The 115343-nt window shown below is 36.8% G+C and carries 107 protein-coding genes, 1 other RNA gene and 43 pseudogenes (1 of these 151 running past the window's edge); 65 read left to right on the forward strand and 86 right to left on the reverse strand.

Features of this window, described 5'->3' with window-relative positions; genetic code table 11:
- Positions 1-113: 113 nt before the first annotated feature.
- Positions 114-479 carry an IS630 transposase-related protein gene (locus AYJ55_RS13900; RefSeq protein WP_063653415.1) on the reverse strand — a complete coding sequence of 122 codons (366 nt, stop codon included), beginning with the start codon at positions 477-479 and terminating at the stop codon, positions 114-116.
- 640 nt (positions 480-1119) lie between these two features.
- On the opposite strand from AYJ55_RS13900, the gene AYJ55_RS13910 reads away from it, so the two are divergent.
- From AYJ55_RS13910 to AYJ55_RS13920, 3 genes and pseudogenes are all read left to right on the forward strand, one after another.
- Positions 1120-1287: a hypothetical protein gene (locus AYJ55_RS13910; RefSeq protein ID WP_187153273.1), complete on the forward strand. Its 168-nt coding sequence runs from the start codon at positions 1120-1122 to the stop codon at positions 1285-1287.
- 238 nt (positions 1288-1525) lie between these two features.
- A complete protein-coding gene (locus AYJ55_RS13915; protein WP_063657415.1) occupies positions 1526-1729 on the forward strand; it encodes a DUF4224 domain-containing protein in 204 nt (67 codons plus the stop codon).
- A pseudogene (locus AYJ55_RS13920) lies at positions 1730-2748 on the forward strand (tyrosine-type recombinase/integrase).
- Between the two features lie 285 nt (positions 2749-3033).
- On the opposite strand, the pseudogene AYJ55_RS13930 reads toward AYJ55_RS13920, so the two are convergent.
- From AYJ55_RS13930 to AYJ55_RS13940, 3 genes and pseudogenes are all read right to left on the reverse strand, one after another.
- Positions 3034-3273 (reverse strand): annotated as a pseudogene (locus AYJ55_RS13930) (tyrosine-type recombinase/integrase); the annotation flags it as partial.
- A 123-nt stretch (positions 3274-3396) separates the two neighbouring features.
- Positions 3397-3929: pseudogene (locus tag AYJ55_RS36090) on the reverse strand (IS630 family transposase).
- Complete coding sequence (locus AYJ55_RS13940; RefSeq protein ID WP_063653415.1) at positions 3853-4218, reverse strand: IS630 transposase-related protein; 366 nt, start codon at positions 4216-4218, stop codon at positions 3853-3855. Before AYJ55_RS13940 ends, AYJ55_RS36090 begins: the two are co-directional and overlap by 77 nt.
- 54 nt (positions 4219-4272) lie before the next feature.
- On the opposite strand from AYJ55_RS13940, the pseudogene AYJ55_RS13945 reads away from it, so the two are divergent.
- Positions 4273-5294 (forward strand): annotated as a pseudogene (locus tag AYJ55_RS13945) (IS481 family transposase).
- Positions 5295-5402: 108 nt separating this feature from the next.
- Positions 5403-6002 (forward strand): transposase family protein, encoded by a 600-nt coding sequence (locus tag AYJ55_RS13950; protein ID WP_162505581.1) that lies wholly within the window; start codon positions 5403-5405, stop codon positions 6000-6002.
- Between the two features lie 51 nt (positions 6003-6053).
- Here AYJ55_RS13950 and AYJ55_RS13955 read toward each other — a convergent pair.
- From AYJ55_RS13955 to AYJ55_RS13970, 5 genes and pseudogenes are all read right to left on the reverse strand, one after another.
- Positions 6054-6284 (reverse strand): annotated as a pseudogene (locus AYJ55_RS13955) (site-specific integrase); the annotation flags it as partial.
- Positions 6285-6360: 76 nt separating this feature from the next.
- Positions 6361-6996 (reverse strand): hypothetical protein, encoded by a 636-nt coding sequence (locus AYJ55_RS13960; RefSeq protein WP_162505582.1) that lies wholly within the window; start codon positions 6994-6996, stop codon positions 6361-6363.
- Between the two features lie 34 nt (positions 6997-7030).
- Positions 7031-7300 (reverse strand): XRE family transcriptional regulator, encoded by a 270-nt coding sequence (locus AYJ55_RS13965; RefSeq protein ID WP_162505583.1) that lies wholly within the window; start codon positions 7298-7300, stop codon positions 7031-7033.
- The gene (locus tag AYJ55_RS34670; RefSeq protein ID WP_281181151.1) at positions 7275-7403 is read right to left on the reverse strand and encodes a hypothetical protein; all 129 of its coding nucleotides are present in this window, start codon (positions 7401-7403) and stop codon (positions 7275-7277) included. The genes AYJ55_RS13965 and AYJ55_RS34670 overlap by 26 nt, the downstream gene beginning before the upstream one ends.
- A gap of 138 nt (positions 7404-7541) precedes the next feature.
- On the reverse strand, positions 7542-7928 hold the full coding sequence (locus AYJ55_RS13970; protein ID WP_063656984.1) for a helix-turn-helix domain-containing protein: 387 nt from the start codon (positions 7926-7928) through the stop codon (positions 7542-7544).
- 84 nt (positions 7929-8012) lie between these two features.
- Here AYJ55_RS13970 and AYJ55_RS13975 point away from each other — a divergent pair, with 84 nt between their 5' ends.
- The 8 genes from AYJ55_RS13975 (at position 8013) to AYJ55_RS26260 (ending at position 11701) form a co-directional block, all read left to right on the forward strand.
- The gene (locus AYJ55_RS13975; protein WP_063656985.1) at positions 8013-8210 is read left to right on the forward strand and encodes a hypothetical protein; all 198 of its coding nucleotides are present in this window, start codon (positions 8013-8015) and stop codon (positions 8208-8210) included.
- Positions 8210-8413 (forward strand): hypothetical protein, encoded by a 204-nt coding sequence (locus AYJ55_RS13980; protein ID WP_063656986.1) that lies wholly within the window; start codon positions 8210-8212, stop codon positions 8411-8413. Before AYJ55_RS13975 ends, AYJ55_RS13980 begins: the two co-directional genes overlap by 1 nt.
- An 89-nt stretch (positions 8414-8502) precedes the next feature.
- A complete protein-coding gene (locus AYJ55_RS30855) occupies positions 8503-8679 on the forward strand; it encodes a hypothetical protein (RefSeq protein ID WP_187153274.1) in 177 nt (58 codons plus the stop codon).
- Positions 8680-8821: 142 nt separating this feature from the next.
- The gene (locus AYJ55_RS29140; protein ID WP_162505584.1) at positions 8822-8986 is read left to right on the forward strand and encodes a TetR family transcriptional regulator; all 165 of its coding nucleotides are present in this window, start codon (positions 8822-8824) and stop codon (positions 8984-8986) included.
- Between the two features lie 64 nt (positions 8987-9050).
- The gene (locus AYJ55_RS13985; RefSeq protein WP_063657417.1) at positions 9051-9401 is read left to right on the forward strand and encodes a DUF5347 family protein; all 351 of its coding nucleotides are present in this window, start codon (positions 9051-9053) and stop codon (positions 9399-9401) included.
- Positions 9402-9514: 113 nt separating this feature from the next.
- Positions 9515-10849: a toprim domain-containing protein gene (locus AYJ55_RS13990; RefSeq protein WP_162505585.1), complete on the forward strand. Its 1335-nt coding sequence runs from the start codon at positions 9515-9517 to the stop codon at positions 10847-10849.
- Positions 10850-10878: 29 nt separating this feature from the next.
- Complete coding sequence (locus AYJ55_RS13995) at positions 10879-11244, forward strand: IS630 transposase-related protein (protein ID WP_063653415.1); 366 nt, start codon at positions 10879-10881, stop codon at positions 11242-11244.
- Entirely contained in the window at positions 11213-11701 is a 489-nt protein-coding gene (locus AYJ55_RS26260) for an IS630 family transposase (RefSeq protein WP_063653499.1), read from the forward strand. The genes AYJ55_RS13995 and AYJ55_RS26260 overlap by 32 nt, the downstream gene beginning before the upstream one ends.
- On the opposite strand, the gene AYJ55_RS14000 is transcribed toward AYJ55_RS26260, so the two are convergent.
- Complete coding sequence (locus tag AYJ55_RS14000) at positions 11632-12015, reverse strand: IS630 transposase-related protein (RefSeq protein ID WP_063656987.1); 384 nt, start codon at positions 12013-12015, stop codon at positions 11632-11634. The two genes, AYJ55_RS26260 and AYJ55_RS14000, sit on opposite strands and share 70 nt — an antisense overlap.
- Before the next feature lie 419 nt (positions 12016-12434).
- Here AYJ55_RS14000 and AYJ55_RS14005 point away from each other — a divergent pair, with 419 nt between their 5' ends.
- The 7 genes from AYJ55_RS14005 to AYJ55_RS14035 all read left to right on the forward strand — a co-directional run bounded on the left by AYJ55_RS14005 (position 12435) and on the right by AYJ55_RS14035 (position 17901).
- Positions 12435-12728, forward strand: coding sequence for a hypothetical protein (locus AYJ55_RS14005; RefSeq protein WP_063656988.1), 294 nt, complete (start codon positions 12435-12437; stop codon positions 12726-12728).
- 317 nt (positions 12729-13045) lie between these two features.
- Complete coding sequence (locus AYJ55_RS14010; protein WP_063656989.1) at positions 13046-13960, forward strand: SPFH domain-containing protein; 915 nt, start codon at positions 13046-13048, stop codon at positions 13958-13960.
- Positions 13961-13962: 2 nt separating this feature from the next.
- Entirely contained in the window at positions 13963-14412 is a 450-nt protein-coding gene (locus tag AYJ55_RS14015) for an NfeD family protein (protein ID WP_063656990.1), read from the forward strand.
- A gap of 53 nt (positions 14413-14465) precedes the next feature.
- Positions 14466-14714: a hypothetical protein gene (locus AYJ55_RS14020; RefSeq protein WP_063656991.1), complete on the forward strand. Its 249-nt coding sequence runs from the start codon at positions 14466-14468 to the stop codon at positions 14712-14714.
- A gap of 762 nt (positions 14715-15476) precedes the next feature.
- A complete protein-coding gene (locus tag AYJ55_RS14025; protein ID WP_245677382.1) occupies positions 15477-15788 on the forward strand; it encodes a hypothetical protein in 312 nt (103 codons plus the stop codon).
- Between the two features lie 281 nt (positions 15789-16069).
- A complete protein-coding gene (locus AYJ55_RS14030) occupies positions 16070-17470 on the forward strand; it encodes a DUF6880 family protein (protein ID WP_063656993.1) in 1401 nt (466 codons plus the stop codon).
- Positions 17467-17901 carry a regulatory protein RecX gene (locus tag AYJ55_RS14035; protein WP_063656994.1) on the forward strand — a complete coding sequence of 145 codons (435 nt, stop codon included), beginning with the start codon at positions 17467-17469 and terminating at the stop codon, positions 17899-17901. Before AYJ55_RS14030 ends, AYJ55_RS14035 begins: the two co-directional genes overlap by 4 nt.
- 79 nt (positions 17902-17980) lie before the next feature.
- On the opposite strand, the pseudogene AYJ55_RS14040 reads toward AYJ55_RS14035, so the two are convergent.
- The 4 genes and pseudogenes from AYJ55_RS14040 to AYJ55_RS14055 all read right to left on the reverse strand — a co-directional run bounded on the left by AYJ55_RS14040 (position 17981) and on the right by AYJ55_RS14055 (position 20476).
- Positions 17981-19020: pseudogene (locus AYJ55_RS14040) on the reverse strand (IS481 family transposase).
- A 208-nt stretch (positions 19021-19228) separates the two neighbouring features.
- Positions 19229-19396 carry a hypothetical protein gene (locus AYJ55_RS30860; RefSeq protein ID WP_187153275.1) on the reverse strand — a complete coding sequence of 56 codons (168 nt, stop codon included), beginning with the start codon at positions 19394-19396 and terminating at the stop codon, positions 19229-19231.
- Positions 19397-19653: 257 nt separating this feature from the next.
- Positions 19654-20187: an IS630 family transposase gene (locus AYJ55_RS14050; RefSeq protein WP_162505291.1), complete on the reverse strand. Its 534-nt coding sequence runs from the start codon at positions 20185-20187 to the stop codon at positions 19654-19656.
- Positions 20111-20476 (reverse strand): IS630 transposase-related protein, encoded by a 366-nt coding sequence (locus AYJ55_RS14055; RefSeq protein WP_063655295.1) that lies wholly within the window; start codon positions 20474-20476, stop codon positions 20111-20113. Before AYJ55_RS14055 ends, AYJ55_RS14050 begins: the two co-directional genes overlap by 77 nt.
- Before the next feature lie 117 nt (positions 20477-20593).
- On the opposite strand from AYJ55_RS14055, the pseudogene AYJ55_RS29145 reads away from it, so the two are divergent.
- Positions 20594-21884, forward strand: a pseudogene (locus tag AYJ55_RS29145) (ATP-binding cassette domain-containing protein); the annotation flags it as partial.
- A 315-nt stretch (positions 21885-22199) separates the two neighbouring features.
- Positions 22200-22296: signal recognition particle sRNA small type (gene ffs / locus AYJ55_RS14070), an RNA gene on the forward strand.
- 538 nt (positions 22297-22834) lie between these two features.
- Here ffs and AYJ55_RS14075 read toward each other — a convergent pair.
- The 4 genes from AYJ55_RS14075 to AYJ55_RS14090 form a co-directional block, all read right to left on the reverse strand.
- On the reverse strand, positions 22835-23038 hold the full coding sequence (locus AYJ55_RS14075; protein WP_032115134.1) for an HHA domain-containing protein: 204 nt from the start codon (positions 23036-23038) through the stop codon (positions 22835-22837).
- A gap of 79 nt (positions 23039-23117) precedes the next feature.
- A complete protein-coding gene (gene tomB, locus AYJ55_RS14080; RefSeq protein ID WP_063656998.1) occupies positions 23118-23462 on the reverse strand; it encodes an Hha toxicity modulator TomB in 345 nt (114 codons plus the stop codon).
- Between the two features lie 520 nt (positions 23463-23982).
- Positions 23983-27102, reverse strand: coding sequence for an efflux RND transporter permease subunit (locus AYJ55_RS14085; protein WP_063656999.1), 3120 nt, complete (start codon positions 27100-27102; stop codon positions 23983-23985).
- A 20-nt stretch (positions 27103-27122) separates the two neighbouring features.
- Entirely contained in the window at positions 27123-28307 is a 1185-nt protein-coding gene (locus tag AYJ55_RS14090; protein ID WP_063657000.1) for an efflux RND transporter periplasmic adaptor subunit, read from the reverse strand.
- 136 nt (positions 28308-28443) lie between these two features.
- Between AYJ55_RS14090 and acrR the strand changes: the two genes are divergently transcribed.
- The 3 genes and pseudogenes from acrR (at position 28444) to AYJ55_RS14105 (ending at position 30806) form a co-directional block, all read left to right on the forward strand.
- Positions 28444-29079 (forward strand): multidrug efflux transporter transcriptional repressor AcrR, encoded by a 636-nt coding sequence (acrR, locus tag AYJ55_RS14095; RefSeq protein ID WP_063657001.1) that lies wholly within the window; start codon positions 28444-28446, stop codon positions 29077-29079.
- 53 nt (positions 29080-29132) lie between these two features.
- Entirely contained in the window at positions 29133-29474 is a 342-nt protein-coding gene (locus tag AYJ55_RS14100) for a DsrE/DsrF/TusD sulfur relay family protein (protein ID WP_063657002.1), read from the forward strand.
- Between the two features lie 114 nt (positions 29475-29588).
- A pseudogene (locus AYJ55_RS14105) lies at positions 29589-30806 on the forward strand (IS256 family transposase).
- Positions 30807-30838: 32 nt separating this feature from the next.
- Here AYJ55_RS14105 and AYJ55_RS14110 read toward each other — a convergent pair.
- The 5 genes and pseudogenes from AYJ55_RS14110 to AYJ55_RS14125 form a co-directional block, all read right to left on the reverse strand.
- Positions 30839-31126: pseudogene (locus tag AYJ55_RS14110) on the reverse strand (transposase); the annotation flags it as partial.
- 23 nt (positions 31127-31149) lie between these two features.
- Entirely contained in the window at positions 31150-31683 is a 534-nt protein-coding gene (locus tag AYJ55_RS14115; protein ID WP_162505291.1) for an IS630 family transposase, read from the reverse strand.
- Positions 31607-31972, reverse strand: a complete 366-nt coding sequence (locus tag AYJ55_RS14120) for an IS630 transposase-related protein (protein WP_063653415.1) — start codon at positions 31970-31972, stop codon at positions 31607-31609. Before AYJ55_RS14120 ends, AYJ55_RS14115 begins: the two co-directional genes overlap by 77 nt.
- Positions 31973-31997: 25 nt before the next feature.
- Positions 31998-32467, reverse strand: a pseudogene (locus AYJ55_RS33270) (transposase); the annotation flags it as partial.
- Between the two features lie 291 nt (positions 32468-32758).
- Positions 32759-33967, reverse strand: coding sequence for a serine hydrolase (locus AYJ55_RS14125; RefSeq protein WP_063657004.1), 1209 nt, complete (start codon positions 33965-33967; stop codon positions 32759-32761).
- A gap of 422 nt (positions 33968-34389) precedes the next feature.
- On the opposite strand from AYJ55_RS14125, the gene AYJ55_RS36095 reads away from it, so the two are divergent.
- Genes AYJ55_RS36095 through AYJ55_RS30865 form a run of 4 tightly spaced genes read left to right on the forward strand, consistent with a single transcriptional unit; the run spans position 34390 to position 35463 of the window.
- Positions 34390-34674 carry a transposase zinc-binding domain-containing protein gene (locus AYJ55_RS36095; RefSeq protein WP_425393814.1) on the forward strand — a complete coding sequence of 95 codons (285 nt, stop codon included), beginning with the start codon at positions 34390-34392 and terminating at the stop codon, positions 34672-34674.
- Complete coding sequence (locus AYJ55_RS36100; RefSeq protein ID WP_162505590.1) at positions 34671-34844, forward strand: transposase; 174 nt, start codon at positions 34671-34673, stop codon at positions 34842-34844. Before AYJ55_RS36095 ends, AYJ55_RS36100 begins: the two co-directional genes overlap by 4 nt.
- A gap of 4 nt (positions 34845-34848) precedes the next feature.
- Positions 34849-35289: a transposase gene (locus AYJ55_RS29165; RefSeq protein ID WP_162505591.1), complete on the forward strand. Its 441-nt coding sequence runs from the start codon at positions 34849-34851 to the stop codon at positions 35287-35289.
- 30 nt (positions 35290-35319) lie between these two features.
- Positions 35320-35463 carry a hypothetical protein gene (locus AYJ55_RS30865; protein ID WP_187153276.1) on the forward strand — a complete coding sequence of 48 codons (144 nt, stop codon included), beginning with the start codon at positions 35320-35322 and terminating at the stop codon, positions 35461-35463.
- Positions 35464-35961: 498 nt separating this feature from the next.
- Here the strand turns inward: AYJ55_RS30865 and AYJ55_RS14140 are convergent, their stop codons facing one another.
- Positions 35962-36795 carry an SDR family oxidoreductase gene (locus AYJ55_RS14140; RefSeq protein WP_063657006.1) on the reverse strand — a complete coding sequence of 278 codons (834 nt, stop codon included), beginning with the start codon at positions 36793-36795 and terminating at the stop codon, positions 35962-35964.
- 251 nt (positions 36796-37046) lie between these two features.
- Here AYJ55_RS14140 and AYJ55_RS29170 point away from each other — a divergent pair.
- The 6 genes and pseudogenes from AYJ55_RS29170 to AYJ55_RS14165 form a co-directional block, all read left to right on the forward strand.
- Positions 37047-37302, forward strand: a pseudogene (locus tag AYJ55_RS29170) (IS701 family transposase); the annotation flags it as partial.
- 174 nt (positions 37303-37476) lie between these two features.
- Positions 37477-37769, forward strand: a pseudogene (locus AYJ55_RS29175) (IS701 family transposase); the annotation flags it as partial.
- 4 nt (positions 37770-37773) lie between these two features.
- Positions 37774-38130, forward strand: coding sequence for a dehydroquinate synthase/iron-containing alcohol dehydrogenase family protein (locus AYJ55_RS34675; protein WP_074168070.1), 357 nt, complete (start codon positions 37774-37776; stop codon positions 38128-38130).
- Positions 38127-38339, forward strand: a complete 213-nt coding sequence (locus AYJ55_RS34680) for an iron-containing alcohol dehydrogenase (protein ID WP_063657009.1) — start codon at positions 38127-38129, stop codon at positions 38337-38339. Before AYJ55_RS34675 ends, AYJ55_RS34680 begins: the two co-directional genes overlap by 4 nt.
- 122 nt (positions 38340-38461) lie before the next feature.
- Positions 38462-39191, forward strand: a pseudogene (locus tag AYJ55_RS14160) (transposase); the annotation flags it as partial.
- Positions 39175-39699: pseudogene (locus tag AYJ55_RS14165) on the forward strand (transposase); the annotation flags it as partial. The pseudogenes AYJ55_RS14160 and AYJ55_RS14165, both read left to right, overlap by 17 nt.
- 52 nt (positions 39700-39751) lie before the next feature.
- Here AYJ55_RS14165 and AYJ55_RS14170 read toward each other — a convergent pair.
- Positions 39752-40651, reverse strand: coding sequence for a transposase family protein (locus AYJ55_RS14170; RefSeq protein WP_063657012.1), 900 nt, complete (start codon positions 40649-40651; stop codon positions 39752-39754).
- Between the two features lie 85 nt (positions 40652-40736).
- Between AYJ55_RS14170 and AYJ55_RS29180 the strand changes: the two are divergent.
- The 4 genes and pseudogenes from AYJ55_RS29180 to AYJ55_RS30875 all read left to right on the forward strand — a co-directional run.
- Positions 40737-40966, forward strand: a pseudogene (locus tag AYJ55_RS29180) (transposase); the annotation flags it as partial.
- A gap of 66 nt (positions 40967-41032) precedes the next feature.
- Positions 41033-41215 (forward strand): annotated as a pseudogene (locus AYJ55_RS14175) (transposase); the annotation flags it as partial.
- Positions 41216-41300: 85 nt separating this feature from the next.
- A complete protein-coding gene (locus AYJ55_RS30870) occupies positions 41301-41444 on the forward strand; it encodes a hypothetical protein (RefSeq protein ID WP_187153230.1) in 144 nt (47 codons plus the stop codon).
- An 874-nt stretch (positions 41445-42318) separates the two neighbouring features.
- Positions 42319-42489, forward strand: coding sequence for a hypothetical protein (locus tag AYJ55_RS30875; RefSeq protein WP_187153300.1), 171 nt, complete (start codon positions 42319-42321; stop codon positions 42487-42489).
- Here the strand turns inward: AYJ55_RS30875 and AYJ55_RS26290 are convergent.
- Positions 42440-42586, reverse strand: a complete 147-nt coding sequence (locus AYJ55_RS26290; protein WP_074168071.1) for an AcrZ family multidrug efflux pump-associated protein — start codon at positions 42584-42586, stop codon at positions 42440-42442. The two genes, AYJ55_RS30875 and AYJ55_RS26290, sit on opposite strands and share 50 nt — an antisense overlap.
- A 310-nt stretch (positions 42587-42896) precedes the next feature.
- Here AYJ55_RS26290 and AYJ55_RS14180 point away from each other — a divergent pair.
- Positions 42897-43655 (forward strand): annotated as a pseudogene (locus AYJ55_RS14180) (TOBE domain-containing protein).
- 127 nt (positions 43656-43782) lie between these two features.
- Here AYJ55_RS14180 and AYJ55_RS14185 read toward each other — a convergent pair.
- Positions 43783-44172 (reverse strand): DUF4041 domain-containing protein, encoded by a 390-nt coding sequence (locus AYJ55_RS14185; protein ID WP_187153277.1) that lies wholly within the window; start codon positions 44170-44172, stop codon positions 43783-43785.
- A 334-nt stretch (positions 44173-44506) separates the two neighbouring features.
- Here AYJ55_RS14185 and AYJ55_RS14190 point away from each other — a divergent pair.
- A pseudogene (locus AYJ55_RS14190) lies at positions 44507-44837 on the forward strand (helix-turn-helix domain-containing protein); the annotation flags it as partial.
- Positions 44838-45092: 255 nt separating this feature from the next.
- Here AYJ55_RS14190 and AYJ55_RS36105 read toward each other — a convergent pair.
- The 3 genes and pseudogenes from AYJ55_RS36105 to AYJ55_RS14200 form a co-directional block, all read right to left on the reverse strand.
- A pseudogene (locus AYJ55_RS36105) lies at positions 45093-45302 on the reverse strand (inverse autotransporter beta domain-containing protein); the annotation flags it as partial.
- A 128-nt stretch (positions 45303-45430) separates the two neighbouring features.
- Positions 45431-45673, reverse strand: coding sequence for a hypothetical protein (locus AYJ55_RS14195; protein ID WP_063657015.1), 243 nt, complete (start codon positions 45671-45673; stop codon positions 45431-45433).
- A gap of 227 nt (positions 45674-45900) precedes the next feature.
- Positions 45901-46380 (reverse strand): hypothetical protein, encoded by a 480-nt coding sequence (locus AYJ55_RS14200; RefSeq protein ID WP_063657016.1) that lies wholly within the window; start codon positions 46378-46380, stop codon positions 45901-45903.
- 1611 nt (positions 46381-47991) lie between these two features.
- Here AYJ55_RS14200 and AYJ55_RS14205 point away from each other — a divergent pair.
- Together AYJ55_RS14205 and gpmA are read left to right on the forward strand one after the other, a co-directional pair.
- A pseudogene (locus AYJ55_RS14205) lies at positions 47992-48850 on the forward strand (IS701 family transposase); the annotation flags it as partial.
- Positions 48851-48981: 131 nt separating this feature from the next.
- The gene (gene gpmA / locus AYJ55_RS14210; protein ID WP_063657017.1) at positions 48982-49734 is read left to right on the forward strand and encodes a 2,3-diphosphoglycerate-dependent phosphoglycerate mutase; all 753 of its coding nucleotides are present in this window, start codon (positions 48982-48984) and stop codon (positions 49732-49734) included.
- 56 nt (positions 49735-49790) lie between these two features.
- Here gpmA and AYJ55_RS14215 read toward each other — a convergent pair.
- Both AYJ55_RS14215 and aroG read right to left on the reverse strand, forming a co-directional pair.
- Positions 49791-50275, reverse strand: a pseudogene (locus AYJ55_RS14215) (3-deoxy-7-phosphoheptulonate synthase); the annotation flags it as partial.
- 191 nt (positions 50276-50466) lie between these two features.
- Positions 50467-50730: pseudogene (aroG, locus tag AYJ55_RS14220) on the reverse strand (3-deoxy-7-phosphoheptulonate synthase AroG); the annotation flags it as partial.
- A gap of 116 nt (positions 50731-50846) precedes the next feature.
- On the opposite strand from aroG, the pseudogene AYJ55_RS29185 reads away from it, so the two are divergent.
- Positions 50847-50972 (forward strand): annotated as a pseudogene (locus AYJ55_RS29185) (IS982 family transposase); the annotation flags it as partial.
- On the opposite strand, the gene AYJ55_RS31985 reads toward AYJ55_RS29185, so the two are convergent.
- Together AYJ55_RS31985 and AYJ55_RS31990 are read right to left on the reverse strand one after the other, a co-directional pair.
- Positions 50963-51394: a transposase gene (locus AYJ55_RS31985; RefSeq protein WP_063653789.1), complete on the reverse strand. Its 432-nt coding sequence runs from the start codon at positions 51392-51394 to the stop codon at positions 50963-50965. The pseudogene AYJ55_RS29185 and the gene AYJ55_RS31985 overlap by 10 nt on opposite strands.
- Before the next feature lie 24 nt (positions 51395-51418).
- Positions 51419-51784 carry an IS630 transposase-related protein gene (locus AYJ55_RS31990; protein ID WP_063657020.1) on the reverse strand — a complete coding sequence of 122 codons (366 nt, stop codon included), beginning with the start codon at positions 51782-51784 and terminating at the stop codon, positions 51419-51421.
- A 37-nt stretch (positions 51785-51821) separates the two neighbouring features.
- On the opposite strand from AYJ55_RS31990, the pseudogene AYJ55_RS14235 reads away from it, so the two are divergent.
- A pseudogene (locus tag AYJ55_RS14235) lies at positions 51822-52346 on the forward strand (IS982 family transposase); the annotation flags it as partial.
- Between the two features lie 155 nt (positions 52347-52501).
- Here the strand turns inward: AYJ55_RS14235 and AYJ55_RS14240 are convergent.
- From AYJ55_RS14240 to AYJ55_RS33290, 5 genes and pseudogenes are all read right to left on the reverse strand, one after another.
- Positions 52502-52693 (reverse strand): annotated as a pseudogene (locus AYJ55_RS14240) (3-deoxy-7-phosphoheptulonate synthase); the annotation flags it as partial.
- A gap of 195 nt (positions 52694-52888) precedes the next feature.
- Entirely contained in the window at positions 52889-53608 is a 720-nt protein-coding gene (gene pnuC, locus AYJ55_RS14245; RefSeq protein ID WP_063657023.1) for a nicotinamide riboside transporter PnuC, read from the reverse strand.
- 42 nt (positions 53609-53650) lie between these two features.
- Positions 53651-53818 (reverse strand): annotated as a pseudogene (locus tag AYJ55_RS29195) (IS256 family transposase); the annotation flags it as partial.
- A gap of 138 nt (positions 53819-53956) precedes the next feature.
- Positions 53957-54585: pseudogene (locus AYJ55_RS33280) on the reverse strand (IS256 family transposase).
- The gene (locus tag AYJ55_RS33290; protein WP_281181166.1) at positions 54527-54886 is read right to left on the reverse strand and encodes a transposase; all 360 of its coding nucleotides are present in this window, start codon (positions 54884-54886) and stop codon (positions 54527-54529) included. Before AYJ55_RS33290 ends, AYJ55_RS33280 begins: the two are co-directional and overlap by 59 nt.
- A 54-nt stretch (positions 54887-54940) precedes the next feature.
- On the opposite strand from AYJ55_RS33290, the pseudogene AYJ55_RS33295 reads away from it, so the two are divergent.
- Positions 54941-55306: pseudogene (locus AYJ55_RS33295) on the forward strand (IS630 transposase-related protein).
- A complete protein-coding gene (locus tag AYJ55_RS14260; RefSeq protein ID WP_063653499.1) occupies positions 55275-55763 on the forward strand; it encodes an IS630 family transposase in 489 nt (162 codons plus the stop codon). Before AYJ55_RS33295 ends, AYJ55_RS14260 begins: the two are co-directional and overlap by 32 nt.
- 21 nt (positions 55764-55784) lie before the next feature.
- Here the strand turns inward: AYJ55_RS14260 and AYJ55_RS30880 are convergent.
- The 21 genes and pseudogenes from AYJ55_RS30880 to sdhC all read right to left on the reverse strand — a co-directional run.
- A pseudogene (locus AYJ55_RS30880) lies at positions 55785-55925 on the reverse strand (IS256 family transposase); the annotation flags it as partial.
- Between the two features lie 86 nt (positions 55926-56011).
- Positions 56012-57039 (reverse strand): annotated as a pseudogene (gene nadA, locus AYJ55_RS14270) (quinolinate synthase NadA).
- A gap of 486 nt (positions 57040-57525) precedes the next feature.
- On the reverse strand, positions 57526-58281 hold the full coding sequence (gene ybgF / locus AYJ55_RS14275) for a tol-pal system protein YbgF (RefSeq protein ID WP_063657025.1): 756 nt from the start codon (positions 58279-58281) through the stop codon (positions 57526-57528).
- Between the two features lie 9 nt (positions 58282-58290).
- Entirely contained in the window at positions 58291-58788 is a 498-nt protein-coding gene (gene pal / locus AYJ55_RS14280; RefSeq protein WP_063657418.1) for a peptidoglycan-associated lipoprotein Pal, read from the reverse strand.
- Between the two features lie 45 nt (positions 58789-58833).
- Positions 58834-60126: a Tol-Pal system beta propeller repeat protein TolB gene (gene tolB, locus AYJ55_RS14285; RefSeq protein WP_063657026.1), complete on the reverse strand. Its 1293-nt coding sequence runs from the start codon at positions 60124-60126 to the stop codon at positions 58834-58836.
- Positions 60127-60259: 133 nt separating this feature from the next.
- Positions 60260-61099, reverse strand: coding sequence for a cell envelope integrity protein TolA (tolA, locus tag AYJ55_RS14290; RefSeq protein ID WP_425393807.1), 840 nt, complete (start codon positions 61097-61099; stop codon positions 60260-60262).
- Between the two features lie 76 nt (positions 61100-61175).
- On the reverse strand, positions 61176-61598 hold the full coding sequence (gene tolR, locus AYJ55_RS14295; RefSeq protein ID WP_063657028.1) for a colicin uptake protein TolR: 423 nt from the start codon (positions 61596-61598) through the stop codon (positions 61176-61178).
- 17 nt (positions 61599-61615) lie between these two features.
- Positions 61616-62299 carry a Tol-Pal system protein TolQ gene (tolQ, locus tag AYJ55_RS14300; RefSeq protein WP_063657029.1) on the reverse strand — a complete coding sequence of 228 codons (684 nt, stop codon included), beginning with the start codon at positions 62297-62299 and terminating at the stop codon, positions 61616-61618.
- Positions 62296-62691 (reverse strand): tol-pal system-associated acyl-CoA thioesterase, encoded by a 396-nt coding sequence (gene ybgC / locus AYJ55_RS14305; protein WP_063657030.1) that lies wholly within the window; start codon positions 62689-62691, stop codon positions 62296-62298. The genes tolQ and ybgC overlap by 4 nt, the downstream gene beginning before the upstream one ends.
- Positions 62692-62803: 112 nt before the next feature.
- Positions 62804-63104: pseudogene (gene ybgE, locus AYJ55_RS14310) on the reverse strand (cyd operon protein YbgE).
- A gap of 2 nt (positions 63105-63106) precedes the next feature.
- Complete coding sequence (gene cydX / locus AYJ55_RS14315) at positions 63107-63229, reverse strand: cytochrome bd-I oxidase subunit CydX (protein ID WP_063657031.1); 123 nt, start codon at positions 63227-63229, stop codon at positions 63107-63109.
- Positions 63230-63241: 12 nt separating this feature from the next.
- A complete protein-coding gene (gene cydB, locus AYJ55_RS14320) occupies positions 63242-64381 on the reverse strand; it encodes a cytochrome d ubiquinol oxidase subunit II (RefSeq protein WP_063657032.1) in 1140 nt (379 codons plus the stop codon).
- Positions 64382-64398: 17 nt separating this feature from the next.
- Entirely contained in the window at positions 64399-65964 is a 1566-nt protein-coding gene (gene cydA, locus AYJ55_RS14325; protein ID WP_063657033.1) for a cytochrome ubiquinol oxidase subunit I, read from the reverse strand.
- A 583-nt stretch (positions 65965-66547) separates the two neighbouring features.
- Positions 66548-67423 carry a succinate--CoA ligase subunit alpha gene (gene sucD, locus AYJ55_RS14330; protein WP_063657034.1) on the reverse strand — a complete coding sequence of 292 codons (876 nt, stop codon included), beginning with the start codon at positions 67421-67423 and terminating at the stop codon, positions 66548-66550.
- 3 nt (positions 67424-67426) lie between these two features.
- Positions 67427-68596 carry an ADP-forming succinate--CoA ligase subunit beta gene (sucC, locus tag AYJ55_RS14335; RefSeq protein WP_063657035.1) on the reverse strand — a complete coding sequence of 390 codons (1170 nt, stop codon included), beginning with the start codon at positions 68594-68596 and terminating at the stop codon, positions 67427-67429.
- Between the two features lie 133 nt (positions 68597-68729).
- Positions 68730-69959, reverse strand: coding sequence for a 2-oxoglutarate dehydrogenase complex dihydrolipoyllysine-residue succinyltransferase (gene odhB / locus AYJ55_RS14340; RefSeq protein ID WP_063657036.1), 1230 nt, complete (start codon positions 69957-69959; stop codon positions 68730-68732).
- A complete protein-coding gene (gene sucA / locus AYJ55_RS14345) occupies positions 69956-72784 on the reverse strand; it encodes a 2-oxoglutarate dehydrogenase E1 component (protein WP_063657037.1) in 2829 nt (942 codons plus the stop codon). Before sucA ends, odhB begins: the two co-directional genes overlap by 4 nt.
- Positions 72785-73067: 283 nt before the next feature.
- Positions 73068-73784, reverse strand: coding sequence for a succinate dehydrogenase iron-sulfur subunit (locus tag AYJ55_RS14350; protein WP_063657038.1), 717 nt, complete (start codon positions 73782-73784; stop codon positions 73068-73070).
- Between the two features lie 36 nt (positions 73785-73820).
- The gene (sdhA, locus tag AYJ55_RS14355) at positions 73821-75590 is read right to left on the reverse strand and encodes a succinate dehydrogenase flavoprotein subunit (RefSeq protein WP_063657039.1); all 1770 of its coding nucleotides are present in this window, start codon (positions 75588-75590) and stop codon (positions 73821-73823) included.
- Positions 75591-75935: a succinate dehydrogenase, hydrophobic membrane anchor protein gene (gene sdhD, locus AYJ55_RS14360; protein WP_063657040.1), complete on the reverse strand. Its 345-nt coding sequence runs from the start codon at positions 75933-75935 to the stop codon at positions 75591-75593.
- Positions 75929-76309 carry a succinate dehydrogenase cytochrome b556 subunit gene (gene sdhC, locus AYJ55_RS14365; protein ID WP_162505597.1) on the reverse strand — a complete coding sequence of 127 codons (381 nt, stop codon included), beginning with the start codon at positions 76307-76309 and terminating at the stop codon, positions 75929-75931. Before sdhC ends, sdhD begins: the two co-directional genes overlap by 7 nt.
- A gap of 616 nt (positions 76310-76925) precedes the next feature.
- Here sdhC and AYJ55_RS14370 point away from each other — a divergent pair.
- Positions 76926-78221: a citrate synthase gene (locus tag AYJ55_RS14370; RefSeq protein WP_063657042.1), complete on the forward strand. Its 1296-nt coding sequence runs from the start codon at positions 76926-76928 to the stop codon at positions 78219-78221.
- A gap of 140 nt (positions 78222-78361) precedes the next feature.
- On the opposite strand, the gene AYJ55_RS14375 is transcribed toward AYJ55_RS14370, so the two are convergent.
- From AYJ55_RS14375 to AYJ55_RS33300, 10 genes and pseudogenes are all read right to left on the reverse strand, one after another.
- Positions 78362-79105 (reverse strand): type 2 GTP cyclohydrolase I, encoded by a 744-nt coding sequence (locus tag AYJ55_RS14375; protein ID WP_063657043.1) that lies wholly within the window; start codon positions 79103-79105, stop codon positions 78362-78364.
- Positions 79106-79373: 268 nt separating this feature from the next.
- A complete protein-coding gene (gene fabF, locus AYJ55_RS14380) occupies positions 79374-80639 on the reverse strand; it encodes a beta-ketoacyl-ACP synthase II (RefSeq protein WP_063657044.1) in 1266 nt (421 codons plus the stop codon).
- A 101-nt stretch (positions 80640-80740) separates the two neighbouring features.
- Positions 80741-81007: an acyl carrier protein gene (acpP, locus tag AYJ55_RS14385; RefSeq protein WP_063657045.1), complete on the reverse strand. Its 267-nt coding sequence runs from the start codon at positions 81005-81007 to the stop codon at positions 80741-80743.
- 149 nt (positions 81008-81156) lie between these two features.
- Positions 81157-81891: a 3-oxoacyl-ACP reductase FabG gene (gene fabG, locus AYJ55_RS14390; RefSeq protein ID WP_063657046.1), complete on the reverse strand. Its 735-nt coding sequence runs from the start codon at positions 81889-81891 to the stop codon at positions 81157-81159.
- Positions 81892-81898: 7 nt separating this feature from the next.
- Positions 81899-82831, reverse strand: coding sequence for an ACP S-malonyltransferase (gene fabD, locus AYJ55_RS14395; RefSeq protein ID WP_063657047.1), 933 nt, complete (start codon positions 82829-82831; stop codon positions 81899-81901).
- 19 nt (positions 82832-82850) lie between these two features.
- A complete protein-coding gene (locus AYJ55_RS14400) occupies positions 82851-83804 on the reverse strand; it encodes a beta-ketoacyl-ACP synthase III (RefSeq protein ID WP_063657048.1) in 954 nt (317 codons plus the stop codon).
- A 6-nt stretch (positions 83805-83810) separates the two neighbouring features.
- A complete protein-coding gene (plsX, locus tag AYJ55_RS14405) occupies positions 83811-84848 on the reverse strand; it encodes a phosphate acyltransferase PlsX (protein WP_074168072.1) in 1038 nt (345 codons plus the stop codon).
- A gap of 31 nt (positions 84849-84879) precedes the next feature.
- On the reverse strand, positions 84880-85050 hold the full coding sequence (rpmF, locus tag AYJ55_RS14410) for a 50S ribosomal protein L32 (RefSeq protein ID WP_026822220.1): 171 nt from the start codon (positions 85048-85050) through the stop codon (positions 84880-84882).
- Between the two features lie 22 nt (positions 85051-85072).
- Positions 85073-85412: pseudogene (locus AYJ55_RS29200) on the reverse strand (YceD family protein); the annotation flags it as partial.
- A 123-nt stretch (positions 85413-85535) separates the two neighbouring features.
- Positions 85536-85783 (reverse strand): annotated as a pseudogene (locus tag AYJ55_RS33300) (DUF177 domain-containing protein); the annotation flags it as partial.
- Between the two features lie 142 nt (positions 85784-85925).
- On the opposite strand from AYJ55_RS33300, the gene AYJ55_RS14420 reads away from it, so the two are divergent.
- Entirely contained in the window at positions 85926-86507 is a 582-nt protein-coding gene (locus AYJ55_RS14420) for a Maf family protein (protein WP_063657049.1), read from the forward strand.
- Positions 86508-86577: 70 nt separating this feature from the next.
- On the opposite strand, the gene rluC is transcribed toward AYJ55_RS14420, so the two are convergent.
- The gene (rluC, locus tag AYJ55_RS14425; RefSeq protein WP_063657050.1) at positions 86578-87525 is read right to left on the reverse strand and encodes a 23S rRNA pseudouridine(955/2504/2580) synthase RluC; all 948 of its coding nucleotides are present in this window, start codon (positions 87523-87525) and stop codon (positions 86578-86580) included.
- Positions 87526-88082: 557 nt separating this feature from the next.
- Between rluC and rne the strand changes: the two genes are divergently transcribed.
- Both rne and AYJ55_RS36110 read left to right on the forward strand, forming a co-directional pair.
- Entirely contained in the window at positions 88083-91316 is a 3234-nt protein-coding gene (gene rne / locus AYJ55_RS14430; RefSeq protein WP_063657051.1) for a ribonuclease E, read from the forward strand.
- Positions 91317-91525: 209 nt separating this feature from the next.
- Positions 91526-91783: pseudogene (locus tag AYJ55_RS36110) on the forward strand (NAD(P)H-binding protein); the annotation flags it as partial.
- Positions 91784-91834: 51 nt separating this feature from the next.
- Here AYJ55_RS36110 and AYJ55_RS14435 read toward each other — a convergent pair.
- The 3 genes from AYJ55_RS14435 to tmaR all read right to left on the reverse strand — a co-directional run bounded on the left by AYJ55_RS14435 (position 91835) and on the right by tmaR (position 93347).
- On the reverse strand, positions 91835-92368 hold the full coding sequence (locus tag AYJ55_RS14435) for an IS630 family transposase (RefSeq protein ID WP_162505291.1): 534 nt from the start codon (positions 92366-92368) through the stop codon (positions 91835-91837).
- A complete protein-coding gene (locus AYJ55_RS14440; RefSeq protein ID WP_063653415.1) occupies positions 92292-92657 on the reverse strand; it encodes an IS630 transposase-related protein in 366 nt (121 codons plus the stop codon). The genes AYJ55_RS14435 and AYJ55_RS14440 overlap by 77 nt, the downstream gene beginning before the upstream one ends.
- Before the next feature lie 369 nt (positions 92658-93026).
- Complete coding sequence (gene tmaR / locus AYJ55_RS14450; protein ID WP_063657053.1) at positions 93027-93347, reverse strand: PTS system regulator TmaR; 321 nt, start codon at positions 93345-93347, stop codon at positions 93027-93029.
- 447 nt (positions 93348-93794) lie between these two features.
- Here tmaR and sbcB point away from each other — a divergent pair, with 447 nt between their 5' ends.
- The 7 genes and pseudogenes from sbcB to AYJ55_RS14475 all read left to right on the forward strand — a co-directional run.
- Entirely contained in the window at positions 93795-95222 is a 1428-nt protein-coding gene (gene sbcB, locus AYJ55_RS14455; RefSeq protein ID WP_063657054.1) for an exodeoxyribonuclease I, read from the forward strand.
- Positions 95223-95383: 161 nt separating this feature from the next.
- A pseudogene (locus tag AYJ55_RS33305) lies at positions 95384-95649 on the forward strand (IS982 family transposase); the annotation flags it as partial.
- Positions 95650-95685: 36 nt separating this feature from the next.
- Positions 95686-96051 carry an IS630 transposase-related protein gene (locus AYJ55_RS14460; protein WP_063653415.1) on the forward strand — a complete coding sequence of 122 codons (366 nt, stop codon included), beginning with the start codon at positions 95686-95688 and terminating at the stop codon, positions 96049-96051.
- Positions 96020-96508, forward strand: coding sequence for an IS630 family transposase (locus AYJ55_RS14465; protein WP_063653499.1), 489 nt, complete (start codon positions 96020-96022; stop codon positions 96506-96508). Before AYJ55_RS14460 ends, AYJ55_RS14465 begins: the two co-directional genes overlap by 32 nt.
- Before the next feature lie 66 nt (positions 96509-96574).
- Positions 96575-96866: pseudogene (locus tag AYJ55_RS14470) on the forward strand (transposase); the annotation flags it as partial.
- Positions 96867-97210: 344 nt separating this feature from the next.
- Positions 97211-97539 (forward strand): annotated as a pseudogene (locus tag AYJ55_RS26315) (IS481 family transposase); the annotation flags it as partial.
- Between the two features lie 189 nt (positions 97540-97728).
- A pseudogene (locus AYJ55_RS14475) lies at positions 97729-98007 on the forward strand (integrase core domain-containing protein); the annotation flags it as partial.
- Positions 98008-98235: 228 nt separating this feature from the next.
- On the opposite strand, the pseudogene AYJ55_RS26320 reads toward AYJ55_RS14475, so the two are convergent.
- The 5 genes and pseudogenes from AYJ55_RS26320 to AYJ55_RS14500 form a co-directional block, all read right to left on the reverse strand.
- A pseudogene (locus tag AYJ55_RS26320) lies at positions 98236-98640 on the reverse strand (transposase); the annotation flags it as partial.
- 28 nt (positions 98641-98668) lie between these two features.
- Positions 98669-99430, reverse strand: a pseudogene (locus tag AYJ55_RS14485) (IS982 family transposase); the annotation flags it as partial.
- A 29-nt stretch (positions 99431-99459) separates the two neighbouring features.
- Complete coding sequence (locus AYJ55_RS14490) at positions 99460-100665, reverse strand: IS256 family transposase (RefSeq protein WP_063657058.1); 1206 nt, start codon at positions 100663-100665, stop codon at positions 99460-99462.
- Positions 100666-100749: 84 nt separating this feature from the next.
- Entirely contained in the window at positions 100750-101283 is a 534-nt protein-coding gene (locus tag AYJ55_RS14495; RefSeq protein WP_162505291.1) for an IS630 family transposase, read from the reverse strand.
- Positions 101207-101572 carry an IS630 transposase-related protein gene (locus AYJ55_RS14500; protein WP_063653415.1) on the reverse strand — a complete coding sequence of 122 codons (366 nt, stop codon included), beginning with the start codon at positions 101570-101572 and terminating at the stop codon, positions 101207-101209. Before AYJ55_RS14500 ends, AYJ55_RS14495 begins: the two co-directional genes overlap by 77 nt.
- Before the next feature lie 628 nt (positions 101573-102200).
- On the opposite strand from AYJ55_RS14500, the pseudogene AYJ55_RS29215 reads away from it, so the two are divergent.
- A pseudogene (locus AYJ55_RS29215) lies at positions 102201-102416 on the forward strand (YejG family protein); the annotation flags it as partial.
- A gap of 3 nt (positions 102417-102419) precedes the next feature.
- Here the strand turns inward: AYJ55_RS29215 and mepS are convergent.
- Positions 102420-102965: a bifunctional murein DD-endopeptidase/murein LD-carboxypeptidase gene (gene mepS, locus AYJ55_RS14510; RefSeq protein ID WP_063657059.1), complete on the reverse strand. Its 546-nt coding sequence runs from the start codon at positions 102963-102965 to the stop codon at positions 102420-102422.
- 1087 nt (positions 102966-104052) lie between these two features.
- Between mepS and AYJ55_RS29220 the strand changes: the two genes are divergently transcribed.
- A complete protein-coding gene (locus tag AYJ55_RS29220; RefSeq protein WP_162505602.1) occupies positions 104053-104238 on the forward strand; it encodes a hypothetical protein in 186 nt (61 codons plus the stop codon).
- A gap of 67 nt (positions 104239-104305) precedes the next feature.
- Here the strand turns inward: AYJ55_RS29220 and efpL are convergent.
- The 6 genes and pseudogenes from efpL to AYJ55_RS14545 form a co-directional block, all read right to left on the reverse strand.
- A pseudogene (gene efpL, locus AYJ55_RS14520) lies at positions 104306-104877 on the reverse strand (elongation factor P-like protein EfpL).
- A 126-nt stretch (positions 104878-105003) separates the two neighbouring features.
- Positions 105004-105537: an IS630 family transposase gene (locus AYJ55_RS14525; protein ID WP_162505291.1), complete on the reverse strand. Its 534-nt coding sequence runs from the start codon at positions 105535-105537 to the stop codon at positions 105004-105006.
- On the reverse strand, positions 105461-105826 hold the full coding sequence (locus tag AYJ55_RS14530; protein WP_063653415.1) for an IS630 transposase-related protein: 366 nt from the start codon (positions 105824-105826) through the stop codon (positions 105461-105463). Before AYJ55_RS14530 ends, AYJ55_RS14525 begins: the two co-directional genes overlap by 77 nt.
- A gap of 85 nt (positions 105827-105911) precedes the next feature.
- Positions 105912-107156, reverse strand: coding sequence for a tryptophan permease (gene mtr, locus AYJ55_RS14535; protein WP_063657061.1), 1245 nt, complete (start codon positions 107154-107156; stop codon positions 105912-105914).
- A gap of 391 nt (positions 107157-107547) precedes the next feature.
- Positions 107548-108387 carry a deoxyribonuclease IV gene (gene nfo, locus AYJ55_RS14540; RefSeq protein WP_063657062.1) on the reverse strand — a complete coding sequence of 280 codons (840 nt, stop codon included), beginning with the start codon at positions 108385-108387 and terminating at the stop codon, positions 107548-107550.
- Between the two features lie 136 nt (positions 108388-108523).
- Positions 108524-109594 carry a YeiH family protein gene (locus tag AYJ55_RS14545; RefSeq protein WP_063657421.1) on the reverse strand — a complete coding sequence of 357 codons (1071 nt, stop codon included), beginning with the start codon at positions 109592-109594 and terminating at the stop codon, positions 108524-108526.
- Between the two features lie 394 nt (positions 109595-109988).
- On the opposite strand from AYJ55_RS14545, the pseudogene AYJ55_RS14550 reads away from it, so the two are divergent.
- From AYJ55_RS14550 to AYJ55_RS14570, 5 genes and pseudogenes are all read left to right on the forward strand, one after another.
- Positions 109989-110558, forward strand: a pseudogene (locus tag AYJ55_RS14550) (LysR substrate-binding domain-containing protein).
- Between the two features lie 146 nt (positions 110559-110704).
- On the forward strand, positions 110705-112192 hold the full coding sequence (locus AYJ55_RS14555; RefSeq protein ID WP_063657063.1) for an amino acid permease: 1488 nt from the start codon (positions 110705-110707) through the stop codon (positions 112190-112192).
- Between the two features lie 450 nt (positions 112193-112642).
- Entirely contained in the window at positions 112643-113725 is a 1083-nt protein-coding gene (locus AYJ55_RS14560; RefSeq protein ID WP_187153299.1) for an ABC transporter substrate-binding protein, read from the forward strand.
- 9 nt (positions 113726-113734) lie between these two features.
- Complete coding sequence (locus tag AYJ55_RS14565) at positions 113735-114826, forward strand: FecCD family ABC transporter permease (protein ID WP_063657065.1); 1092 nt, start codon at positions 113735-113737, stop codon at positions 114824-114826.
- Positions 114826-115343, forward strand: the 5' portion of a protein-coding gene (locus AYJ55_RS14570; RefSeq protein ID WP_063657066.1) for an ABC transporter ATP-binding protein. The gene runs 268 nt beyond the window's last position; only the first 518 of its 786 coding nucleotides appear in the window; the start codon lies at positions 114826-114828; the stop codon falls past the right edge of the window. The genes AYJ55_RS14565 and AYJ55_RS14570 overlap by 1 nt, the downstream gene beginning before the upstream one ends.

Raw genomic sequence — 115343 nt, forward strand, 5'->3', positions numbered from 1 at the left:
CCCAGTTTTTCAGGCCAAAACAACGGTGACCTTTTGGGGAATAGCCGTGAGTTCGTGGAGTGTCATGTGAAAAACCACTTTCATCAATAAAAACAACAGATTTATCTTTTTTTTCATACTGTTGTCTTTTTTGCTGATGTGCCAGCCTGTCGCTTTCGTTGGTTTTTGGATGGAATAGAGTTTTTTTTATAGGTTAATCCCAGCTTTTTAAGGGATTGCCAAATAGTCTTTTTACAAACACCGAATCGCTCTGCCCGTTCCTTTTGGTAAGCATCTGGATACTGTTCCACATCTTTTGCTAAAGCATTTTTATCGAGCTTCCTCTTACGTGGCGTTGAATTTTTTGGCTCTGGTCGTTTAAGCCAACGTACTAAAGACGCTTTTCCAATACGGAATTGTTTCGCAGTTTCTCGAATTGTTAAACCTTCGGCTTTCCTTACAGATATTACTTTACGTCGAAAATCAATTGTATAACTCATAACACACCTTGTAATCAAAATTAAGTCGCCTAGCTATAAGACCTCACTGGTATAACGGTGGATTAACGCCAAACGAATCAGAGCGACTGTTCCGTGAACAGTCAGGTAGGGTGGCCAATTTTAGTTGACCACTACAGAACTGACAGAACGATTAGGAGAAAGTGTTAAACATGCCACCATCACAGCAGTAAAGAATGCCACAGGGAAAGAATATAAATTTGCTCCACTTCGTTGATGGTGTCGTGAGAACCAGGTGGAAGCAACCGAAGTACCGGATATTCGTTATGGTCAGGTTAAGTCATGGCCAGCTGAATCATGGCTACAGGTATACGGTATTAATCTGAAATCGTTATTTGCTAATAGCCAAAGTATTCACTAGAAATTGACAGCTATTTGGTATTTCCGCATCACTAAAAAAAAAGACCAGCGCTAGGCTGGCCAACACCAGGGAAAATGTTGCTGTTAATAAACACACAACGTTAACAATACTACCATAAATAACCTTATAAAAATTAATGTTTTGATTAACATTTACATTTATGTAATCAATAACCGGAGTAATCCTATGAATAACATCCATGAATACCGAACAACGTTACATCATGTCAAAGCAGGGATGCAGGTTATTTATCATGGTGAGGTGATGAAAATAATTAGATTGAAGGAAAAAAAATTAACAAACAAAGGATTGATATATCAATTCGATACCGATGGAGAAAGCGGAATATTAACCGGAAATGGCGGTAATAAAATCACTGTCTTAGAAAAAATAGACGACTTACATAAAAGTAAAAGCTGGTATATTTAACAGGAGATGAAGTGAAGTATGACCTGATACTCGCAGACCCACCTTGGCAATACCAAAAAAAGCATCAAACAACGCAGCAAATAAATCCTAATACTCTACCCCGCAAATTATATCCCTAACCTAACAAAGAACGAAGATAACCATTATTCGTGTTTCGTTATTGATTTTTGTGGGGCAATGAAGCGCCTAAAAATAGTGTGAGTTTTTGAATGAGGACATAAACGTGAATAATAATTCTATGTTCATTACAGATGAACAGATGAAAGAACTAACAGGTTACCAAAAACCATCCAAACAATGCAAAGTTTTAGAAGAAGCGGGAATCTTTTTCATTAAGCGGCCTGATGGTCGACCCAAAACGACATGGGAACATTTCAATAAACGACTTTCAAAAGCAACGGGTATTAACTTTGCTGAAAAACCAGATTTCGGAGCAATCTAAATGGCTAGAAAAAGAAAAAATCCGGCTGATAATTGGATGCCTTCAAGAGTGAGAAGAGGAAAATCAGCATTTGAGTTTTTGACTCCAGATGGAAGGACAATTCGATTATGTGATTTTTCTTTTACTCAAGCCGAGGTGTGGGTTGCATACGAAAAATTATTGCTATCATACAAAAATGAAGAAACACTTGCAGCTTTATTTAATGCATTTTTCAATTCCCCTGACTTTCTTAATTTATCAGGTGAAACGCAAAAAGATTATAGGAAATATGCCAATAAGTTAATGCCTGTGTTTGGAAAAATGTTACCTGACAATATAAAGCCAGAACACATTCGTAAGTATATGGACAAAAGAGGTCTAAAGAGTAAAACTCAGGCTAACAGAGAAAAAACAGTATTATCACGTGTTTTTGGGTGGGGTTATGAGCGAGGATTAGTCAAAATAAATCCATGCAAAGGAGTAAGACAATTCAAAGAAAAAGCTAGAGATCGCTATATTAGCGACGAAGAATATAATGCACTTTATTCTATATCACCAATTGTAGTAAAATTGCGATGGAGCTTGCCTATCTTTGCCTTGCCAGGCAAGCAGATATTTTATCTTTAACTTATTCTCAGCTATCTAATGATGGCATATTTATTAAGCAAGGGAAAACAGGGGTTGCACAAATAAAAGCATGGACAGATCGTTTACATGCAGCTATAGAGTTAAGTCATACTTTACCTTTGGATAAGGGAATTAGCAGTATATATGTTCTCCATCAACAAAGTGGATCTGGGTATACTCGCGATGGTTTTAATAGCAGATGGAGGAAAGCAAAAGAAGAAGCCAAAATTAAATTTCCACACTTAAACTTTGATTTTACTTTTCACGATTTAAAAGCAAAAGGTGTCTCAGATCTTGATGGTTCCTTATCTGAAAAACAAACAATATCTGGTCATAAAAACATCGCTCAAACTGCAAGATACGATAGAAAAATTAATATTGTTCCTGTCGTTGGAGGTCAAAAAAAGAAATGATCAAATCAAAAATATAGTGAAATCATGTAGCGAAAATATAGTGAAAGGTGATTTTAGTCACAAAAATTCACTCTTAAGTGGCTAACTTTTTACTGACTAACATATTGATAAACAATGTAAAATTTCATGGTGCCCAGGGCGGGCACTTGAACCCGCACAGCCTTAAGGCCGAGGGATTTTAAATATTTTCCCCAGACTTGAATAATCAACAACTTATTGATAAATAATAATATTTTATTGTTAAATATATGTAAAAATGAATAAATGTGTTTTGTCGCTGCCACTTTATTTATACAAATTATCAAAAGGATTTAGCGTAACAGCGGCATCTAAATGATCTGGCGAAAAATGCGAATATTGCATTGTCATCATAATAGTGCTATGCCCTAAAATTTGTTGTAGAACAAGAATATTTCCACCATTCATCATAAAATGACTAGCAAAAGTATGCCTTAACACATGAGTTCTCTGCCCTTTCGGTAAATCAATATTGGCTTTTTTCAAAGCGCCTTCAAAAGCATCATATGTATTAGTCTTAACTTAATCCGACAATTCTGATTTAAAAAAGAGCGTTACCGGTTTTAATTAACATCATTAGATAATTAAATAAAAGGTAATTCTATGTATAGCTAGGCGACTTAATTTTGATTACAGCATATGTATTAAAAACAGGTCATCGATAGTGCATCCTGTTTCCATCTTTTTACGTTTAGCTTGAGACCATTTATGTTCTATAGGATTTAAATCTGGTGAATACACAGGCAAATATTCTATCTGGTGTCCTGCGTTTATAATTGCCTGTTCAATATTCTTACCTTTGTGAAAGCTAGCGTTGTCCATAAAAATAACAGAATTTTCAGGAAGTTCTGGGAGCAATATTTTTGTGATCCAAACATAAAAACATCACGATTAATATTGCAATCAAATAATCCGATAGCAAAAAGGGTTGTTCCCAATAAAGCGCCAATAACATTTGTTCTTCCCTTAGCACCCCAGTTTTTCAGGCCAAAACAACGGTGACCTTTTGGGGAATAGCCGTGAGTTCGTGGAGTGTCATGTGAAAAACCACTTTCATCAATAAAAACAACAGATTTATCTTTTTTTTCATACTGTTGTCTTTTTTGCTGATGTGCCAGCCTGTCGCTTTCGTTGGTTTTTGGATGGAATAGAGTTTTTTTTATAGGTTAATCCCAGCTTTTTAAGGGATTGCCAAATAGTCTTTTTACAAACACCGAATCGCTCTGCCCGTTCCTTTTGGTAAGCATCTGGATACTGTTCCACATCTTTTGCTAAAGCATTTTTATCGAGCTTCCTCTTACGTGGCGTTGAATTTTTTGGCTCTGGTCGTTTAAGCCAACGTACTAAAGACGCTTTTCCAATACGGAATTGTTTCGCAGTTTCTCGAATTGTTAAACCTTCGGCTTTCCTTACAGATATTACTTTACGTCGAAAATCAATTGTATAACTCATAACACACCTTGTAATCAAAATTAAGTCGCCTAGCTATATCAAACAAATAATCCTATCATCAAACATAAAGTCGGGTTACTTAACCTCGCTGAAGAGCTTAATAACGTCTCAAAAGCCTGTAAGATTATGGGGGTATCCCGAGATACGTTTTATCGCTACCAGGAACTTGTTAACGATGGTGGGATAGACGCTTTAATTAATCAAAATCGACGGGTGCCTAACGTAAAAAATAGAGTAGATGAACAGATTGAAAGCGCTGTAGTCGAGTATGCGATTGAATACCCTGCACACGGTCAACACCGCAGTAGTAATGAACTAAGAAAAAAAGGCATTTTTGTTTCGGGGAGTGGCGTTCGCTCTATTTGGCTGCGCCATAATCTCGAAAATTTTACAAAACGCCTAAAAGCGCTTGAAGATATAAAATCGCAACAGAAGGAATTATCCTGTCAGAATCACAAATCAGTGCTCTAGAAAAGAAAGCGCAAGATGATGAAGCCTGTGGTGAGATTGAAACAGCGCATCCAGGTTATCTGGGTTCACAAGATACTTTTTATGTCGGTCATTTAAAAGGCGTTGGTCGTGTTTATCAACAAACTTACATTGATACTTACAGTAAAGTCGTTCATTGTAAGCTTTACATAACAAAAAGCGCGATAACGGCGGCAGATTTATTAAATGACAAGGTTCTCCCTTTTTATTCCCAGCATGGGTTACCGGTGTTACGTATATTGACGGACAGAGGCAGTGAGTATTGTGGTAAAGTTGAACATCACGATTATCAACTTTATCTCGCTATCAATGATATTGATCATACAAAAACTAAAGCTCGTTCACCTCAAACTAATGGGATTTGTGAACGCTTTCATAAAACTGTATTACAAGAGTTCTATCAGGTGGCTTTTCGTAAGAAAATCTATAGGGCTTTAAATGAATTACAAGCTGATTTAGATAAATGGTTAGCGGAATATAATAACCAACGCACTCATCAAGGAAAAATGTGTTGCGGTCGAACTCCTATGGCAACTTTACACGATGGAAAACAACTTTGGAGAGAGAAAGATTTAAATCAAATTTAACCTGACAGGTACTGTATAAATAACCGGTAACTGTTAGATTAAGTCTGAGCTACTACACTTCTTTTTGGTTTAGATAGAACACGGGTATGTCGCTGGGTAAAAATATTATTGCCGGTTTTAGAGATGACCTTGGGGCGAGAATGTGTTTTGCCCGCTCGTCAAATTCGCTCTGCTGAGGAATTTTTTCGCGCCTTTCCTGGAGTTAAAGACGTCTTTATTGATGGGACAGAGCGACCTGTCCAAAAGCCTAAGAATCTGCGTCGGCGAAAAAAAATGTATTCGGGAAAGAAAAGACAGACCACTCGAAAAGGGCTTATTATGACTGACGAAACGAGGAAAATTGGATTTATCCCCATGATCAAAAATGGGCGCCGTCACGATAAACGCTTACTCGATAAAGTCGATATAATTCGCCATATTCCCCCTGAGGTAACCATCTGGGCCGATACCGGTTTTCAAGGTATAGATAAACAGCATCCTAATACACAAATCCCAAAAAAAGGAACTCGAAAAAGACCTTTATCGCCTGAACAAAAACAAGAAAATAAAATAATCTCGGGCATCCGTATTACGGTTGAACACGCCATCGCGGGTATCAAGCGCCTCGGTTGTATGACCCAAATTTTACGGAATCGTAGACCCTTTATTGATGATACCTTTTTACTCCTTAGTGCCGGTCTTTGGAATTTCCATCTCAGAACAGCCTAAAATTTACTTCCAATCACCGAAAAATACCCTTATTTCACTATTAAGCAACACGCTTAATGTCTTTCCATGCATGTCATACCAACGATTAATCAAATTACTTAACTTAGTAGCATTAGAATCATCAACCCCAAAATCATCATCTTCAGATTTAAACATCTGTTGCCTTTCATAGGCTAATGCTTCACCTTTAGTCGCAAAACGCTTTCTTATACGAACACCATTACGCCCATCAGGAAAACACTGACATAACCATTTACCATTTGGTAGTTTACTGACCGCCACAATTTACAATCCTTAATTATCTTCTCAAACTCAAGTTTGTATTAGCATCGAACTACATCAACCCTTAAAATTTGGATTAATTATCAAAAAACGAATAAATAATCATTCCAATAAAAAAGCCTACTAAAAAAACAACGGCGAATTCTTTTAAATATTTGCCTAATAGGTCAAACAAATTCTTAATATACGATGGGTTTTTCTCTTCATGGATTTTTTCATATAACCACCCAAGAGCTTGCCTAAGTTGCGAGCAATTTAATTCAGAAAATAACGATTTCATGGCAAATTTAAACTGGCAATAAACCATGAGATCGTCTCTTAATTCTTTGTTATCGTCAGTATTTTTTAATAGGAAGTGAATTAATGCTTTCTTGTCTTTTTCTTCCTTGAAGTCATCTAACAAACCTTCAAGATAGTCAATAATCGGATGGTACTGATTAATGGTAATTTCATTGATATTATTGACACCACTTTCAGCATGAACTTTTTGCCATATGATAAATTTTTCTTCCCCACAGTTTTCAGCAACTGCTTTGATTAATTCATTAAGTTTTTTGCGCTGAGCTGAAACTAATAACCTCACATCTTTTTGCTCAATATTCGGTAGAATGTTTACTATTTTGCTCTCTTCATATTGTTCAATATGAATGGTATTCTCTTCAAAATCTCTACCTGCAATTTTGCTATCATGCCCTTTAAAATCGATATTCATCTATAGCCTCACGTTACTTATTCACTGAAAACTATTATTTCCTTTCATTATAATCTCGACCAGCTATACGCTGACCAGAATCAGTAACGCTAATTGACGTGCTCCCCGAAGGGGATATAGTGGATGTTAATGCACCATAAATAGCAGTTTTAACAGAGAGTGGGGCTGAACGATAAAGCCGTATGATTTCAGCTTCATCATTAGTTATACCATTAAGATTAGGTGTTCTTTGACCAGTAATAATATAAAGAACATCAACACCCACAATTGCAGCTTTTTCAAGATATTTTCCCTTTTTCATCATTAATTTGTGTGGCAGCTGTACAGCCTACCACTTTAGCAAATTGAACTTGGGTTAAACCAATGCGGTTCCTTTCCTCTTTTATTTTTTTAGCTAAATTAGTCACTTATTTACACTCTTATTTACGAGATTATAAGGATAGGGATTGTGATAAATCCTGTAAAATCAACGTTCGTAAATTTGCTATTACTCTAGTACTAATATCTATATAAAAGCTTCATATTACTAAATTAACTCAAAGCTATTATTTTGTTTCATTATAATCTCGACCAGCTATGCGCTGATTTGAACCACTGGTAATAATTGAGGTACTACCGGAGGGAACTGAAGTAGATGTTAGTGCACCATAAGCAGCGGCCTTAACAGAAAGTGGTGCGGAACGATAATATTTTATGATTTCAGTTTCATCACTATTGATATCTTCAATGTCTGGTAATTTTTTGCCTGTTAAAATAAACATTATATCTGCCCCCAATTCATGCAGATTGAAGAAAAAAGATGCTTTTGGCTCTGTCTTTCCTATTTCGTAATCACAATAAGCCCTAAAAGACACTCCACATGCTTTTGCAAGCTGACTTTGAGTAAGTTTCAGCCTTTCTCTTTCTTTTCTTAAACGAGAACTAATTTGCATATTTCTGCAATTTCCTGTTGGCTATTTGCGGTTTTTTGCAAATAATGTAGTTAAGTAAAAACTAGTGGATCACAATATAACATTATGGATCAAGAAAAACATATTGCTCGCTCGAATTTGCCTAAAGGTATTGCATCAAAAAATCCTATACCGATGCGATTGTTTGTAGATGAAAGAAAAGAACTAGAAGCAATTGCAGTCAAAGAAAGTCGCTCTATATCAGCAATGGCTAGATTGATATTTCTTATTGGCCTGAAGTATTTCTCGGAACAGGAGAAATAATGAAAGACATCACAATTAATTTTAGTGTTGGTTCACCTTATGTATCGGTTCAAGAATATTCACGGTTGTCAGGTATACCGGTTAACACTGTACGGGCAATGGTGAACAAAGGTGAGATCATTATCAGACCAAAAAAAGGAGCTAAAGAAAAAATCCAAATTAACATGATTGCCATGTTAAAAGATGCAATAAAAAACAGCTAAAAACAATGCATATGCTTAAGCTGAGCATACAACGTACAGTTTTTATTATTATGATTTTTACATCATCAAACTCTCAAAGGAGATAAATAATGGGAACGCCTAACTTAAGCGTCAAAGCAACAAGACTGGCTTATGTGATGGGTATTGATGCACTTTCCGTTGTGCCCTCCTGTGATGGTAAGTTGCTAAGACTGTATCTCCATGATCATTTACTAATTCAGATTGAATTATCACCAAAAATCAAACATGAGCGATTTAACCATTGAGAATATAAGTATTCGCTTTTTATTTAACACCAGGGAATTTTTTATACACAAAAAGTACGTAATAATACGTAATAAATAAAACACAACATCTATTTTGGTTAATGTAAAGTAAAAATCATATAAATCAATGAGGATATCTAATATGAGTAAACTTAATCAGCAATACAAATATCGTTTAACAGGTGAGTCTGTTAAGAGATATCACTACAATAATAAAAAAAAGAAATTATTGTTAATGGATAAATTAATTATTTTATTTGGCGTGTTATTTGTTTTTTATTTTATCACGATTGTTATTAAATCATAATGATAACAAATACAGAATAATTAACATCCCATCAGTTCATTCTATTAAAGTGTTAAGAAATAATATGACTGACATCAATAAAAAAGAAAATAAAAGGAAAATAAACAATTATCAGAATAAAGGATTATCAATAAACCAACGGTTTGATGGTTTAATTAGATGCGCTCAATTACGAACAGTTTACTTTAATAACGACCCTAATAATAAGTGTTTATCCGGCTTTATTGAATATTTACGAAGACATAATAAACGCTTTGTTAATTTAATTTTTTATTTGGCTAATATTGATAATAAAAAACATAATTTAAAGTTTGATGAATTTAATAAAGAAGAAAAGCGGGCAATTATTTATGCGACATTTCAATTACGAGTACTGGTTGCATTAATACCAAAAAATATCATTATCCCCTTTTAAATAATAATTGATTGACTTAATGGCGACAACGTCAGGGAATTCTTTTACCTAAAAATTACATAAAAAATGCACGATAAAAGTGCCTTTTTGGAGTTAACTCAATGATAAATACTATGCGGGTGAATTTAATTATCTCAAAATTAATTCAGGAATTCCAATTTAAAGAACAAAATGGATATTTACGGCAAGGTATTTGCCCCGATTGCCAAAAAAAGGAATTATTTACCGCCATTGATAAACCCTTTGTGCTCAAATGTGGTCGTGAAAATAAATGTGGCGCCGAAATTATCGTTAAAGAAATCTATCCTGAGCTGTTTCATAACTGGTCAACGCACTATCCTAAAACACAACAGGCCCCAAATGCCGCAGCGGATGCCTATCTGCAACAGGCCAGAGGGTTAAATATTGCGCCGTTAAAAGGGTTGTATATTGAATCCGGTTATCACGCTAAAGGGCTGGGTTCAGCAACCGTAAAATTTACCTTACCCAATGGCGCTTATTGGGAGCGCGTTATTGATAACCCACAACGCTTTGACCGAAAAGCTAATTTTTTTGGCAGTTATAAAGGGTATTGGTGGAGTCTGCCGCAACAGGATTTAACAAAGGCAACTGAAATTTGGCTAACCGAAGGGATTTTTGATGCAATTAGCCTTGCTCAGAATGGCCTGTACGCCGTTTCCCTGATGAGTTGCCATAATTACCCAGAGCATGCCTTAGCGGCGCTTAAAACGGCATTGGGCGCGAACAAAAAGCCTCTGTTAGTCTGGGCACTTGATAAGGGTAATGCGGGCGAAAAAGCGATAAGAAAACACGTTGCACGAAGTCAGCAGGAAGGCTGGAAATCCTGTGCTGCCTTACCTTCGCAATTTAAAAATGAAGACTGGAACGATTTACACCTCAAAGGTAAGCTCGAACGTTATGATTTAATGCGTTATCGTTATTATGGCGACTTGTTACTGACAAAAAGTGCTACCGATAAGGCAATGTTAATATTCAATTATACCCACCGTAATGACTTCTATTTTCAATTTGATAGCCGTTTTTACTGGTTTAAACTCGATATTGAAAGGCATTTAAAGGCGGTTGAACGAATTTTAGACTCAGAAAAGCTAACTAAAGAAGAGGCTACCACAAAAGCGTTAAAAGAGTCCGGCGCTGTCAACGAAATTGCCAACTGTTACCCGACCCCGCTTTATTTTCAGAAATCCGAAGAAACCGACGAATCCTGGTATTATTTAAAACTGGATTTCCCGCAACAAAGACCCAACGTCAAAGCCACTTTTACCGCCAGTCAGTTAACCAGCGCTTCTGAATTCAAAAAACGGCTTTTGCATGTCGCTAAAGGTGCTGTTTACACTGGGGACACACATCAACTTGACCGCTTTTGCAAAAACGAATTACCGCATATCAAGGAAGTAAAAACCCAAAATTTCATTGGTTATAGCTAGGCGACTTAATTTTGATTACAAGGTGTGTTATGAGTTATACAATTGATTTTCGACGTAAAGTAATATCTGTAAGGAAAGCCGAAGGTTTAACAATTCGAGAAACTGCGAAACAATTCCGTATTGGAAAAGCGTCTTTAGTACGTTGGCTTAAACGACCAGAGCCAAAAAATTCAACGCCACGTAAGAGGAAGCTCGATAAAAATGCTTTAGCAAAAGATGTGGAACAGTATCCAGATGCTTACCAAAAGGAACGGGCAGAGCGATTCGGTGTTTGTAAAAAGACTATTTGGCAATCCCTTAAAAAGCTGGGATTAACCTATAAAAAAAACTCTATTCCATCCAAAAACCAACGAAAGCGACAGGCTGGCACATCAGCAAAAAAGACAACAGTATGAAAAAAAAGATAAATCTGTTGTTTTTATTGATGAAAGTGGTTTTTCACATGACACTCCACGAACTCACGGCTATTCCCCAAAAGGTCACCGTTGTTTTGGCCTGAAAAACTGGGGTGCTAAGGGAAGAACAAATGTTATTGGCGCTTTATTGGGAACAACCCTTTTTGCTATCGGATTATTTGATTGCAATATTAACCGTGATGTTTTTTATGTTTGGATCACAAAAATATTGCTCCCAGAACTTCCTGAAAATTCTGTTATTTTTATGGACAACGCTAGCTTTCACAAAGGTAAGAATATTGAACAGGCAATTATAAACGCAGGACACCAGATAGAATATTTGCCTGTGTATTCACCAGATTTAAATCCTATAGAACATAAATGGTCTCAAGCTAAACGTAAAAAGATGGAAACAGGATGCACTATCGATGACCTGTTTTTAATACATATGCTGTAATCAAAATTAAGTCGCCTAGCTATATAGGTTAATCCCAGCTTTTTAAGGGATTGCCAAATAGTCTTTTTACAAACACCGAATCGCTCTGCCCGTTCCTTTTGGTAAGCATCTGGATACTGTTCCACATCTTTTGCTAAAGCATTTTTATCGAGCTTCCTCTTACGTGGCGTTGAATTTTTTGGCTCTGGTCGTTTAAGCCAACGTACTAAAGACGCTTTTCCAATACGGAATTGTTTCGCAGTTTCTCGAATTGTTAAACCTTCGGCTTTCCTTACAGATATTACTTTACGTCGAAAATCAATTGTATAACTCATAACACACCTTGTAATCAAAATTAAGTCGCCTAGCTATAGAGCGGATTATTCATCTCCATACCGATAAGTCAGGTCAAAGCGAACAGACCCGTCAGGCGGCCATTCGCCTGGAACGCTACCCTATTGAACAATTATCCGGCTTTCTGCCCAAAGCGCTGTTAAGTGAAAATGCGATTGTAACGGCTTACGAAACTTCTCTCGATGAAGTTCAACGACAACTCTTTGATGATGAAGCGATTGGCCATGAGCGCATTGCTAAAAATCACGCTCAACTCATCGTTCTGTTACGCACGTTATCCTGTTTTCTGCCCATCAAAGAAAGCCGAGTAGCAGAAACAGAAACCTTTATCGTCGAACTGGCAAAAGAACGTGTTCAGGCTTTAGAAGCCGATAATACCCTGGTCACTGAGTTTTGGGATATGTTTGATTATCTCAATCATAATGCCCCACATGGTGTTAATCACAGTAATGAAGAAAATATTTATGCGGTCAACTTTAATCATCTGGCACAGGTGGCCAGTGAATACCGCCAAAATATGCCCAATCTGTCAGAAATCAAATCGCTGCTTAAAATGGGTAAAATGCGTCGCTTTGTTGGGATTAAAACAGTGAGAAGTCACGTTAATAGCCAATATAATCAGGCATTACCGGCCTTAAGTACGCTAAAAAAACCTGACGTCGTTAAATGTTGGGTATTTGAAAAAAATTATTAGAAAGTAAACAATATTCCTATTTTGTTTTTATTTTTATCAGGATTAACGCAGAGCGGAGTTTTATACATAAATTATTTTACTCTGTTTCTTGTTTATAATCTGACTATTATTTAGATTTATCTTGCCAATATTAAAAGTTTTTCAGTGGATTATTCATATTGTTCCTGTATATTTTGCTATCCCTGAATCAGAAATTGATATTACCGATTTTATCACTATTGATGTTCTATTTTGATTGGTTAGCTATCAAGGATGGTTACATTTAACTTTCTGTCAAGTAATATAGAAACCTATCTCTCTCCTGACAGGACCTAAATATGTTAACAGTTATCCCAATCCTTATTATTGTCGCGCTGATCGTTGTAGTTTCTTCTGTTAAAATTGTGCCCCAAGGCTATCAGTGGACAGTCGAACGTTTTGGGCGCTATACGAAAACATTGATGCCAGGTTTAAACATCGTTGTACCGTTTATGGATCGTGTTGGCCGAAGAATTAATATGATGGAGCAGGTACTCGATATTCCCTCCCAAGAAGTGATTTCCCGTGATAATGCTAATATTACTATTGATGCTGTCTGTTTTATGCAGGTCATCGACCCAGTGAAAGCCGCTTATGAAGTGAGTAATATGCAATTAGCCATTGTCAATTTAACGATGACTAACTTCCGTACCGTATTAGGCTCGATGGAATTGGATGAAATGTTATCACAACGAGATAGTATCAACAGTCGATTACTGCATATTGTTGATGAAGCGACCAATCCTTGGGGTGTTAAAATCACTCGTATAGAGATCCGTGATGTTCGTCCGCCGACTGAGCTTATTTCTGCTATGAATGCCCAAATGAAAGCGGAACGAACTAAGCGTGCCGATATTCTGGAAGCAGAGGGAGTACGTCAAGCCGCTATTTTACGAGCAGAAGGTGAAAAACAATCCCAGATATTAAAAGCTGAAGGGGAACGCCAATCTGCATTTTTACAAGCTGAAGCGCGTGAACGAGCCGCAGAGGCTGAAGCCCAGGCGACTAAAATGGTATCCGATGCGATTGCAACCGGTGATATTCAAGCTATTAACTATTTTGTCGCTCAAAAATATACGGATGCATTGCAGCAAATTGGTTCCGCGACTAACAATAAAGTGATTATGATGCCACTGGAAGCGAGCAATTTGATGGGTGCTATTGGTGGGATTGCTGAACTTATCAGTGAGACTAAAAGTACCAAAGGTAAATAACTATGCTTGAACAGATTGCAGCAAATCCATACGGGTTTTGGCTATCACTTGGTGGCATGCTGTTAATAGCTGAAATGTTAGGTGCAGGCGGTTATCTGTTATGGAGCGGTATTGCTGCTGTTATCGTTGGTATTTTAGTGTGGCTTATCCCCTTCAGTTGGGTATTTCAAGGCTTGCTTTTTTCAGTTTTAACGGTCGTTACTGTATTTGTTTGGTGGTATTGGTTAAATAAAATGAGTAAACCCCAGCAAGGAATGTTAAATCAACGGGATCAACAAATGATAGGCTTACGAGCAACGCTAATCGAACCGACTCATAATGGTTATAGTCGTGTGAGCGTTGCAGATGGCAGTTGGCGTATTTATTGTAGTATTGAACTGAGTGCAGGTACTGAAGTGGAAGTCATTTTCATTAATGGTAATACACTGAACGTTAAACCAGTCATCAAGTAGCTTACCCTTTCTCTTTGACTATAAATAAAATTAACTATCGATAAGGTAAATTCATGACCGAAGATAAAAAAGAAATTTCATTAGTTGATATTCAAAAAGATATTGAGGAAATAAAAAATAATATAAAACGCAGGAACTTATTATCAGGATTAATACTTATCATCATGATAATTTTTATCTTATCAATAATAAGTCTAGGGTTATCTTTCAAAATGAATATTGAAGATAAGTTTAACTTGATTACAACAGAATACAATAAAGTAAAATCTTTAGAGAATAAACTTAAAAAATTTCTTCCTTAGTTACCTATCACCAATATCTCTTTGAATTCGCTAAGCGACTTAAGCAATATCGTTTAGCGATATTTTCCAGACATGACCACGAGCGATTAACTCACAGCAAAAATAACAAGATATTCATCATAAATAAATATTAATATTTATTTAACATAACTATGCATTATTTAATCGCCATTATATATTTTCAAAATTTTGGGGTATGCGTCGGAAAACGGTTACAACGGGGTTACATGTAACGGTTACAAAACATTTAAAACTGAAAACCTAACTTATTGATTTATAACAATGTAACTTTTTTATTCTGTTTTGTAACCCCCTGTAACCGTTTAAAGGTTACAAAAAAATAGTATTTTAATTATAGAGTTAAGTCCTTTTTTTGCGTGTTGTAACTGTTGTAACCGTTTTCCGACGCATATCCCCTTTTTTTAGCGCAAAATAAGTTATTATTTTGTTAAAATGTTAAATATCAAAAAGGCTTTTTCTTCTTGTTTTAGTGATCTTTGTTTTTATTAAAAAATAAGTGCATGGATTTGCACAAAAATGCACAAATTTGCACAAGTTTTTGCTCACTTGAAATCACCGAAAAGGCCAGTACTGGCCTAAGCTGAGTGGCGTTGTGCAGCTGCACAAAAAACGACACCTTTAGCGGGCAGGCGCGGCGGGGCTACCACTGCGATTTTTCATGTTTTTTGATAAACTCTCATCAAAATTTGCAAAATCATCTATTGAAAGTGAGGAATGAATATGAAGAGGGCATTAACAGCTATGGTATTAGCAACACTCATCTCTGGTTGTTCGAGCCAATGGGTAAGGATAAATCTCAATGCTGAAGATTTTTCTCTCGCAAAAAGTTTTTGCGAAAAACAGTCGGAGAATAAATTTCCTGTAAAAAATGAAGTAGCGCAAAGAACTCATGTTAAGCATCATGAGATTTGGCAAAAAAAAGAAAAATATCAAACGGTATTAATACCGGAGATAGATAGTTATGTTATTGATGTTAACAAAGATAGCCGTCGGCAGTTTTTTTATCATTGCATGAATCAAAAGGGCTGGAAATCAGAAACTAAATGGCTCTAATTTTTCTTAACCTGTGTTAATTGGCTCGCTGTGCATAAAAACATAAAATATTTATAGCAAATTATCAAAGGAGATGAAATTCTAAATCATTTTGTGCTACTTGGTTTATTTTTTGTTATACATAAGAGCTACTGATAGAGCTGTTTTCGACATCAGCCAACCGATTTTGCATTTTAGAACTTTGTGAACGAGAGTTGACGCTATTTATTATGATACCGGCGTTTAGTTATTGTGAATAACGTATTCGTTCTTTCTTTTAAAAAAGTGTTTATGGAGGGAAGATGGCAATCAAACTTAATAAAAAACAAAATGAATTGTTAAATGGAATGAGTCATGAAGAATTATTAAACGTGATAAATTACATTATACAGGATAATGAACTGGCCAAAGCTGCACTGGTAAACGGGTATTTATTATCTGATCAGGAAATACTCAAAAACATCGAAAAAGAATATAACCGACAAAATAAAAGTAAACACTTTTATGATTACTACGAAGCGGATGCCCTTTATGATGAGCTAACACGCAGTATTGCACAGCCACTTGAGAAGGTAGCGGACACACTCCCAGAACAGGTAGAAAGCTTGAGTGCAAAAATCATGCTTGAGTTTGATAAATTCAGTGAAAATACAGACTCATCTAGCGGAAGCTGGATGGACTACTACTCTGTTCTGCTGGATGCGTGGGTGAAATCAGTGGTCGCTCAAAAAAATAGTGACCCATTTTTCATTGCCAACAAAGTTTTTGATTTTGTTGTGGATGAACCTTATTTTGGCGTTGAGATTTTCAAAAAATACCGTACCTTATTAAGTACAGGGGTTTTACGCACAATTCGGGATATGTTTTATCAAAAAAAACGCCCATGGGAAGCATTAGACATCAGTATATTAATAAGAGATATCGATTTTCTGACAATAGCCTTTCAAAAAGGTGAATTCTGTCATTCTGAACACTATTTTGATTATGCAAGATTACTGATAGAAGAGATAAGAACAGATGAAGCCGTTGAATTATTGTTAAGCATGGAGAAACCAAGCGATAAACGATATGTAGATAAAACGACATGGAATGAACTATTAATTACGGCACTGATTGAAGATGGAAAAAACGAGGAAGCGAAAGAAAAAGCGATTGATGCCTTTTCTTTACGATGTGAAACCCGTTTTTATCGACTATACACAAAGGCCTGTAGGGAAGAAAGCGATAATATTCAGCACTTCCTGAGTATTGCAAAAGAGAAAGGGCTTGAGCGGTATATCGCTTTTGCCTCAGATATCGAGCGATTTGATTTAATCGCCGAATGCATTACCGCCACGGCAAAAGAAAAACTAGCCGATTTCCTTGTTCACCTAACAAACTCATTCATCCGAACATTATCCAGTACGCTGTATAAACATGGCCATGCCCTTGCTGCTACGCTATTACGCCGTTTTCTGGTCGAGGACGCTATTAATCAAGCGAAAAGTAAATATTACAGCTATGCCGCTTCAGACATGAAAAAATCTATCGATTACAGCAAAGGTCTGGAAGAAAGTTTGCAATTCCAGGGAACAGTAGCCTACCTTACGACGCTCTACGAAAAACATAAGCGAAAAACAGCTCTCTGGCCGTTGATGGAAGAAAAAATTAAGGGTTTAACGGTGGGTAAAAAAGGGATTTGCTACCAAAGGAACCTGCCATGACCGAACAGGAATTGTATGATTATGCGGTATCTCTGCTGGTAAAAAAGAATTACTCCTCTGGCAATATGAAGAGACAGCTGGCCAAACTAGCCGAAAAAACAGGCGATGTAGAACACGTTTTGTGTCGTCTGACAGATAATCATTATCTCAATGATGCAGAATTTATCACCTATCTTTTTGACAAACATATCAAAAAATTACATGGCCCCACGCGTATAAAACAAGAAATTCGACAAAAAGGATTTCTTCAAGCACTAATAGAGCAAGAAATTGAGAAAGGTAATATTGACTGGTATGTGTTAGCTAAAGAAGCCAGAGTTAGGAAGTTTGGCGAAGCTTTACCAAGCGACTCAAAGGAAAAAAATAAACAAATCAGATATCTTCAGTACAAGGGGTATACGATGGACATGATATTTGAAGCGTTGAGTTAAGATATGACAAATTGCAGTTATCTGTAGTAGCTCAGACTTAATCTGACAGTTACCGGTTATTTATACAGTACCTGTCAGGTTAAATTTGATTTAAATCTTTCTCTCTCCAAAGTTGTTTTCCATCGTGTAAAGTTGCCATAGGAGTTCGACCGCAACACATTTTTCCTTGATGAGTGCGTTGGTTATTATATTCCGCTAACCATTTATCTAAATCAGCTTGTAATTCATTTAAAGCCCTATAGATTTTCTTACGAAAAGCCACCTGATAGAACTCTTGTAATACAGTTTTAGAAAGCGTTCACAAATCCCATTAGTTTGAGGTGAACGAGCTTTAGTTTTTGTATGATCAATATCATTGATAGCGAGATAAAGTTGATAATCGTGATGTTCAACTTTACCACAATACTCACTGCCTCTGTCCGTCAGTATACGTAACACCGGTAACCCATGCTGGGAATAAAAAGGGAGAACCTTGTCATTTAATAAATCTGCCGCCGTTATCGCGCTTTTTGTTGTGTAAAGCTTACAATGAACGACTTTACTGTAAGTATCAATGTAAGTTTGTTGATAAACACGACCAACGCCTTTTAAATGACCGACATAAAAAGTATCTTGTGAACCCAGATAACCTGGATGCGCTGTTTCAATCTCACCACAGGCTTCATCATCTTGCGCTTTCTTTTCTAGAGCACTGATTTGTGATTCTGACAGGATAATTCCTTCTGTTGCGATTTTATCTTCAAGCGCTTTTAGGCGTTTTGTAAAATTTTCGAGATTATGGCGCAGCCAAATAGAGCGAACGCCACTCCCCGAAACAAAAATGCCTTTTTTTCTTAGTTCATTACTACTGCGGTGTTAACCGTGTGCAGGGTATTCAATCGCATACTCGACTACAGCGCTTTCAATCTGTTCATCTACTCTATTTTTTACGTTAGGCACCCGTCGATTTTGATTAATTAAAGCGTCTATCCCACCATCGTTAACAAGTTCCTGGTAGCGATAAAACGTATCTCGGGATACCCCCATAATCTTACAGGCTTTTGAGACGTTATTAAGCTCTTCAGCGAGGTTAAGTAACCCGACTTTATGTTTGATGATAGGATTATTTGCTTGATACATAGAATTACCTTTTATTTAATTATCTAATGATGTTAATTAAAACCGGTAACGCTCTTTTTTAAATCAGAATTGTCGGATTAAGTTAAGACTAATACATATAATTTGCGGGGTAGAGTATTAGGATTTATTTGCTGCGTTGTTTGATGCTTTTTTTGGTATTGCCAAGGTGGGTCTGCGAGTATCAGGTCATACTTCACTTCATCTCCTGTTAAATATACCAGCTTTTACTTTTATGTAAGTCGTCTATTTTTTCTAAGACAGTGATTTTATTACCGCCATTTCCGGTTAATATTCCGCTTTCTTCATCGGTATCGAATTGATATATCAATCCTTTGTTTGTTAATTTTTTTTCCTTCAATCTAATTATTTTCATCACCTCACCATGATAAATAACCTGCATCCCTGCTTTGACATGATGTAACGTTGTTCGGTATTCGTGGATGTTATTCATAGGATTACTCCGATTATTGATTACATGAATGTAAATGTTGATCAAAACATTAATTTTTATAAGGTTATTTATGGTAGTATTGTTAACGTTGTGTGTTTGTTAACAGTAACATTTTACCTGGTGTTGGCCAGCCTTGCGCTGGTCTTTTTTTTGCTTGGTATAGCTAGGCGACTTAATTTTGATTACAGCATATGTATTAAAAACAGGTCATCGATAGTGCATCCTGTTTCCATCTTTTTACGTTTAGCTTGAGACCATTTATGTTCTATAGGATTTAAATCTGGTGAATACACAGGCAAATATTCTATCTGGTGTCCTGCGTTTATAATTGCCTGTTCAATATTCTTACCTTTGTGAAAGCTAGCGTTGTCCATAAAAATAACAGAATTTTCAGGAAGTTCTGGGAGCAATATTTTTGTGATCCAAACATAAAAAACATCACGATTAATATTGCAATCAAATAATCCGATAGCAAAAAGGGTTGTTCCCAATAAAGCGCCAATAACATTTGTTCTTCCCTTAGCACCCCAGTTTTTCAGGCCAAAACAACGGTGACCTTTTGGGGAATAGCCGTGAGTTCGTGGAGTGTCATGTGAAAAACCACTTTCATCAATAAAAACAACAGATTTATCTTTTTTTTCATACTGTTGTCTTTTTTGCTGATGTGCCAGCCTGTCGCTTTCGTTGGTTTTTGGATGGAATAGAGTTTTTTTTATAGGTTAATCCCAGCTTTTTAAGGGATTGCCAAATAGTCTTTTTACAAACACCGAATCGCTCTGCCCGTTCCTTTTGGTAAGCATCTGGATACTGTTCCACATCTTTTGATAAAGCATTTTTATCGAGCTTCCTCTTACGTGGCGTTGAATTTTTTGGCTCTGGTCGTTTAAGCCAACGTACTAAAGACGCTTTTCCAATACGGAATTGTTTCGCAGTTTCTCGAATTGTTAAACCTTCGGCTTTCCTTACAGATATTACTTTACGTCGAAAATCAATTGTATAACTCATAACACACCTTGTAATCAAAATTAAGTCGCCTAGCTATATCAACAAAATTGGCATGTAATCAAAAATGCTATTACTGAGCACATCCGTGTTTTATTAGCGTACCCAAATTAGTTTTGTGCGAAATTCGTGTTAGAGTGGCGAATGGCAATTGTTGCTAGCTTAATTTTCCCGTAGTATTTTTGATCATGGTAATTTATCAACGTTTAAGTACACCAATTGTTCGTCGAGTATGTACTTACCTAGCTGATATTAACGATGGTTTTAATGAGATCATTAACGGCATGACTATTATTCAACAACTTAGGCAGCGAGCCCGATTTGGTGAGAAAATGTTAGCAGTGAATCGCCAGCACTATATAGCCCGGATGCAGGCATTAAAGTTAGATAGTATTCTTTTACGCCCACTATTGAATTTATTTTCTGCACTAACTCTTTGTGGATTAATTCTATTATTTGGATTTAAGGGAATAGATGTTATTGGTGTTGGGGTATTGTACGCGTTTATTAATTATCTTGGGCGTTTAAATGAGCCATTAATTAAATTAACCTCACAACAAGCGGTAGTTTCAGGAGAAAGAATTTTCGAATTGATAGATAGCCCTCGACAATGTTATGGCTGTGATCAATTACCTTTATTGTCAGGGCGCGTGGATATGAAAAAGCTTTCTTTTGCTTATCGTGATGATAAATATGTATTGTATGATATTGATCTGCAGATAGAGGATAACGAATTTGTCGCATTAGTTGGGCATACAGGTAGAGGAAAAAGCACGATTACTAACTTATTAATGGGATACTATCCATGGCAAAAAGGACAAATATTACTCGATGGACGCCCGTTATCCTCACTTTCTCACCAAGTGTTGCGTAATCTATTACCATCGTGCAGCAAGAGCCGGTTATTTTAGCGACGACTTTGTTTGACAATATCGCTCTGGGAAGAAAAATTTCAGAACAGAAGGTTTGGCATATTTTGGCAACTGTGCAACTTGTTGATTGGGTATATAAATTGCCTAATGGCTTAAATACTCTGTTAGGCGAGGAAGGTAATATTCTATCTGCGGGGCAGAAGCAATTATTGGCATTAGCGCGTGCTTTAGTACGAACGACGAAAATTTTAATATTGGATGAAGCAACGGCCAATGTCGATTCAGGAACTGAGAGAACGATCCAAAAAGCTTTACAGTTAATTCGTCGGCAGACAACATTAATCGTTATTGCTCATCGACTTTCTACCGTTATCGACGCGGATAAAATTTTTGTTTTACATCGTGGTAAAATCGATGAGCAAGGCAAACATAATCAATTATTACGACACTCGGGGCTTTATGCTCAGATGTACCAATTGCAACAAATTGGTAATTTATTACATACTGATGGCGTAAAACATCTAGATGTGGTTAATTAATCTTTTTTCTATTTTATTCTTATTTATTTGTGGATTTTTTATTAATATATTTTTACATTTCATGTTGAAAATTGTTTTTTCATCACTTCGAAGATTGGTAAATTAAGATTATACTAGATTAGATACTTATTTTGTTTAAATAAGATCAACTTTAATCTTTTTTGTTATTATTTATATACGTTAAACTATTTGTATGTTTAATATTATCTATTTGAATGAGAAAACAACACTTGATTTTTGTTTTCTTGCTATTTGAATATGAATAGCGCATAATGCGTGCCTCTATTGTTCATATAGAGTCATTCAATGGGGTCCTGTTGGTTCTCCCGCAGTGCTAACTTGTTAACTTGGTCAGGTCTGGAAAGAAGCAGCCATAGCAAGGGGTGTATGTGCAGGGATGTCGCTGACAGGACTCCGCCAGTTTAACACTTCTAAGATATTCATACTTTTTCATATAAAATTAATCCAGTTAACAAAAATTGTTTTTATGTTGAAAGTTGCTAAATTAATTCAATATGGTTGGTTTTTTATATAAAGAAAAAATTCAATTAATTTGATGAATTTTCATTTTAATCTAAATGCCAGCTTTTGGTTTAGTTTTTATTGAAAAATAAGATTATGTGAAATTATGAATTTTGATTAATGATGCAATTGAATTATTAATTAAAAAATAAATAGCATTGCATTGATTGTTTTCATAAATAGTTATTGTTTAGGCATGGTTTTCATTAATGAAAAAGAGTTGTGGTTGAGTGAGGATAATTATAGGGTTATTCTTTGATTAAGTGAAAATATAAATATGGTTCATTGTTTAATCTAATAACGTAAGCAACACCATGATATAATTATCCGTGCAATGAATGAATATTTTAAGCTATATAGTTATTAATAAAAGCCGATAACGCTAAAATTATAACCATATCCTATGTGATAAAGGAAAGACTTACTTATTAACGAACATATTTCCAAACTGACGAAGGAATTTTGTCATAAAGTTTATTCATGGTGAGCTCTGCTAACCTATGGTCTGCGGCAGAATAAAATAATTCAAGTTCGTCTTCAGATAATTCATATTTGTTTTTTTCGATTACGCGCTCCAATGTTTCGATAGTCGTACATCTTCTTAAGCGCCTCAGATAGTCAATTTTAGTCATAATTTCCTTTCTTTAAATTATAGATATATAAAATATGAATGTTATTGGCTGTTGCGTCAAGTGTTACTTAATGAATATTTTATACATTTGTTAATATTTCAGCCAAACGCTCATTCATTTTTTGCCAATCAGAAATATCTGTTAGGCTCATTACAGGTTTACCAAATAGGTTATAAGTTTCATCCAAATATTCGCCAATAAAAATAAAAAGGTTTACGTTATTCGGATATTTTAATTTAAATTGACCAATAAAATCTGTGATATGATCAATTAATACATTAAGTTTAACGCTTTGGTTGGAACCAAGATCATTTTTCCAAAGGTTTTTTGTCCTATGCAAAGTTAACATCGCTTCACGATATAGAGCATCACATAAATATTTTAGCACTAAGATATCATAACTCCTTGGTGAGTACTCATCCATAATCACCTCCATTTAAACCACAGATTACGGGTTATTACTCATTTTTATTGCATAATACTGCTAAAGATGAAGAAATTACCATTGAATTAATATATTGTTTTATTTTTTTAAAAATCAAAACACTATTAATTATGATTGTTACCAAAATTATAAATGGGTGTCGATAAACAATCAGAAGAATGTAGATAATTTATAAAATTTATACTTATGTGAGTATAGCAAAAGTAAAGCAAACAACCTACTGGATATTAATATAGCACTATTATCGCATAAGTCACTATCTCTGTATAAAGTTTTTTGTTATATGATGTTAATCAAGGAACTAATCTAGAGCAAAATATTAAATATATACAAAAAGTTACAGTATTACTGTGTTATTTTATTATTATTTATTTTTTTATTAAAAAATAAGTTCTAGTCATGTATTTAGAGTTATTTTTCATTTATTAAAAAACATGTTTACTTAAAAGGCCAGAATATCTGGCCTTTTAATGGAAATATTACTAATAATCTAACTAAGCTAATATTTATTTGTGAAACGTCTACGTATAACGACAAAAAATACTGGAACGAAATAGATTGCTAATGTGGTTGCTGCAATCATTCCTCCAAGTACACCGGTACCTACAGAGTTTTGCGTGCCTGAACCTGCACCGTTACTAATAACGAGCGGTAAAACGCCAAGCATGAATGCTAATGATGTCATTAAAATAGGTCGTAAACGCATTCTGACAGCATCTAGCGTCGCTTCAATCAATCCTTTTCCCTCTTTTTCCATTAAGTCTTTAGCAAACTCAACAATTAAAATAGCATTTTTGGCAGATAGACCAATAGTTGTTAATAAACCTACCTTAAAGTAAACGTCATTTTCTAATCCCCGAATTGAAGTGAAGAGTAATGCCCCAATAACCCCTAATGGTACAACTAGCATAACAGAAAAAGGAATTGACCAACTTTCATATAAAGCGGCTAAACAGAGAAAGACGACAATAAGAGAAATTACATATAAAGCAGGTGCTTGATTGCCAGAAAGACGTTCTTGGTAAGACATACCGGTCCATTCATAACCAATATCTTCAGGTAATTTTTCAGTAAGTTGCTCCATTAATAGCATGGCATCACCGGTACTTTTCCCTGGTGCCGCAGAACCTTGGATTTCCATTGCAGGTAAACCATTATAGCGTTCCAGACGTGGTGAACCATATAGCCATGGATCTTTGCTATGATCAATCAATGCAGAGAAAGGTACCATTTTTCCTTGATTATTGCGGACATAAAGTTTTTCAATATCAGCGGGCAACATCCGGAATGAGGCATTGGCTTGTACATAAACTTTTTTAACGCGTTCACGATCAACAAAGTCATTTACATAGATGCCGCCAAACATGGTACTTAAAGTTGCGTTAATATCATTGATAGAAACACCTAATGCTTCCGCTTTCTGTTGATCAATATAAAAACGATATTGAGAAGTATCATCTTGCCCGTTAGGACGAACATTTTGCAATATATCAGGATGTTGAGCGATAAGCCCTAGTAATTGATTACGAGCAGCCATTAATTTCTCATGGCCTAAATTACCATGATAAACAAGTTCATAATCAAAACCACTGGCAGTACCTAGTTCAGGTATAGCAGGGACATTGAAAGAGAAGATGATAGCTTCTTGTATTTTTGAAAAGGCAAGATTGGCACGGTTAATAATTTGAGAAACATGGCTTTCAGCACTATGACGTTCTTTCCAATCTTGTAGTACGACGAAAGCAAGCCCCATGTTTTGTCCCTGTCCTGCGAAGCCAAAGCCACTTACGGTAAAGACAGATTTAACATTCGCTTTTTCTTTGGTGCGATAATATTGGTCAATATCATGAAGCACTGCGACTGTTTGTTCCTGGGTTGAACCAGGTGGTAGCTGAACCATAGTCAAAAGTACCCCTTGATCTCCCTCGGGAAGAAATGAAGAGGGCAACTTTAGGAACAAAAATGCCATACCGGCAACTGATATAACATAAATAACCAGGTAACGGCCCGTGCCTTTAAGCATATGGCCAATACTATTGGTACAGTGATGCGCGCTTTTTTCAAATGTACGATTAAACCAACCGAAAAAGCCAGTCTGTTTACCATGACTACCTTTAGGGATAGGTTTTAATATTGTGGCGCACAGGGCGGGAGTTAGGATCAACGCGACCAGAACGGAGAGCACCATTGAGGCGACAATAGTAATCGAGAATTGACGATAGATTGCGCCCGTTGCGCCACCAAAAAAAGCCATAGGGATAAATACCGCCGATAATACTAAGGCTATACCGACAAGTGCCCCTTGAATTTGCCCCATCGACTTTTTGGTAGCTTCTTTAGGTGATAATCCTTCTTCTTGCATTACACGTTCGACGTTTTCTACTACCACAATCGCATCATCGACTAAGAGTCCGATAGCGAGCACCATTGCGAACATGGTAAGCGTGTTAATTGAATAACCCATCGCAGACAAAATAGCGAATGTACCAAGCAAAACAACAGGAACTGCGATCGTAGGGATCAAGGTTGCACGGAAGTTTTGCAGGAATAAGTACATAACAACGACGACTAGCATGATAGCTTCGATCAGAGTTTTCACTACTTCGTTAATTGAAATTTTTACAAACGGCGTGGTGTCATAAGGGAAAACAATCTCTAATCCGTTAGGGAAAGACAACTCCATTTCAGCGAGCGTAGCACGTACGGCTTTTGCGGTATCTAAGGCATTAGCACCGGTAGCCAATTTGATACCAATACCAGCTGACGCAGTGCCATTATATTTTGCTTGAATGCTATAATTTTCCGCACCTAACTCAACGACGGCAACGTTTTTTAACCGAACCTGAGAACCATCCGGATTAACTCGTAGCAGGATATTGGCAAATTGTTCGGCATTATTTAGCCGCGTTTGAGCAATAATCGAAACATTCAGTCGTTGGCCTGCGATCGGTGGTGTGCCACCTAGCTGACCGGCAGCAACTTGGTTGTTTTGAATTTTTATGGCATTGATAACATCCTGAGTGGCCATATTGTATTTAACAAGTTTATCTGGATCTAACCAGATCCGCATAGCGTACTGAGTGCCAAACAGCTGGGTTTCACCGACCCCTTTTACTCGACTAATAGGATCTTTAATGTGAGAGTTAACATAATCAGCGATATCCTCTTGATTCATAGAGCCATCTTTAGAAATAAAAGCGACTACCATCAAGAAAGAACCGGTAGATTTATTAACATGGATGCCTTGCTGCTGTACTTCTTGGGGCAGTAATGGCATGGCCAATTGTAATTTATTTTGTACCTGTACTTGTGCAATATCGGGATCTGTTCCTGCTTCAAAGGTAAGTGTCAGAGACATGTTACCCATTGCATCACTGGTTGACGACATATAAACCAGATTATCAATCCTATTCATATTCTGTTCGATAACCTGAGTAACGGTATTTTGTACTGTGGTGGCGTCAGCTCCAGGATAGGTTGCTGAAACCGATATAGTAGGTGGTGCAACGGTTGGATATTGCGCCACCGGTAATTTGATAATTGCCAATAGACCAGCAAGCATGGTAATAATCGCTATTACCCATGCGAATATTGGCCGTTCTATAAAAAACTGAGGCATTAATTATCGACTCCCTTAATTTAAGACTTTTGCGGAGAAAGTTTATTTTTCTGTTGTATTGGAGTTAACGATGTCTCTTTAGCAACCACTTTCATGCCAGGCTTGATTTTTTGTAGCCCAATGACAATGACACGCTCTCCAGCTTTTAGTCCTTTAGCTATTAGCCATTGATTACCAATTGCTTGCGCAGTAATTACCGTACGGGTTTCGACTTCATCATTGGTATTAACAATCATCACTTGGGCTTCACCACGAGGTGTCCGACTTACACCTTGTTGTGGCACTAAGATCGCATTTTTTTTCACGCCTTCTTCTAAAACAGCACGAACAAACATACCAGGCAGTAATTGTTTTTCTGGATTTGGGAAAATAGCCCGCATTGTGATAGAGCCCGTACTTTCATCAACGGTTACATCGGAAAATTGAAGAACACCCTTTTGTGCATAAACTTCACCATTATTCATTTTTAAACTAACAGTTACTTGCTGTGATTCTTTAGATAAATTGCCGCTAGCAATCTCATTTTTTAAACGCAGATAATCGTCACTGGATTGGGTAACATCAACATAAATAGGGTCTAACTGTTGAATGGTTGTTAGCGCATTAGTTTGCCCAGTCGTGACTAGTGCACCTTCTGTGACGCTTGATTTACCGGAACGGCCGGAAATAGGTGCAGCTACTTTGGTATAATCAAGATTGATACGCGCGGTTTCAACTGCCGCCTCAGCAGCCTTAAGAGAAGCTAATGCCTGAGCATAATTAGCGTTTGCGGTATCATACTCTTGTTTACTGATGTAATTTGTTCTTAATAGAGGCTTATAACGGTTTACAGTTAAACGAGTAATTTCTGCATTGGATTTTGCTTTTGCTAAATTGGCTTTTGCGCTGTCATAATTTGCTTTATAGGTTGCAGGATCTATTTGATATAAAGAAGCTCCAGCTTCAACATCACTACCTTCTTTATAATTTCTTTTTAATATAATACCCTCTACTTGAGGTCTTACCTCGGCAATACGAAAAGCGTTAGTACGGCTAGGCAGTTCAGTTGTAACTGTCAATGGCTTTACTTCCAATGTCACGACACCAACTTCAGGTGTTGGAGGTGCAATATTACCTTGCTGGGAATTATCGCCACATGCTGTCAAGATCAAACAGCTTGAGAGTAGTAATATTACCAGAGGTAAGACCCCTCTGTTTTTTTGCATAAATAAACCTCAATATTCAAATATCAATTTCAAATCTGAAACCTAGTGAATTATTATGTTATAAGTCTCCTATTTTATTGCACAAACATACATGAATGTATGTAAATTTACTTCAATAATAGGAAAGTAAGTTAAAATGGCACGAAAAACTAAGCAACAAGCGAAAATAACTCGTCAAGAAATAATAGATGCAGCAATTAGAACATTTTCCAAGTATGGTGTTTCATCTACCTCATTGTCTAATATAGCAGAGGTTGCAGGTGTAACTCGTGGTGCCATTTATTGGCATTTTAAAAATAAAGTCGATCTTTTCTCTGAAGCTTGTAAATTTACTGATGAACAAATAGCTGAAACTCAGAAAAAGTATCAGTTAAAATACCCCAATGCTCCACTTTTTGTATTGAGAAAATTATTACATTATATTTTATTTACTTTTTTTGACGATACTAAAAACAGGGAGCTAACTGAGATTTTTTTTCATAAATGTGAATTGATAGGTGAAATGGCACAGTTTGCTGAATTACGGCGTGAAATTTATATGATTAACCATCAAAGATTAGTCACTCTGTTAAGTGCCTGTGTGGAAAAAAAACAGTTGCCTGTCAATATCGATGTCCAGTGCGCAGCAATTATGATACGTGCAGCGATTACCGGCCTATTTGAAAATTGGTTATGTGTACCAGATAGTTTTAGTATCAAAGAAAATGCGATTCGTTATGTGGATACGATGATTGATATGATGAAATACAGTCCATCAATAAGAAACAATTGAAACGTTTTATTATATAATTAAGGAATATTTGATGTCAGAAAAAGAACCTATTTTTGATTATTGCTAATGGTGCCGCTTATGGTGATGAAAATCTTTTTAATGCGCTACGTTTGGCGATTGCAGTTAAGGAACAGGCAGCGACAACTGAAATGAAAAATTTTTTAATGTCTGATGCAGTTGTTGCAGGTCTTGTTAATCAAAAGCCAGTTGATGGTTATAATTTAAAACAGATGTTAGAAATCTTGCTTGCGCAGCAAGTAGAAATAAAATTATGTAAGACTTGTACTGATGCACGAGGTATCACTGTATTACTGTTAATTAAAGGGGTCAGCATCCGCACTTTGGTTGATTTAGTTCAGTGGACATTAGCATCCAATAAAGTTTTAACTTTTTAGATATAATAATATTTGGGACAAGGAAAGAAATCCTAAGGGGAGATTTTTAACTATTTCTTGGTAGTGTTCAAAAATCTGTGTCATATCTTAAACTCAAAAAAAGAGGTATGACATATGAGAAATCAATCATTTAATTTTGATGAAGCGTTGAAGCAATTACAATCAGGTAAAAATTTACTCGGTACAGATGGAATACTCACACCACTCATAAAACAGCTGACCGAAGCTGCCCTGCAGGAAGAAATAGAACACTACCTATCGACAACGTCAATCGATACGAGTAAAAATGGCTATACTCGAAAAACGGTTAAATCGACATCAGGTCAATTTGAACTGAAAACGCCCAGAGACAGGTCAGGTGCTTTTGAGCCTCAGCTCATTAAGAAAAATCAGACAAAATTATCAGAGGATATTGATAACAAAATCCTATCGTTATTTGCATTAGGCATGAGTTATCGTGATATTCAAAAACATGTTGCAGAATTATATGGACTGGAAATATCAGATGGAGCTATTACGCATATTACTGACAAATTACTCCCTGAATTAAAAGCCTGGCAACAACGCCCTCTGGAGGCGCTCTATCCTTTTGTCTGGCTCGATGCCCTATGCCATTCATTACAAGATAAAACAGATGGTCACTATATCAATAAGGCAATCTACACAGTACTTGGACTAACCACCGATGGGCATAAGGAATTGTTAGGACTCTATATGTCTGAAACAGAAGGAGCACATCATTGGCTGAGCGTTCTGACTGACTTACATAACCGTGGTATACAAGATATTTTAATCGCTTGTGTTGACGGATTAAAAGGGTTTCCAGAAGCGATAGCCAGTATTTTCCCGCAGACAGAAGTTCAGCTATGCGTAGTTCATCAAATTCGCAATAGCTTACGTTATTACGTTATATTGCCAGTAAAGACCAAAAAGCCTTTATGGCTGATTTTAAGCCGGTTTATCGTGCAGATACTAAAGCGGCTGCTGAGCTTGCACTTGATGAACTGGAAACGAAATGGGGTGAAAAATACCCGATAGTGCGAATCCTGGCGAAGTAAATGGGAGTTGCTCAATGCTTATTTTCGATACCCTAAAGCCATTAGAAAACCCATTTATACGACCAATGCAGTAGAGGCGGTTCATCGGCAGTTTAGGACATTAACTAAAACCAAAGGGGCTTTTCCTAATGAAAACAGCTTATTAAAATTACTCTATATTGGCATCAATCAGGTATCCAACAAATGGACTATGCCGATTAGTAACTGGGCGTTAACCATTGCTCAATTGTCCATCTATTTTAAAGGGCGCCTAGATGGTATAATCAAAATATAAAATCCCCTTACACAGAATTATGAACACCCTCCTATCTGACAAAGATTTTTTAACTCATCAAATACCGTTTCAATGACAGAACGATGACGCAAGATGGCTTTGTCGAAACAAGTCTGTTCAACAGGCTTCATTTCCTTCTTGATATTCGTTATAAGGTTAATTCCCATTGTTTTCAGTTGCTGTTTCAGTGAAGCCGATAAATACCCTTTATCCACATACAAACAACCAGAAAGATCTTTTATCAGCTCAGGTAATGGTTTCCGATCATCTGTGTTTCCTAGTGTAAGTCGAAAACTGAGTATTTCCCCCAAATGATTGATATAGCTAGGCGACTTAATTTTGATTACAGCATATGTATTAAAAACAGGTCATCGATAGTGCATCCTGTTTCCATCTTTTTACGTTTAGCTTGAGACCATTTATGTTCTATAGGATTTAAATCTGGTGAATACACAGGCAAATATTCTATCTGGTGTCCTGCGTTTATAATTGCCTGTTCAATATTCTTACCTTTGTGAAAGCTAGCGTTGTCCATAAAAATAACAGAATTTTCAGGAAGTTCTGGGAGCAATATTTTTGTGATCCAAACATAAAAAACATCACGATTAATATTGCAATCAAATAATCCGATAGCAAAAAGGGTTGTTCCCAATAAAGCGCCAATAACATTTGTTCTTCCCTTAGCACCCCAGTTTTTCAGGCCAAAACAACGGTGACCTTTTGGGGAATAGCCGTGAGTTCGTGGAGTGTCATGTGAAAAACCACTTTCATCAATAAAAACAACAGATTTATCTTTTTTTTCATACTGTTGTCTTTTTTGCTGATGTGCCAGCCTGTCGCTTTCGTTGGTTTTTGGATGGAATAGAGTTTTTTTTATAGGTTAATCCCAGCTTTTTAAGGGATTGCCAAATAGTCTTTTTACAAACACCGAATCGCTCTGCCCGTTCCTTTTGGTAAGCATCTGGATACTGTTCCACATCTTTTGCTAAAGCATTTTTATCGAGCTTCCTCTTACGTGGCGTTGAATTTTTTGGCTCTGGTCGTTTAAGCCAACGTACTAAAGACGCTTTTCCAATACGGAATTGTTTCGCAGTTTCTCGAATTGTTAAACCTTCGGCTTTCCTTACAGATATTACTTTACGTCGAAAATCAATTGTATAACTCATAACACACCTTGTAATCAAAATTAAGTCGCCTAGCTATAATTACATGAAGTTTGAAACCAAAAAACCAACCTGTTGAGGTTTTTCCTCGTTCAGCTATCCCATCGAAGACTTTATGCCGGCGGATCCGTAAGTTATCACACACAGCTATCGGAGTAGAATCGGCAACCGACAGACCCGTGCACTTTCCCTTAATTGACTCAAACAGTGCCGTTAAAAGGCACTGCGCGGAAGTAACTCTACGCAACGTGAATATGATGGCAAGTTAGGAAATTCCTTCCTGAGATATAAACGGACATGATAGAGATAAAATACCTTGAATTGGCTGAATCGGAGTTGATGAAACAAAACAACCTGTGTCATCATTTCAGCCAATGAAAGCTGAGTAGACCGTCTACGACGCTTACTACCGTTATTCAGCAAAATTTCATGCATTTTTGGCTCGAAGTCTTTACAAAAATCATCCATCAGGCAATAAAGTTCAGTAAGATTTTCCATAATTGTTTAACAATGCTCTACTCTTTAACCAGATTGTTAGAGTATTTTAACGAAATATGCGCATTCAACTATTTGAATAGCAAGACTTTCACTTTATTTCTTATCCCGAACTCAGGTTAATTATTTTAAGTTAACTATTTGAATATGTGATAAAAAATTAGGATCCTTATCCCGAACTCAGGTTAAAAATAGAGCGTTTTTTATTGGTGCGAAACTCGTGAACTATTTATTTTTATTAAAATTAATTATATAAAAAAAGACCCACAGGTCTTTTTTTATAATCTAACGGTTTTAACCAAATAATGCATGCCACCAACTGGAAATGGTGACAACAATATAGTCCCATAATCGACTCAAAAAACCGCCCTGCTCTATTGCTTGTTTCACTACGAGCGGGCGTTTATCAATCAATTGATCGTTTAAAAAGAAATTAATTGTCCCAACCACCTGATTTTTGCTTAATGGTGCTTTGAGATAATCTGAGTTCAGGCTATAGGTCGCTTTTAGGTCTTGTTCTCTTCCTTTCGGGATAGTGATTGCTGCATCTTTTTCAGTTCCCAATAACACCGTAGACTGGTTACCATACCATACCTTTTCAGTAGTAAATGGCTTATCTGCCGTTACAGGAACAACGGTTGTAAAAAAACGAAATCCCCAATTTAACAGCTTTTCACTTTCAGTAAAACGAATGCGATCACTCGATGCGCCCAACACAACAGCAATCAATCGCATTGGGCCATTCGTTGCCGATGTGATAAGATTATACCCCGCCCCACTGGTATGTCCGGTCTTGACCCCATCCACCTGCAAGCTTTTGCTCCACAATAAACGATTGCGATTGTATTGCTTAATTTTATTGTAGGTAAACACTTTTTCGCTGTGTAATAAATACTCATCCGGCACATCTCTAATTAATGCCTTAGTCAATACCGCCATATCGTGGGCAGTACTAAATTGCCCTTCTGAATCTAAGCCGTGTACGGTCTTAAAATGAGTATTTTTTAAGCCTAATGAGGTAACATACTGGTTCATGAGATCGACAAAAACAGTTTGACTACCCGCAACATAATCCGCCAATGCAATACAAGCATCATTACCAGATTGAATGACAATACCACGATTTAAATCCAGCACTGAAACCCTATCGCCTGGTTTTAAAAACATTAAAGAAGAGCCTTGTAAAACAGGATTACCGGTTGCCCAAGCATCTTCTCCTACGGTGACAAGATCATTAACGCTAATTTTACCCGCTTTAATCGCTTGACCCACCACATAACTGGTCATAATTTTTGTTAAACTAGCTGGATCTAGACGTTCATCTGGATTATTGGCTGTTAAAACTTTACCACTATGGTAATCCATCAGTACATAAGCTTTTACATCAAGTTGCGGTGTAACCTGCGATCCATCGGCATGAACATTTATCGAGGAAACAAAAATAAATAATAGACCTAATCCAGTTGTCAAACGATTAATTATTTTCATCAAGCTCTTTTTCATTATCGATCTCCCGCGCTTTTTGATTAAAATATATCAAGATGGTCGCCTATGGCGACGGCTTGTCATTACTTGTTAGTACTGGTATAACCCGATACCTATTGTCTCAATCTTTTGGTCCCTTTTATGTCGCCGCGTTTTAGTCATGTTTTTCAATTTGGTCAACGCTGGCTCAATTGGCTTAATCGCCAACCCCCTGATAGTGTCCGCACTGTTGTGATGGAAACCATGGCACGAGTTTCGCACCAATAAAAAAACGCTCTATTTTTAAGTTTAATTCAGCATAATATATAAATAGACAAAATCTTATAAATTAAAAGCAACTTATTGTAATTTAAACAAATTTATACGTTTTAGTAACTTGCAAATTAACCATTGCTTTTAAGCCATTTCTGGAATTTTATATGCCTGTGCGAAACTCGTGCATGGTAAAGATTGTGGCTTGCGGCACTTCGCTTATGGGGTGGTCAATTTGGCGCTATCCTGACCCTCAATGTAATTCTGAGAAACGGGTTAAATTTACCTGCAAAAGTCGAAGCTGCCCACATTGTGGCGTCAAAGCTTGCCTACAATGGATTAACAATACGCTAGCTTGGTTACCCGAAGTTCCTTGGCAGCACATCACTTTTACCATGCCTTGTGAATATTGGCCCATTATTCGCACCAACCGTTGGCTTCTCGGTGAAATGAATCGATTAGTCGCTGATTGATATTAACCATCTGCCGTGACCTCAATATCACCCCAGGCGTTTTCACTGCCATCCATACCTGGGGACGAGACCAAAAATGGCATCCACATATTCATTTTTCAACCACAGCCGGCGGGGTGACTAAAAAAATACCTGGCGGGATATTAGCTTTTATCGCGAAAACATTATGACAATGTGGCGATAACGGCATTATTGAGAAAACATTATTACACGCTCACCATTCCCGATGAGCTTAAAGCTGAAGGAAGAAGTAAAGCATCATGGAATCAATTACTTAACACTCACTACAAGCGCGGGTGGAATATTAATCTTTCTGATATTCTTTCCAATATTACCCATGTCACCCTTTATCTCGAATTTTATCTAAAGAACCCCCCTGTCTCGCTCAGTCGCTTAAAACATTATTCCGGCGAAGATAACATCACGTTACGCTATAAGAGCCACCGCACGAAAAAACAGGAAGACCTGGTCATGACATCCGATGAATTTATTACCCGCGTCTCATGTGCCAGAAAAATGGTTTCACATGATCCGCTATTACGGCTTTTTAAGTCCATCAACACGGATGCGAAAAATGTTAACGGAGGTTGTTTATCCTTTAGCCCAGCAAGATAAAAACCCGCTAAAAAAGTCACCTGGCGAAACATGTATCAACACGTCTTTAAAGTCGATCCACTTGCTTGTCTCTCATGTGGGAAAAAATTACTTTTCGCAGGAATGAATTTTGGATTGAATCGTAAAGAACTTATGGCACGTCACCATGATCTGGCTCGTTTGCGGTGGCGATAAAAACTTACGGCAGGGTAGATCTATCCTTTTGTTCAAAATTGATTAATAATTAATCGTTTTTTAACCATCTATTCCGTTCCTTATCTCAACCTTCAACATAATTTTGGCAAAATTTGGAAGAAAATAAAGAGGATTTCGTCATGGCGTAGGTTAATGAGTAACCATTTCGGATATTAATTTCTTATACATCAAGTATGCTACTATAAAGAGCTTATAATGATTAAAGTTAGCTAAAAAACATAAAGAATATTGCTATCTTTGATCTACTACACAAATTGAGGTTAAAAAATAGATTTTCAACTGTTTCAGTTGATAGAATTAAGATAATATAATTATTCGCCATAAGCAGAAAATCCGATAATCTTCCTTCAGGCAATGGTTGTTCGCCGATGGCACAAATAAATCAGCCCAAAAGCCTTTAATAACTAATTTTTGGCGCTAACCTACAATTTTACAGACAGCCTAGCTGCAAAATATATCTTACATTCAATTCTCTAATTATAAACTCATTGGCATACTGCCAGGATCAGGGTAATTATATTCAAAACCAAGCTCCTTACAAATACGGCTACCATCAATGATTTTTCCTATAATAGGCGTTGATTCAGCAATAAACTCCGGCGGTTGTAAAGCTACCCGTTGCAACGCCGCAGTATAATAAGATGATCTAACCGGATGTTCAGGTGCGCATAAATTATAAATATTGCCACCCTCTGGCCGTAATATTAATAATTTTATCGCAGTAATAATATCATCTTGATGAATAAGATTAACCGGCTCATTTCCGCCTGTTAAGGCTGTTTTACCAGCTAAAAACCGTCCTGCATGTCGAGCTTCACCCACCAAACCCGCCAACCTAAGAATATCTACCGATATATTTGGCAATTGGTGTAACCAATTTTCTACCTCAACCAGCGTTTTGCCTTCCTCGGTATTAGGATATAGCTTAGCATCTTCATTTAAAGTTCCACTTTGTGCACCATATACTGATGTTGAACTGGTAAAAATAATACGTGGTATAGCGTAGGAAAGCGCAGTATCAACTAAAAGTTGTACAGCCTTCAAATAACCAATACCACCTTCTGCGGTTTTATTGACCGGTAACATAATAACCAGCACATCCGTAGCATTCATTAACTGTTCCAGATCTTCGGCCTCACATTCAATATCTGGCGTAAACCGAAGCTGGTAACAATCAATACCTGACATTCTTGCTGCATTTACACCATCTGACGTGGTTTTACTACCAACCACTGCCATTCCTGACCGCATTAACTCAAGTGCCAAGGGTAATCCTAACCAGCCTAAACCAATGATAGCGACCTTCTTCATAAATCTCACCACCTCCGATCAACTCAGTAGTTACATTATACTTACCTACTTATTAATATCACGAGTTTCGCACCAATAAAAAAACGCTCTATTTTTAAGTTTAATTCAGCATAATATATAAATAGACAAAATCTTATAAATTAAAAACAACTTATTGTAATTTAAACAAATTTATACGTTTTAGTAACTTGCAAATTAACCATTGCTTTTAAGCCATTTCTGGAATTTTATATGCCTGTGCGAAACTCGTGCAATATTCAGATAATGAACATGATGTTATTGCTGGCATAGGTTTAGTTAATTTACTTTGGCATAATCTAACAACTGTTGAATCAATTCCTATTGATTATCGTATTTATGATAAAGATTCTGATGGAAAAACAAAAAACACGCACTTTTCCGAAATGCTCGCTCTTACTAAAAAAAGAGGGATCATACCAGAAGCGGTAGTGATGGATGCCTGGTATTCTAGCCTGGATAATCTGAAATCAACACGAGTTTCGCACAGGCATATAAAATTCCAGAAATGGCTTAAAAGCAATGGTTAATTTGCAAGTTACTAAAACGTATAAATTTGTTTAAATTACAATAAGTTGTTTTTAATTTATAAGATTTTGTCTATTTATATATTATGCTGAATTAAACTTAAAAATAGAGCGTTTTTTTATTGGTGCGAAACTCGTGATAGTAACAAACAAAGACAATCCCACCCGTCAATACGTCAAATCTATCATGGATGCCCCTTGGTCTATTGAAGTTTATCATCGAGAAGTTAAACAAAATTGTGGTATTGAACACTGCCAGGCTCGCACTAGCCGAGCGCAAAGAAATCATATTTTCTCGCTATTTCTGCGTGGTTTGAACAACATAAACGTCGTATATCTGAAAAAATAACCCTTTATCAACAAAATTGGGACGTAATCAAAAATGCTATTACTGAGCACATCCGTGTTTTATTAACGTACCCAAATTAGTTTTGTGCGAAACTCGTGTTATATTTCAACAGCAGCTAATCCTGTTACCGATACATGTGCTCTAAGTGCGATAAAAATATTGAGTAATGCTTTACGTCGAGCGGTTAATTATTTATTAGATCTACAGGCGCACGAAAGTATTGCTTATGCGCAGTTTCTGGCGGGGATGGCTTTTAATAATGCTTCACAGGGATATGTACAAACCTTAGCCTGGCAAGTGAGCCATTTTTATCATCAACCGTTAACAATTTGCAATGCCGTTTTGTTGCCTCAAGTGCAAGCTTTTAATCTGAAGGTAGTAGCAAAAAAGTTAAAAAATATTGCTGGTGCAATGGAATGGGCATTCGATTTGCTCATATGACAGATCAACGCGGTGCAGAAGCTTGTATTGCTGAAATAAGGCGGCTAAATTGTGATCTTGGTCTGCCTTCGGGACTGAGAAAATTGAATGTTCAGGATAGTGATTTAGCTAAATTAGCTCAAGCCGCATTAAAAAGTGCCACCGGTATCACTAATCCTGTTCAGGCTAATATGACTGATTTGATCACCATTTATCAATTAGCAATGTAGTCTTTATATTATAACTAATTATTGTTAGAGAATTGTGATCTTCGAATTATATTCACGAGTTTCGCAAGCTCCAAAAAAGAAGTATAAAGCTCAAAACAAGAAAAAATTAGGATGTTTATATTTTGTCAGTTTATCCATGCATTAAAGATACCTACAAAACATTCTTACAGGTGAGCAATGTGAGATACTCTGGTTTGGCGTTATCAGATAAGCCCATCACCTTTGTCTCATGACACTATTAGTCGATGGCTAAAAAGCAGGTGTTTTCGACCTAAAGACCTATGGAGATTAGTTGAAACATCTATAGACAAAAAAAGCCCTTGTGTACTAATAGCTGACGATACACTAATTGCCAAAACACGTAGTAAAAAAATAGAGATGGTTCATTATCAGTATTCAGGTAACGAACATGATGTTATTGCTGGCATAAGTTTAGTTAATTTACTTTGGCATAATCTAACAACTGTTGAATCAATTCTTATTGATTATCGTATTTATGATAAAGATTCCGATGGAAAAACAAAAAATACGCATTTTTCCGAAATGCTCGCACTTGCTAAAAAAAGAGGGATCAAGCCTGAAGCGGTAGCGATGGATGCCTGGTATTCTAGCCTGGATAATCTGAAATCAATTCGATCTCATGGTTGGGTTTGGGTAACTACACTGAGAAAAAATCGGATTGTTAACCGTAATATACAATTGAACAAGTTAGACATCTCAGAAGAAGGAACCTTAATACACTTACGAGGTTATGGTTGGGTGACAGTTTTCAAATTTATAGGTAGTGTTCAAAAATCTGTGTCATATCTTAAACTCAAAAAAAGAGGTATGACATATGAGAAATCAATCATTTAATTTTGATGAAGCGTTGAAGCAATTACAATCAGGTAAAAATTTACTCGGTACAGATGGAATATTCACACCACTCATAAAACAGCTGACCGAAGCTGCCCTGCAGGCAGAAATAGAACACTACCTATCGACAAGGTCAATCGATACGCGTAAAAATGGCTATACTCGAAAAACGGTTAAATCGACATCAGGTCAATTTGAACTGAAAACGCCCAGAGACAGATCAGGTGCTTTTGAGCCTCAGCTCATTAAAAAAAATCAGACAAAATTATCAGAGGATATTGATAACAAAATCCTATCGTTATTTGCATTAGGCATGAATTATCGTGATATTCAAAAACATGTTGCAGAATTATATAGACTGGAAATATCAGATGGAGCTATTACGCATATTACTGATAAATTACTCCCTGAATTAAAAGCCTGGCAACAACGCCCTCTGGAGGCGCTCTATCCTTTTGTCTGGCTCGATGCCATTCATTACAAGATAAAACATGATGGTCACTATAAGCGTGTTGCTTAATAGTGAAATAAGGGTATTTCGGTGATTGAAGTAAATTTTAGGCTGTTCTGAGATGGAAATTCCAAAGACCGGCACTAAGGAGTAAAAAGGTATCATCAATAAAGGGTCTACGATTCCGTAAAATTTGGGTCATACAACCGAGGCGCTTGATACCCGCGATGGCGTGTTCAACCGTAATACGGATGCCCGAGATTATTTGATTTTCTTGTTTTTGTTCAGGCGATAAAGGTCTTTTTCGAGTTCCTTTTTTTGGGATTTGTGTATTAGGATGCTGTTTATCTATACCTTGAAAACCGGTATCGGCCCAGATGGTTACCTCAGGGGGAATATGGCGAATTATATCGACTTTATCGAGTAAGCGTTTATCGTGACGGCGCCCATTTTTGATCATGGGGATAAATCCAATTTTCCTCGTTTCGTCAGTCATAATAAGCCCTTTTCGAGTGGTCTGTCTTTTCTTTCCCGAATACATTTTTTTTCGCCGACGCAGATTCTTAGGCTTTTGGACAGGTCGCTCTGTCCCATCAATAAAGACGTCTTTAACTCCAGGAAAGGCGCGAAAAAATTCCTCAGCAGAGCGAATTTGACGAGCGGGCAAAACACATTCTCGCCCCAAGGTCATCTCTAAAACCGGCAATAATATTTTTACCCAGCGACATACCCGTGTTCTATCTAAACCAAAAAGAAGTCCTTGCAAATCATAGGTCGGATAACATTTTAAATACAATAAAATAAAAAGCAGTTTATCTAATGGGGTTGGGATAAATCCTTTCTGCCCTGCACCCATCTGCCGCTCGTGATCTTTTCGATTCTTTTTCCGATAAATCAAATAACAAGCTGAAAATTCAGCGGCTAAATTTTTCAATTCTTCGACTGATAATCCAATGATTGCTTTACATAAACGATTATCTCGTAACAACCGCTCTTTGTTGATCATTTCAAACCGTTATTTTCTAAGTTAAACCTCTTTTTATTGTCTATAGCGTGACAAAAAATGCAAGTCTCTATTCAGCAACTATTTTTATATCAATAAGGCAATCTACACAGTACTTGGACTAACCACCGATGGGCATAAGGAATGGTTAGGACTCTATATGTCTGAAACAGAAGGAGCACATCATTGGCTGAGCGTTCTGACTTACATAACCGTGGTATACAAGATATTTTAATCGCTTGTGTTGACGGATTAAAAGGGTTTCCAGAAGCGATAGCCAGTATTTTCCCGCAAACAGAAGTTCAGCTATGTGTAGTGGCATATTAAATTTGGCCACCTAAGTTGAGGTGATATGCTTACCTCATAATTTTTATAGGTGCCGAAATGAGTAAAATAATTACTGCTGAATTTAAATGTGAAACCGCCAAATTAGTCCTTGACCAAAATTACACCTACCAGGAAGCCGCGAAAGGCATGAACGTCAGTCTTTCAGCGATTAGCCGGTGGGTAAGAGCCCTTCGTTTAGAACGTCAAGGGAAAACATCGCCTGGTCTGCCATTAACACCTTGTAGTGGCCAATTTTAGTTGACCACTACATTATCCTTTAGCCCAGCAAGATAAAAAACCCGCTAAAAAAGTTACCTGGCGAAACATGTATCAACACGTCTTTAAAGTCGATCCACTTGCTTGTCTCTTATGTGGGAAAAAATTACTTTTCGCAGGAATGAATTTTGGATTGAATCGTAAAGAACTTATGGCACGTCACCATGATCTGGCTTGTTTGCGGTGGCGATAAAAACTTACGACAGGGTAGATCTATCCTTTTGTTCAAAATTGATTAATAATTAATCGTTTTTTAACCATCTATTCCGTTCCTTATCTCAACCTTCAACATAATTTTGGCAAAATTTAGAAGAAAATAAAAAGGATTTCATCATGGCGCAGGTTAATGAGTAACCATTTCGGGTATTAATTTCTTATACATGAACAACATAAACGCCGTATATCTGAAAAAATAACTCTTTATCAACAAAATTGGCATGTAATCAAAAATGCTATTGCTGAGCAGATCAGGGGGGTTATTAGTATACCTAAATTAGGTTTGTGCGAAACTCGTGGATCAGTCACAATGAGCACTTGCTGATAACCATAATCCTTCATTAAATTTACCACATCGACTATACACCCCCTGCCAATTTTTTGATAGTAGGAATGCAAAAAGTTGATGGCGGCATAGTAATTATCCTTAAGCTAAATAAAACAAATAAACTTATCGTCATATCTAATGACAACCAAGCTATTTTTTCACAGTTAGCAATAAAAATCGCTTTATCAATCAGTTGGTCAATTTACAATTTTATAGTTTATTTATACTTTTAAACTTAAAAGGATTATTTTATTAAACATTTTGATATCAGTAAGACATTAAATATAGTACACGAGTTTCTCACAGGCATATAAAATTCCAGAAATGGCTTAAAAGCAATAGTTAATTTGCAAGTTACTAAAACGTATAAATTTATTTAAATTACAATAAGTTGCTTTTAATTTATAAGATTTTGTCTATTTATATATTATGCTGAATTAAACTTAAAAATAGAGCATTTTTTTATTGGTGCGAAATTCGTTGAGTATTCAGCTGTTGCAGTTCAAATAATAAACGGCTAAGAATGAAGAACGGTGTGATAATTGAGGCATTTATTATGTCTAAGTTAAATATGTCACTCAGATTAAAAATAAATAATAAAATGCCTGAAAATTTTGGCGAACAATCAAGAGAAGATAAACGAATTAATGTTGTTTCTTTGAGTGAGGGAACTGTGCCTTCGACAATATGTTAAAAAGCTCACCAATGCCATAAATTAATAACATAATGCCGCCCATCACAATAGGCACCATACACAGTGCGAAAAGCATACTTTTTAAAATTTCTAGCATTGAGAGCCTCAGCAAAATAATGATCTATTCAATTACGTAAAATATGAACATAACTAAATAGTAACCTTATAAGTTAGATTATTCTATTTATTTTCTATTTTGAAGACCAGCACTAGATATTTTCATTTTTTTACACCAATAATACGGTTAGTGACAGATATTACTATATTTTAACAATATTAATTCTCTATCAGCAGATATTTCTTAGAAACAATCAACAAGCCTTCATTCTATTCTCACTATTTGATATAATAAAGAGCAATAACACAATAAATTAATTAACCGTGTTTAGACTAATAAGGCTGTTTTTATGGATATTTTCTTAACTTTAAAACTTCATTATCGGCTATTTGCTGGTGCACGGCGGATCAACTTACTCCAATATATAAAATCTTCTGGTTCGATCAAGCAAGCAACACAATTGGCGGGCATGAGTTAGGAATGCAATGAACCAAATAGCCGATAAAGCGCTACTTGCCAGTGCAACTGGCGGTAAAGGTGGCGGTGGTACTACTTTTACACCCTATGGCGAACAGTTATTGCAACTCTATGGACTATTAAAACAGATCCAGCAAAAAGCCTATCACGTGTTAAATGATGAAAATTTACCGCTCGATAGCTTACTGGCGGCAATTTCACGTTTTTCACTGCAAACCAGCGCGCGTAATCAATTTTTTGGTACATTAATTGAATATGATAACCACTCAATTCATCAAAATTCAGTTAACTAATAGTAACACCATTATCAATGCATCATTAACCAAACAAAGTAGCAAACGATTACACTTAACTGCTGGCAAAGAAGTTTTAATTTTGATCAAAGCGCCGGCAATAAAATTGCTGCCACAACAAACAACAACCCCAGAGCAGCCGATAATATAATAATTGGCACGGTAGCATATTGAAAAAGATGATAAAGATAGTGAGCTGAAGGTGAAACTAGAGGATGGATTATTTACTTTGCTCAATCATGTCAAATCAAGAAATAGCAGAGCAGAAGATGAAAATTGGCAGTAAAGTGACAGCGATTTTTGCCGCTAGCCAGATTATCATCGCAACACTACAATAATTACCTATCATAGCATCAGATTAATTTGATAAAATTTATTTTAAGATATAAAAAGCTTAATTAAACTTTTCATATGATAAAGTATAAAAAAATTAACATGGGTGTCATATATATAACAGAAGATTAACTACTTTTGATAGGAATCAACTAACTTCTGTATTTTCTTTTTAGTGCTAACAAAATTATTATATTTTACCTTTGCGCATAGTAAATCAAGTTTGGTATTAAGTGCCATCGCTAACAGATTTTTTGAATCACTATCCATAATATTTTTATTAATATTCCAATATTTAATATCATCCATAATCATGACGTAATCTTTAATATATTTTTGATATTTAACCGGTTCTGTTTTTTCAAGTAGATTTAAGTAATCAATACATTGATTATTTGTTGAGGAAATAATAATACCATTAAATAATATTCCAGATTTGTCGACTGGAGATTCAACTGCAGCTGTCTGACTATCAATATTGCTATTTTTTTTAGCGAGACCCGCACATCCTGTCAACATCATAATAGCGAATAATACACTAAACAGATTTTTTTTACTGTACGTCATGTCATTGAATCCTAAAAATATTATTTTCTTTAATCTACAAGAAATTACGAATGGTAAATTAACTGATAAAAGAAGTAAACAACTTTTTTATCTAACGATTAATAAAGCGATCTACCTCTCATATTAATCACCATAGCTTTAAAATATAGGTTGCCATCCCTGGCAAGTTAACTACGTCCTATAACTATTAATTTGTATTAGTCTTAACTTAATCTGACAATTCTGATTTAAAAAAGAGCGTTACCGGTTTTAATTAACATCATTAGATAATTAAATAAAAGGTAATTCTATGTATCAAACAAATAATCCTATCCAAACATAAAGTCGGGTTACTTAGCCTTGCTGAAGAGCTTCATAACGTATCAAAAGCCTGTAAGATTATGGGTGTATCCCGAGATACTTTCTATCACTATCAAGAACTTGTTAACGATGGTGGGATCGATGCCTTAATTAATCAAAATCGACGGGTACCTAACGTAAAAAATAGAGTAGATGAACAGATTAAAAGCGCTGTAGTTGAGTATGCGATTGAATACCCTGCACACGGTCAACACCGCAGTAGTAATGAACTAAGAAAAAAAAGAATTTTTATTTCGGGAAGTGGTGTTCGTTCTATTTACAGTAGCTTATACTTGATCTGACAGTTACCGGTTATTTATACAGTATTTGTCAGATTAAATTTGATTTAAATCTTTTTCTCTCCAAAGCACGAGTTTCGCACCAAGAAAAAAACGCTCTATTTTTAAGTTTAATTCAGCATAATATATAAATAGACAAAATCTTATAAATTAAAAGCAACTTATCGTAATTTAAACAAATTTATACGTTTTAGTAACTTGCAAATTAACCATTGCTTTTAAGCCATTTCTGGAATTTTATATGCCTGTACGAAACTCGTGATTAATGCCATACATCCAATCGCCCCAATATTGGCGATAACCTAAACCTAAATTTAAAGTATTTTTGTCTTTATTGGTTCTTAATCCCAATTGGGTAAAAAGCAGACTATTTATGCTATCAATAGCAGGTAATAAAAAATCACCCGAAAATTTTCTATCAGTACCGATAGAAATACGGGCAGTACCGTACTGATTTAACTAATCATTAAGTCGTTGGTTAACCAAACCTTCGCCAATATTTTTTGCATAACCGATTGAAGCATCAACTGCATTTCTATTTGCTAAAATATTACCAACCTGGCTGGCAATTGAAGCTAAAGTTTGATCTGTGTTGTCTTCAGGTGGGGTGGTGTTTCCGTTCCACCTAAATTAGGTAAAATAGTATTAATCGTATTGGCACTATTGCCTTTAGTTTCAAGACTTGGTGGCATTTCTAACGGATAATGCCCTGAACTTAAACGTTCAGAAGGAAATAGAGAAGTTTCCCCCTGAGATGACGATGCAGTATTATCTTTAGTAACGATATTATTACTCTCGTTTGCATCATTCTCATTCATTAAGGATTAAATACCAAGAGATAGTATCTGCCATCCCTGGATTTTCAACTGCACTAGCGATTGATATTGAAGAAAAAAAGAAGGGAGAAAATAGTTGTATTAAAAGCAGGCACCACGCGATTATTTTCCTTCCCCTGGATGAAAATGGTGTCATAATTAATTTACTCTCACATGTACACAAAGAAACCACCTTCAATTAATTAAAGGTGGTAAGATATGAATAATATTTAAATCCTTGATAATGCTTTAACTCTTTCTTTTACGCTTTGAAAACCAGAGAATTGAACTTTCGAACATAAAGTATCTAATTTAGTGCTCAAAGTCATAAATAATAATTCTTTTGAATCTTTATCCATAATATTTTTATTAACATTTAAAAACGTATAATCTCTGCTGATTTTATTATAATCTTTAGAATATTGTTGATATTTACCACCATTCGCTTCTTTTAAAAAATTAAAGCGATCAACACATTCATTATTTGACGAGGCAATAGTAATACCATCAAATAACATTCCTTTTTTTTCTATATAATTTCTCGCAGGAATACTACTCTGGTTATTGACAATAGCGGTACTATTATTAGTTTGACTCGCTGTTTTATCATTGACTTTTTTATTCATCTTTTTTGACACAGGTACAGAACAAGCATTTAATAAAAACATAGCACCAAATACTAAAGCGCACTTTTGGAAATTAACATTCATAACAAAGCCTTTATTCAATTACGTAGCTAATTAACAAGCTCCATTAAGGAGCCATTTCGAGTGATCCAAACTAATAATTCAGTACTACACAACATCATAAAAATGATAGAAAAAAGTAGTACTAGTTTTTTAATAAAAAAAGATAATCGCTTCGACATATAAAAGTGAATCCTTAAAATTTTATTAATAATAAAGTTAAGTACAAATGCTCACTTTTAATAAAGTAAAATATCGAATAACTATTAGCCATAGATAAACTATATTTATAAATAATATGACAGTGGTTAAATTATATTCAAATGCAAATTATTTAAAATTTTTCCAACAACAGGTATCCTCATCATATAGATGATTAGATTAAAGTATGAACTAAAACAAAAAAAGAATAAATTCTATAAGTTAAGCTTGTAGTGAGTGAAATGATATATATAAATATTAAAACAGCAAATCGTTTTAATCGATCATAAATCAAATATTAATAGACTTATGCTATCAATCGTCAACTTATGATCGTTTCCCCCAATGAGTTAAATTAATAAAAATCAATAAGATATAAAAAATAAAAACATTTAGATACATATTTAATTATAGTTTAACTATACAGAGATTATAAAATTACATATTATTTGCTTTAAAATTTAGTATAGAAAATTAAATGATATTGCAAAATAAATTATTATAAATGAAAACAACTTAATAACAAATTGACTTTGAATATTCTCAATAACGACCAGATATTGAATATGATGGTTTACACTTTACATTAATAATTGTTAAACGAATATTTGATTTAATTGATTTGGAAACATACTTAATATATGGAAATATAACATACCGATTGGTATTTTTTATTATACTAACCTACTTTTATTCTATTTTGTGCCTGAAACTAACGGAGAAGTTTCTCTTATAAAAGGAAAATTGGAGCCAAATGGCTCCATTTTTTTATCTATTGTTACAAATATAAATATACCTACATAATTTAAAAATAGTTATATATTATCCCTAAAATCTATTATTAATAAATTTTTACATCTATATTTATATATAAACCGCCAAATTAAATATTTAATTTATTTTCGTTCATCTTTTTTATTAATTAATTATACAAATAATTAACATAAATTTTACTTATTTTAACAAAAAGTTTATTTTAGCGAAAAATAACAATCATTATAGCTTAATGTTTTGTCATCATAGATAAAAAACAATTTCTTTAATAACCAACCTTAATATCAAGACTATTCTATGTATTCACCCTATTTAATTAGCATTAATTCTTTAACCACAAAATTATCCAGCTAACTACTAGTTTAATATCAAAATACTTAAATAATATTTATTTATATAATAGCAAAATAGGCTATTTTGCGGTATTAAGCAGCTAATTTAATGGCAGACAGGTTAAATAAGTATAGATCACGAGTTTCGCACCAATAAAAAACGCTCTATTTTTAAGTTTAATTCAGCATAATATATAAATAGACAAAATCTTATAAATTAAAAGCAACTTATTGTAATTTAAATAAATTTATACGTTTTAGTAACTTGCAAATTAACCATTGCTTTTAAGCCATTTCTGGAATTTTATATGCCTGTGCGAAACTCGTGACTATTAGTCGATGGCTAAAAAGCAGGTGTTTTCGACCTAAAGACCTGTGGAGATTAGTTGAAATATCTATAGACAAAAAAGCCCTTGCGTACTAATAGCTGACAATACACGAATTGCCAAAACACGTAGTAAAAAATAGAGATGGTTCATTATCAATATTCAGGTAATGAACATGATGTTATTGCTGGCATAGGTTTAGTTAACTTACTTTGGCATAATCTAATAACTGTTGAATCAATTCCTATTGATTATCGTATTTATGATAAAGATTCCGATGGAAAAACAAAAAATACGCATTTTTCCGAAATGCTAGCACTTGCTAAAAAAAGAGGGATCAAGCCTGAAGCGGTAGTGATGGATGCTTGGTATTCTAGCCTGGATAATCTGAAATCAATTCGATCTCATGATTGGGTTTGGGTAACTACGCTGAAAAAAAATCGGATTGTTAACCGTAATATACAATTGAACAAGTTAGACATCTCAGAAGAAGGAACCTTAATACACTTACGAGGCTACGGTTGGGTGACAGTTTTCAAATTTATAGCCAAAAACGGCCGTATTGATTACTTAGTAACAAACAAAGACAATCCCACCCGTCAATACGTCAAATCTATCATGGATGCCCGTTGGTCTGTTGAAGTTTATCATCGAGAAGTTAACCAAAATTGTGGTATTGAACGCTGTCAGGCTCGCACGAGCCGAGCGCAAAGATATCATATTTTTCTCGCAATTTCTGCGTGGTTTGAACAACATAAACGCCGTATATCTGAAAAAATAACTCTTTATCAACAAAATTGGCATGTAATCAAAAATGCTATTGCTGAGCAGATCAGGGTGTTATTAGTATACCCAAATTAGGTTTGTGCGAAACTCGTGTAGATCTTACCCGGCAATTTAAAAACTACCATCAATTGTATTGGTATTCAGTTGCACGGATAATATAATAATTCAGATCGATTTTAATGAATGTACTAATAGGAGTTTAAACTATGGTAGTAACTAAGCTGGTTCTAGTAAGACACGGCGAAAGCGAATGGAATAAAGAAAACCGATTCACTGGTTGGACTGATGTTGAACTTTCGGATAAGGGCCGCGAAGAAGCAATAGATGCAGGCCAGCTATTAAAAAAAGAAGATTTTGTTTTTGATTATGCTTATACATCCGTTTTAAAACGCGCTATTCACACCTTGTGGAATATTTTAGACCAAATAGATCAACAGTGGCTAGCCGTCGAAAAAAATTGGCGGCTCAATGAACGTCATTATGGTGCTCTGCAAGGTTTAGATAAAGCAGAAACTGCAGCAAAATATGGTGACGATCAAGTTAAACTATGGCGTCGTGGTTTTGAAATTACACCACCAAAATTAACCAAAGATGACCCTCGTTACCCCGGTAATGATCCTCGTTATGCAAATTTGAAACCTTCAGAGCTCCCTGTCACTGAAAGTCTCGCTACCACAATTGAACGTGTTGTCCCCTATTGGGAAGAGGTGATTAAACCAAGAGTTTCTAAAGGTGAAAAAGTCATTATTGCTGCTCACGGTAATTCATTACGAGCATTAGTCAAACATCTAGACAAGATGAGTGAAGACGAGATCCTTGAACTTAATATTCCAACCGCCGTTCCATTGGTCTATGAATTTGATGAAAATATGCAACCTATTAAGCATTACTATCTTGGTGATCAAGCTGAAATAGCCGCTAAAGCAGCCGCGGTTGCTAATCAAGGCAAAGCAAAATAATCAAATTAAACTTTATAAGTATAAGGCCACTTTTGTGGCCTTATTAAGCACGTTAATTAGTTGCGCTTTTCACGACGGATCCGAACCGCGTCCGCTAAACGATATAATAATTTTTCACTATCTTGCCAACCAATACAAGCGTCTGTCACACTTTACCATACGTTAGCGATTTATTGGTAGTTATATCTTAATTTCCCTCTAAAAGATGACTTTCAACCATTCCCCCAATGATTGCTTTTTCACCTTGATGTATTTGATTAGCAACATTTTCAGCCACTTCAAGCTGCTTTTTATATTGCTTACAACAATTTGCATGACTAAAATCAATCATAATTTGGGCTGATAAGCCTGATTTTTGCAAACTCTCTTTGACGGTTTGTATATCTGATTTACTATAATTAGGCTTTTTACCGCCGCGCAAAATAATATGGTAATCGTCATTACCAGTAGTATTTACAATTGCTGAATGCCCCCATTTGGTAACCGATAAAAAACAGTGAGCAGTTTTAGCAGCATTAATTGCATCAATAGCCACTTTTACACGAGTTTCGCACCAATAAAAAAACGCTCTATTTTTAAGTTTAATTCAGCATAATATATAAATAGACAAAATCTTATAAATTAAAAGCAACTTATTGTAATTTAAACAAATTTATACGTTTTAGTAACTTGCAAATTAACCATTGCTTTTAAGCCATTTCTGGAATTTTATATGCCTGTGCGAAACTCGTGTTTTATTGTTCCGTCGGTACCATTTTTAAAACCTACCGGGCAAGAAAGACCGGATGCTAATTCACGATGTACCTGAGATTCAGTAGTACGTGCGCCAATTGCTCCCCAACTAGTAAGATCTGCAACATATTGCGGAGTGATCATATCAAGAAATTCACCCGCAGTTGGTAAGGCTAAATCATTAATAGTTACCAATAAATTACGTGCAATACGCAATCCTTCATTAATATCAAAACTGTTATCCATAAAAGGATCATTAATTAACCTGAGTTCGGGATAAGAAATAAAGTGAAAGTCTTGCTATTCAAATAGTTGAATGCGCATATTTCGTTAAAATACTCTAACAATCTGGTTAAAGAGTAGAGCATTGTTAAACAATGATGGAAAATCTTACTGAACTTTATTGCCTGATGGATGATTTTTGTAAAGACTTCGAGCCAAAAATGCATGAAATTTTGCTGAATAACGGTAGTATAGCTAGGCGACTTAATTTTGATTACAGCATATGTATTAAAAACAGGTCATCGATAGTGCATCCTGTTTCCATCTTTTTACGTTTAGCTTGAGACCATTTATGTTCTATAGGATTTAAATCTGGTGAATACACAGGCAAATATTCTATCTGGTGTCCTGCGTTTATAATTGCCTGTTCAATATTCTTACCTTTGTGAAAGCTAGCGTTGTCCATAAAAATAACAGAATTTTCAGGAAGTTCTGGGAGCAATATTTTTGTGATCCAAACATAAAAAACATCACGATTAATATTGCAATCAAATAATCCGATAGCAAAAAGGGTTGTTCCCAATAAAGCGCCAATAACATTTGTTCTTCCCTTAGCACCCCAGTTTTTCAGGCCAAAACAACGGTGACCTTTTGGGGAATAGCCGTGAGTTCGTGGAGTGTCATGTGAAAAACCACTTTCATCAATAAAAACAACAGATTTATCTTTTTTTCATACTGTTGTCTTTTTTGCTGATGTGCCAGCCTTTCGCTTTCGTTGGTTTTTGGATGGAATAGAGTTTTTTTTATAGGTTAATCCCAGCTTTTTAAGGGATTGCCAAATAGTCTTTTTACAAACACCGAATCGCTCTGCCCGTTCCTTTTGGTAAGCATCTGGATACTGTTCCACATCTTTTGCTAAAGCATTTTTATCGAGCTTCCTCTTACGTGGCGTTGAATTTTTTGGCTCTGGTCGTTTAAGCCAACGTACTAAAGACGCTTTTCCAATACGGAATTGTTTCGCAGTTTCTCGAATTGTTAAACCTTCGGCTTTCCTTACAGATATTACTTTACGTCGAAAATCAATTGTATAACTCATAACACACCTTGTAATCAAAATTAAGTCGCCTAGCTATAAGCATCGTAGACGGTCTACTCAGCTTTCATTGGCTGAAATGATGACACTGGTTGTTTTGTTTCATCAACTCCGATTCAGCCAATTCAAGGTATTTTATCTCTATCATGTCCGTTTATATCTCAGGAAGGAATTTCCTAACTTGCCATCATATTCACGCTGCGTAGAGTTACTTCCGCGCAATACCTTAGCTTTAACGGCACTGTTTGAGTCAATTAAGGGAAAGTGCACGGGTCTGTCGGTTGCCGATTCTACTCCGATAGCTGTGTGTGATAACTTACGGATCCGCCGGCATAAAGTCTTCGATGGGATAGCTGGACAAGGAAAAACCTCAACAGGTTGGTTATTTGGTTTCAAACTTCATGTAATTATCAATCATTTGGGGGAAATACTCAGTTTTCGACTTACACCAGGAAACACAGATGATCGGAAACCATTACCTGAGCTGATAAAAGATCTTTCTGGTTGTTTGTATGCGGATAAAGGGTACACGAGTTTCGCACAGGCATATAAAATTCCAGAAATGGCTTAAAAGCAATGGTTAATTTGCAAGTTACTAAAACGTATAAATTTATTTAAATTACAATAAGTTGCTTTTAATTTATAAGATTTTGTCTATTTATATATTATGTTGAATTAAACTTAAAAATAGAGCGTTTTTTTATTGGTGCGAAACTCGTGATGAATTGAACATGGGCCAATAACGACCAAAAGTCTATCATCCTTACCAGTTAGAATTTGATGTATTGATTCACGAGCTGTTTGAACTGTCAAAGCGGCTTTATCTGTTACCGGAAATTTTTCTAATAAGGCAACTGGAGATAATAACTCTTTTATCTGTTTAATTCTAATGTCATCATTCTTATAAGTCATCTTTTTTACTCAATGTATAGCTCTTTAGCCAGTATATTCTCTAAAAATAAAAGATGAACTCAATTTAACCTCTAGTGATAAAAGTGTAAATATATACTCATACTTATATTATAAATATTTAATGGCAATATATAATATGATATAAAAACTTTTAATTTTTTTAAAATCATACTGTTATGCCAATGTAAATAACTATTAACCTGCTAAAAATATTGAACCATTTTCTTTAGCTGACCGACTCCAAAGGCGAAAACCATTGATTGAAATACCAAGTAGCATCAAATACTCAAATGACATTGCTAAAACACCTTGTAAGTAGAAAATAACAACACTAATAACATTGATAATGATCCACAGTAACCAGCTTTCAGCATACTTTCGTGTCATTAATATCATCGCAATAATTGATAATACCATCATGGTTGAATCCCAAAAAGGGAATGCATCGGGCTCTATTTGTACAGGTTCAAGATAAAAACCTAATAAATGAGCAATGTCCCAAGTAACGTGGGCAAGAAAAATAAACACTTTATCAATGTTAAAACTTAATAGCAGCGTTAAAATAATGGCGATAAATAGAGTTACCACTACTTTTGAAAAACTTATCCAGCGGATCTTAAGACTTGCTTCATGATAAGCATCTACTCGACTCCAAGCGTACCAACCATAGGTATTCGCTGCGAAAAAGAACATTTGTAACAACAAGCTTGCATACAATTGAATTTGAAAAAAGATAACCCCAAATAATGTAACGTTTATTAGACCAAAAAGATAATTGATAATTTTTTCCTGGCTGGCAAGCCAAATACATAAAAATCCAGCTATTGTTGCCACGGCTTCAATATAAGATAAATTATAACCATTGCTGCCAAGAGCAATATGTACCATAGTATTACTAGTATTGAAAAACTCCATTCCTATTACCCGAGGGTGTTCATAATTCTGTGTCAGGGGATTTTATATTTTGATTATACCATCTAGGCGCCCTTTAAAATAGATGGACAATTGAGCAATGGTTAACGCCCAGTTACTAATCGGCATAGTCCATTTGTTGGATACCTGATTGATGCCAATATAGAGTAATTTTAATAAGCTGTTTTCATTAGGAAAAGCCCCTTTGGTTTTAAAGCCTGTTGCTCAATAGCAAAATTAATTATGACTTACAAAAAAACCAGCCGCTGATGATAAAATCATCAATTTTTGCATTAAAAACAACCCATGCAAGATTAAAAAATAAACTATTTTTGTATTTTTTAGATGTATCTAACTTGTTTTTATTTTAAGCAACTTTATTTCACTATTGAGCAACATGCTTTTAGTTAATGTCCTAAACTGCCGATGAACCGCCTCTACTGCATTGGTCGTATAAATGGGTTTTCTAATGGCTTTAGGGTATCGAAAATAAGCATTGAGCAACTCCCATTTACTTCGCCAGGATTCGCACTATCGGGTATTTTTCACCCCATTTCGTTTCCAGTTCATCAAGGGCAAGCTCAGCAGCCGCTTTAGTATCTGCACGATAAACCGGCTTAAAATCAGCCATAAAGGATTTTTGGTCTTTACTGGCAATTAACGTAAGCTATTGCGAATTTGATGAACTACGCATAGCTGAACTTCTGTCTGCGGGAAAATACTGGCTATCGCTTCTGGAAACCCTTTTAATCCGTCAACACAAGCGATTAAAATATCTTGTATACCACGGTTATGTAAGTCAGAACGCTCAGCCAATGATGTGCTCCTTCTGTTTCAGACATATAGAGTCCTAATAATTCCTTATGCCCATCGGTGGTTAGTCCAAGTACTGTGTAGATTGCCTTATTGATATAGTGACCATCATGTTTTATCTTGTAATGAATGGCATCGAGCCAGACAAAAGGATAGAGCGCCTCCAGAGGGCGTTGTTGCCAAGGCTTTTAATTCAGGGAGTAATTTGTCAGTAATATGCGTAATAGCTCCATCTGATATTTCCAGTCCATATAATTCTGCAACATGTTTTTGAATATCACGATAACTCATGCCTAATGCAAATAACGATAGGATTTTGTTATCAATATCCTCTGATAATTTTGTCTGATTTTTCTTAATGAGCTGAGGCTCAAAAGCACCTGACCTGTCTCTGGGCGTTTTCAGTTCAAATTGACCTGATGTCGATTTAACCGTTTTTCGAGTATAGCCATTTTTACGCGTATCGATTGACGTTGTCGATAGGTATAGCTAGGCGACTTAATTTTGATTACAAGGTGTGTTATGAGTTATACAATTGATTTTCGACGTAAAGTAATATCTGTAAGGAAAGCCGAAGGTTTAACAATTCGAGAAACTGCGAAACAATTCCGTATTGGAAAAGCGTCTTTAGTACGTTGGCTTAAATGACCAGAGCCAAAAAATTCAACGCCACGTAAGAGGAAGCTCGATAAAAATGCTTTATCAAAAGATGTGGAACAGTATCCAGATGCTTACCAAAAGGAACGGGCAGAGCGATTCGGTGTTTGTAAAAAGACTATTTGGCAATCCCTTAAAAAGCTGGGATTAACCTATAAAAAAAACTCTATTCCATCCAAAAACCAACGAAAGCGACAGGCTGGCACATCAGCAAAAAAGACAACAGTATGAAAAAAAAGATAAATCTGTTGTTTTTATTGATGAAAGTGGTTTTTCACATGACACTCCACGAACTCACGGCTATTCCCCAAAAGGTCACCGTTGTTTTGGCCTGAAAAACTGGGGTGCTAAGGGAAGAACAAATGTTATTGGCGCCTTATTGGGAACAACCCTTTTTGCTATCGGATTATTTGATTGCAATATTAATCGTGATGTTTTTTATGTTTGGATCACAAAAATATTGCTCCCAGAACTTCCTGAAAATTCTGTTATTTTTATGGACAACGCTAGCTTTCACAAAGGTAAGAATATTGAACAGGCAATTATAAACGCAGGACACCAGATAGAATATTTGCCTGTGTATTCACCAGATTTAAATCCTATAGAACATAAATGGTCTCAAGCTAAACGTAAAAAGATGGAAACAGGATGCACTATCGATGACCTGTTTTTAATACATATGCTGTAATCAAAATTAAGTCGCCTAGCTATAGTGTTCTATTTCTGCCTGCAGGGCAGCTTCGGTCAGCTGTTTTATGAGTGGTGTGAGTATTCCATCCGTACCGAGTAAATTTTTACCTGATTGTAATTGCTTCAACGCTTCATCAAAATTAAATGATTGATTTCTCATATGTCATACCTCTTTTTTTTGAGTTTAAGATATGACACAGATTTTTGAACACTACCTATTACCCTATTAACGCGCTTATAATTCAGCTACTTAATGCTAGCAGCAAACGACAACATCCGCTCCAAAGGTTTAAATGCTCTCTCTCTTAATTCATCATTAATCGATATTTCATGTAATTCACCCTCTTTTTTTAGTCCTTGTTCTATAGTTTTTAAGCTATACATTGCCATCCAAGGACAATGTGCACAAGTCCGGTAGGCTGCCGTTGGTGCAATATAAAATGATTTATCTGGACATGCCTGCTGCATTTTATAAAAAATACTTTTATCCGTTGCCACAATTATTTGCTGATTAGGCAAGTTTTGCGCAGCTTGAATCAATTGACCGGTTGAGCCAACTGCATCCGCTAAATCAACAACAGCCGCAGGGGATTCTGGATGCGCTAATATTGCTGCATTAGGATACAACATTTTCATTTTCTGCAAGGCTTGAATTTTGAATTCATCATGTACAATACAAGCAGCTTGCCAGCAAAGAATATCTGCCCCGGTTTTTCTTTGTACATAATTACCTAAATGACGATCCGGCGCCCAGATAATTTTTTGTCCTTGACTATCTAAATAGTCAATTAATTCAACTGCAATACTGGAAGTTACAACCCAGTCAGCTCTAGCTTTAACCGCCGCAGAAGTATTGGCATAAACAACCACGGTTCGCTCTGGGTGTTGATCACAAAATTCAGCAAACGGCTTTGCAGGACAACCTAAGTCTAATGAGCACTCCGCTTTCAGTGTAGTCATTAATGTTGTCTTTTCAGGATTTAAAATCTTAGCCGTTTCACCCATAAATCTAACGCCAGCGACAATTAAAGTCGATGCGGAATGTCGTGAGCCAAAACGTGCCATTTCCAGTGAATCTGCTACACACCCACCAGTTTCTTCGGCCAGAGCTTGAACGTCAGGATCGGTATAATAATGCGCGACTATAACCGCATTTCTTTTTTCCAACAATAGCTTAATAGATCGTTTACAATGTTTTTTTCATTATCTGTCAAAGGCGCTGATTTAACAGGAAATGGGTAGCTAGCTAAATTGAAATCGATAAAATTAGGCATTTTGCACTCTTTTGTTTAGTATTTATGTTTTAAATGATATTTTTTAGCCAAAAAACTATTTATTCGCCAATTTTATTTCGCATACTAAACAAGATAATCAATATTTAAAATTTTGTCGCTTAATTTTTACTATCAAATTGTTCTCAATAACCTATTTATCCATTTGGTTGTAATAAAAATGAATACTATTTTTCATCTAAATTCTGTATGTACAGTAAAATAAGACAAATAACATGAAATTAGCTTTTGACAGAAATAGTCCGAATATCTTTCGATGGTGGGTCGTACAGGATTCGAACCTGTGACCAATTGATTAAAAGTCAACTGCTCTACCGACCCATCTGAAGTTACCTGAGGTGATGGCGGAGCACCTTACTTATTTTTGCTAAGGGTGCAATGGTTTTTTTTTACCGAAAGAATTTAAATGCTTATTAATCACACAATTATCCCCGAAATAGATAGCAATAAATACTTCGGGGTTATTCATTAGAGTGACGCTAATTTCTTTTCTGCCAATTTCGCACTAGGGCTACTAGGATATGCTTTAATCACCTGTTGATAAACAACACGTGCTTCATCATTTTGCCCTTTTTCTTGCATCAATAACCCTACTTTATAAAGGGATTCTGCCCCTTTGGCCGAATTAGGGTAATTTTTAACAACGGTAGCAAAATAAAAAGCTGCATCATCTTTGTTTCCCTGATTATAATTCAATTGTCCAAGCCAATAATTCGCATTAGGCTGATAATTAGATTTAGGGTAAGTTTTGATAAAATGCTGAAAAGAATTAATTGCCTGCGCAATCTGCTGTTTAGATTTGCTCTTTATTGCAAGTGCAACGGCTGCATCATACTCAGCTTTTTCATTCGCTGGTTTAGCCGTGACAACAGCATTATTACTACTGTCGGTACTTGCCTTGACTTTATTTGCACCAGTCGTCAATGAATCCAACTGCGTATAGAGATCTTTTTGTCGCTCAATAACTTGACTTAATTGATATTGGTTTTCCTGAATTTGACCACGCAATGTATCAATATCTCGCTGAGCATCCGATAACTGCTGCTGAATTTGATATAATAACTGCCCTTGAGAATTGACCGCTGTCTCAATTTGCATTAGACGATCACTTGTAGAGCCTGAGCCGACATTAATGATTGGCGCTTGGGCAGTAGCGACTACTGGAGCCGCTACACCAACCAATAACGACAGACTCAAACAAAGATGTCTGAAGTTACTGTTCATATAATACTCTTAATACACAAGTATCGCACGACGGTTTTTGGCATATGCCGATTCGTCATTACCTTGTATAGCCGGTTTTTCCTTACCATAAGATACGATAGCAATTTGCTCACCGTTTACGCCTTTACTCTGCAAATATATTTTCACAGCATTAGCACGGCGCTCACCAAGTGCAATATTATACTCTGGTGTACCCCTTTCATCAGTATGCCCTTCCACAGTAATCTTAACTGAAGGGTTACCGCGTAGGAAAGTTGCATGTTGATCTAACAGCTGTGCATATTCTGGGGTAACATCATACTTATCAAAACCAAAGTAGACAATGTTGTTACTTTGCAATTCCTGCATTTGCTGACTAGCAAGTTGCTCAGCTGTCAAGCTAGCATTGCTATCTGCTACATTGTTTTCAGTACCTGTCTTGTCATTGCCCTTTTTTGAGCTACATGCTACAACGGCTAGCATAGGTAACGCTAACATTAGCCCTTTAAGCACTTTATTCAATTGCATCATGTTCGATCCTTTAATTATTATTGCCATACTTATTATTATGCATCACAAATACGGCGACCAAGCAGGAAATTTAACCTTTCCATCAGTCGCCAGCAGACGCGCTTTGAAACGCCCATCCGTTGACACCAGGTGTAATACAGTACCTAACCCTTGTGAGGCACTATAAATTACCATAGTACCATTAGGTGCTATACTCGGCGTTTCATCCAGAAACGTATCCGTCAAATATTCAACGTTACCCGTTGCCAGATCCTGTTTAGCAATGTGCTGTTTACCATTACTCGAGTTGACCATTACCATAAATTTACCATCAGGGCTGACGCTTGGATCCTGGTTTTGGTTTCCTTCCCAAGTAATACGCTCTGGCACACCACCATTAATATTTAGTTTGTATATTTGTGGACGCCCTGCTTGATCAGAAGTATAAATCAGCGTTTGGCTGTCTGGCATCCAATTAGGTTCAGTATTGTTACCACGACCATCTGTTATTTGGCGAGTTTGACCACTGGCCAAGTCCATTACATAAAGATTTAAACTTCCGCTCTTTGACAGGGCAAAAGCAAGCTTGCTTCCATCGGGGGAGAAGGTAGGAGCACCATTATGACGCGGGAAAGCAGCAATCTGGCGGACTTCGCCTGTCGCTAACGTTTGCATAACTAATGCTGAACTACCACTTTCAAAGGTTACATAAGCTAATTTTTCACCATCAGCCGACCAAGCTGGCGACATCAGCGGTTCAGGCGAGCGGTGGACAGTAAATTGATTATACCCATCATAATCTGAGACCCTTAATTCATAAGGAAACTTTCCACCGTTGGTTTTAACCACGTAAGCGATACGTGTACGAAATGCACCTCGAATACCGGTTAATTTGGCAAAGACTTCATCACTAATAGTATGTGCCGCATAGCGTAGCCATTTGGCTGCCACTTTTAATTGGTTTTGCGTCAATACTGCGCCAGGAGAATTCACCATATCAACCAGTTGATAACTAATAATGTACTGACCATCAGCAGCCGGTTGTACCTGACCAACAACAACTGCATTAATACCTAATGCCGTCCAAACATTCGGTGTGATTTCCGATGCGGTAGTTGGTTGTTGAGGCATATGACTGGGATCAATAGGATTAAATTTACCGCTATTGCGTAAATCTGCAGCAACAATTTGTCCTACATCATCGGGTAAAGTACCAGTTCCAGTCCATTTAAAAGGCACAATAGCAATAGGCTGTGCAGTATTGATACCTTGGGTAATTTCAATTCGAATTTCTGCCTGAGCACATGCCGCCCATAATATTAGAAAACCTAATAATAATTTAAATGCCTGCTTCATTTTTTCTCCCTTATCACGTATCCATGGCCGTAATAATTAATTTGAATATTAACAAAGGTGAATGCACAAAACCAGATAACTGAAAAACTTTTGTTAATTTTCCTAGCCTTATGTTATTCATAACATTCATTAACTAAGGCTTGAATACTAAAATACTTCCCTGTTCATTAAATGCATCATAAATACTACGACTAGGCGGTTTAGGCATTGTTGCTGTTTTGGCTGCACGTATCGCGGCGTCACAGAGTGATTGATCATTTGCTGCATTACTTTTAGCTGCAATACTAATTAACATGCCGTCAGGAGCGAGTTTTATGCTTAATTCGCATGTTTTACCGCGATAAATATCAGCATCATAAAATTTGCTTTCAATTGCGGCTTTGATCTTACCTGCATAATTAGCCATATCCGAACTGGATGCCCCGCTTTTTCTATTTCCTCCTTGACCCGCTGCTGCTGCACCTCCCGTTTGCTGAGTTGGTTGTTGGGCAGTTAATCCACCAAGCAGAGAGTCAAACGCAGCAGCCTGTTTAGCCGCATCTGCTTTTTTCTTAGCTGCCAGCGCCTTAGCGGCTTTTTCAGCTTTCGCTTTTGCCTGCTCTTTTATTAGCCGTTCTTGTTCTGCTTTAGCTGCCGCTTCTTCTGCTTGCTTGCGTTGCTGCTCTGCTTCTCTTTCTATTTTTATACGCTCCTCTTCAACCATTTTTAAGCGTTTTTGTTCTTCTTCCTGCTGTTTTCGGAGTTCTTCTTCTTGCTGTTGAAGACGTTTTCTTCGCTCAGCATCGGCTTGTTTGGCACTATTTTGCTGCCGTTGTAGCTGGTTATACTGTTCTATTACTACGCTGGGATCAACCATGATCGCATCAACCACTTCACCGCCTTGACCACCGCCACCAAGCTTAATAATTTGATCCAATGAACCCAAAATAATAAAACCAAATAACAAAACGTGGAATATAATAGAGAGTACCACAGAGCGACTCAATTTATTTTTTTGCTCTTTTGTCTTTCTCACAACAGATTTCCAAACAAGTAATTATGCAATTACATCAAATAGGCTGAGTCATAAAACCAACCGATTTGATGCCAGCTTGATGAAGTATATTCAGCGCTTTAATAACTTCTTCGTATGGCACATCTTTAGCGCCGCCAATTAAAAAAACGGCCTGCGGATTTTTTGCCAATGCGGCTTTTGTTATTGCTGCAATCTGTTCTGGTGGTAAAAGCTCTTCTCGATGGCCATCAATAATAACACTGTATTGTCCTACTCCAGAGACTTCAAGAATAATCGGTGGATTATCACTACCTGACACAATTTTTGATTGGGTCGCATCGGGTAATTCCACTTTCACACTTTGCGAAATAATCGGCGCCGTTGCCATAAAGATCAATAACAATACTAACAGTACATCCAATAAAGGAACGATGTTAATTTCAGATTTCAGTTCACGCCTATGTCGAGTCCGTGCCATCTTTCTGTTCTCCGCATTTATTGCTTTTCAGAAGCAAAAGCTTGACGATGCAAGATGGCTAAAAATTCTTCCATAAAATTGTCATAACTTTGATCCAATTTATTGACCCGCTGGTTTAGTCGGTTATAAGCCATCACAGCTGGAATGGCCGCAAACAAGCCGATTGCCGTTGCAATTAACGCTTCAGCAATACCCGGGGCGACCATTTGTAATGTTGCCTGTTTAACCGAGCCTAATGCAATGAAAGCATGCATAATTCCCCAAACGGTACCAAATAATCCAATATAGGGACTTATTGATCCTACAGTACCTAAAAAGGGAATATGCGACTCTAATGATTCTAACTCACGATTCATCGATATTCGCATAGCTCTAGAAGCACCATTCATCGCCGCTTCTGGTGTATGAAGATTGGCTTGGCGTAAACGAGCAAACTCTTTAAATCCAGAATAGAAAATCTGTTCTGATCCCGTTAATGCATCACGCCGAGCCTGACATTCTTTATAGAGACGCGATAGCTCAATACCGGACCAAAAACGATCCTCAAAAGCTTCCGTTTCTCGGGTTGCGGTATTTAAAATTTTGCTTCGTTGAATAACAATGGCCCAAGAAGCAATAGAGAACCCTATTAGAATCAACATGATGAGTTGAACCAAAAAACTCGCTTTTAAGAATAAATCTAAGATATTCATGTCAGTCACTGCTTAAACTCCGCGACAATAGACTCAGGAAGCCTAGTTGGCTTCATTTTAAATGTATCAATAGAAACAATAACTATTTCTGCTGTGCAAATTTCTTTTCCTTGCTGATTAATTAACCGTTGAAGAAAAGCCAATGATGTACGTTGAACATAGGTAATTGTTGTTTCAACGGTCAATAAATCATCCAATTTAGCGGGGTGTAAATAGTCAATTGTCATTTTACGTACGACAAAAGCTAAATTTTCTTTTCGTAATTTCTGCTGTTCAAATCCTTTTTCTCGCAACATTTCCGTTCTCGCACGTTCGAAAAAATGCGCATAACGAGCATGATAAACTACACCTCCCGCATCAGTATCCTCATAATAAATACGGATAGGCCAGCAAAACAGCATATTTTTACTCCCCTTGCTACCAATAAATTACCCGTCACTATACTTAAGTAAATCATCTATTGGAATGATTTATAAATAAAGTTACAAAAAAATAGTGAAATATAAACTTATCTTATGAAATGAAACTAATACGAAAGAAATAAAATAGTCCACAAACTAGAATCAAAACCGCAAGGTAAAGGATGAAAAAGATAACGCCAAAACGCTTTTTTAGGTAAAAACCCAATACCAAAAATTATCCCACTACACGTTGCCCAAATGAGCAATAACCCCTGCCATATAGCAAGAGAACTGGTATTTGAGGCAAATAAGGTTGGATCCCAGATCACACAAAAAGCCATGACAAATGCAATAAAGAGAATAAGGATCCGAAACGGATCCTTATGCATTGATGAGTAGATTTTATCTACCATTATCATTCACCAGTATGTTTAGCTTTGTTAGCAGCATTAGCCTCAACCTGTTCGATAGCCAGAGCTGCAATGACAGCGAAACTACAGGCAAGAAGCGTTCCTAAAATCCAAGCAAAATACCACATGCCATTCGCTCCTTAATATAATGAATGTTTGTTATTTTCAATATGCGTTTTGTCAATTCGGCCAAACATTTTGTAATAACACCAGGTAGTATACGCCAATATAATCGGCACAAAAATGATGGCAACAACTGTCATCACTTGCAATGTAAATAAGCTCGACGTGGCATCCCAAATCGTCAAACTGGCATTAGGCTGTATATTTGAAGGCATAATGAATGGGAACATACTAATACCGAAAGTTAAAATAATACAAGCAATTGTCAGTGATGAAAATAAAAATGCCCATCCTGCTTTATCAAGCTTGGTAAATAGGATAGTCAGTATTGGAAAAAATAAGCCAAGTGCAGGTAATGTCCATAGTCCTGGATTATTATTAAAATTAACCAACCATGCCCCTGCTTCTTTTGCTACTTCTTTATGTAACGGATTAGAAACAGCGTAGGTATCGATTGTACTTTTAATCGCATAACCATCAATCCCATATATCAACCAAAAACCAGCTCCAGCAAAAGTAATCAAGGTGAAAAAGGCGGTGATATAAGTGATATTACGTGAACGTAGATGTAATTCACCTAGCGTGCGCATTTGGAGATAAGTCGCGCCTTGGGTGATTATCATCATAATAGAAATAATGCCTGCTAATAAGCCATAAGGATTGAGTAAACCAAAGAAAGTCCCTGTATAATTCAAATACAATAGTTCATTAACTGTAAAAGGAACGCCCTGTAGCAAATTACCAAAAGCAGCACCAATGATCAACGGAGGAACAAAGCTACCAATAGATATGCCACGATCCCACATATTGCGCCATTTGGAATTCTCAAGCTTAGAACGATAATCAAAACCCACTGGTCTGAAAAATAGTGCAGCCAAGACTAATATCATGGCAACATAAAAACCTGAGAATGCCGCAGCGTAAACCATCGGCCAAGCAGCAAATAGTGCACCACCAGCAGTCACTAACCAAACCTGATTACCATCCCAATGAGGTGCAATTGAATTGATCATGATTCGACGCTCAGTATCTGTTTTTCCCATAAATAGCAATAAGATACCAACGCCCATATCAAAGCCATCGGTCACGGCAAAACCGATCAGCAACACACCAATCAGTAGCCACCATATAAATCTTAGAACTTCATAATCAAACATGAATGGACTCCTGTTTACTAAGCGTCTTGGGCTGAAATATTTTGTTGCTCATAATGATAACGACCTGTTTTAAGACTACTCGGCCCTTTACGTGCAAATTTGAACATTAGGAACAATTCAATAACCAAGAACAAAGTATACAGACCACATATTAGCCCCATCGAGAAAAGTAGATATGCACTACTTAATGATGAATGTGCAACAGCTGTCGGTAAAATTTCACCAATTGCCCACGGTTGACGGCCATATTCAGCAACAACCCAACCTGCTTCAACGGCAATCCATGGTAATGGAATACCAAACATGGCTAAACGTAAAAGCCATTTTTTTTCACCAATGCGGTTACGAATAACAGACCAGAATGATAAAGCAAAAATAAGTAACATTAGGAAACCACAAGCCACCATAATGCGAAATGCCCAGAATAGAGGCCCGACTTTAGGAATACTATCTTTAGCGGCCGCTTTAATATGTTCTTCGCTGGCATCAATAACATTAGGTGTATAGCGCTTTAACAACAATCCATAACCAAGATCTTTTTTATTCGCATCAAATGCTTTTCGTATAGCAGGATCATTATCACCAGCTTGTAATTTTTTTAACAGAGCATAGGCATTCATACCATTGCGGATACGAACTTCATGTTGCGCCATTAAATCTTTTAAACCCAAAACAGGGGTATCAATAGAACGGGTAGTGATAATTCCCATTAACCATGGAATTTCTACTGCGAATTCATTTTTCATTTCTTCGCTATTTGGTACAGCAATAAGATTAAATGAAGCCGGCGGCGGTTGTGTTTCCCATTCAGCTTCAATAGCGGCTAACTTGGTCTTCTGAACATCACCCATTTCATAGCCAGATTCATCACCCAAAACAATAACAGATAGTATTGAAGCAATACCAAAGCTTGCCGCTATTGCGAAAGAGCGTTTAGCAAAAGGTCGATTACGGCCTCTAAGTAAGTAATAAGCACTGATGCCTAAGACGAACATAGCACCTGTACAATAGCCGGCGGCAACGGTATGAACAAATTTAACTTGTGCCACGGGATTTAAAACTAATTCTGAAAAACTGAGCATTTCCATCCGCATGCTTTCAAAGTTAAAATCAGACGCAATCGGGTTTTGCATCCAACCATTAGCAACTAAGATCCACAGCGCAGAAAAATTAGAACCTAACGCAACCAGCCATGTGCTAGCTAAATGTTGGGTTTTACTTAAACGATCCCAGCCAAAAAGAAATAAACCAACAAATGTTGACTCCAGGAAGAACGCCATTAATCCTTCAATTGCCAATGGCGCACCAAAAATATCACCAACATAATGTGAATAATACGACCAGTTAGTCCCGAATTGGAATTCCATGGTCAAACCTGTTGCAACACCTAAGGCAAAGTTAATAGCAAATAACTTACCCCAGAATTTTGTCATATCTTTATATATCTGTTTACCTGAAATGACATATACCGTTTCCATTATCGCTAGTAAAAGCGACATACCAAGTGTTAATGGTACAAACAGGAAATGATACATTGCAGTTAAGGCAAACTGTAACCGGGACAGTTCGACAATATCAAACATCTTGACTCCTTGCTCCTAGCAGGAAGACACCGACTTGCGGCGACCTGACTTTCATAATGCAAAAGATGAAAGCCTCATAACTACCAGCTTTATACATCTTAAAATAACGATAAAAAATTTATCAAAATACAACAAACATCTTAATAATAGTACGCTTATATACGCTTATAATAAATAGATTTAATACGATTAAGATTGAAATTTTGCGATTAAATCAACATACCGCTACATTTAAATACTTACTAAATTTGATCAACGACAATTTCATCGAAAAAATAAATAAAACCTATTTTATTGTTTGATTTAAATAAATTTTTATTAAAGTCATCAATATATTAAATAGCTGTTTATTGTTTTGTTCATGCCAAGAAAATAGGCAATAATTCATTTTAACCATGTACTTGTTGTTGACTTGGGAAAACTCGCCAAAACGCTATTAAAAAAACCATCATTAGGATATTTTTAATCCACATAATGCCACTTTTGATATCGAAAAAATCAAGTTTACCAGCATTACTCACGGCCTAAACATAAAAAAGCCACTATATATGAGTGGCTTTTACTAATCATAGTCTAAATCAGGTTATTTACTAGTCACTAATTGCTTAACGGCTTCACCAATCTCAGCTAAGCTACGAACAGTTTTTACACCTGCTGCTTCTAATGCAGCAAACTTCTCATCCGCAGTACCTTTGCCACCAGCGATGATGGCGCCAGCATGCCCCATACGCTTACCTTTTGGTGCTGTTACGCCGGCAATATAAGCAACGACCGGTTTTGTTATATGTTGTTTAATATAAGTGGCCGCTTCTTCCTCCGCTGTACCACCAATTTCACCAATCATAACGATAGCTTCAGTTTGGGGATCTGCCTGGAATAGTTTCAATATATCAATAAAATTTGAACCAGGAATAGGATCACCACCAATACCAACACAAGTAGATTGTCCTAATCCTGCATCAGTTGTCTGCTTAACAGCTTCATAAGTTAATGTACCAGAGCGTGATACAATACCTACTTTACCCGATTTATGAATATGTCCAGGTTGGATACCAATCTTACATTCACCCGGGGTAATAATACCAGGACAGTTCGGTCCTATCATTTTTACCCCAGTTTGATCTAGCTTTGCTTTCACCGTTAGCATATCTAACGTGGGGATCCCTTCGGTAATGGTAATAATCAGTTTGATACCACTATTGATAGCTTCAAGAATCGAATCTTTACAAAATGGAGCAGGAACATAAATGACCGATGCGGTTGCACCTGTTGCTTGTACAGCTTCACGGACTGTATTAAAAACAGGTAATCCTAAATGTGTTGTTCCACCTTTACTTGGCGTTACACCACCGACCATTTTTGTCCCATAAGCAATTGCCTCCTCTGAATGAAAAGTTCCTTGGCTACCTGTAAATCCCTGGCAGATAACTTTAGTATTTTTATCAATTAAAATAGACATTACTTATTTCGCCTCCGCTGCTGCTGCTACTGCTTTTTCTGCCGCATCGGTCAAGCTGGTTGCAGCAGTAATCTTTAGGCCACTATCCGCTAACTTTTGCGCACCAAGCTCAGCATTATTGCCTTCAAGACGAACAATGACCGGAACTGTTACCCCAATTTCTTTAACTGCTCCAATAATACCATCAGCAATCAAATCGCAACGAACAATACCACCAAAAATATTGACCAAAACAGCTCTAACATTTTCATCAGATAAGATAATTTTAAATGCTTCTGCTACTCGTTCTTTAGTTGCCCCACCACCCACATCAAGAAAATTAGCTGGAGCACCGCCATGTAACTTCACAATGTCCATGGTTCCCATGGCTAAACCGGCACCATTAACCATACAACCAATATTGCCATCTAAAGCAACATAGTTTAATTCCCACTCCGACGGATGGGCTTCACGGGGATCTTCCTGAGAAATATCACGCATCTCCTTTAATTCTACTTGGCGGTATAGTGCATTGCTATCCACACTAAGCTTGCCATCCAGACAGATTAAATCCCCTTGCTTAGTTATCACGAGAGGATTAATCTCGATTAAAGCCAGATCACGCTCGAGAAAAATTGTCGCTAATCCGATAAATATTTTGGTAAATTGCTGGACTTGTTTGCCACTCAAACCTAATTTGAAAGCAAGCTCGCGTCCTTGATAAGGCATAGGGCCGGTTAATGGATCAATAATAGCCTTATGAATAAGTTCAGGTGTCTTTTCTGCAACTTTTTCAATTTCAACCCCGCCTTTAGTCGATGCCATAAAGACAATCCGACGAGAAGCGCGATCTATCACTGCACCTAAATAAAGCTCTTTATCAATATCCGTTGCTGTTTCTACCAAAATTTGATTAACTGGCTGTCCATGGGAATCGGTTTGGTAAGTCACTAAGCGTTTTCCTAACCACTTTTCAGCAAATAAACGGATTTCGTCGCGATTATTAACAACTTTTACGCCACCCGCTTTGCCTCGACCACCAGCATGTACCTGACACTTTACAACCCAAGGACTATTACCCAATTTTGTTGTTGCTTCTTCTGCCTCTTTTGCTGTTTTACAAGCATAACCTGTCGGTACTGGCAAACCATAATGCGCAAGCAGTTGTTTTGCCTGATATTCGTGTAAGTTCATGATGCACTATCCATAATTTAGCCTGACAGAGAGTTAACAATTCTCTATATATTTTTATTTAAACATTGGTCAATAAAAAATTAACCAAGCTTTGCTCCAGAGTGAGTAAATAACTTCACTCTAAATTGTTTATCTAGACGTCTAACAATAAACGAGCTGGATCTTCCAACATGTCCTTTATTGTAACCAAGAAGCTAATAGACTCACGTCCATCAATTAAACGGTGATCATAAGAAAGTGCTAAATACATCATTGGCAAGATTTCGATTTTACCATCAACCGCCATCGGCCGATCTTTGATAGCGTGCATACCTAAAATTGCACTTTGCGGCGGATTAATAATCGGAGTTGACATTAAAGAGCCAAAAACACCACCGTTAGTAATAGTGAAGTTTCCACCGGTCAATTCTCCAACCGTTAATTTGCCGTCACGCCCCTTAACTGCCAACTCTTTAATGCGCTTTTCAATTTCTGCCATACTAAGCGCATCTGCATCACGTAATACTGGTGTAACTAAACCTCTAGGTGTGGAAACAGCAATACTAATATCAAAATAACTATGATAAAGCACATCTGAATCATCAATCGATGCGTTCACTTCAGGATAACGCTTTAAGGCTTCAACAACCGCTTTCACATAGAAAGACATAAAACCCAAACGCACACCATGCCGCTTTTCAAAACTTTCACCATAATGTTTGCGCAAATCAAAAACAGGCTTCATGTTGACTTCATTAAAGGTAGTCAACATGGCAGTATTATTTTTTGCCTCCAGTAAACGCTCTGCTATACGCTTACGCAAACGCGTCATTGGTACCCGTTTTTCACTCCGATGAGAAGAAGTTGATGATGGAGTTGTAGATGCGTCATTCTGTTGCTTAATCGGTCTATTTTCGCTTGCTGTTGATTGGTTTTTAATATATTTCTCAACATCATCACGCGTTATACGCCCACCTACGCCGCTACCTTTGATATTGGTCGGGTTTAAATCATGTTCTGCAATTAAACGACGGACAGCCGGTGTTAGTGCATTATGACTCTCTTCCTCAAGGCCAGCAGTCTGGCGTTTCGCTGGCGCTGACTCAGTAGTCTTTTTTACCCCAGCCGGAATTCCGGTACTATCACTAAGATGTATGCGACCCAATAGCTGTTTCGATAAAACAGTAGCTCCCTCTTCTTCTAAAATTGATTCCAGAATACCTGAATCTGCTGCTGGTACTTCGAGTACAACTTTATCCGTTTCAATTTCCACTAACACTTCATCACGCTCTACCTGATCACCTGGTTTCTTGTGCCAAGTTGCAACTGTAGCATCTGCAACAGATTCAGGAAGATCAGGAACAAGAATTTCTATGTTACTCATTTTCTATCCTTTAATTTATTTATTTTTAGTGCATCATCAACCAATGCTTTTTGCTGTTCTTGATGAACAGACGCGTAGCCTACGGATGGTGAAGCAGATGCGGGGCGTCCCGCATAACTTAATAATGAACCTTTTGGAATTGCTTCCCGAATATTATGTTGACTACAGTACCATGCCCCCTGATTGAGAGGTTCCTCTTGACACCAGACAAAATCGCGAACATGCGTATAAGGCTTGAGCGTAGTTTCTAAATCTTTATGGGGAAATGGATATAATTGTTCAATACGAACGATAGCCATATTTTTTTGTTTGTTTTCACGACGTTGTTCAAGTAGATCATAATAAACTTTACCTGAACATAAAACGACACGTTTAACCTTTTTCGCATCTATTGGATCAATTTCATTAATTATCGGCTGGAATTCACCATTTGCTAACTCTTCCAAACTAGAAACCGCAAGAGGATGACGCAGTAATGATTTGGGTGACATAACAATCAATGGACGTCGCATATTACGAAGTATCTGACGACGGAGCATATGATAGACCTGAGCTGGAGTAGACGGAACACAGACTTGCATATTTTGTTCCGCACATAATTGTAAATAACGCTCTAAACGGGCTGAGGAGTGCTCCGGACCTTGTCCTTCATAACCATGGGGTAACAGCATCACCAATCCACACAGTCGCCCCCATTTCTGTTCACCAGAACTAATAAACTGATCGATAACCACTTGCGCCACATTAGCAAAATCACCAAACTGAGCTTCCCAAATAGTCAAAACCCGTGGCTCTGCTGATGCATAACCATATTCAAAAGCAAGTACCGCTTCTTCAGACAAAACGGAATCCCAGACGTCAAATATTCCTTGATTTTCACGTATATTAGCCAGAGGGACATAAACTGAACCATTAGTTTGATTATGAATAACTGCATGACGATGAAAAAAAGTACCTCGGCCGGCATCTTCACCTGATAAACGAACTTGTATCCCTTCATCAACTAATGTTGCATAAGCCAAAGTTTCTGCTGCTCCCCAATCAAACAATTTTTTACCGTTCGCCATTGCCAAGCGATCACTGTAAATTTTTTCAACCCGAGGCTGCATGACAATCTCTGCCGGAATAGTACTTAAACGTTTAGCTAAGTCTTGTAGTCGTTTCTTTTTAACTTTAGCAGGGTAAGCATCATTCCATTCATGATTTAAATAGGGTTTCCAGACCGAATAGTCAGTTCCCATTGGACGCCATTCATCAACAACACAATCACCGTGATCTAACTTATCACGGTAAAGATTAACCATTTCTGTTACTTCGTCGCTAGTAACTGTCTTTTCCGCTATCAATTTATCCGCATAAATTTTACGCGGTGTCGCATGTTTTTTAATTTTTTGATACATAATTGGCTGGGTAGCACTCGGCTCATCCGCCTCATTATGACCATGGCGACGATAGCAAACTAAATCAATGACCACATCGCATTTAAATTTATTGCGAAAATCTAATGCCAATCGAGTAACAAAAGCAACCGCTTCTGGATCATCGGCATTAACATGAAAAATAGGTGCTTGCACCATTTTCATGATATCAGTGCAATATTGTGTTGAACGTGCATCTTTAGGATTGGATGTGGTAAAACCTATCTGATTATTAACCACGATCCGCACTGTACCGCCAACCTCATAACCACGAGCCTGAGACATGTTCAGCATTTCCTGAACGACTCCCTGGCCTGTTACCGCTGCATCACCATGGATAGTAATGGGCAGTACCATATTACTACGGCCTTCATCCAAACGATCACGACGAGCACGGACAGAACCGATGACTACTGGACTAACTATTTCTAAATGTGATGGATTAAAAGCTAAGGCTAAATGAACCAAAGCACCTTCTGTTTTAAAATCAGAAGAAAAGCCCTGATGATATTTAACATCACCAGTACCTAAATGATCTTTATGCTTACCTGCAAACTCATCAAATAACTCTTTTGGTTGCTTACCTAAAATGTTAACTAAAACATTTAATCTCCCACGGTGCGCCATTCCCAATACGACTTCACGCGTATCCTGTTGTCCTGCATAACGGATCAAATCTTTTAACATGGGAATGAGCGAATCACCCCCTTCAAGGGAAAAACGTTTTGCGCCAGGAAATTTTGCCCCAAGATAGCGCTCTAATCCTTCAGCTGCAGTTAATTCTGATAAGAAGCGGATCTTTTCTTGTTTGCTAAATTGTTGACTAACCGGCGTTGCCAGTTCTAGGCGCTGTTGGATCCAACGTTTCTCTTCAGTATTAGTAATATGCATGTATTCGGCACCAATTGAAGCGCAATAAATACGCTTCAGTGCAGTATACAGCTCACTTAATTCCATTGTTTCCTGGCCAATAGCAAAAGAACCAACATTGAACGTTTTTTCAAAATCAGCATCGGTTAAATCATGAAATGCAGGATCTAAATCAGGTACAGTTTCTTGTTTCCAAAGCTCTAATGGATCAAGATTTGCATTTTGATGTCCTCTAAAACGAAATGCGTTTATTAATTGGAGGACTTTAACTTGTTTCGCATCCAAAGACGGATCACTAACCGAAGTTTGATAACGTGTAGAATCTTTCGCCAATGAACGAAAATATTCACGTACTTGAGAATGGGAGTATTCACCGTTGGAGCTTGCACCTGGTAGTTTATTAAAAAAGTCTCGCCAGTCTGCATTAACGGAATTAGGGTCAATTAAGTAGTCTTCATAAAGCTGTTCGATATAAGACTGATTTGCACCAGCTAGAAAACTTGAATCTAGCCAGTCCTTCATTACGCCGTTGTGCATTGTGATCCCTCAAGCTTATAGGCTTTAGTTTTCGTCGTAGTTAACAGTACCGCTTTTTATATAGACGGTTTCAATAAAGATTCTTTGAACGTGTTCTATGCACGATTATTAATAAAGGAGCGCTTAATTAAATTCCCCTTATTTACAAGAACCTTTAAAAACCGTAACCGGTTTTTAAAGGCTCCTTCTGTAATTTACCAAACAAAATAAATATCAATTTTAAATAATAGTTTTCCATTTTTTATTTCCCGTAATATTTCGATTACGGGAATTTTTGCCAAAACTATGCACTACGTTTTAATAACATCGATTTAATGTGTCCAATAGCTTTAGTTGGATTTAAACCTTTTGGACAAACACTGACACAATTCATAATGCTATGACAGCGAAATACACTAAAAGCATCATTCAAATTATCTAATCTGTTATCGGTTTCGGTATCCCGACTATCGATTAAAAAACGATAAGCAGCTAATAAACCGGCCGGACCAATGAATTTATCCGGATTCCACCAAAATGATGGGCATGAGGTTGAACAACAAGCACAAAGAATACACTCATATAAGCCATCCAATTTTTCTCGTTGTGCAGGAGTCTGTAAATACTCACGAGCTGGTGAATTCTTGCCATCATTGATAAGGTAAGGACGAATTTTTTCATATTGAGTATAAAATTGAGCCATATCAACAATTAAATCTCGAACAACCGGTAAGCCTGGCAATGGGCGCACAACAATCTTTTTTTTATCACGACACAAAGCTGACAATGGAGTAATACAGGCCAAGCCATTTTTACCATTCATATTTAATCCATCAGAACCACAAACGCCTTCACGACAAGAACGACGAAATGCTAAAGTAGGATCTTTTTCTTTTAGTTGGATTAAAGCATCCAGCAACATCATGTCACTCCCTTTAGCGATCTCCAAACTGTAGTCTTGCATACGTGGCATATTATCGACGTCTGGATTGTAACGATAAATGGAAAATTCAATTTTCATAATCTACTTTCTCCGCAACACTATTAACGCCACGCATTAATAAGTACGTATTTTAGGTGGGAAGGGATCACCTAACTCAGGTTGCATATTGACTGCTCGGCGAGTCATAGTTCCAGACTGTGGTAAATATAGCGTATGACATAACCAATTTGTATCATCACGATCAGGGTGGTCAAAACGACTATGTGCTCCCCGACTTTCAATACGAAAATTTGCCGCCTCTGCCGTTGCAAACGCTGTTTCTACCAAATTATCCAGCTCTAAACATTCAATGCGTTGGGTATTAAATTCGCGTGAAGTATCATCCAAACGGGCATTTTTCAGACGTTCACGAATTACCTTTAATTCTTCTAAGCCCTTAACCATCGCATCGCCTTCACGAAAAACGGAAAAATTATGTTGCATACAGGCTTGTAATGCTTTGCGAATTTCTACCGGATCTTCACCGCTTTGTGTATTATCCCAGCGATTTAAACGCGTTAAGGCCGCATCAATATCAGATTCACTGGCATCACGCATTGAGCCTTGTTCCAGTAAAGATTCTTTCAGATGTAAGCCAGCAGAACGTCCGAATACCACTAAATCAAGCAATGAATTTCCGCCCAAACGGTTTGCGCCATGAACGGAAACACAAGCTATTTCACCAACAGCAAATAATCCAGGGATCACAACATCTTCACCTTTTTCATTAATCATCAATGCCTGTCCGGTTACTTTAGTTGGGATCCCACCCATCATATAATGGCAAGTAGGGATAACAGGAATGGGTTCTTTAACCGGATCAACATGAGCAAAAGTCCTGGATAATTCAAGAATACCGGGTAATCGTGATTCCAACACTTCTTTACCTAAATGATCCAGTTTTAATTTAACATGTGGTCCCCAGCAGGGGTCATCACATCCCCTTTCTTCACGGATCTCTATCATAATTGAGCGAGCAACAACATCGCGGCCCGCCAAATCTTTTGCATTTGGCGCATAACGCTCCATAAAGCGCTCACCATCTTTATTAAGTAAATAGCCACCCTCTCCCCGACATCCCTCTGTCACTAATACACCCGCACCAGCAATTCCAGTTGGATGAAATTGCCACATTTCCATATCCTGCAATGGCACACCTGCCCTGACAGCCATGCCAACACCGTCACCGGTATTAATATGGGCATTAGTTGTTGACTGATAAATTCTTCCTGCTCCACCTGTCGCAAGAATAGTGGCTTTAGCTTTAAAGTAAACGACCTCACCGGATTCCATACATAATGCGGTACAACCGACAATGTCACCATCCTGATTTTTAACTAAGTCAAGTGAATACCATTCTGAGAAAATCGTGGTATGGTTTTTTAAATTCTGTTGATAAAGAGTATGCAAAAGGGCATGGCCAGTTCTATCTGCCGCCGCCGCGGTGCGAGCTGCTTGCTCACCACCAAAATTTTTTGACTGGCCACCAAATGGACGTTGATAAATACGACCGTCGTCTAAACGTGAAAATGGTAACCCCATATGCTCAAGTTCTAGTATGGCCTCAGGTCCGGTTTTGCACATGTATTCGATGGCATTTTGATCACCTATATAATCAGAGCCTTTAACGGTATCATACATATGCCATTGCCAATCATCTTCATGCGTATTACCTAATGCAACGGTGATCCCGCCCTGAGCAGATACGGTGTGTGAACGTGTCGGGAAAACTTTAGAAATTAATGCACATGACAAACCTAACTGAGAAATTTGCAACGCAGCTCGCATCCCCGCACCACCAGCACCAATAACAACGGCATCAAACTCTCTTACTGGTAATTTCATTTACGCTCCCCACACTACTATTGTTCCATAAATTAAATAAGTCATTAATATAACAATAAAAAATAGTTGTAATAATAATCGCAAGGCAATTGACTTAACATAATCGGTTAATACTTGCCATAAACCTATCCAGGCATGTATTAATATGGAAATGAGCGTTAAAATAGTAAAAATTTTTGTTGTTGGAAAAGCAAAAAAAGTCTGCCAAACAGTATAATTTAAATCAGTTGTGACAATAAAACTAACAATATAAAACGTATAAAGGGCAATAATAATGGCAGACGCACGAAGTAGCAGCCAATCTTGTGTGCCAGTGCGGCCTAATGTTGATGCATTAACTACCATACAAAAACCCCCGCTAAGATCGACAAAATAGCGGTAATAATAAACGCAATTATCGCTGAAATACGTCCCACAGACAAACTCTCATCGATAAAACCAAAATCCATTAGCATATGACGAATGCCGCCACAAATATGATATATCAGTGCAGTCAATACACCCCAAATAATGAATTTTATAAAAAAGCTACCCATAATTTCAGCAGCATATTGAAAACCTTCCAGTGAAGAAAGCGATAATCCCAGCAGCCATAACAAAATACCGACCGCAATAAAGGTAATAACGCCAGAGACACGATGTAAAATCGAAGCTATTGCAGTAATCGGAAAATGAATTGTCTGCAATTGAAGATTGATAGATCTTTGTTTTTTCACAATTTATGCCCACACAGCTCTTTATTGTTTTCCTACCTCCGGACCTGGAGCAGAAATCAAACAGCGATCGTGATAACAAAGCACAACTCAGCTTATAAATTAATCCCTAACATATTTGCAAAAGTTGTTACTCATTAACGCTGGGTACCCCTACCACAAGGTAATCCGGAGACCTCATTTGCAGTATATGACCTTCACATGCCCATTACAATTACAACACATTATGTTTGGAGAGATTTAGCTTGAACAGTGAGTGTGATCACGATTTAAACATCGGTCATTAAATTAATAATGTAATTTGACAAGAAACAAACATTTATCTTACATATGATTAAGTTGAATTAATTAGTCATTATCTCCACACAAAAGAAGAAATTATGTAAAATAAAAATGCTAGATTGTTATCCATAAAAAACCTAATGTTATTGTTGGTATAATTTAAAATATATAAAGAACAGAATAGATTATGAATTGTTAATAAAAAATTTTATTAAATAAAAACTTCGTTAAAAAACATGATTCAAGCCTTTTAATAAATGAAATATCATGCAATTTCTAAGCGTTTTATCATGCTTTCATGGTTGTCGGAAATTGCGTTTTAGCGCTAAGGAGACCCGTAATGGCAGGCAAAGAAAAAAAGATTATAGAATTAGTCGATAAAGATGCAGAAAAAATTGAGCTTGAAGCACTAAACCCTACACTTGGGATCGATGTAATTGATGTCCGAGGATTAGGCTCCAAAGGTTACTTTACCTATGATCCTGGCTTTACCTCGACCGCATCCTGCGAGTCTAAAATTACCTATATAGATGGAGATAAAGGTATTCTTTTGCACCGCGGATATCCTATTGATCAATTGGCTACCAATTCTACTTATTTAGAAGTTTGTTATATACTACTCTACGGTGAAAAACCTTCACAAAACGACTATGACAGCTTTAAAAAAATTGTCACCGAACATACAATGATCCACGATCAAATTACTCGGCTTTTGCAAGGTTTCCGTCGTGATTCTCATCCAATGGCAATCCTTTGTGGTGTAACCGGCGCACTAGCGGCTTTCTATCACGACTCATTGGATGTTAATAATCCGCGTCATCGTGAAATAGCGGCATTTAGATTACTATCAAAAATGCCTACCGTTGCAGCAATGTGTTATAAATACTCTATTGGTCAACCTTTTATTTACCCACAAAATTCCCTCTCTTATTCTGCGAATTTCCTTCATATGATGTTTGCTACACCTTGTGAAAAATATCAGGTTAATCCAATCATAGAACGGGCCATGGATCGAATTTTTATTCTGCATGCTGATCATGAACAAAATGCATCAACTTCAACAGTAAGAACTGCTGGCTCTTCTGGCGCTAATCCATTTGCTTGTATTGCTGCGGGAATCGCCTCTCTTTGGGGGCCGGCTCACGGTGGTGCCAATGAAGCCTGTTTACGCATGCTAGAAGAGATTCAAACTGTCGAAAATATTCCTAAATTTATCAAACGGGCAAAAGACAAAGATGATCCCTTCCGTTTAATGGGGTTTGGCCATCGGGTTTATAAAAATTATGATCCCCGCGCAACTGTTATGAAACAGACCTGCGATGAAGTACTTAAAGAACTTAAATTAAATGATAATATATTAGAAGTCGCCAAGCAGTTAGAACATATAGCCCTAAATGACCCCTATTTTATTGAGAAAAAACTTTATCCCAATGTGGATTTCTATTCTGGCATCATTTCAAAAGCAATAGGGATCCCAACAACCATGTTTACGGTTATTTTTGCTATTGCTCGTACAATTGGTTGGATTGCTCACTGGAACGAAATGCATGATGAAGAATTAAAAATAGCACGTCCCCGTCAATTATATACCGGCTATAAACAAAGAGATTTTCATAGCGATTTAACCAAAAAATAGTTAATTGTTATTGATAAATAAACTGTGTCTTACTATTTTATTTTGCATAAACAATCATCATATAGAATACAAGACACAGTTTAGTGATAACCCTTTGTTTTAATACTTTTTAGCTGGCTTGGTGTTTATCTTTACAAAAATTAGGCAGGATTAGGTATATCGATAAAAGTCACCTCAAATCCATAATCTTTTTGCAGCCATTCACCTAACATTTTAACGCCAAATCGCTCCGTTGCATGATGACCTGCGGCATAAAAATGGATCCCCATTTCTCTGGCAATATGGATCGTTTGCTCAGAAACTTCACCAGTCACAAAAGCATCAACACCTACCTCGGCTGCTTGTTGAATAAAATTTTGTCCACCCCCTGTACACCAGGCAATGGTACTGATCTCTTTTGGGCCATTATCACCACAATACAAGGGTTGTCGAGCTAACTTATTCGTTAAACGCGACATTAAATCATCAGCCGTTATCGGTTGAGTAAAACTACCCATTGGCAATAAAGGCGAAATAAGCTTTTCAAACCGAACCCCCATGATATTCCCCAACTGCGCGTTATTACCCGAAATGGGATGGGCATCAAGGGGCAAATGATAACCATAAAGGTTAATATCATTACAAAGCAATGTTTTTAATCGATTACGCTTCATATTAAGAATAACGGCGGCTTCATTTTTCCAAAAATAACCATGATGAACAATAATCGCATCTGCAGCTAATTTTACTGCTTCATCAAGTAACGCTTGCGATGCAGTCACACCAGTCACGATTTTTTTTACCTCTGAGCGCCCTTCCACCTGAAGCCCATTGGGCGCATAGTCTTGATATTCATAAATATTCAAGTGCGTATTGATTAGTTGTTCTAATTCAATATTATGCATTACTTACCTATCCTATTTGTAAAACTGATTTATTTTATTAAATCACGAGTTTCGCACAGGCATATAAAATTCCAGAAATGGCTTAAAAGCAATGGTTAATTTGCAAGTTACTAAAACGTATAAATTTGTTTAAATTACAATAAGTTGCTTTTAATTCATAAGATTTTGTCTATTTATATATTATGCTGAATTAAACTTAAAAATAGAGCGTTTTTTTATTGGTGCGAAACTCGTGTTAGATTGAGGCTTCTTTATAAGAAAATATCAATTAATTGACTTTACGAAAAATAATCGAACCATTTGTACCGCCAAAACCAAAAGAATTGCATAATGCATACTGCATATCTTCAACTTTACGTTTCTTATCCGGTATAAAATCTAGCCGTCCTGTCTTCACTAATTCGTCTAATTCACTATCGAGATTTTCAAGGTTAATTGTTGGAGGAATAAGTTGATCTCTTAACGACAAAATCGTAAAAATAGATTCAATTGCACCTGCTGCACCTAATAAATGACCGGTCATCGATTTAGTCGAGCTAACCAATATTTTACTCTGCTCTGGGTAAATTGATGCAACTGCTCGCGCCTCAGCAATATCTCCTGCCGGTGTTGATGTACCATGAGCATTAATGTAACCTATTTTTTCTGCGTTTATACCTGCATCGTGTAACGCATTTGTCATGGCCAGTGCCGCACCTTCACCATTCTCTGGTGGTGACGTCATATGATAGGCATCACTACTCATACCGAAACCCGCAAATTCAGCATAGATTTTAGCGCCTCGAGCTTTAGCATGTTCATACTCTTCCAGCACCAAAATACCCGCTCCATCGCCTAATACAAAACCATCTCGCTCCTGATCCCAAGGTCGGCTTGCTCGCTCAGGTTCGTCATTACGTTTTGATAAGGCTTTGAGGGAGCCAAATCCAGCAATACCTAAGGATGTACTTGCTTTTTCTGCGCCACCTGCCAGCATGATATCCGCGTCACCATAAGCAATAATCCGCGCTGCGTGACCAATGTTATGCACCCCAGAAGTACAAGCGGTAGCAATAGAGATAGTTGGGCCTTTAAAGCCATAAATAATACTTAAGTATCCAGCCACCATATTGATAATAGTTGAAGGAACAAAAAAAGGACTTACTTTACGCGGGCCATTAGTCAGTAAAACATCACAGTTTTCCTGGATTAGTCCTAATCCGCCAATACCAGAACCAATTGCTGCGCCAATACGATGCGCATTTTTTTCTGTGATTTCTATACCTGCATCTTCGATAGCTTGTTTACCAGCAGCAAGCCCATATTGAATAAAAAGATCCATCTTGCGCGCATCTTTAGCCGAAATACCATAATCGTCATGATTAAAATTTTTAACTAGACCGGCGAACTTGGTTGTATGGTTTTCAGTGTTAAAATGCTCGATAAGGCTGATGCCACTCTGTCTAGCACATACAGCATTCCAAGATGACTCAACTGTGTTGCCGACAGGAGATAACATGCCGAGTCCAGTCACAACTACTCGACGTTTAGACACGTATATCCTCCAGAAAAAGGAATAAGTTTCGGTGAAAATATAGGCGGTCGATCGACCGCCTGAATATGTGTATAAAAGCTCTATATAATTAAATTTACGGCTTATGAGCTATGGCTATTAATATAATCAATAGCTGCTTGCACTGTCGTGATTTTTTCCGCTTCTTCATCAGGAATTTCGGTATCAAACTCTTCTTCTAATGCCATGACTAGTTCAACAGTGTCAAGAGAATCCGCACCTAAATCCTCAACAAATGAAGAATTATTTGCAACTTCATCTTCTTTAACACCTAACTGTTCAGCAATTATTTTTTTAACACGCTTTTCAATATCATTGTCGTTGTCAACACGTTGGTCTTTAGTGCTCATACTATTTAAATTCCTATTAAAACTCGCTTTCACGATGGTTTTCGTAGTTTAGATACAGGAAAGGCACAACCCAATCCTGGCTATTCGAACCTGATTTCGCATTATTATATGCTATTTTAGCATTAACCATGCAAATGATTCATTGGTTTTTAAATCATACACATGCCACCATTGACATGTAATGTTTCACCCGTGATGTAAGCTGCTTCATCAGAAGCTAAAAATGCTACAGCACTGGCAATTTCTTTTGCATCACCGAGCCGCCCCACAGGAACATTAGCTAAAATGCCTGCTTGCTGTTCATCTGTCAATGCTCGAGTCATATCGGTTTCTATGAAACCAGGTGAAACAACATTCACCGTAATACCGCGGGTAGCTACTTCACGTGCTAATGATTTACTAAAAGCGATAACACCTGCTTTAGCCGCTGCATAATTTGCCTGCCCAACATTACCTAATGTGCCAATCACTGAGCCAACAGAAATAATGCGACCATAACGTTTTTTCATCATTGAACGCATTATAGCTTTGGATAGACTAAAGATAGAAGTTAAGTTTGTATCAATAACTCTGTCCCACTCTTCTTTTTTCATTCGCAGCAATAGATTATCATTGGTAATACCTGCATTATTAACTAAAATATCAATTTCACCAAATTCTGCACGAATTTTAGATAGAGTACTATCAATAGATTCAGTGTCTGTCACATTCAAGACATAACCTTTACCTTTATCACCAAGATAGCTACTAATCGCCTCGGCACCTTCTTTGCTTGTAGCAGTACCAACTACTTTCGCACCACGTTCAGCCAGCAGTTCAGCTATTGATCGCCCGATACCACGACTTGCCCCAGTTACCAAGGCTATTTTTCCATCAAAACTCATGTTTTCCTCAATTATTTATCAACGCAGCGTTTAATGATGCCGTATCATTAATCGCTACCAAATTAATCGTACTCACAATGCGCTTAGTTAAACCAGTCAATACTTTACCTGGCCCTATTTCTAATAATTGCACGATCCCTTGCTCAGCCATGAATTCGATGGTTTCAACCCAGCGTACAGGATTATACAGCTGCCTGACTAAAGCCTGTCGAATACCCTCTACCGAATTTTCGATTTTAACATCGACATTATTTACAACAGCGATATTAGGCTTATTAAATACAACTTCTTCTAATGCTTGCGCTAATTTTTTTGCAGCAGGCTGCATCAATGCACAATGTGAAGGTACACTGACAGCCAACGGTAAAGTACGTTTTGCACCAGCAGCTTTACATAAGGCTGCCGCTCTCTCAACAGCACTTTTTTCACCGGCAATAACAACCTGACCTGGCGAATTAAAATTAACTGCAGAAACCACTTGGCCTTGTTCAGCTTGCTGACACGATGCTAATACTGATTCATTATCCAAACCAATAATTGCATACATAGCCCCCATCCCTGCCGGCACAGACTCTTGCATCAATTGCCCGCGTAGTTCTACCAATTTGACAGCGGATTTAAAATCGATGACATCGGCACAGACCAATGCAGAATATTCACCTAAACTATGGCCTGCCATTAGTGTAGGCATTTTGCCTTTTTTTTCCTGCCATACTCGAAAAATTGCCACAGATGCGGATAAAAGTGCTGGCTGTGTTTTCCAAGTTTTATTTAATTCTTCTTTTGAGCCACTTTGGACCAAATCCCATAAATCATATCCTAAGACATTAGAAGACTCAGCAAACGTTTCCTCTACTACTGCAAACTCTCTTGCTAGATCAGCTAACATGCCCTGAGATTGAGAACCTTGGCCAGGAAAGATCATTGCAAAATTAGACATTTTTATTTTCCTGTATAATTTAAAAACGGATCAGCGCTGAGCCCCAAGTAAAACCACCACCAAATGCTTCAAGCAATATCATTTGCCCTCGCTGTATGCGGCCATCTCTGACTGCTTCATCAAACGCTGTTGGTACTGATGCTGCTGAAGTATTACCGTGTCTATCCAGCGTAATAACGACTTTATCCATTGGCATAGCCAGCTTTTTTGCTGTTGCTTGAATAATCCGTAAATTAGCTTGATGCGGGACTAACCAATCCAATTTTGATTTATCTAGTACATTTTTTTCTAATGTTTCACCCACAACATTAGCTAATTCACTCACCGCGATCTTAAAAACCTCATTACCCGCCATTGTGACATAAGTTGGCTCTGAGCATTTACTATGTTCTTGATGGCGTAAAGTTAACCAATCACCATAATTACCATCGGCATGTAAATGGGTCGACAAAATTCCTGGCTCTGGTGAACCGCCGACAACGATTGCACCTGCTGCATCACCAAATAAAATAAGTGTACTACGATCATTCGGATCTAATACTCTAGATAATACATCAGAACCAATAACTAATGCCTTCTTCGCCATCCCTGTTCTAATAAACTGATCACTAATACTCAGTGCATAAGTGAAGCCAGCACATGCAGCAGCAACATCAAATGCGGCACAGTTTTTAATGCCTAATATTTGTTGGATTTGGCATGCCGCACTTGGAAAAGCATGGGTCGAAGAAGTCGTTGCTACAATGATTAAATCAATCTCATTAGCTGTGATGCCAGCCATTTCTAACGCTTTTTGCGCAGCATTAGCACCCATTGTAGATACATTATCTTCTTCTGTTGCGATGCGGCGTTCTTTAATTCCTGTTCGGGTAGTTATCCATTCATCAGAAGTATCTACCATTTTTTCTAAATCAGCATTCGTACGAATCTGTACAGGCAAATAGCTGCCAGTACCTAAGATTTTTGTATACATTTTGCTTTAATCACTCTTGGGTAGTAAGATATTCAAGCGAGTCGCAATTCTATCAGGAATTTGCTTTTCTACCGCTTGAATCGCCTGTTCAATTGCAGCTTTAAATGCTTTTTGGTTTGCCGCTCCATGACTTTTAATTACAATACCGTGTAATCCTAAAAGTGAAGCGCCATTATATTGATCAGGATCCAGGTGCCCAAAACGTTTTGAGATACGTTTCTGCAACCACGGTTTAATCAACTTCATCAGCCACGATGAGATCTTATTTTCTGTAGTTGAAGATTTTACTAAAGATAAAATAACGCGTATTACGCCTTCCATTGTTTTCAACGTTACATTACCTGCGAAGCCGTCACAAACGAATACATCAGCTTTACCCGTCAATAACTCATTACCTTCTAGATAACCAATATAATTAATAGAAGGTGTTGCTTTTAATATTGAGGCGGCTTCGCGGATATTATCTAAACCCTTATTTTCTTCTTCACCAATATTTAATAATGCTATTCGTGGATTGCTTATATTAGCAACCTCTTCGGCCATTACTGCTCCCATCACGGCAAATTGTACTAACATTTGACTATCGCAGTTAACATTAGCGCCCAAATCAAGTACAACGGTTTTACCATGTTCTTGATTTGGCAAAATCGTTGTCAACGCTGGCCTTTCAATACCATTTATTGTTTTCAATATGAGTTTTGCTAACCCCATAAGTACACCAGTATTTCCAGCACTAATACACGCTTGCGCCTGACCAGACTTCACTAATTCTAGAGAAATCCGCATTGACGAGCCTTTACTTTGCCTGATTGCTTGTAATGGCTTAATATCATTAGCAATAGCATATTCAGCAGGAATAATTTGCAAACGATCACGCAGCTCAGCACGCTGATCTGCAAGCAATGGGTTTAAAATTTCGGGAATACCGACCAGTAATAATCTTAACTGTGGGTTAGAAACGAGTGCCTGCAATGCAGCAGGCACAATAATGCGAGGACCATTATCCCCACACATCGCATCTAATGCTAAGGTTAAATTAGCCAAGGCATTAATCGTTTAATAATTAACACAACAACTATTTATTAATAACCTTGCGACCACGGTAATAGCCATCAGCAGTCACATGATGACGCAAATGGGTTTCACCAGAAGTTTTATCTACCGACACTTCGGCAGTTGTCAATGCATCATGTGAGCGACGCATACCACGTTTAGAACGAGTGGGTTTATTTTGTTGTACGGCCATTGACCTTACTCCTTATAGTACTTTATAGTACTTTTTTTAAACTAGCTAATACGGCAAAGGGATTTGGCTTTTCTGCCTCGTTAGGCAACTCACCAAAAACCATATCCGGGTCGGACACTTCACAGCGTTCAGAGTTATGAACAGGGATCCACCGGCAAAGAGAGGATTATTTCATCTTCTATCATTGCTAGCAAATCTATTTCACCAAATTGATCAATAATGATTGGCTCATACTCTTCAGGTAATAACGCAATTCTCTCATCATCAATGACAGGACTAAAACAATAACACGAGTTTCGCACAGGCATATAAAATTCCAGAAATGGCTTAAAAGCAATGGTTAATTTGCAAGTTACTAAAACGTATAAATTTGTTTAAATTACAATAAGTTGCTTTTAATTTATAAGATTTTGTCTATTTATATATTATGCTGAATTAAACTTAAAAATAGAGCGTTTTTTTATTGGTGCGAAACTCGTGCAATAAGTTACATGAATATTGTGGTTAAAATTTTTACCACAACGTTCACATTTTAACGTGACATCAACATCAGAATCGCCTTTTATGACAACTAAATGTTGCAAACGATAGCTCACTAGTTACATCGCTATCTAACTTACTACTGATTCTACGACACGCAAAACCTGTTTAGGTGAATAATATCCTAAATAATCCAATTTTTTTGTGCTGCGCGATGCGCATCAATCGTTAAGGGTAATTTTACCTTTTGTATAAGGCGCGCATATTATCTTTGTAATGAGACATAGTCAAAGGAAAAGGCTGCTTTTGCTTATTTTTCCACCAAATATTCGCTATTTAAGCTCTATTTAGTTTAAAATGTCTCACCTCATTTGGCTATGGATTTTAGATATTTTATGAAATCAATTGTATTGGCGTCAATGTCATCTTCACGCTATCAGCTACTACAAAAGTTAGGCTTACCTTTTATTGCCGATGCGCCTAATATAGATGAAACCCCATTAATCAATGAATCGGCTACTTTTCTCGTCACTCGCTTAGCCATTGAAAAAGCAAAATCATTAGTAACTAAATATCCTACACATTTAATAATAGGTGCAGATCAAGTCTGTATCCTGGAAAATCAAATAATAGGAAAACCACTAACTCATAGCAAAGCAACCAAGCAACTGAAGCAAGCCTCCGGCAAAAAAATTATCTTTTATACCGGACTCTGTTTATTTGATAGTGAAACCAGAAAATACAATGCTAGATGTGAACTTTTCACTGTTTATTTTCGCCATTTAACAGATACAGAAATTGAAAACTATCTAACAAAAGAACAGCCTTATCAATGCGCAGGGGCTTTTATGTCAGAAGGGTTAGGCATCACATTATTTGAAAAAGTTGTTGGACGGGATCCTAATACTTTAATCGGCTTACCTTTAATTAATTTAATTAATATGTTACGTGCTCACGGCATCAACCCTCTCAATTAACTATCTTACAACATACAAAAGCAAACCAGTTTATAATGCAAGCTGGTTTGCTAATTTGATTAGCGATGCATTATTGCTTACGTAATATTGCCAAACAGCTTTTAAGTTGTTGATCTAAAGGGGCGTTGAAAGTTAATTTTTCCCCACTGGCCGGATGGATAAACATTAATGAACTAGCATGTAAAAAAAGTCGTTTCAAACCGGTAATCGTTAACTGTTGATCAAAATCGCGATCACCATAACGGTTATCAAATGCTATAGGATGCTTTGCATATTGTGCATGTACTCTGATCTGATGTGTTCGCCCTGTTATTGGACTGGTTTTGACTAACGTAGCATTAGAAAAACGCTCTTTAATTTTAAAATGGGTTTCTGAATATTTACCATCGGCGCTGACTTTCACTATCCGTTCGCCACTTTGTAAAATATTTTTTAATAAAAGTGCCTGAATAACTTTAATATGCGACGGCCATTGCCCTTTCACTAACGCAACATACTGTTTTTGCATTTGTTTCAGACGTAACTGTTGGTGTAATAGCCTAAGAGCCGAACGTTTTTTCGCTATCAGTAAAACACCCGATGTTTCACGATCTAACCTATGGACAAGTTCCAAAAAACGTGCTTCAAGACGTAATGCGCGTAAAGCTTCAATAACACCAAAATTTACCCCACTGCCACCATGAACAGCCATACCGGAAGGTTTATTCAAAACCAGCAGATGCTCATCTTCGTAAAGTATATAATCAGTGAGTGCGGCTACCTTATCCAATTTAGCCGAAATAACATTCTGTTGTTTTTCTGCCAGCCGAACGGGTGGGATCCTGATTAAATCGCCTGCTTGAATTTTATATTCAGGTTTGATTCTACCGCTATTTATTCTTACTTCACCCTTGCGAATAATTCGGTAAATCATACTCTTAGGAACACCTTTTAAACGTGTCAATAAAAAATTATCAATACGTTGGCCTGCTTCATCGTTATCGATAATAACAAATTGGACCTGATTCTGTATTTTCATTATCTAATTATAACATTTTGTTAACATTTGAACTTGTTAAATATTGCGACCGAATATTATGATACCTTGTTTTAGCCTTTTTTTCTTAAACTTTGTCAATTCCGTTGTCAAATGCATTTTTTTCACATTTTTCCCTATAAAAACGCAATAAACAGCAAAAGTTATCTTGATATCTACCCATAAGCAATGGAATAATGTACAGTTGCCATAATGTTTATTAAAACAAGCGTTGGCGTAATTTGAGATCGATCTATTTTGATAACACATAAACGCAGCAATGGTGTAAGACGGTGTGTAAAATCAAAAAAATAAATTATTGAATTGTGAACAAAGGTTTACTGGATTAGCTAAACTGTACATTGAACGGATAAATTCAGCAACAGTACTAATTTAAGAATGCAGCATTTTATTTAAACGTAGCTTCACCGAAAAATTGCGTTTCAATACAACCGACAACCGCGAGGTTGACGATTTTGTAAAAGTCACGAAACCATCGGTCAACAGTAACCATTTTTAGTCGCAACTTTTTTGACTTAGTAGAATAATGAGTATTTATAATGAAAAGAATGTTAATTAACGCAACTCAACAAGAAGAGTTGCGCGTTGCTCTTGTTGATGGGCAACGCCTTTATGACTTAGATATTGAAAATCCCGGACACGAACAAAAAAAAGCAAATATTTACAAAGGCAAAATTACCCGTATAGAACCTAGTCTGGAAGCAGCATTTGTTGACTATGGATCAGAAAGGCACGGCTTTCTCCCGATTAAAGAAATTGCACGTGAATACTTCCCTAGCCATTATCAACCCCACGGTCGCCCAAACGTAAAGGATGTTTTAAAAGAAGGCCAGGAAGTTATTATCCAAGTTGATAAAGAAGAGCGAGGAAATAAAGGGGCGGCGCTAACGACTTTTATTAGTTTAGCTGGTAGCTATCTTGTTTTAATGCCAAATAACCCTCGCGCAGGTGGAATATCACGACGTATTGAGGGTGAAGATCGCACAGAACTGAAAGAGGCATTATCCTCATTAGAAATACCCGATGGTATGGGATTAATTGTCCGTACTGCTGGTGTAGGTAAATCAGCGGAAGCGCTACAGCAAGATCTACAATATCGTCTTAAACACTGGCAAGCCATAAAAAAAGCAGCGGAAAACCGATCAGCGCCTTTCCTTATTCATCAAGAAAGTAACGTCATTGTGCGGGCGTTTCGTGATTACCTGCGCCCTGATATTGGTGAAATCCTGATTGATAATGCGAAAATTGTCGAAATGGCTCGTCATCATATTGAAGCGATTGGTCGTGGTGATTTTGCAAGTAAAATCAAATATTACAGTGGAGATGTTCCACTCTTTAGCCACTATCAAATCGAATCACAGATCGAGTCGGCTTTTCAACGTGAGGTTCGTTTACCGTCGGGTGGTGCATTGGTTATCGATACCACTGAGGCATTAACTGCTATCGATATCAATTCATCACGTTCAACCCGTGGTGGCGATATTGAAGAAACCGCATTCAACACCAATTTAGAAGCTGCTGATGAAATTGCCCGTCAATTACGGTTACGGGATTTAGGTGGACTGATTGTTATCGATTTTATTGATATGACACCCGTCCGCCATCAGCGTGAAGTTGAAAATCGTCTGCATGAAACCGTACGCCAAGACAGAGCACGTATCCAAATCGCTCGGATATCACGATTTGGTCTACTTGAAATGTCACGCCAACGTTTAAGTCCGTCACTTGGTGAATCCAGCCATCACGTTTGCCCTCGTTGTAGCGGCACAGGAACAATCCGTGATAATGAATCACTTTCACTCTCTATTTTACGTTTGATCGAAGAAGAAGCATTAAAAGAAAATACCCATGAAGTACATGCTATTGTACCGGTACCAATTGCTTCTTATCTATTGAATGAAAAACGCCAGTCTGTCAATGAAATTGAACGTCGGCAACACAATATACGTGTCATTATTGTTCCTAACGATCAGATGCAATCACCGCATTTTAATGTGATCCGCATTCGTAAGGGTGAAGAAGTTTCAGCATTAAGTTACTATCTCGCGCAATATCACGAAGCTGAAACCAATAATCTAATAGATGATGCTGCCAGTGAGAAAAAGTTACCTGAACAACCGGCTATTTCTACTTTTGCTCTACAATCTCAAGCAGATACAAAAAATGCAGGGGTTGCTAAGAGCAAATCAAGTAAACAGAGTAAATTAACCAACAAGCAAACTTCGACAAGTATGTTTAATAGAATTACCTCATTCTTGAAAAAATTATTTACCGAATCACCGCAACCAATTGAAAAAGCAAAAAAAAAATCGAAAAGTGGTAATGATAAGCGACGTAATAGTGAGCGGCGTAATAATCGTCGGCCAACTCAACGCCGTGAACAGAATGACAATATCGATAACCGTCAAAATCGTGGACATACCGATGAGCCACAATCGCGTAAGAGCCGTAATCAGAAAAATCATTTTAATGATACTCAAGAGAGCGCAGCACGTGAAACTCAACAGCAGCGTCGCGAACAGCGAGCTGAACGTCGTCGTCAGGAAGAAAAACGCCTGCTGCAACTTGAAATTACAACACAACCACTTGACAAGAAAGAGGCTGAAACGGAAAGAACGGTCGTTACCTCTCCTCGCCGTCAACAGCGTCAACTAGTTCAATCTATACGGGTTGCAAATAGTGCGACTGAGCAGCAAAAACTATCTATTGATAAAGAATATCAGGATATTCAGTTGCCTATTGCCAATAGCGCAGATGATGAGCCTGGTTTGTTAACTGCCAAACCAATTCTGCCAGCGGAGCAAAAAACCTATATGCCGCATGTCACCGAACAGGTTGAATCTCAAGAAGCAGCTACCAATTATGCTAATGAACGACAAGAAACGATCATTCCGCGGCGATCAAGACGATCGCCTCGCCACCTACGCGTTAGCGGGCAACGCCGTCGTCGTTATCGTGATGAAAATCAAAGCAAATCATTAGTACCATTAAAAATGGCCGTTGCTTCGCCTGAATTATCTTCAGGTAAAGTCTGGATCCAATACCCGATTAAGTTAAATGAATTGAACGAAATGTCATCAAATAGTAAAAATATGATGACATTTAATGAAAAAACAGCATCTTCTGCCAATCCAATTAACTGTAATGACATCATTGATAAAGTTGAAGCAGAAGAAAAAACAGTGCCAATTAGTGAAGCGGCTCAATCAACGATGGAAAAAAGCTTACTGCCCTCTGCCGAAGTATTGCTTATTCCCATAAAGACTCAAGGTACTGAACAAAACGAAAAAGCTTGTCAACCACTTATTGAAGCCAAAGTAATGCCTGAAAACAACACTAATGTGGTTGTAGAAACGCTAGTAGATAGTGGGGCAACCGATCAGCTACAAAATGGGCAATCGGTTAATTATGAACTTTTCATAGCCAATGAGATTAAAAAGGATGAATATTCAGTCGATGAAATCAATCAGGAAAAAACAACAGACTCATCGGATGAAAATTATAGCCATGTTCAGCCAAATATATCTTCTGTGACCGATGTCATTGCAAAAAAGGCAAATCATCGAAAAGAAGAAACTGCTGCGATAAAATTAGTAAAAAAAATAGGCTATTCCCATGCGCCGACCACAAAAGCACCGGCGCCAGAAATTATTGAAAGCGGTTTGGAAATTAAAGCTTACGTACGACCTGCGATAACTTTCCATGGTAAAAATGGTGCCGGTGGTCATGTTGCCACAAATATGGCCACATCCAATATGTTTAAACCCAAATAATAACCAATAAAAAATGCCCTAGTTTGGGCATTTTTTTATTCTGAATTTTAACTAAAACTCACTTATTCGCGTTTAATATCAGAGTACTTTTAGTAAAATATGTATTCTTTATTATTAAATCAGGAATAAATATGTCTCAATGGATTGTTTTTGGCGCAGGTAAAGGAATTGGTTATCATCTTGTATAATATGGTCTTCGGCAAGGTCATCAAGTCATCGCTTTTATTAGTAATGCAAAATATAAAACACGACTAACACAAATAGGCGCGCAAGTTATTGAAGGAGATGCTTGCCAATATAACGACATAAAAAATACATTGGCTGATATTTCTAATAACAGCATCATTATATTTAGTACTATAGGCGGTAAGAGCTCTGATCTAACTGGTAATCTTAATATTATTAAATCGGCCGAAACGTTAAATATTCGACGCTTATTATTGGTGACCTCTGTTGGGCTCCGGTGATGGTTGGAAATATCTCTCATCTAAAGCTATAGCTAGGCGACTTAATTTTGATTACAGCATATGTATTAAAAACAGGTCATCGATAGTGCATCCTGTTTCCATCTTTTTACGTTTAGCTTGAGACCATTTATGTTCTATAGGATTTAAATCTGGTGAATACACAGGCAAATATTCTATCTGGTGTCCTGCGTTTATAATTGCCTGTTCAATATTCTTACCTTTGTGAAAGCTAGCGTTGTCCATAAAAATAACAGAATTTTCAGGAAGTTCTGGGAGCAATATTTTTGTGATCCAAACATAAAAAACATCACGATTAATATTGCAATCAAATAATCCGATAGCAAAAAGGGTTGTTCCCAATAAAGCGCCAATAACATTTGTTCTTCCCTTAGCACCCCAGTTTTTCAGGCCAAAACAACGGTGACCTTTTGGGGAATAGCCGTGAGTTCGTGGAGTGTCATGTGAAAAACCACTTTCATCAATAAAAACAACAGATTTATCTTTTTTTTCATACTGTTGTCTTTTTTGCTGATGTGCCAGCCTGTCGCTTTCGTTGGTTTTTGGATGGAATAGAGTTTTTTTTATAGGTTAATCCCAGCTTTTTAAGGGATTGCCAAATAGTCTTTTTACAAACACCGAATCGCTCTGCCCGTTCCTTTTGGTAAGCATCTGGATACTGTTCCACATCTTTTGCTAAAGCATTTTTATCGAGCTTCCTCTTACGTGGCGTTGAATTTTTTGGCTCTGGTCGTTTAAGCCAACGTACTAAAGACGCTTTTCCAATACGGAATTGTTTCGCAGTTTCTCGAATTGTTAAACCTTCGGCTTTCCTTACAGATATTACTTTACGTCGAAAATCAATTGTATAACTCATAACACACCTTGTAATCAAAATTAAGTCGCCTAGCTATAAAACGCTATTTGGTCTGTCAATTCGCCATAAATCAATGGTTGAGTGCTACCTAAAAACCAGTTCATTATATTACACTATCCTTCGGTCTGGTGGACTGCTTAATTTACCTGCTACCGGCAATCACCAACGTATTCAACTCCCTCAACTAGGATTAGTTACTCGGCAAGATATTGCCATAGAGCTATCAAATATTGCTGAAAATAAGCTAACTTACCAACAAACCTATACGGTAATAGATCCAAATTTGGGTTTTAATATGAAATTAACTATTAATAAAATCCCTGTAATAAAAAAGTGTTACAGGGAATTCATAAGTCTAAGCAAATTCTATTAGCCGTTAGTATCAGACGTGGTTTTCAATTTTTGTGATAACTCCCTACGTTCTTTTGATAATTCTGCGTTCTTGATATTATAATCATCGATCCGATCTTCATAATCACTACGCATATTAGCAATTATTGCTCTGATCTCTTCAATGGTCATGCCTTCTTTAATATATTCACTTAAGTTGTCCAACAGCAAAACTCGTTTCTGATTATCACGAATTTTTTTTTCATTATCCGCTAATTCACGTTTGATCTTATTTTTACGACGAAACATACGTACAAACTCCAGTACATTTTGGAATGACTGCTTATTTTTACTTGTCATTTCTATACCTTTCAATAAAACATATGCATTATGAATAATAAACTACACGATACGGCGATTAACTTAATGACACAAGCCAATTTCTAAGATTTCTACTCTGTTTTATTATCTTTACGCTGATAATGACACTTTTGGTCTGTCTTTATTAATTTTGTGTTATTAATAACCTAAATTTAGTTAAACAAAAAATGATAAATAAGTGAAATTTTCAAAGTTAACACTAATACCATGATAATTCATTGCATAATAATGATATTCAGCTTAAGTATTCATTAACGGCGTATTATTGCGATTGCGGATAATTTAAAATACAAAATTCATTTCTGCTGGACTCATCAATGAGTCATTAAAAATAAGTTAACGCAGAGAGTAAAAAACATTCATTGTCAGATTAGAATATTTTAATATTATTAAACAACATATTGCGCTACATAAAATTGGGAAAATATTTTGGCCAATAAGCAAAAATCCTCATTTCTGTTTCACGATTATGAAACATTTGGGCAGCATCCTGCTCTCGATCGACCAGCACAATTTGCTAGCATCAGAACCGACTCAAATTTTAATATTATCGAAGAGCCACAAATTTTTTACTGTGCCCCTGCCGATGACTATCTCCCTCAACCTCAAGCCGTAATGATCACGGGTATTACGCCCCAATATGCAATAGCTCATGGCATAAATGAAGCTGAATTTGCTAGACGTATTCATGGAATATTTAGCGTAGCCAATAGTTGTATTGTCGGTTACAACAATATTCGATTTGATGATGAAGTCACTCGTCATATTTTCTACCGTAATTTTTATGATCCTTATGCTTATAGCTGGCAGCAAGGTAATTCACGTTGGGATTTACTTGATGTGTTACGCGCTTGCTATGCGTTACGACCTGATGGCATTAACTGGCCTAGCAATGATGAAGGACTACCTAGTTTCAAATTAGAACATCTGACCACTGCAAACGGTATCGAGCATGCAAATGCTCATGATGCAATGGCCGACGTTTTTGCTACTATCGAAATGGCAAAATTAATTAAGCAAGCACAGCCAAGGATGTTCGATTACTTCTTTCAATTAAGAAATAAAAATGAAATTCGCCAATTGATTGATATTATTGCCATAACCCCTTTAGTGCATGTTTCCGGCATGTTGGGCGCAATACGAGCCAATACCAGTCTAATTGCACCACTGGCCTGGCATCCCGAAAACCGTAATGCAATTATTGCCTGTGATCTTGCAGCAGATATTAGCCCACTGTTAACATTAGATAGTGATACTCTAAGGCAACGTTTATACACACCCAAAGCAGAGTTAGCCGGTGAATTAGCCATTCCTATTAAACTGATACATATTAATAAATGTCCAATCCTGGCACCGGCCAACACACTGCGAGCAGCAGATGCACAACGCATAACACTAGATCTCGATGTCTGTCTGAATAATTTAGCCATATTGCGACAACATAGTGAAGTGCGGGATAAAGTTATTCAACTTTTTACCGAACCGCAACCCTTTCCTGAAGCAACTGATGTAGATACTAAGCTTTATGCCGATTTTTTTGGTGATAATGATCGTTCAACAATGGCCATTATCCGTCAAACTTTACCGCAAAATTTACCCGCATTGGATCTCAAATTTGACGATCCGCGCATGAAGCAACTATTTTTTCGTTACCGTGCCAGGAACTATCCGGCCACACTGACAGAACAAGAACAGCTTGCCTGGTTACATCACCGACGCGATAGATTGACCAGCGAGAAAATAACCGAATATCTGCAAACTATCGAGCAATTATTTATTGAACATCAAGAAGATAAAAAGAAGTGCCTGCAACTAAAAGCACTGGTAGATTATGCCAATCAGATAGCCAGTTAATTTGGTTTCGCCATACTATATACAAAAACGGGTTAGCTAATATAACCTGAGTTCGGGATAAGAAATAAAGTGAAAGTCTTGCTATTCAAATAGTTGAATGCGCATATTTCGTTAAAATACTCTAACAATCTGGTTAAAGCGTAGAGCATTGTTAAACAATGATGAAAAATCTTACTGAACTTTATTGCCTGATGGATGATTTTTGTAAAGACTTCGAGCCAAAAATGCATGAAATTTTGCTGAATAACGGTAGTAAGCGTCGTAGACGGTCTACTCAGCTTTCATTGGCTGAAATGATGACACTGGTTGTTTTTTGTTTCATCAACTCCGATTCAGACAATTCAAGGTATTTTATCTCTATTATGTCCGTTTATATCTCAGGAAGGAATTTCCTAACTTGCCATCATATTCACGCTGCGTAGAGTTATAGCTAGGCGACTTAATTTTGATTACAAGGTGTGTTATGAGTTATACAATTGATTTTCGACGTAAAGTAATATCTGTAAGGAAAGCCGAAGGTTTAACAATTCGAGAAACTGCGAAACAATTCCGTATTGGAAAAGCGTCTTTAGTACGTTGGCTTAAACGACCAGAGCCAAAAAATTCAACGCCACGTAAGAGGAAGCTCGATAAAAATGCTTTAGCAAAAGATGTGGAACAGTATCCAGATGCTTACCAAAAGGAACGGGCAGAGCGATTCGGTGTTTGTAAAAAGACTATTTGGCAATCCCTTAAAAAGCTGGGATTAACCTATAAAAAAAACTCTATTCCATCCAAAAACCAACGAAAGCGACAGGCTGGCACATCAGCAAAAAAGACAACAGTATGAAAAAAAAGATAAATCTGTTGTTTTTATTGATGAAAGTGGTTTTTCACATGACACTCCACGAACTCACGGCTATTCCCCAAAAGGTCACCGTTGTTTTGGCCTGAAAAACTGGGGTGCTAAGGGAAGAACAAATGTTATTGGCGCTTTATTGGGAACAACCCTTTTTGCTATCGGATTATTTGATTGCAATATTAACCGTGATGTTTTTTATGTTTGGATCACAAAAATATTGCTCCCAGAACTTCCTGAAAATTCTGTTATTTTTATGGACAACGCTAGCTTTCACAAAGGTAAGAATATTGAACAGGCAATTATAAACGCAGGACACCAGATAGAATATTTGCCTGTGTATTCACCAGATTTAAATCCTATAGAACATAAATGGTCTCAAGCTAAACGTAAAAAGATGGAAACAGGATGCACTATCGATGACCTGTTTTTAATACATATGCTGTAATCAAAATTAAGTCGCCTAGCTATACTTCCGCGTAGTGCCTTAGCTTTAACGGCACTGTTTGAGTCAATTAAGGGAAAGTGCACGGGTCTGTCGGTTGCCGATTCTACTCCGATAGCTGTGTGTGATAACTTACGGATCCGCCGGCATAAAGTCTTCGATGGGATAGCTGAACGAGGAAAAACCTCAACAGGTTGGTTCTTTGGTTTCAAACTTCATGTAATTATCAATCACTTGGGGGAAATACTCAATTTTCGACTTACACCAGGAAACACAGATGATCGGAAACCATTACCTGAGCTGATAAAAGATCTTTCTGGTTGTTTGTATGCGGATAAAGGGTATTTATCGGCTTCACTGAAACAGCAACTGAAAACAATGGGAATTAACCTTATCACGAATTTCGCACAGGAATATAAAATTCCAGAAAAGGCTTAAAAGCAATGGTTAATTTGCAAGTTACTAAAACGTATAAATTTGTTTAAATTACAATAAGTTGCTTTTAATTTATAAGATTTTGTCTATTTATATATTATGCTGAATTAAACTTAAAAATAGAGCGTTTTTTTATTGGTGCGAAACTCGTGGCTTATAACGAATATCAAGAAGAAAATGAAGCCTGTTGAACAGACTTGTTTCGACAAAGCCATCTTGCGTCATCGTTCTGTCATTGTGTAGTGGCCAATTTTAGTTGACCACTACACTCTAGAAAAGAAAGCGCAAGATGATGAAGCCTGTGGTGAGATTGAAACAGCGCAGGTTATCTGGGTTCACAAGATACTTTTTATGTCGGTCATTTAAAAGGCGTTGGTCGTGTTTACCAACAAACTTACATTGATACTTACAGTAAAGTCGTTCATTGTAAGCTTTACACAACAAAAAGCGCGATAACGGCGGCAGATTTATTAAATGACAAGGTTCTCCCTTTTTATTCCCAGCATGGGTTACCGGTGTTACGTATACTGACGGACAGAGGCAGTGAGTATTGTGGTAAAGTTGAACATCACGATTATCAACTTTATCTCGCTATCAATAAGCCTGTTGCTCAATAGCAAAATTAATTATGACTTACAAAAAAACCAGCCGATGATGATAAAATCATCAATTTTTGCATTAAAAATAACCTATGTAAGATTAAAAAATAAACTATTTTTGTATTTTTTAGATGTATCTAACTTGTTTTTATTTTAAGCAACTTTATTTCACTATTGAGCAACATGCTTAATGATATTGATCATACAAAAACTAAAGCTCGTTCACCTCAAACTAATGGGATTTGTGAACGCTTTCATAAAACTGTATTACAAGAGTTCTATCAGGTGGCTTTTCGTAAGAAAATCTATAGGGCTTTAGATGAATTACAAGCTGATTTAGATAAATGGTTAGCGGAATATAATAACCAACGCACTCATCAAGGAAAAATGTGTTGCGGTCGAACGCCTATGGCAACTTTACGCGATGGAAAACAACTTTGGAGAGAAAAAGATTTAAATCAAATTTAACCTGACAGGTACTGTATAAATAACCGGTAACTGTCAGATCAAGTCTGAGCTACTACAAATAATACAGCAACCATGACCAATCGGCACAGGTGCAAAAATAGATAATTGCGCCATAATAGCATTCCTCACTACGGTAGTCTGCTTTGGTTTGACTACACGTTTTTTCTAACAGTTGTATCAACTCCGGCCAGGTTTCCAGCCTCATATAAACACGAGTTTCGCACAAACCTAATTTGGGTATACTAATAAACCCCTGATCTGCTCAGCAATAGCATTTTTGATTACATGCCAATTTTGTTGATAAAGAGTTATTTTTTCAGATATACGGCGTTTATGTTGTTCAAACCACGCAGAAATTGCGAGAAAAATATGATTTCTTTGCGCCCGATTCGTGCGAGCTTGACAGCGTTCAATACCACAATTTTGTTTAACTTCTCGATGATAAACTTCAACAGACCAACGGGCATCCATGATAGATTTGACGTATTCACGGGTGGGATTCTCTTTGTTTGTTACTAAGTAATCAATACGGCCGTTTTTGGCTATAAATTTGAAAACTGTCACCCAACCATAACCTCGTAAGTGTATTAAGGTTCCTTCTTCTGAGATTTCTAACTTGTTCAATTGCATATTAACCTGAGTTCGGGATAAGCATTATCAATTATGCTTGAAGATATGTTCCTGCCACCAGTATCTTTAGTTTAGATGGAATTAAACAATATGCAACCAGCCCGGCTAATAAATTCACTACAAAGTTAGCAGGAGAGCGGTGCCGCGTATGCGCTATCTGACAAAGATTTTTTAACTCATCAAATACCGTTTCAATGGCAGAACGATGACGCAAGATGACTTTGTCGAAACAAGTCTGTTCAACAGGCTTCATTTTCTCCTTGATATTCGTTATAAGGTTAATTCCCATTGTTTTCAGTTGCTGTTTCAGTGAAGCCGATAAATACCCTTTATCCGCATACAAACAACCAGAAAGATCTTTTATCAGCTCAGGTAATGGTTTCCGATCATCTGTGTTTCCTGGTGTAAATCGAAAACTGAGTATTTCCCCCAAGTGATTGATAATTACATGAAGTTTGAAACCAAAGAACCAACCTGTTGAGGTTTTTCCTCGTTCAGCTATCCCATCGAAGACTTTATGCCGGCGGATCCGTAAGTTATCACACACAGCTATCGGAGTAGAATCGGCAACCGACAGACCCGTGCACTTTCCCTTAATTGACTCAAACAGTGCCGTTAAAGCTAAGGCACTACGCGGAAGTAACTCTACGCAGCGTGAATATGATGGCAAGTTAGGAAATTCCTTCCTGAGATATAAACGGACATAATAGAGATAAAATACCTTGAATTGTCTGAATCGGAGTTGATGAAACAAAACAACCAGTGTCATCATTTCAGCCAATGAAAGCTGCGAGGGTGTTCATAATTCTGTGTCAGGGGATTTTATATTTTGATTATACCATCTAGGCGCCCTTTAAAATAGATGGACAATTGAGCAATGGTTAACGCCCAGTTACTAATCGGCATAGTCCATTTGTTGGATACCTGATTGATGCCAATATAAAGTAATTTTAATAAGCTGTTTTCATTAGGAAAAGCCCCTTTGGTTTTAGTTAATGTCCTAAACTGCCGATGAACCGCCTCTACTGCATTGGTCGTATAAATGGGTTTTCTAATGGCTTTAGGGTATCGAAAATAAGCACTGAGCAACTCCCATTTACTTCGCCAGGATTCTAGCACTATCGGGTATTTTTCACCCCATTTCGTTTCCAGTTCATCAAGGGCAAGCCCAGCAGCCGCTTTAGTATCTGCACGATAAACCGGCTTTAAATCAGCCATAAAGGCTTTTTGGTCTTTACTGGCAATATAACGTAAGCTATTGCGAATTTGATGAACTACGCATAGCTGAACTTCTGTCTGCGGGAAAATACTGGCTATCGCTTCTGGAAACCCTTTTAATCCGTCAACACAAGCGATTAAAATATCTTGTATACCACGGTTATGTAAGTCAGTCAGAACGCTCAGCCAATGATGTGCTCCTTCTGTTTCAGACATATAGAGTCCTAACAATTCCTTATGCCCATCGGTGGTTAGTCCAAGTACTGTGTAGATTGCTTTATTGATATAGTGACCATCATGTTTTATCTTGTAATGAATGGCATCGAGCCAGACAAAAGGATAGAGCGCCTCCAGAGGGCGTTGTTGCCAGGCTTTTAATTCAGGGAGTAATTTGTCAGTAATATGCGTAATAGCTCCATCTGATATTTCCAGTCCATATAATTCTGCAACATGTTTTTGAATATCACGATAACTCATGCCTAATGCAAATAACGATAGGATTTTGTTATCAATATCCTCTGATAATTTTGTCTGATTTTTCTTAATGAGCTGAGGCTCAAAAGCACCTGACCTGTCTCTGGGCGTTTTCAGTTCAAATTGACCTGATGTCGATTTAACCGTTTTTCGAGTATAGCCATTTTTACGCGTATCGATTGACGTTGTCGATAGGTAGTGTTCTATTTCTGCCTGCAGGGCAGCTTCGGTCAGCTGTTTTATGAGTGGTGTGAGTATTCCATCCGTACCGAGTAAATTTTTACCTGATTGTAATTGCTTCAACGCTTCATCAAAATTAAATGATTGATTTCTCATATGTCATACCTCTTTTTTTTGAGTTTAAGATATGACACAGATTTTTGAACACTACCGGATTATAGCTAGGCGACTTAATTTTGATTACAGCATATGTATTAAAAACAGGTCATCGATAGTGCATCCTGTTTCCATCTTTTTACGTTTAGCTTGAGACCATTTATGTTCTATAGGATTTAAATCTGGTGAATACACAGGCAAATATTCTATCTGGTGTCCTGCGTTTATAATTGCCTGTTCAATATTCTTACCTTTGTGAAAGCTAGCGTTGTCCATAAAAATAACAGAATTTTCAGGAAGTTCTGGGAGCAATATTTTTGTGATCCAAACATAAAAAACATCACGATTAATATTGCAATCAAATAATCCGATAGCAAAAAGGGTTGTTCCCAATAAAGCGCCAATAACATTTGTTCTTCCCTTAGCACCCCAGTTTTTCAGGCCAAAACAACGGTGACCTTTTGGGGAATAGCCGTGAGTTCGTGGAGTGTCATGTGAAAAACCACTTTCATCAATAAAAACAACAGATTTATCTTTTTTTTCATACTGTTGTCTTTTTTGCTGATGTGCCAGCCTGTCGCTTTCGTTGGTTTTTGGATGGAATAGAGTTTTTTTTATAGGTTAATCCCAGCTTTTTAAGGGATTGCCAAATAGTCTTTTTACAAACACCGAATCGCTCTGCCCGTTCCTTTTGGTAAGCATCTGGATACTGTTCCACATCTTTTGCTAAAGCATTTTTATCGAGCTTCCTCTTACGTGGCGTTGAATTTTTTGGCTCTGGTCGTTTAAGCCAACGTACTAAAGACGCTTTTCCAATACGGAATTGTTTCGCAGTTTCTCGAATTGTTAAACCTTCGGCTTTCCTTACAGATATTACTTTACGTCGAAAATCAATTGTATAACTCATAACACACCTTGTAATCAAAATTAAGTCGCCTAGCTATATTATCTATTTAATAAAGAAATAAATTTCATTAGTGTTGTATCGTTATTTAAATACTTTATTAATATGAACTTAATGTGATTTCTTATCTTTTACTTCGATAATAATCACAATTTAGATAGGCTCAATTCATGAGCCAATCAATTTATTAATTATTTCATTTTTATCTTTCATTACTGCTTATTTTAGCTAATTATCTGATATATGGCTTTTTTATAAAGAATTAAATGAAATAATACAGTTTTACTATTGAAAGATAATATGCTTTGTTGATTTTTAACAGATTTTATTTTTTAAGCTAAATTTTTATATTAGAATAACAAAAATTTATAATATTTATATGATGTAAAATACCAGGGCAAGTATAAAATAGCTTGATAAGTTAGTATTTTAAGTTATTTTTTATTTAAATAGAAAAATAATATAATTAATTACAATATAGGGTTTTTAGTGGGTAATTTAAAGTTATCTGTCATTCATCGTTTGCCACAAAATTATCGATAGTTAACAGGGCATACAGATGAAAAAATCGAGCTAATGCCTGATAATATATCCAGCTCTGAGTCTAATATATTAATGGGCTTTTAAGGTACTTTGCTGTGATATTAGCGATAATTTGGCGGTATTAAAGTATTTAAGTTTAGCTTTAGATGAAATACAAATTGCTAATGATTTGCTTGAATGGCAAGGTCAAGTTTGCCTTTTTATTCGTTATGAAGATGAAAGTTTAGCGATTTGTCATTTTAAAACAGTGGGTGTTGCTATTGCGGAATCAATAACGCTACTATCTCGTTATTATTCTCATTAAATATTAATACGTATCAATGATTCGACGAGCTGCATAATAACGTTTACTCCAGTAATCATCATTTATTGCAGAAACTGTTACACCGCTACTTGTTGAGGCATGGATAAATTTATCATTACCAATATAAATACCGACATGCCGATTAGTTGGGCCAGTTCTAAAAAAAACCAGATCGCCAGGGCGTAAATTTTGTTGCCTGACCCAGTGGCCGGTATATTGTTGTTCATCTGTTGAGCGAGGTAAATCAACACCAAACTGCTCACTAAACATACGTTGGGTAAAGGCTGAACAGTCAATACCTTTCTTTGTTGTACCACCAAAACGGTAAGCAACACCTCTCCAGTTTGCATACTGCTCTAATATTTTTGTTTTAATTTCTACATTGCGTACTAATTGTTCAAACTCGGCTTGTGATACCTGATAAAGTGAGTTAGATTGTGTTTTATATAGCGGTGAATTTGGTGAATTACAAGCGGATAGTAATAAAGTAATGATTAGTGCCGGAATAGGCTTCATACAGTATCTCAGTAACGGTTGAAGTTTGACCATTATTGATTTATCCCTTGTTATCTTTATGTGGATATTCGATATAATGTAAATTTGACGATATTTTATTTTGTTAGCTAAAGGTTAAAATATCATCACTATTGTTCGTTATATAAATGTATATGACTGAGTACCTATTTCAAATACATTGATATGTTAAAACATAAACAGTTTATACAAGTAAATAAAAAATGGCGAGTTTTCTTGTATTAATTTACAAAAAATCAAAATTTTTTGATTAAATAACTAGTGTCGATGTAAATAAGCTTATTGAATAAAAGGTTTAATATTTTGGTTAAGTATACTATTTAAAAAATCAGTGTATTGGTGATTAGCAATTAAAATTAGCTAATTAATAAAAAATTATGCTAAATTTGTTAGCAATATTTTATTAATTGATTGTTGGTTTTTTGTTAAATTTTAATAAAATTTAGTCTGTTTTTCAGTAGCAGAAAATTATTCAATTTTGTATAAATATAGAAATTGTTATTTTAAAATTTTTCTCCAACATGTTATTTTTACTTTACTAAATTATTTTTGACTTTATCAGTCAGATATTTGTGATATTTATTATAATAAAGTTATATTAAACAAATAGTCGTGATGACGATAGAGCCATAAATTTAAATAGCGATTAAATTAAAATGATTAGTAAAGAACAAAATATTTTAATAAAGATGAGTAATGAGTTGTTATATTTAAACGATAAAATAGTCAATTTAATATCACATAGAAACTATCTTATGTGGAATTTTGCGGTTAGCTATATTTCATGATTCAACAAGATATTGAGTTATAGTAGTAAATGTTATTTTAATAAATCATTAGCAATTTCGCAGTAATTATTTAATAAAAATATTTAATAGTAATTTTATTTATTGACCAGGATTAAATTTTTTATGATTTTATATAAAAAATATGGCAATGCCCAGCCTAAGATACCCTATTATTTAAATAATAATTTTTTTATATCTCTACTGGTATTAACTTTATCATCTCAAGTTTATAGTGAATCAGATACTGGCGGTGTAATTCATTTTTATGGCGCTATTATTGTACCTGCCTGTCAAAAAATATTGTAAATGATAATATGCTAGAAACGAATTGTTGGGATAATGCTGGAAAAATGGCAACCCAGAAAATAAGCATGGATTTATTAACCAATCAGCGACAAAAATCAGTAATTAAATATGGTAAAACCCGTTTTTTGTGGATTAATAAAAAAAAAGCAGGGTATGTTGGAAATTATCTATCATTGATTTTATTTTTAAGTTAGTCACTTTTATTTTTTTAATATAACTGCTCTCTAAGTAAGAGCAGCTATTGTTTAATTTTTGTCGATTTTAGTCACAACGGCCCATATAATGGCGTTCTGCAATGTGAATGCGAATTTTTTCGCCGATTGATAAGTATTCTGGAACTTGTATTATTAGCCCTGTTGCCATCATAGCTGGTTTTGTTCTTGCATTGGCTGATGCTCCTTTGATACTCGGTGCTGTCTCTACAATTACCATATCGACAGTTTGCGGAAGTTCTAACGCGATAGCCTGGTTATTCATTACTAAAACTTGTAGTCCAGGTGTTCCTGAGGTAGTAAAGAATAAAAGCTCTTCTTCTATATCTGTTTTATTGAAACTATAGGGAGTAAAATCTTCATTATCCATGAATACATATTCATCAGCCTCAACATAAGAAAAACTTACTGCCCGATGAGTTAAATGGATTACTTCTAGATTGTCATCGCCCTTAAAACGCTCTTCAATCTTTTGTCCGGTTTTAATATCAGTAAAGCGCATTTTATAGAGTGTGCTAGCGCCTCGTGCACTTGGTGTCTGAATATCAATATCTTTTACTAATAGCAACTACCATTTAAGCTTACCGCATAGCCTCGTTTTATTTCATTGGCTCTAGCCATATGAGTTCCTTTCATTAAGTAATTATAATCCCAATTTTATAATAAAATTACCGGCAATTAGAATACAAAGTGAAGCTTACTAAGAATTTGCCTCATGACAACTATAGCTAGGCGACTTAATTTTGATTACAGCATATGTATTAAAAACAGGTCATCGATAGTGCATCCTGTTTCCATCTTTTTACGTTTAGCTTGAGACCATTTATGTTCTATAGGATTTAAATCTGGTGAATACACAGGCAAATATTCTATCTGGTGTCCTGCGTTTATAATTGCCTGTTCAATATTCTTACCTTTGTGAAAGCTAGCGTTGTCCATAAAAATAACAGAATTTTCAGGAAGTTCTGGGAGCAATATTTTTGTGATCCAAACATAAAAAACATCACGATTAATATTGCAATCAAATAATCCGATAGCAAAAAGGGTTGTTCCCAATAAAGCGCCAATAACATTTGTTCTTCCCTTAGCACCCCAGTTTTTCAGGCCAAAACAACGGTGACCTTTTGGGGAATAGCCGTGAGTTCGTGGAGTGTCATGTGAAAAACCACTTTCATCAATAAAAACAACAGATTTATCTTTTTTTTCATACTGTTGTCTTTTTTGCTGATGTGCCAGCCTGTCGCTTTCGTTGGTTTTTGGATGGAATAGAGTTTTTTTTATAGGTTAATCCCAGCTTTTTAAGGGATTGCCAAATAGTCTTTTTACAAACACCGAATCGCTCTGCCCGTTCCTTTTGGTAAGCATCTGGATACTGTTCCACATCTTTTGCTAAAGCATTTTTATCGAGCTTCCTCTTACGTGGCGTTGAATTTTTTGGCTCTGGTCGTTTAAGCCAACGTACTAAAGACGCTTTTCCAATACGGAATTGTTTCGCAGTTTCTCGAATTGTTAAACCTTCGGCTTTCCTTACAGATATTACTTTACGTCGAAAATCAATTGTATAACTCATAACACACCTTGTAATCAAAATTAAGTCGCCTAGCTATATCAGCACGAAGTATGAGGCGTTGAAATCAATCTTGGCAATGGAAGCACTACTTATAAACAGGCAAAATATTGAATAGCGCTAATATATGGATAACTGCGTTAATCAAGCCAAATAATATAACAAAATAAATTAATAGATTACCGCCAAGTGCATGATAAACCGCATGAGGAAATTTTTTCCGGCTAGCTTTAGCCATCATTGCCGGGATAATTACTGCCCATATAGTTGCCGCTAGACCAGCAAAACCAATAGCATGAATAAAACCATCAGGGTAGTATAAAGCTAAAAGGGTAGGAGGAATGAAGGTTATCAAAGCGGATTTTAAACGGCCTAGATTATTATCTTTGAATTTGAAAAAATCGGCAATGAAATCAAAGAGCCCAAGTGCCACACCTAAAAATGAACTAGCAAGTGCCATATAAGAAAACAGATTTAAACACTGTTTTATAATATTGTTATTAGTGCTGTGATCCATTTGTTTTAATAGCGAGTCAATATTACCACCTTCAGTAATGATTTGTTTAAAGGCAGTGCGAGGTATATTACCTTGAATAGCATATTGCCATAAGATATAAATAACTAAAGCAATAAAAGTGCCATATAACAAACTAAGAACAACCGCTTTACTTTCCTTATGATAATATTTTACTAAGCAGGGCACATTACCATGATAGCCAAAAGAGGTCAGTAAATAAGGTAGAGCAATAAATGCATAAGGTAAATAATCTGTATCCAGACTATTTTTGTTGAATAAGATGGTGGATGAAGCACTATTAAACATGCCACTGACAGACATGATAAAAGTAATAACCATTCCACCAATCAAATTTGTACTTAGACGATCAACCGCTTTAGTCGATAGCCAAACAACAAAAGCGATCAATAAGCTAAATAATAAACCGGCCATAGGGTGATTTATGGGGATGATCTTATTAAGATTATGTGTAATGATCGATCCACCGGCTGAAATATAAGCATAAGTTAAGATATAAAGAACAAATGCAATTGAAATGCTATTTAGCAAATTCCAGCGTGTGCCAAGTAAATCTTTAACCATGGTATGAAAGCTTGCACCAGAAGGGTAATTCATGTTGGCTTCTAAGATCATTAAACCAGAAGAAAACATACATGCCCAAGTATAAACTAATAAAATGATTGAACCGGTAAACCAGACGCCAGAAGTGACAATAGGAATGGAGAACATACCGGCACCGACGACAGTGCCAGCGATGATCATAGCACCACCAAGTATGGAAGGGCGTTTAAGATTTTGTATTACTTCGTTAGCCATTACTATATACTATAATTGCCTCTTTTATTATTGATTTTTCGTACTAGCTTGATGATACATTAGGTATGATATTTAAGTAAATTAATATTTTTGCCAGTTAGTTAAAATTGGTTTTAACCCTAGTGTTAGGATGCTGTATTTGATCGAGGATTGATTTTGATAAATTAATAAAAAGGTTTCTGCTAACTTATTGATCTAATTTTGTTTTCAGCTTTACAAATAATTGCCTAGTGAGATGACGATTAAACAGACAATAATGCAATATTGATCTATTTTTTTACATCATAAAATCACAATAATAGTTATACATTACGGCTATTTACCAATAAAAAATAGCCGTACTAGATCAATTTTCATCTATTGTAAGAACGATAAATTTGCTGAAGATTCGTTATTGTTGCGACTTTAACCAGGCAATTTCTTGAGGCCAGAGCTCAGGATTTATGGTTTCTAGGATCAAAGGTATATTATTGAAGTGGTTATCTTTCATAATATAGCTGAAAGCTGTGTAACCGATATTACCTTCTCCTAGGCTTTGGTGGCGATCAACATGGCTGGCAAATTGGCTTTTGGCATCATTTAAATGCATTGCTCGTAGATATTGAAAACCGACAATTTTATTAAATTGGGTAAAAGTATTATCGCAAGCTTCTTTTGTTCGTAAGTCGTAACCTGCAGCAAAAGCATGACAAGTATCTAAACAAACACCAACTCGCTGTTTATCTTCAATATCTTCAATTATCGCTGCCAGATGCTCAAATTTAAATCCTAAATTAGAGCCTTGACCGGCAGTATTTTCAATCAAAGCAATAACATTTTTAGTTTGCGCTAAAGTAATATTGATTGACTCAGCAATACGGGCGAGGCATACATCAACGCTAATTTTATTCAGATGACTACCCGGGTGAAAATTGAGCAAAGTAATACCTAATTGCTCACAGCGTTGCATTTCATCCAGAAAAGCGGCGCGTGATTTTTTCAGTGCTTCAGTTTCAGGATGGCCTAAATTAATAAGGTAGCTGTCGTGTGGCAGAATTTGCTGTTGGTCAAAACCATATTTTTCACAATTTAGTTTGAATTGTTCAACTGTTTCCGGTTTTAGTGGCGGAGCTTGCCATTGACGCTGATTTTTTGTGAAAAGAGCAAAGGCTGTGGCATTGATTTCGTGGGCACGGAGTACGGCTTGATCAACACTGCCAGCAGCACTGACGTGGGCTCCAACAAATTTCATTTTTTTCTCCTAATTTTATTTTAATTATGACACTATTGGCTTAAAAAATGAAATGCATAGGCTTAAGTCATTTAGGCATTAATAATGTCTGTTTGCTAACGACAGGAGAGATAAAAAAACAAAATTTTATCGAATGTTATTGAAAAATAGATTGCATCGATGAATTTATAAATAACCCACCGATAGTTAGCCAGCCAAAAAGACACATAGCCATCACCAGTGGTTTGATCCCTGCTTGTCGAATTGCACTTATATGTGTAGTTAATCCAAGTGCAGTCATCGCCATAGATAATAGAATAGTATCAAGGGTAATAATGGATTGAACTAAAATTTGTGGCAATAAATGAAAAGAGTTTATGTATGCAATGATAATAAAAATTATTGCAAACCAAGGGATCACAATAGCGGGCTTTGATTGCGATAAATTGCTAGTTATCATTTTGCGATTTAGATAACCTGATAATATCAATAAAAATGGTGCTAACATCATAACGCGGATCATTTTACTGATCACAGCACTGTTTTCTGCCTCAGGGCTGATCGCATGGCCAACAGCAACCACTTGAGCAACTTCATGGACGCTAGAGCCAACAAAAATACCAAACTGAGCCGGATCAAGTGAAAACCAGTGATGAATTTGATTTAAATGATAAAACCACGGATAGAGAAAAATAGCCAAGGTACCAAAAATAACGACGGTTGCTACCGCAATGGCAACTTTATCTGCCGATGTTTTGATGACAGACTCTGTTGCTAAAACCGCAGCTGCTCCGCAAATGCTACTACCGGCTCCAATCAAAATGGTGGTTTGACTATCCAACTTCAAAAAATATTTGCCTATTAACAGCGCAATTAAGAATGTAGAAGTTAGCATAATTAAATCGGTCATAATACCAATCGTGCCTACATCCATAATTTGTTGAAATGTTAAACGAAAACCGTACAAAATAATTCCTATTCTTAATAAATAATGTTTAGCGAATTTGATCCCTTCGTCACAAGCAGGTTTTACGGCAAAATAAACGATGTTTCCAATCACAATGCCCAATAAAATCGCAAGGCTTAGAGCACTTAGTCCAATATTTGCAAACCATTCGTTATTACCAAGATAAACGGCAATAGTAGTTACAAAACCCGTTAATAATAAGCCAGGTATAAATTTAAAATTTTTATGCTTAATAGGTGTTGCCATAACTGTTTTATCCATAGGTTTATGCAATATCTCATTCTGTTATAAGCATATATCATTATCATCTATCTTGAAAATGGATTATTTTTATATCATCTATTAATAAAAGTGGTAAATTAATAGTTGGCTAGATTATTATGATAGCTTGATTTATGTGATTAATTCACGAGTTTCGCACCAATAAAAAAACGCTCTATTTCTAAGTTTAATTCAGCATAATATATAAATAGAAAAAATCTTATAAATTAAAAGCAACTTATTGTAATTTAAACAAATTTATACGTTTTAGTAACTTGCAAATTAACCATTGCTTTTAAGCCATTTCTGGAATTTTATATGCCTGTGCGAAACTCGTGTAATTAATAAAGTGAGCATTGTTATGCGAATATCCCTTAGATAACTTGAAGTTTTTATTGAAATTTTACAATGTGGCTCAACAACACAGGCTGCTCAATCATTGGTATTATCCCAATAAGCTGTAATTGCTGCTTTAACAGATTTGGAGTCCCAACTTGAGGTGCAGTTATTTGATAGAGTTGGTAAACGTTTAGTTACTAATGAATATGGTCGGCTATTATATCCAAAAGTATTCGCGATACTTGAACAGGCGACAGAAGTTGAACAGATTTCAAAAAAAGGCTTAGGTGCCGTAAAATTGGTAACTATATATTGCCAGGGAAATTGGTACATTATCGTCATGATAATCCGACCATTCCTTTTGAATTATTAATAAATAATACTGCGGAAGTGATTAAAGCGGTACAAGAATTCAAGGTTGACTTAGGATTATAAGCATGCTGTTATGAATAGCATGGGAATAAGTTGTTTATCTTCACTCACGATTGAAGAGCAATTAAAAAATGGCTCATTGGTTGCGTTAAATATCGATAAACTTGAACTTTCACGTACATTATATTTAATTCATCATCAAAATAAGCATTTATCTAAGGCGTTATTATTTTTGTTAGAATATTATCAGTGAAGTTTTAATATCAAGATCCTGCGCAACACTAATAATTTTTAGTCAATTATGAAGGTATCTTATAACTGAGAATAGATGCTTATTTATAGTAACACTGTCTGTTACAATCACTGGCGTTAAGATCCACGTTGAATAAAAGGTCATTAATGTCAAAACAATCAACACATACATCACAGGGCGCTACAACAAAATTGCGTCGGGAACTAAAAGCACGTCATTTGACGATGATAGCTATTGGCGGCTCTATTGGTACCGGATTATTTGTTGCTTCCGGCGCAACGGTAGCGCAAGCGGGGCCAGGTGGTGCTTTATTATCTTATATTATTATTGGTTTAATGGTTTATTTTTTGATGACCAGTTTAGGCGAGCTTGCGGCTTATTCACCCGTTTCTGGCTCGTTTTCTACTTATGGTTCTCGATACGTTGATGAAGGCTTTGGTTTCGCTCTTGGCTGGAATTATTGGTATAACTGGGCGGTCACTATCGCTGTTGACTTAGTTGCAGCGCAGTTAGTGATGGGATACTGGTTTCCTGAGATTGATGGCTGGATTTGGAGTGCGATTTTTCTGTTTATCATTTTTATGCTTAATTATATTTCTGTCAAAGGATTTGGTGAGGCAGAGTATTGGTTTTCTTTAATTAAAGTCATTACCGTCATTGTTTTTATTGTGGTTGGCGTATTAATGATTATTGGCATTTTTCGTGGAGCAGAAAATGCTGGCTGGCATAACTGGCAGATTGGTGAAGCGCCTTTTGTGGGAGGCTTCTCGGCAATGATTGGGGTTGCTATGATCGTCGGTTTTTCTTTTCAGGGTACGGAATTAATTGGTATTGCCGCTGGTGAATCTAAAGATCCAGGTAAAAATATTCCTAAAGCGGTGCGCCAAGTATTTTGGCGGATTTTGTTATTTTATGTTTTTGCTATATTGGTGATCAGTTTAATTATCCCATATACGGATCCACGCTTGCTGCGTAATGAGGTGGCTGATATTAGTGTTAGTCCTTTTACCTTGGTTTTTGAAAATGCAGGATTATTATCCGCGGCTGCCGTCATGAACGCGGTTATTTTAACGGCAGTATTATCCGCTGGTAATTCAGGGATGTATGCTTCTACCCGAATGCTATTTACCTTGGCCAAAGAAGGAAAAGCACCAAAAATCTTTTCACGCTTATCACAGGGAGGGGTTCCTCGCTATGCCTTGACTGCAACTACCGTTGTGGCAACACTCTGTTTTTTAAGTTCAATGTTTGGCAACCAGGTTGTTTACTTATGGTTACTGAATACTTCAGGTATGACCGGATTTATTGCCTGGTTAGGGATTGCTATTAGCCATTATCGTTTTCGTAAAGGTTATATGTTGCAAGGCTATGATTTAAATAAATTACCCTATCGCTCAGGCTTTTTTCCTATTGGCCCTATTTTTGCTTTTGTTCTCTGTTTAGTCATTACATTAGGCCAAAATTATCAGGCATTTTTAGCGGACAAGATTGACTGGTATGGTGTTATTGCCACCTATATCGGTATCCCTTTATTCCTGGTTATATGGTTTGGTTATAAACTCGTCAATAAAACCCATTTTGTTCATTATCGGCAGATGGATTTTCCTGAATATGATGAAAATCTAAACAAATAATTGTCAATAATCCTATCAATTCTTTATCCAGGCACACGCATTTTATGGGTGTGTGCCGAGCGTTATTTTTTTACTTAGCACGAGTTTCGCACCAATAAAAAAACGCTCTATTTTTAAGTTTAATTCAGCATAATATATAAATAGACAAAATCTTATAAATTAAAAGCAACTTATTGTAATTTAAATAAATTTATACGTTTTAGTAACTTGCAAATTAACCATTGCTTTTAAGCCATTTCTGGAATTTTATATGCCTGTGCGAAACTCGTGCTTAGGTCAAAGAATAAATAAAAAAGTAACGTTAGTAACAATCGTATTGATAATGATTATTATTTACTTTATTATTGCGAGCAAATCGGATCAGTTGAATGGAGAGGCAATCAAGTGAAGTTTGCGTATAGTTTTATCACCAAGGGCGTTAATGGTTGTTTATTAGCGGGTGTAACGTTAATGACATCGTTTGCCGCATGGCCAGTAACGGTTACTGATGTAGCGGGTCGCACTGTTCAGGTACCGGAGAAGGTAAATCGCATTCTGTTGGGAGAAGGACGCTTATTTCATGCGATTGCTTTACTGGAAGGAAATAAACCTTTAGCGCGCATTGTTGGCTGGCAAGGTGATTTTCGTAAACTTGATCCACAATCATATGCGGTTTACAAAGCCAAGTTTCCAGAAATTGACAAAATTCCTTTAATTGGTAATACCAGTGCTGAAAGTGTTAGTGCGGAAAAAGTATTAACGTTAAATCCTGATATTGCTATTTTTGGCCTATCCGGGCACGGCCCAGGCAAAAATAGTGAATTGGTCATGCAACTCGAAAAGGCTGGTGTGCCAGTTGTTTTTGTTGATTTTCGTAGTGAGCCACTAAAAAATACTTTACTGAGTATTCGCTTATTAGGTAAGGCTTTGCATCAGGAACAACAGACTGAAAAATACGCTAATTTCTATGAAAAAAATCTTAAGTTAGTAACGGATATTACCAATAAAATTGCTAACGATAAAAAACCCACTGTTTTTATTGAATTAAGAGCGGGCTCGTCCGAAGACTGCTGTGGTACGGCAGGAAACGGTAATATGGGCAATTTTATTGATTTAGCCGGTGGGATAAATATTGCCAAAAATGCGTTACTCGGGCCATTAGGGATGATGAACCTTGAGAAGGTCATTGATGATGATCCTGCAATTTATATTGCCAATGGAGCCAAGATGCCTGGCAGCAAAGAGCTAGGAGTACAATTAGGTGCTTTATCGTCAGAGCAAGCAGCCATAACCAGTTTAAGCAAAATAACCGAGCGTAAAGGTATCAATACCCTTACAGCTGTTAAAAATGGTCGCAGTTATGCTATTTGGCACAATTATTATAATTCGCCCTATAACGTTATCCTGACACAAGTTTTTGCTAAATGGTTCTATCCAGATAAATTTGCCGATCTGGATCCGCAAACTACGATAAAAGAGTTATATCGTCAATTTTTAGCGATAGAGCCAACGGGTATCTACTGGGTTAGTCAAGACTCATTAAAAAGCAGGTAATTATTTTTAATGAGTATGACAACTGAACCTATGTCAGCTATTAAGCAGAAAGCTAGTCATGATGGCATAAATATTAAGGCTCATTATCAATATATATTGAAACGCCGTATTATATTGATGATGGCAATCATCATGTTAATTGTGCTGTCATTAGTGATTGATTTTACCTTGGGGCCATCAGGTCTTTCACTAGCCAAGTTATGGCAAACATTGGTCTCACCAGCCAGTGTTGATATTGGTACTCAGGTGATTGTTTGGGATATTCGCTTACCCTATGCATTAATGGCTGTCATTGTTGGTATGTCACTTGGACTGGCGGGTGCTGAAATGCAGACCATCTTAAATAATCCGCTAGCCAGTCCTTTTACATTAGGTGTTTCTAGTGCCGCTTCTTTTGGCGCCGCATTAGCGATCGTTTCTGGCATTGGCATTGCAGGTATCCCTGAACAATGGTTTATTTCGGTTAATGCTTTTATTTTTGCTTTACTAGCGGTCTTAATGCTAGATGCGATCACCCGTTGGACCCGTATTGCAACTTCTGGCGTGGTACTATTTGGTATTGCATTAGTATTTACCTTTAATGCATTAGTTTCGATGATGCAATTTATTGCCACGGAAGATACCTTACAGGGACTAGTCTTCTGGACAATGGGCGGTTTGGCAAAGGCAACCTGGACTAAGCTGGCAATGATGGCCGCCATTTTTGCGGTCATTTTTCCCATTTCCATCATGAGTGCCTGGAAGTTAACTGCACTACGTTTAGGCGAAGATCGTGCAATCAGTTTTGGTATTGATGTCCGTCGGTTGCGTTTGGCGACATTATTAAGAATTAGTATATTGGCGGCTTTATCCGTTGCTTTTGTCGGCCCTATTGCTTTTATTGGTTTAGTCGCTCCCCACATTGCTCGCATGATGTTTGGCGAAGATCATCGATTTTATTTACCTGCCAGTGCCTTAATTGGTGCTTTAGTGTTATCGCTAGCTTCGATTGCATCAAAGAACATTATTCCAGGCGTCATTATACCTGTTGGTATTGTCACTTCTTTGGTTGGCGTCCCCTTTTTCTTAAGTATGATCTTGCGACATAGAGGTAATATTTAATGATAAAAGGGTTACGAATAAATCAATTTAATGCAGGTTATCCTAAATGTCCGGTGATCCAAAATTTATTCACCGATATTTTACCAACTGGAAAAATTACCGTTTTACTTGGGCCAAATGGTAGTGGTAAATCTACGCTATTACGTTCTTTTGCTGGATTAAATAGCGCTGCTGGCCAGTTATGGTTGAATGGGCAGGATCTAATGGCGATAAATTTTGCTCAACGTGCCAAACAAGTGGTTTATTTACCGCAATCATTACCAAATAGTGTTCATTTACATGTGCTGGAATCGATTATTGTTGCTCAACGTGCTGCCGGCGGAAATTGTGATCAAATTTGCCAATTAGAGGTTGTGAAACTACTACGGCAATTAGGCATAGAGCATCTGGCACTGTGTTATTTAGATCAGCTGTCAGGTGGACAAAAGCAGCTAGTGGGTTTGGCACAATCACTTATTCGGCAACCAAAGCTGTTGTTACTCGATGAACCATTAAGTGCGCTGGATTTAAATTATCA

The organism is Candidatus Arsenophonus triatominarum (genome assembly GCF_001640365.1).
In the GTDB taxonomy this organism is placed as follows: Bacteria; Pseudomonadota; Gammaproteobacteria; order Enterobacterales; family Enterobacteriaceae; genus Arsenophonus; species Arsenophonus triatominarum.

Bases quoted from the DNA above. Each gene is read 5' to 3' on its own strand.
- gpmA (WP_063657017.1), top strand. From the start codon at position 48,982: ATGGTAGTAACTAAGCTGGTTCTAGTAAGACACGGCGAAAGCGAATGG.
- AYJ55_RS14490 (WP_063657058.1), bottom strand. From the start codon at position 100,665: ATGAGAAATCAATCATTTAATTTTGATGAAGCGTTGAAGCAATTACAA.
- AYJ55_RS13940 (WP_063653415.1), bottom strand. From the start codon at position 4,218: ATGAGTTATACAATTGATTTTCGACGTAAAGTAATATCTGTAAGGAAA.
- AYJ55_RS14015 (WP_063656990.1), top strand. From the start codon at position 13,963: ATGCTTGAACAGATTGCAGCAAATCCATACGGGTTTTGGCTATCACTT.
- AYJ55_RS34680 (WP_063657009.1), top strand. From the start codon at position 38,127: ATGACAGATCAACGCGGTGCAGAAGCTTGTATTGCTGAAATAAGGCGG.
- AYJ55_RS13995 (WP_063653415.1), top strand. From the start codon at position 10,879: ATGAGTTATACAATTGATTTTCGACGTAAAGTAATATCTGTAAGGAAA.
- acpP (WP_063657045.1), bottom strand. From the start codon at position 81,007: ATGAGCACTAAAGACCAACGTGTTGACAACGACAATGATATTGAAAAG.
- AYJ55_RS13975 (WP_063656985.1), top strand. From the start codon at position 8,013: ATGGATCAAGAAAAACATATTGCTCGCTCGAATTTGCCTAAAGGTATT.
- AYJ55_RS13985 (WP_063657417.1), top strand. From the start codon at position 9,051: ATGACTGACATCAATAAAAAAGAAAATAAAAGGAAAATAAACAATTAT.
- AYJ55_RS13990 (WP_162505585.1), top strand. From the start codon at position 9,515: ATGCGGGTGAATTTAATTATCTCAAAATTAATTCAGGAATTCCAATTT.
- ybgC (WP_063657030.1), bottom strand. From the start codon at position 62,691: ATGCTGTTTTGCTGGCCTATCCGTATTTATTATGAGGATACTGATGCG.
- AYJ55_RS14185 (WP_187153277.1), bottom strand. From the start codon at position 44,172: ATGATGTTGACAGGATGTGCGGGTCTCGCTAAAAAAAATAGCAATATT.
- AYJ55_RS14440 (WP_063653415.1), bottom strand. From the start codon at position 92,657: ATGAGTTATACAATTGATTTTCGACGTAAAGTAATATCTGTAAGGAAA.
- fabG (WP_063657046.1), bottom strand. From the start codon at position 81,891: ATGAGTTTTGATGGAAAAATAGCCTTGGTAACTGGGGCAAGTCGTGGT.
- AYJ55_RS14170 (WP_063657012.1), bottom strand. From the start codon at position 40,651: ATGATCAACAAAGAGCGGTTGTTACGAGATAATCGTTTATGTAAAGCA.
- AYJ55_RS14005 (WP_063656988.1), top strand. From the start codon at position 12,435: ATGTTTGATTATCTCAATCATAATGCCCCACATGGTGTTAATCACAGT.
- AYJ55_RS14530 (WP_063653415.1), bottom strand. From the start codon at position 105,826: ATGAGTTATACAATTGATTTTCGACGTAAAGTAATATCTGTAAGGAAA.
- AYJ55_RS14140 (WP_063657006.1), bottom strand. From the start codon at position 36,795: ATGAAGAAGGTCGCTATCATTGGTTTAGGCTGGTTAGGATTACCCTTG.
- AYJ55_RS14370 (WP_063657042.1), top strand. From the start codon at position 76,926: ATGGCAGGCAAAGAAAAAAAGATTATAGAATTAGTCGATAAAGATGCA.
- cydB (WP_063657032.1), bottom strand. From the start codon at position 64,381: ATGTTTGATTATGAAGTTCTAAGATTTATATGGTGGCTACTGATTGGT.
- AYJ55_RS14030 (WP_063656993.1), top strand. From the start codon at position 16,070: ATGGCAATCAAACTTAATAAAAAACAAAATGAATTGTTAAATGGAATG.
- AYJ55_RS13960 (WP_162505582.1), bottom strand. From the start codon at position 6,996: ATGAATATCGATTTTAAAGGGCATGATAGCAAAATTGCAGGTAGAGAT.
- mtr (WP_063657061.1), bottom strand. From the start codon at position 107,156: ATGGCTAACGAAGTAATACAAAATCTTAAACGCCCTTCCATACTTGGT.
- AYJ55_RS13965 (WP_162505583.1), bottom strand. From the start codon at position 7,300: ATGATGAAAAAGGGAAAATATCTTGAAAAAGCTGCAATTGTGGGTGTT.
- sucC (WP_063657035.1), bottom strand. From the start codon at position 68,596: ATGAACTTACACGAATATCAGGCAAAACAACTGCTTGCGCATTATGGT.
- AYJ55_RS14350 (WP_063657038.1), bottom strand. From the start codon at position 73,784: ATGAAAATTGAATTTTCCATTTATCGTTACAATCCAGACGTCGATAAT.
- acrR (WP_063657001.1), top strand. From the start codon at position 28,444: ATGGCACGAAAAACTAAGCAACAAGCGAAAATAACTCGTCAAGAAATA.
- AYJ55_RS14010 (WP_063656989.1), top strand. From the start codon at position 13,046: ATGTTAACAGTTATCCCAATCCTTATTATTGTCGCGCTGATCGTTGTA.
- AYJ55_RS14090 (WP_063657000.1), bottom strand. From the start codon at position 28,307: ATGCAAAAAAACAGAGGGGTCTTACCTCTGGTAATATTACTACTCTCA.
- cydX (WP_063657031.1), bottom strand. From the start codon at position 63,229: ATGTGGTATTTTGCTTGGATTTTAGGAACGCTTCTTGCCTGTAGTTTC.
- AYJ55_RS14565 (WP_063657065.1), top strand. From the start codon at position 113,735: ATGAGTATGACAACTGAACCTATGTCAGCTATTAAGCAGAAAGCTAGT.
- sdhD (WP_063657040.1), bottom strand. From the start codon at position 75,935: ATGGTAGTTAATGCATCAACATTAGGCCGCACTGGCACACAAGATTGG.
- AYJ55_RS14375 (WP_063657043.1), bottom strand. From the start codon at position 79,105: ATGCATAATATTGAATTAGAACAACTAATCAATACGCACTTGAATATT.
- AYJ55_RS30870 (WP_187153230.1), top strand. From the start codon at position 41,301: ATGTATCAACACGTCTTTAAAGTCGATCCACTTGCTTGTCTCTTATGT.
- sucD (WP_063657034.1), bottom strand. From the start codon at position 67,423: ATGTCTATTTTAATTGATAAAAATACTAAAGTTATCTGCCAGGGATTT.
- AYJ55_RS14025 (WP_245677382.1), top strand. From the start codon at position 15,477: ATGGTATTAGCAACACTCATCTCTGGTTGTTCGAGCCAATGGGTAAGG.
- AYJ55_RS14460 (WP_063653415.1), top strand. From the start codon at position 95,686: ATGAGTTATACAATTGATTTTCGACGTAAAGTAATATCTGTAAGGAAA.
- AYJ55_RS30855 (WP_187153274.1), top strand. From the start codon at position 8,503: ATGGGAACGCCTAACTTAAGCGTCAAAGCAACAAGACTGGCTTATGTG.
- AYJ55_RS30875 (WP_187153300.1), top strand. From the start codon at position 42,319: ATGAAGAACGGTGTGATAATTGAGGCATTTATTATGTCTAAGTTAAAT.
- tomB (WP_063656998.1), bottom strand. From the start codon at position 23,462: ATGGATGAGTACTCACCAAGGAGTTATGATATCTTAGTGCTAAAATAT.
- tolB (WP_063657026.1), bottom strand. From the start codon at position 60,126: ATGAAGCAGGCATTTAAATTATTATTAGGTTTTCTAATATTATGGGCG.
- AYJ55_RS29220 (WP_162505602.1), top strand. From the start codon at position 104,053: ATGCTAGAAACGAATTGTTGGGATAATGCTGGAAAAATGGCAACCCAG.
- AYJ55_RS13915 (WP_063657415.1), top strand. From the start codon at position 1,526: ATGTTCATTACAGATGAACAGATGAAAGAACTAACAGGTTACCAAAAA.
- AYJ55_RS14125 (WP_063657004.1), bottom strand. From the start codon at position 33,967: ATGAAAAAGAGCTTGATGAAAATAATTAATCGTTTGACAACTGGATTA.
- tolR (WP_063657028.1), bottom strand. From the start codon at position 61,598: ATGGCACGGACTCGACATAGGCGTGAACTGAAATCTGAAATTAACATC.
- AYJ55_RS31990 (WP_063657020.1), bottom strand. From the start codon at position 51,784: ATGAGTTATACAATTGATTTTCGACGTAAAGTAATATCTGTAAGGAAA.
- AYJ55_RS14560 (WP_187153299.1), top strand. From the start codon at position 112,643: ATGACATCGTTTGCCGCATGGCCAGTAACGGTTACTGATGTAGCGGGT.
- AYJ55_RS14420 (WP_063657049.1), top strand. From the start codon at position 85,926: ATGAAATCAATTGTATTGGCGTCAATGTCATCTTCACGCTATCAGCTA.
- AYJ55_RS14120 (WP_063653415.1), bottom strand. From the start codon at position 31,972: ATGAGTTATACAATTGATTTTCGACGTAAAGTAATATCTGTAAGGAAA.
- AYJ55_RS30865 (WP_187153276.1), top strand. From the start codon at position 35,320: ATGTATCAACACGTCTTTAAAGTCGATCCACTTGCTTGTCTCTCATGT.
- AYJ55_RS14000 (WP_063656987.1), bottom strand. From the start codon at position 12,015: ATGAGTTATACAATTGATTTTCGACGTAAAGTAATATCTGTAAGGAAA.
- tmaR (WP_063657053.1), bottom strand. From the start codon at position 93,347: ATGACAAGTAAAAATAAGCAGTCATTCCAAAATGTACTGGAGTTTGTA.
- pnuC (WP_063657023.1), bottom strand. From the start codon at position 53,608: ATGGAGTTTTTCAATACTAGTAATACTATGGTACATATTGCTCTTGGC.
- cydA (WP_063657033.1), bottom strand. From the start codon at position 65,964: ATGTTTGATATTGTCGAACTGTCCCGGTTACAGTTTGCCTTAACTGCA.
- rluC (WP_063657050.1), bottom strand. From the start codon at position 87,525: ATGAAAATACAGAATCAGGTCCAATTTGTTATTATCGATAACGATGAA.
- AYJ55_RS14545 (WP_063657421.1), bottom strand. From the start codon at position 109,594: ATGGATAAAACAGTTATGGCAACACCTATTAAGCATAAAAATTTTAAA.
- AYJ55_RS14075 (WP_032115134.1), bottom strand. From the start codon at position 23,038: ATGACTAAAATTGACTATCTGAGGCGCTTAAGAAGATGTACGACTATC.
- AYJ55_RS14400 (WP_063657048.1), bottom strand. From the start codon at position 83,804: ATGTATACAAAAATCTTAGGTACTGGCAGCTATTTGCCTGTACAGATT.
- mepS (WP_063657059.1), bottom strand. From the start codon at position 102,965: ATGGTCAAACTTCAACCGTTACTGAGATACTGTATGAAGCCTATTCCG.
- rne (WP_063657051.1), top strand. From the start codon at position 88,083: ATGAAAAGAATGTTAATTAACGCAACTCAACAAGAAGAGTTGCGCGTT.
- AYJ55_RS13970 (WP_063656984.1), bottom strand. From the start codon at position 7,928: ATGCAAATTAGTTCTCGTTTAAGAAAAGAAAGAGAAAGGCTGAAACTT.
- AYJ55_RS14200 (WP_063657016.1), bottom strand. From the start codon at position 46,380: ATGAATGTTAATTTCCAAAAGTGCGCTTTAGTATTTGGTGCTATGTTT.
- rpmF (WP_026822220.1), bottom strand. From the start codon at position 85,050: ATGGCCGTACAACAAAATAAACCCACTCGTTCTAAACGTGGTATGCGT.
- odhB (WP_063657036.1), bottom strand. From the start codon at position 69,959: ATGAGTAACATAGAAATTCTTGTTCCTGATCTTCCTGAATCTGTTGCA.
- nfo (WP_063657062.1), bottom strand. From the start codon at position 108,387: ATGAAATTTGTTGGAGCCCACGTCAGTGCTGCTGGCAGTGTTGATCAA.
- AYJ55_RS36095 (WP_425393814.1), top strand. From the start codon at position 34,390: ATGGTAAAGATTGTGGCTTGCGGCACTTCGCTTATGGGGTGGTCAATT.
- sucA (WP_063657037.1), bottom strand. From the start codon at position 72,784: ATGCACAACGGCGTAATGAAGGACTGGCTAGATTCAAGTTTTCTAGCT.
- AYJ55_RS13900 (WP_063653415.1), bottom strand. From the start codon at position 479: ATGAGTTATACAATTGATTTTCGACGTAAAGTAATATCTGTAAGGAAA.
- AYJ55_RS13980 (WP_063656986.1), top strand. From the start codon at position 8,210: ATGAAAGACATCACAATTAATTTTAGTGTTGGTTCACCTTATGTATCG.
- ybgF (WP_063657025.1), bottom strand. From the start codon at position 58,281: ATGAACAGTAACTTCAGACATCTTTGTTTGAGTCTGTCGTTATTGGTT.
- sdhA (WP_063657039.1), bottom strand. From the start codon at position 75,590: ATGAAATTACCAGTAAGAGAGTTTGATGCCGTTGTTATTGGTGCTGGT.
- fabD (WP_063657047.1), bottom strand. From the start codon at position 82,831: ATGTCTAATTTTGCAATGATCTTTCCTGGCCAAGGTTCTCAATCTCAG.
- AYJ55_RS26290 (WP_074168071.1), bottom strand. From the start codon at position 42,586: ATGCTAGAAATTTTAAAAAGTATGCTTTTCGCACTGTGTATGGTGCCT.
- AYJ55_RS14555 (WP_063657063.1), top strand. From the start codon at position 110,705: ATGTCAAAACAATCAACACATACATCACAGGGCGCTACAACAAAATTG.
- pal (WP_063657418.1), bottom strand. From the start codon at position 58,788: ATGCAATTGAATAAAGTGCTTAAAGGGCTAATGTTAGCGTTACCTATG.
- AYJ55_RS14020 (WP_063656991.1), top strand. From the start codon at position 14,466: ATGACCGAAGATAAAAAAGAAATTTCATTAGTTGATATTCAAAAAGAT.
- AYJ55_RS29140 (WP_162505584.1), top strand. From the start codon at position 8,822: ATGAGTAAACTTAATCAGCAATACAAATATCGTTTAACAGGTGAGTCT.
- AYJ55_RS14035 (WP_063656994.1), top strand. From the start codon at position 17,467: ATGACCGAACAGGAATTGTATGATTATGCGGTATCTCTGCTGGTAAAA.
- AYJ55_RS14195 (WP_063657015.1), bottom strand. From the start codon at position 45,673: ATGAATGAGAATGATGCAAACGAGAGTAATAATATCGTTACTAAAGAT.
- AYJ55_RS14085 (WP_063656999.1), bottom strand. From the start codon at position 27,102: ATGCCTCAGTTTTTTATAGAACGGCCAATATTCGCATGGGTAATAGCG.
- AYJ55_RS14055 (WP_063655295.1), bottom strand. From the start codon at position 20,476: ATGAGTTATACAATTGATTTTCGACGTAAAGTAATATCTGTAAGGAAA.
- AYJ55_RS14500 (WP_063653415.1), bottom strand. From the start codon at position 101,572: ATGAGTTATACAATTGATTTTCGACGTAAAGTAATATCTGTAAGGAAA.